The organism is Paeniglutamicibacter selenitireducens (genome assembly GCF_051550675.1).
Lineage (GTDB): Bacteria > Actinomycetota > Actinomycetes > Actinomycetales > Micrococcaceae > Paeniglutamicibacter.
This window is the reverse complement of sequence record NZ_JBPULF010000003.1, coordinates 1-113827: the sequence shown is the minus strand read 5'-3', so window position 1 is coordinate 113827 and position 113827 is coordinate 1. Positions and strand designations below refer to the sequence as shown.

Sequence of the window (113827 nt, the reverse complement as noted above, 5' to 3'; positions counted from 1 at the left end):
CCAGGCACCCCTGTTCAAGGGGAACGTCGCCTACAGCCTCAAGCTCACCACCCCCGGTGTTGCGGCGGTGGGCCGGCATATCCAGAAGGTCATTGCCGAGCACGGGACGTTGAAGGCCGCTCTGCCGATCTTGGAGCAGCGCTACAACGAGCGGCGCGCGTCGTGAGCCCAGATGAGTACCAGGCGTATGTGAAGTCGGTGGTTGATGAGGCGCCGCCGTTGTCGGCGGAGCAGTGCGCGACGATTTCTCGAATCATGTTGCCGAAGGGCTGGCAGATGGTGCCGCCGGCCCAGGTGGCTGATGCCGCATGAGTGGCAAAAAGGTGGGGTTCCGGGTGCCGACCAAAGCAAACCCGAAACCCCTTTCGAACAAGCCAGTATCACCTAGTTCATTCAGAAAGGATTCTGTCATGGTTGTGCTTGAACCGCACGATTTCGAGGCGAAGCGGCAGCTGCTGATCTTCCACTGCCGGGATTACCACCGTGAGTACGGTACGGCGAACGATGTGGAGTTTGACCGTTTCCACCGGGAGATGGAGCGCCGCCTGGACCGGTATCTGCCGGCGGGTCTGCTCGAGGATGTGATTGACCAGCTCGAGGTGCTGGCCCGGGTCCAGGACAACGACCCGCAGCTGGTGCAGGTTACCCGGGATGGGACGACGAATACCCGGCCGGAGCGGGAAGCGGCCGAGGTGGACATGCTGAGGCTGAGGGCCCGGCAGGTCCTCGAAGCCCCGGACAGTGCGGGTCGGGTGGCGGCATGAGCCTCGTGGACGCGTTCATGGAACCGCATTTCAACGGCCTGCACCTTCTGCTGCTCGTCATCGGGCTCGTGGCGGCCTGGTTCGCGGTCCGCCCGGACCCGGCCCCCTCCCCTGAGCCGGAGGCCCCGCTTCGCACCGAAATCCGGATCCCTCACTTCAACCTCGAGCCCTGTTCCTGCCCGTCCGGCAACTGCCCGGAATGGGAGCGCAAGGCAGGACTCACCAACCCAGACCCAGAATGCCCCATCCACGGAGAACAGGACCAAGCAGCATGAGCACCAAGACCAAGACCCCCGCACACGGTTTGAAGTTCACCCACAACGGCCACCGTTACCAGCTGGACGGCAAGCCAGTCACCGGCGTCACCACGCTGATTGGCGGCGGCATCCCGAAGCCCGCACTGATCGCCTGGGCACCGCGGGTGGTTGCCGAATGGGTCACCAACCCGAACAACCGCACCGAGCTCGACAGCCTGTTGGCCGGCGACCGGGACCACGCGGTCCGGGAACTCAAGTCGATCCCGACCAAGGAACGCGACTCCGCAGGTGAGCGCGGCACCGAGGTCCACCACTACGCCGAAATCGTCGCCAACCACGGCGAGATCGACGTACCGGAGGACCTGGCCGGATTCATCGAAGGCTACGTGGCGTTCCTCGAGGCCTGGCAGATCACCGTCCTTCACACAGAGGTGAGCGTAGGGAATCGGACCCACTGGTACGCGGGGACGCTGGACATGATCTGCACGAGCCCGTTCCTGGCCGGCGGCATGCCGGTCATGATCGACCTCAAGACCTCGAAGTCCGTCTACGGAGAGACCGCGCTGCAGAACGCCGCATATTCCCGGGCAGAATTCCACGGCCTGCTCGGTGACGAGCACCCGCTGCCCAACGTTGCCGCCACCTACGTGGCCCACGTGACGCCAATGGACCGGGAAGGCCTAAATGCGCGGTACGAGGGCAAGCCGCTGGGCACCAGCCTTTACCAGCTGGCCGACTCCCCCGAACAGATTGATGCGCAGTTCCAGGAGTTCCTGACCGCGGCGTACATCCACAAGACCAACAAGCAGCGCGAGGGGTACATCACCGAACCCCTCGTCGCACCCACCCACGAATTGAAAGCAGCCTGATCATGACCGAACTGGCCATTACCCCCGCCGCCGCCGGCACTCTCGCCCCGTCGACCTCGTTCACGCAGACCGCGGGAACCGTGCAGCTGCAGGAATGGGCCGCCGAACTCTCTGCGGCCCACGCCCTCGGCACCGCCCTGTGCGGTACGGAGTTCGTGCCGGCCGACTTCCGCGGCAAGCCGGACGCGGCCGCCGCCGCGATTCTCACCGGCAAGTCCCTCGGCTTGGACCCGATGAACGCCCTGTCCAACATCTTCGTCGTGCACGGACGCCCTGCCTTGTATGCCCGGACGATGGCCGCCCTGGTCATGCGTGAAGGGCACGAGGTCATCCGCACGAATGCGACCACGGACAGCGTGACCGTACAGGCCCGCCGCCGAGGTTCCGACCGGTGGCAGGAATTCACGTGGACCATCGACCGCGCCAAGCTCGCCGGGTACACCAACAACAAGAAGTACCAGACCGACCCGATCGGCATGCTCACGGCCAAGGCCCTGGCCGAAGCCTGCCGCGTGATCGCACCCGACGTACTCACCGGTGTGGCCGCGTACAGCGCCGAAGAAATCGAACTGGAAGACATGGGCGAGAAGCCGGCACAGGCGCCCGCTGCGGAGAAGCCCGCCACGCGCCGGGTCGGCCGGCCCCGCCCGAAGACCCCGGCGCCGGTGGCCCCGGACGTCATCCATTCAGCCCCGCAGGACGCCGAAGTACCTGCTGCCCTCGCGGATCAGATCGCGGATCAGGCCACCGGTGAAGTCATCGATTCGGAAGCTATCCCCGAGACGGTACGGGCGAACGTCGAGAAGATCACCGACGCTGGCACGCTGGCCAGCTATGCCGCGCATCTGGCCGAGAAGGGCGCGCCGGCCCACATCATCACCTGGGTGAATGCCCAAGCCCCCGCGCTGGCCGCGGCCTAATCAACCACCCATCAACGAAAAGGATTCCGAGAATGACGACGATTGATGAAGCAACGATGACCAATTTCCAGCGCCTGAACTATGTGCAGATCGCCCCGCGCGGCACCCTCGTGGCCATCTGCGGCCGAAACGGTCAGGGCAAGACCGCCTTTATGGACGGTATCGTGGCCACCTTGCTGGGCCAGAACAAGCGTGACTTCCCCACCCCTGTGCATGACGGCGCGGACAAGGCCACCACTGAACTGGTGCTGTCGAACGGGATGCACGCCCGCCGCCGATTCAACCCGGACGCGTCGAGCACGTTGACTGCGAAGGCCGCCGACGGCAAGCCGGTACCGCAGGCGACCATCGACGGGATGATCAGCGCCATCGGCATCGACACCGGCCTGTTCTTGGACCTACCGGATAAGAAGCAGCTGGAAACGCTACTGGACATGCTCGAGATGCCGTTCGTGCCGGCCGAGCTGGAAGCGGAGCGCAAGGAAGTCTTTGATCAGCGCACTGAGGCCAGCCGCAAGGCGAAGGAGCTGACCGCGCAGATCGCCAGGTTCCTCGAGATCCCCGCGGATCTGCCGGCGGAGGAAACCAGTGTGGCAGCGCTGGCCGAGGAGATCCGGGCCGCCGAACAGACAGCCCGCGTGCAGGCTGGCGAGGTAAACCAGTTGGCCCGGGCCCGCGACCATGAAGCATCCCTGGTGCAGCAGCTGGCCCAAGTCCGCGAAGCCATCGGCAAACTCGCGCCAATCGTTGACGCACACGAGCAGATACCCGACTTGGACAACCTGCACTACCGGATGTCCACCTCGGAGGACACCAACGCCATGGTCCGTGTGGCCAAGGAAAAGGCCGACCTCGAATTCCAGCTGCTCCTGGTGACCGGGGATGTGGATCGGGCCACCGAGAAGCTGAAAGCGATTGACCAGAAGAAGCGTGACGGGCTGGCCGCCACGATATTCCCGGCCACGGGTATGTCCTTCGATGAGGACGGCGTCTTGCTGAACGGGCGCCCGCTGCGGAAGGCATCGACCGGGGAGTATGCGGAAGCCATGGTCGAAATGATCATTGCCTCCGATCCGGAGTTGAAGGTCATCATCGTCCGCAACGGCAACGACCTGGACTCCGAACGCCTGGCCCGCATCGAGGCCATGGGCGACGCTGCGGGATTCCAGATCTTCGCAGAGTTCGTGGATGAGTCCGGTGAATTCGGTTGGACCATCAGCGACGGAAAGCTGGCCGCGTAACCATGGCCAACGAAACCTATCTGACCCTCGTGGGAACGATGCATGCGGATCCGGAACTCCGATTCACCCCATCTGGTGGTGCTGTAGCGAACTTCGCGGTCCGGGTGAATGCTCGCCGGTTCAACCGGGACACCAACAAGTTCGATACGGCGCCGGGGAAGTTCTGGAATTGCCAGGCCTGGAACCAGGGCGGGATGAAGCTGGCCGAGAACGTGGCTGAGGGGCTCAATAAGGGTGACTCGGTGGTCGTCTATGGGTATCTCGATATCAGGGAGTACGAGGACAAGTCCGGGGCGAAGAAGTATGCGGAGGAGTTCAAGGTCGAGGCCATCGGCAAGAACCTCTGCTGGCACTCCGCTGCGGCCCCGGCGCCGTCGTCGGCTGGTTCGGTGGGTGCGTGGACTCCCCCGGATCCGTGGGGCGCCCCGGCGGCGGCCCCGGCCACAGGCAACGCGCCGAATGCGTGGAATCAGCCGGCACCGGCCGCGCAGAACACCGGGTGGCCTTCCGAACCGCCGTTCTAGGTGAGTCCCGAACTCCAAGTCCAAGCCAGCATTTGGACCTTGGCTTGGAGTTCGGGTCCACACACCACGCAGTCACCGGGAACCGCAGCTAACACGGCTCCCTTTTTTATGCCCGGGTGCGCCCCTCCTTGGGGGCGGGGCGCACCCCATTTCTTGAAAGAACCACCATGAACACGATCCACATCATCACCGACGACACCGCCCTGACCCGCAAGACCCTGCGCCTGCTGGACCTGCACGGCCTCGAGTACACCACGCAGCCTGTCACCGACCCGGGCGCGGCGCAGGCCATGGCCGACATGGGCTACCGGCACACACCAGCCGTGCGCATCATCCGCCGCGGCCGCCCGCTCACCTGGAATGGATTCAGGCCCGACCTGATCGCCCGGTTCCTCCTCCGCGGGCGGTCATGAGCCAACCGGCGCGCCTGAAGAGCCCCGTCCGGCAGGTCGTGAACCTGCACCGGGAACTGGAGGCCGCACACCGGCGCATCCGCGACCTCGAGCACCACCTGGGCGCCGCGATAAACCACATTGCCAACGAACACCGGCCGCCAGCGGACCTGCTGGCCGTCACCCGAACCCTTTTGGAGAAGAAATGAAGTTCAGTATCCCTGCCAATACCCTCAACGAGGCGGCCGTTTTCGCGGCGAAGGCCATCAGCAAGAACCCCCTGCAGCCGATCCTGGGCGGCCTGCACATCGAGGCGCAGGCAGACGGTGTGCACCTGACCGGGTCATCGATGGAGCAGACTGCGAAGGCGCACGTGGATGCCGATGTGGATGCCACAGGTGTGGCGGTCCTCCCGGCGGTGATGCTGACCAGTGTGCTGGCGAAGCTCCGCAACCGGATGTGCCTGGTGGAACTCGATGGCACCCTGGTGCGGCTGTCGGCCGGCGCCGCGAACTTCACCCTGCACTGTATGCCCGCTGCCACCTACCCGCAGCTTGCTGTGGCACCCGCGGTCGTCGGATCCGTTGATGGGGAGGCGCTGGCGCATGCGGTGAGCATGGTGGCTGGTGCTGCCAGTCTCGACAGCACTCCGCAGCTGGCCATGCTGACGGGCATCAACGTCGTTTTTGCCGGTGCGGAGGTCACGTTGCTGGCCACCGACCGGTACCGCCTCGCCATGGCCACCCTGCCGTGGGCGCCGGCAGCAGGGCATGACTTCACGGTCCTCGTGAAGGGTTCTTGGTTGCACCCGTTGACGAAGACCATGGTCGGTTCGGTCAAGGTTCAGCACGATGGCAACCAGTTCGGTTTGGATACGGGGCAACGCTCATCTGTGTCGAACATCATCGACGGGGACTACCCGAAGATTCAGTCGTTGTTCCCGAAGCTGTGCCATGCGGAGGCGACCGTGGAGCGGGCGGTGTTTGCGGAGGCCATCGACCGTGTCGCAACCGTTGCCGAACGCAACACCCCCATACGGCTGCGCTTCGAAGACGGGTCGGTGACCTTGGACGCTGGGACCGGTGAAGACTCCCAGGGCGAAGAAACCATCGAATGCGACTACGACGGGGCCCCGGCGACCGTCTCGTTCAACCCCGGCTACCTTGGCTGGTCTGTCAGCACGATGATGACCGAGAACATCATGATCCGGTTCCAGGACAACATGGCCAAACCCGCGCTGATCCTCCCAACAGTTGGTGAGACCAAGCACCTGGTCATGCCGATCCGACTCCCCCAGGCGGCCTAACCATGAGCATCGAAACCCCAGTACTGCCCGGCATCGAATGGCCCGAACCCGTGTTGACCGCGGACACGATCATCAACAACTCTCTCGAGGACGCGCTCAAGGCCGGAGAGTTCTTCGGCGAAGCGGTCCGTGCTGGCATGAAGTTTGAGCCGAAAGACCCCTCTCCCGAAGCACAGGTCGCCCGGTGGCGCCGCAACGCCTACCTCTACAACATGGTCGGCGCCACGGGTACCGCAGCCCTTCTGGTCATGATTCAGGGCCTGGCTCCGGGCCTCGCCGACAAGCTGCTGAACGAGTGGCACGAGCGCATGGAAGCCGGGGACGTGATGGCCGAATTCGTCTGGGAATGGGCCACGGAACGCGGTCTGGATCCCGAGGAAATCAAGGCCGAAGCCGCTACGACGTGGAAGGAAATGCACGGTGGCTAAAGTCGGCGCCAGTGGCGATCAGCTGAGCTTGCTGGACCTGCTTACCGAGGATCCCGAACCGGCGCCGGCCACGACTCTGCCGGCCCCGCGGATTGATCCGCACCCGTGGTGTGAGGCCTGCGGCGAGCACGAGTACATGGCGCACCTGATGCCCAGCGAATCCGCCAGGTTCGGGCACCCGGTGTGCATGGGCATGAACCTGACGCTGAACCACATCAGCTACGCGATGGGGCAGGCGAACACCCACGAGGAGCGCGAGCCGTACCCGTGCTGCCACGACAAGCACGGCATCCACGGGAAGAAGATCAGCAAGCCGACCCGTCAGCACTGGCTCGACCATGCGAACGCGTACATCGCGCGGGCGCAGGTGAAGTGGAAGAACCACCCGATGTCCCTGCTGGCCGAGGTGGGTGAACTCCGGGTCAGGCACGGCATCGCCCCGGACGAAGCACCCGTCATCACCAAAGTGCACCTCATCACCGAATAACCGGCCCTACCCACCCCCATGGTCGGCATCCCACCGGCCCCACATTGGTTTGCCGACCATGGAACATATCTTCACGAAAGGACCACTCGAAGTGTCAGCCAGCACCACCATGTACGAATCGCGGCCAGGGCCAGCCCACAATCGTGCACGCCCCACCTACACCCACCTCGCAGAGCACCTCCAGGAAAACCCAGGCGAATGGTTCGTCGTCCGCACCGCCCCCACCCACAACGCCGCAGCATCAGCCGCCTACCAAATCAAGACCGGCAAACGCGCCGCCTTCCGCCCCGCCGACCACTACGACGCCTACGCCACCGGCACCGAAGTCATCGCCCGCTACACAGGCGGCAACTAGATGCGTATCCGTTCCACGAAACCCGAGTTCTGGAAGTCGCGCCGCATTGCGTCCGTCTCCTGGGACGCCCGCCTCGTCCTCAAGGGCCTCGAATCCTACGTGGATGACAACGGGGTCGGGGTCGACGACATCGAGCTCATCGTCACCGACGTGTTCCCTCGCGACCTATTCGCGAACCCTCGCGAGACTGTCGCGAGGGTGTCCGAAGCCATTTCCGAGCTGTTCCAAGCAGGTTTGGTCCACCGATACGACGGCCCGAACGACAAATTGCTCTACGTGTCCTTCTGGGAGTCAGTGCAGCGCATCGACAAGCCAGGGAAGGGCAGAAACCCGCGTCCTGACGGGACTTTCGAATACAAAGACTCCGAAATTCGCGACACCCTCGCGAGCCCTCCCGAAACCCTCGCGCCTGTAACAGGGGAACAGGGGAACAGAGGAGCAGGGGAACAGAGGAGTGGTCGGCGCCCGCCCGCACGAGCGCCACGCGACACCGGAACCACCGGCACCAAACTCCCCACCAACTGGAAAACCGGACCAGAACACACCGCCTGGGCCCTCGAACACGCACCCAACGTCGACATGAACCTCTCCACCCAGAAATTCAAATCCCACTACCGGTCAGTCGCCGGCCCCGCCCAATTCAAAACCGACTGGGACGAAGCCTGGCGCGGATGGATCCTCGGCGACCACGCCAAAGCAGCCCCCACCGGATCACGCCAAGTCGACCGCATGCGCGCAGGCTTCAACGCCATGGGCGGCTACGACAACAACAACCAGCCCGACCCCTGGACCCCCAAGGAAATCACCCCATGACCCCCGAAGAACTCCGCGCCTGCATCGTCTACGCCAACGGCATCGACCCACGCATCCAAATGACAGCACCCAACGCCCAACTCTGGGGCCGCGTCGTCGGAGACAAAACCGCCCTCGAAGTCACCGTCGCCACCCAGGTCTACTACGAACGCCCCCGCCTCAACGGCCGAGAACACCCACCCATCGACCCCGCCACCATCAAGCGCATCATCTTCGACGAAGACAACCGCGCCCAAGCCATGGCCAACGCCCAAACCGCGATCCCATTCAAACGCCCCACCGGCACCTGGCGCGACCGCAACCCCGGGCTCTGGGACCAGCTCTACGCCAAAGGCCGCGACGAACACCGTGCAGACCTCCAACGCCGCGGCATCCCCCTGCAACCCCACCAACAACCCCCAGCGGTATTCACCATCCCCAAACCCGCAGGAGCCGATCTAAGCGCCCAGCAGGACGCAGCATGAGCAAGGACCCACAAACACTCTTCGAACTCGCAGAAACCGGCAAAGAACCCGTGCTGGGGGCAACCAAGCGCGGAGACTGGTTCCACAATGCCATGCAGTCCATCGCCCAAGGGCAAACACAAGACCCCCAAACCCGCACCATCCACATCCACGGAACCCCCGCCCCACAAGGATCCAAGAAAGCCTTCGCCATCAAGAAAGGCGGCGCCTACACCGGCCGCACCACCATGGTCGAGTCATCGAGCAAGGTGAAGCCGTGGCGGGCCGAAGTCGTCAAAGCCGCCACCGACGGCGAGAAGATCCAGGGCCCGGTGTCGGTGGCCGTCACGTTCTACCTGGCACGCCCCAAAAGCCACTACGGCACCGGCCGCAACGCGGGCACGCTAAAGCCCGCCGCACCAGGCCTGCCCGGGGTGAAACCGGATGTGGACAAGCTGGTTCGGTCAACCCTGGACGGGTTGACGACGGCGGGCGTATATGAGGACGACGCCAGAGTGACGGATCTGGTGGTGGCGAAGCGGTACGCGGACGGGCGGGGCCCGGGGGCGCTGGTGCGGGTTAGCGCTGCTTGTAGGCCTTCGTGATGCGGCGCTTGGCTGCGGCGATGGCGTCTTCGCGGATCATGCGCCCCAGTGGCATGCCGGCGATGTCGGCTGCGGTGGCCGGAGGCGTGCTTCGTCTTCGCTGAGGCTTACCGGGGTGATTTTGGTGCGCGGGTTTTCGGCGGTTGCCTGATCGCGGTTTATTCGCCAAGGACATACGACGCATCAGGGAAGCAATTTTCGCTTAGACCCCATACCCGCCATTGGCCGTCGCTATCCTTGACTAAGGTGATGACCTTGAAATTCTCCAATTCCGCACTTGCAAAAGCCCGCGCGGCATGGCCAGGGTCAGGAATCAACTTGGCATATGCAATCACGTCTGGCCGAACTGGGCTTGGGACAATATTCTGCATCAGAGCCCACCCATCCAGGTGCTGTTTCAGATCCTGCAAGTCACCCCAAACTGTCGGATCATACGAAGTCTGGGCGAACACGCCCTGCAGTGAATCGATATCCGAAACAGCACACCACCAAAGATAGGCAACCCCCAGCGGAGTCTCCAAGGTCGGCTCTCCATTCGGAAAGAACGCGCTGAAGGCATCGTCTGCATCCGCGATTTCTATCGGCAGAGGAAGCTCCGATGATTTCGTTTGTGTGTCATGGCTTCGCTCGGCACGGATCGCCCACTCGCTGCACGATTGGAGTCCCTCAGCCGGACCTACTTCGTGCCATCCCATGCTCGTCAGCATGCCTCGGCATGCTTCATTCCGCTCATGGACTACCGCAGAAATCAAGAGATTCGAACACCCACGGGTTCTTGTCAGCAACCCAGCCTGGCGTTGAAACTGTTCAAGAGTCGCACGCCCTAACCCGGAGCCCTGATCGGCCCTGGCCGCCCCAATCAGGCCCAACATAATATGGAGAGTGTCCCCGACCTGAGAAATCTGCTCAAAATAGTAGAGGCCACGGATGTATGCGTTTCGATCAGCGAGTGAAATGTGCAGGAATTTCGGTGCGATGTATGAAGGACGCAGATTTCGAATCAGGCCCTGAACACGCGATGCCCACGATCCGACATCATCTGAACCTGACTTCAAGATCTTCTTCATCCGCCTTAGCGGAAGCTCAGCACATTCGAAACCTTGGAGCAGCGCACGGTGGTGAAACTGGGCTTCATCCCAGACGAGGTCGATCAAGGTTGGCCTTAGAAAGTGAAGGAAGCGGGCAACGACCGAACAGCGTTCACGTGTTCAGGCCGGCTGACGGTTTTTCGAACATCCTCGAGATAGCATTCCAGCTCATCGTTGTGAGCATCTTCAGCTACAGCTTCAGCTACAACGCGTGCAACGCTATCGACGATGCCGGAACGGGGAGCAACAAATCCAATAGACCAGGAACCATCAGTAGGAACCGCTTCCGATTCCCCTCCACCAGCTGCACTCGCGGGAACAGGCTTGGCTGCATGACTAAACGTCTTCATCACCTTGCTCCTTACGAATAGATCCGAATCCCACACTGGGTACGCCAACACTGGCCAAGCTACTTGACCATGTCTCGATAGTAGAACATATGCAACATCAGAGCCATTCAAAGTAGCTCTCGATTGAGTCACAACCGGACGAACTCCGACCTATCGTCAGCACTCCTTCCAGCGAAGAATCACCTGCTGCACATCTACTGATACGACAACATACGACACCTCCAGTCGGATTTCGTGAAGAGCTGGAAGCTAGGCATCCTCCCCTGCCGGCAACCCCAGCATTTCCTTGACTGGGGCTGCCGCGATGGCTTTGATCAAGTCGTAGGAACCGGACTCGGCAGTTGAATGCGCAAAACGAAACGCGAGATTGAACAGTCTGCGCTTGATGTCAGGATTTGGTTCCGCCCATACCGCGCGCAGCAGAATGGCAGTCATCTCATCCAGGGCCCGATGCAAAGTGCGGGGGCTTGCATCACGGTCCGGGTCCAGCAAGATACCCAGCTGCTCAATCACGCCAGCCAGTCGAGTTCGAATTCTCTCCGGCAGATCGAAGCAGTCCAGCGAAGCGGTACGCGCCTCTTCGAGAAGTTCCAGAACAACGGTGCGGTCGCGTTCGGGCAGCTCGTTAGCCTGCGGGACTTGCATCTCGATGACATCGCCCAATGTCTGCAAGTGGTGGATGTCGTCCATGGATATGGCCGTGTTGTTATAGGACTGCCAAGCGTTCTCCGGCATGACCGCATATCGCCAGATCCGAACCATAAGCGCGTCGTATCGTTTGCGAGGCTTTCCCTTGCTTTCCAACACATCCAAGGCATAGTCAAGATCAGCGATGAGGTCGACTACCTTCTGGTATCCGGACCAATAATCGAGCGTCGAGCCTCCATTGCCTTCTTCTCCACGGGCATTGTAGATGCTGCCTGTAGGGTTGGCCGCCCATTCTTGGAAGATATCGGCGAGAGCGATAGCAGCGTTCAAGGCACGTCCTTATTCTCAGAAATTGGTAACTACATATTATCAACTTGCCTATTGCCTATACCCAGCGCTACTAAGTGTCCCGACTCCCACGTGGGGCCAGGCTTTAGTCACCCTCGGGGTATCGCGAATACGAAAGAGGCGGGCACCCTGGCGGGTTCATCCCCGCCAAGCAAGGCAACTCCACAGTCCATCCGGTCAATCCCATGGAGACCATCCCTCCGACACCCCCGTACGCTATCGGCCCGGACCGAAGGCCGGTGTTGGCCAGGTGCCCACCATCCGCGAAGGAACCATCCTGCGCTTGGTCGGCGGGAACCTCGCCCAATCGTCACCGGCGCCGACCCCGTCGAGTTTGTAAACATCAGGCCCGTTGAGCGGGAAGCGGAAGCGGCATGAACCAACTCATAGGATTAAACCCATGACTACAATCAGCTGCGATACCATCCCGGATCAGGCGAACTTCTTAACCTGCAACATTACCGAGGCCGCGACATGGTTCCCCCCAGAAATTGCAAGCGCTCTAATCGGGCTCCTCGGTGTCGCAGTCGGTACCATTTCCACGATTGTCTATCAAGGAATCCTAGCGGCCAAGCAACAACGATCCGAGCAACAGAAGCGATTGTCGAGTGCCCTAACGAAGAGCTTTAGCGTGCGGAATCTAATGAAGCACATCTGGATGGTCCGCGATCTGCCGCCCGAGGAGCAGCCCCAGTGGGAAGTTATTTCCGGGCAGTTGAACGACGTAAATGCGGATTTCGCGGCATTCCAAGAAATCATGCATGAAATTCAACTTCTTGATGACGACAAAACAGTCGAGATGGCAGAAGATCTATTCGACAGCTGCGTGGTCGCAAGAAACTACTTCCTCGAAGCCCACAAGAATGGAATCGAGGGGGACGAGAGGGAAACCGAATGGAACCGGCGCTTGGCGCAAATTGAGCCAAACCGAGTCCAGCTAAGGAAACACGCTCGCGCTAGCGTCAAGTCCGGAAGACTTGGGATTCGCGCCAACGCATCAGCAGAAGGAAATGCCAATGTCTAGCCTGTACGCGACTACGACGACGGACCTGCACCGGCTGCTGGCACTGGGCCTGACGGTGGATCAGCTGGCTCACCGAATGGGCCGCAGCGTGGATGCGGTTGAACGCATGTTGGCCTCCGAGCGCGGCGCCACGCAGGACAGGTTGGCCGCATGATCCTCACCGAAACGCTCGAATGCACAGTACCGTCACCAAACGCGGTGAAAGACGCGGTCATCTACTGCGTAACGAATCCAACGAATGGTCCTGACATTTCGGGCTCTGTAGCAGATTGGGCGATGGTGCTGATCACCATTTTGCTCGCTGCACTTGCGACTTTGGCATGGCATGAAGCCAAAAAGTCGGCCGACGCCATGGAAAAACAACTGCACCAAATGAAAACTGACTCGGAAGCCGTAGCGGAGCGTGCCCAACAAGATTTTGTCGCAGCCGAGGAGCGATCTAACGATGCCATCGCGGCGGCTGCAGAGCTGGAGTCCCAACGTGAAGTTGATTCTTCCTTGTTTGGGTATCTCAGCGCACACATTGATCTGTTTGCCGCATCCGCAGATCCGCTAAAGTCACTGCCAGAAGCGCAAGCGAATCTGAGGAAAGCCAACCTTCGGTTCATCATGGTCTATGCGTTTCCGGGGAGATCAGGGGAGATCATAAACTTTGATGACCTCATGATGCTCCTTGCAGAAGCGCGACGCGAACAACTAAGGATTTATCCAGATGGTTATGAGGCTAGAGAGCTGAGTTTCGCCTTAGACCACGGGTTCAACGTCGTAAACAATGGTCTACGCGATCTGTACCAGGGAAAGCTTGGGGCACTCGAATTCCGCGAAAGACTCCCCGATACATTCGCGTATCTTGCAAATCAGTACGGGGAACATTTGCCAGAGGCGTACATGAAAAAGGCGAAGGAACGCGGTTGGCTCGAGACGCCTGATTTGAGTAACGCTTGGTCGACGAAGGATTAGCGTTTCTGACTCTCGATGGTGTGGTTGCCCCTGTTAAACTTGGGGTGACCGCACCATTTTGTTTTTGAGGGGAACTGAATGTCACGGATTGTCTGCCCAGCTTGTGCCCGTCGAACCGCCGAGATCATCACCCGGGACTGCCCGGTGTGTGCCGGCGACGGGGTGTTGCACTTGCATCCGGCGGCGGTCGGTTTGTACACGGTGGAGGTCGTGGCGGAGGCTGTCAGGATCGCGTTGGAGGCGGTGGCCCGGGTCATCGACGACGGCACGCTGCTCTCAGCCCCGCAGGCTGACTTGTTGGCGGATCGGGTGGCGGATTTGGTGACGGGCCGGCTGATCTACTTCCCCGAACCGGCGAGCGCCGCGGCAGAACCCGTGTTGGCGCCGGTTGTGCCGATCCGCCGGCCACGCCGCGGCAAACTCGCTCCGGCCCCCGATCAGCCGCTGCTCACCGAATGGCTCACCCCGCTCGAGCTCGCCACCGTGCACGGCGCCACTCCCCTGGATGACACCCTCATTCACGCCGAACCCATCGCGTACGGGCCGGAAGACCGGCCGCTCATGCGTGGTCTGCCGGTCCTCTCCGCCAACGGCCACCCATCCTCGTTGGCTCGGATCACGGATCCCGTCGACCAGCTCGTCTCCACACGCACAACCGTCACCTCCACCAAAACCAGGACCCGGCAAGCCACTGTATTGGTGACCGCCCTCCCCAAGGCGGTGAAACGAAGGAGACGAAACGCAGCATGAGCGCCAACAACGGCACCCAAGGATCAGCGAAGGTGCTTGCCGCTCAGCAGCGCGACATCGACGCCCTCAAGGCACGCACTGAGAACCCGGACCTCACCTGGCAGCGGATCGCCAACCAATTCGGGTATGCCTCAAGGGGAGCCGCCTGCAAAGCCGTCCTCGACCTGCACCGCCGCAACCAGCAGACCGCATCCGACGAATTCCGGGCCAAATGGGACGCCGAATTCGATGTAGCACTTGATGAAGTCAAGAACATCCTGGGTGGCACCTACGACGCGGAAAGCGACCTGGAAGACATGCTCTTCGTTGCCGAAACCGATGCTGACGCGGGCCGCGCGATCGAAGCCGTCTACGGACGCCTGCGCACCGACTACAAGCTCCGCCTCGAAGCAGTCACCGCACTCGCACGCATCAACGAACGAGTCTCCAAGATGCACGGCTACGACGCACCGGCCAAGGTCGAAGCCTCCGGCACCGCCGGCTTCAACGTCGTCATCCCGTCCGCGCTGCTACCCGAAGGTGCGAGCCTACCCGATGACATCACCAGCAGTTAGCACCTGGCAGTACCCCTACGTCCCCACCGAGCGGCAATCCGAAGCCCACAAGTCCGGCGCCGAAGAAACCCTGTTCGGTGGGGCCGCCGGCGGCGGCAAATCAGAGTTCCTCCTCGGCGCCCTCGTCACCATGTGCCTGCTGGTACCCGGGGTGCAGGTGATCGCATTCCGACGCTCCTTCCCCGACCTGAAGCGTTCCCTCATCCAGAAGCTGATGCCCCGGCTGCCCAAGCACATCGCGAAATACAACTCGCAGGACCACGCCTGGACATTCGCCAACGGGGCCCGCCTCGAAATGGCGTACCTGAAACACGAGAACGACATCTACAACTACCAGGGCGCCGAATACGCCCTGATCGCGTTCGACGAACTCACCCAGTTCAACGAAGCCCAATACAAGTACCTTCTGTCCCGTGCCCGTGCCGGCGGCGAAGTCCTCGAACGCATGCAAAAACTTGGGTTGAAGCCCACCGTGATCGCCACCGCCAACCCGGGCGGCATCGGGCACCTCTGGGTCAAAGCCCGCTTCATTGACCCAGCCCCCGTCAATACCCTGTTCACGGTTCCACCCACGGAGGATGAACCGGATCCGTTGACCCGCCGGTTCCTGCCGTCCCTGATGACCGACAACCCGCACCTGGACCAAGATCAGTACCGGCGCCAGCTGCAGGCCATGGACCCGATCCTTCGGAAAGCGTTGCTCGAGGGCAACTGGGACATCCTGGAAGGTGTCCGGTTCACCGCCTGGAACAAGGCTGTGCACGTCATCAAACCCGAGTTGCTGCCCATCTCCCATGTTGGCCACCCGCGCGCCGTCGGCGTCGACTACGGCTCCACATCGCCCTTCGCCGCGCTGTGGGGTGCGAAGCTCGCCGACGACCTCATCGTGGTGTACCGCGAGCTGTACAGAAAGAACCTCACCCCGCTGCAGCAGGCTGAACTGATCCGGGACTCGGAACTCCCGGACGAACGCCGCCCCGAGCGCCCCATCCCCATCGCCCTGGACTCCGCCTGCTGGGCCAAGGACCCCACGCAGCTGGTCTTTGGCACGCTGGCCAAGGACATTCCGCCGCCCGGGTCGATCGCCTCCTACTACCGGGACGTGTTCGGCGCCCAGGTCGTGAAGTCGAAGAAAGACCGCATCGGCGGGTGGGCACTCATCGACCACCATCTGGCCGTACGAGGCGACAAGCTGCCACGCCTGCTGGTGCACGACACCTGCGTGAACCTCATCCGGACCCTACCGGCCATGCCGCGGGCCAAGAGGAACCCCGAGGACATCGACACGAACCACCCCGAAGACCATCTGCCCGATGCCCTGCGCTACCTGATCCAGGAACTCACCGGCAAGACGGCCCCGTCGAAGCCGGACCCGCGGGAGCTGTACAAGCGGCCGGAGACCATCACCGGGTCGCTGGTGGGCGCAGGGTTCTAAGCTCCCACCGTGGCGCGGGGCGGGGCGGCATGGTGGTGCCATGGCAGACCAGATCAAAGAACTCGGCAACCCCGGCGGCATCGCCGCCAATTCCGAAGGGAAGGGGGCGAAGGCGTATGTGGTGGAACCCCTCGAGCTCAACCCCGACCTCGCCTTCCCCAACAGCATCCCGGTGTTCGATGAGATGCGGCGCACCAACGGTCAAGTAGGCTCCACGCTGCGCGCCATGACCATGCCCATCATCAGCGCCCGCTGGGACCTCCTCACCGACGGCATCCGCCCGGAGGTTGCCGAGATGGTCCGCGCCGAAGTCGGCCTCACCAAGGTCGGTGAAGCGACCGCCCGGCGCCGCCGGCAAGGGATCGTGTTCAAGAAGCACCTGAAGGAAGCGCTGCTGTGCCTACCGTTTGGGTTCATGCCGTTCGAGCAGGTCTACGAGCCGGGCCCGCCGATGCCGGGGCAGGAAAACAGTGGCCTGTCCACCGTGCTGCATTTGCGCAAGCTCGCCCCCAGGCTCCCCCGGACCATCACCAACATCCATGTGGGCCGCGACGGTGGCCTCGCCGGCGTCTCGCAAGCACCGCTCGAAGGCGACAAGGACATCTTCATCCCCGTCACGCAGCTGGTCATGTACGTGCTCGACCAGGAGGGTGCCGACTGGTCCGGCACCAGCATCCTGCGCACCGCCTACAAGCACCACATGATCAACAACAAGCTCCACGTCCTTGGCCCGCAGATCGTGGAACGCAACGGCATGGGCGTCCCGGTCCTCAAGGGCGCGGCCAGCCTCCCGGATGATGAGAAAACACGGATCCTCTCCGGGCTGCGCGCCGGCGCGCTCTCCCACGCGTTCATCCCGGCCGACAGCGACCTGGATCTGAAGGGCGTCACCGGCTCGCTGGTGGACCCGTTGCCGTGGATCCAGCACCACGACCAGATGACCTCCAAGAGCATGCTGGCGATGTTCCTGGACCTCGGCCACGACGCCGGAGCCCGGTCCCTGGGGGAAACGTTCCTGCAGGTCTTCAACGACTCCCTGCAGGCGGTGGCCGACATGGTTGCGGAGACGTTCACCGAGCACGTTATCCGCGACCTGGTCGAGCTGAACTACGGGCCGGAGGAACCGTACCCGACGCTCACCCCGGGTGATTTGTCGGCGAACAAGGCGATCACCTCCACCGCGCTGAAGGAGCTCATCGATGCCGGTGTGATCCAACCGGATGCCCCGTTGGAGGCGCAGCAGCGCGCGCAGCGTGGCCTGCCGGAACTGGACCCGGCCACGGTCCGGGCTGCGCCGGCCAAGACACCCACGGCGGCCGCCCCCGCTGCGTCGCTATCCGCCCCGGGCGCGGCCATGGAGCGCGCCAGCGAACTCGTCGCCCGGCTCGCCGCTCTGCAGGAGCCGGCATGAGCGCGCCAGCCATCCTCGCTGAACTCGAGCAGCTGGTGGTCCTCTCCGAGCTCGAACACACCGTCATCTTGGCGGAGGCGGCAACCGGGGAGAACGCAGCGGACGCACACCGGCCCCTCACCGCGCGGGAGCAGCGCGCACGGGTGATGTTCGGGGACATTGCCCGGATGCAGGAGAAAGCCGAGGAGCAGATCGGCGAATACCTGGCCACCCTGAACACGATCATCACCAGCACCATCGTCGGCATCTTGTTCAGCGGGGACACCACCGCGCCAGCCGCCGCCCTCAAGACCTTGGAGGAGATCACCGCGACCCAGCCGCCGGCCATCCGGGGCGCCGTCGACCATGCCGCCACGAAGATCGCCGCGGTCCTCGCCGGGGTGTACAAGCGTGCCGGGGAACTGCTGCGCGGCGAAGCGACCCGGCAGGGCAAGAACCTCACCGGGCATCCCCTGGTCACCAAACCGGCGGCCGCGTTCAACACCGCGGCCAGGGCCGTCGCCATGGCACCCCACACGCGCATGCTCGACCGTCTCCAGAGGGGCCTCGGCGACCCGCGCACCCAAGCCCAAACGACCCTCGACCGGGCACTGGTGGGCCGCATCATGGGCGATGACGAACCCATCCCGAAGGGCGCCTACGACCAGGGGCGGCAAGCCACCCACGGTGCATCGAACGCCGGCCGATTCGACAACGCCGAACCCCTCGAACCCGTAAACGCCTGGGCCAGCGAGATCCTCGACAAGCGCACCTGCAAGGCCTGCTCGCACATCGACGGGAAAGACTACGACACCATGGAGGAAGCCCGAGCCGACTACCCCGACTTCGGCGGCCACGTGAACTGCGAAGGCGGCGCCCGCTGCCGCGGCACCCTCGTCATGGAATTCGTGGAGCCACCCACCACGACAAAACCCACACCAACGCCGCCCAAGCCACAACCCACACCACCCCCGGCACCACCCCCGGCACCACCCCCGACCCCCGCGCCGGTGCCGGTGCCTCGCGCACTGCCGCGCGCAAAACTCCCCGCGCCCACCAAGGACCTCGACGACCAGCGCATACGGCACATCCTCGACGGCGAACCCATCGAAGCCGACGGCCGTATCCGCGGCGGACACCGCCCCGGCACCGGACGGCCCGGCAAGACAGAGTTCCCGGCCACATGGAACGACCAGAAAATCATCGACTCCATCCAAGAGGTCATCAACGCCCCGGACGAGGTAAAAATCATCGGGTCCCGGGAAAAGCTCGTCGGCATGATCCTGGGCGTGGAAATCCATGTCCTGGTCAACACCAAGAAGAACCACCGCGAAGTATCCAGCGCCTACCCGGTCCGCGGCGAAGGGGTGATTCTGAATGTCAACGGCAAGCAAATACCCAAGCCATAACCCGGTACCCTCCGGTAGAATGAGGACCATGGATCCATCAAAGGAATTGGCTGAGCGGCTTCGTGTCGTGCTCAGCGCGCAATCCCAGGATCCGGACGCCCTTGAGTTCCTGGACGACCTCTACGGTGGCGGCGAATACCTCGATGCCGTAGCGGCTGGTCTTGAATCAGCTGTCCTGTTCGGAGTCGTGGTTCCGGTGGGCCTGCTCGAGGAACTCGACAAGGTCTGCGGCGCTGCGGCGGCAACGCGGCCGGCCGCGGGAATCGACGACATCCCGCTGAACATCCACCTCTTGCGCGCACGGCTGGCCAGCGCCGCCTAACCGTCGTTCACTGCGAACCCGCCTCCCACGTTCGGGAGGCGGGTTTTTGCATGCTCGGGGCATGACTCTAGCCCTAACCACGATCAAGAACGTTGAACTGTGCAAGGTCGGCCGCCATTTTTCGGCGCTCGGCCCCGTCGACATCACCCTCTCCGACCTCACCGGGGCCATTGCCGCACAGGCAGACCCGGAGGTGGATGCCGGTGCCATCAAGCTGGGCCACACCGGCGGGCTCGCCCTGGGCGACAGCGCCCCGGCAATCGGGTGGGTGGAGAACCTGCGCCTCTCAGCCGACAAATCCACGCTCATCGGCGACCTGGCGAACGTTCCCTACAAGCTCGCTTCGATCATCCCGACCGCGTACCGGCGCCGCTCCGTGGAGATGAAACGGAACTACACCACCCCTTCCGGAAAGACCTACCCCGCGGCCCTGACCGGGCTTGCGCTGCTGGGGGCCGCGGCGCCAGCGGTGAAGGGCCTCGCCGACATCCTGGAGGTGTTCGCCTCTGCCGCCGACCGATCCCCCGACCTGGTGGTGGAACTCTCCGGGGAAATAACCGATCCGGCCACCGTCCCACCGCAGGGCCCGGGTGCACCGGAGTCTGGTGGTGTACAGCCCACCGGGCAGGAACAGAACCACCAACCGAAGGAAAGTGACTCAATGCTTGAGAAGCTCCGCAAGAAGCTCGGTCTGCCCGACACGGCAACCGACGCAGAAGTAGAAGCCGCCTGGGACCAGGCCGAAGCCGACGCCGCAGCAGCAGCCGACGGCAAGGGCCCGGACGGGGACAAGCCAGCAGGCCCGGCGGCCGCCGGAACCGGCACCCCGGCAGCACCCGCCGCACAGGCCCCGGCCAGCACCGAGCAGATCGCCGCATCCGCCGACGGCTCCACCATCACCCTGTCCGCCGAAGCCTTCAACGAGCTCAACGGCAAGGTCGCGACCCTCGAGCAGGGCATCGTGAAGGACCGCCACGACGGCATCATCCTCTCCGCCATGCAGGCCGGCCAGATCGTCCCGGCCAACGAGCAGATCTACCGCGAACTGCTCAAGTCCAACGAAACCGTGGCGCTCTCCGCCATCGCCGCCCTGCCGAAATCCGCCAACACCTTCGAACTCGGCGCGGACCACGCGGAGAACGCGGACCAGGGCCCCGAATTCACCGACGAACAGTTCGCCGCCGCAGGCATCTAAGGAGACCCTCATGGCATACCAGAAGAACCCCATTTTCGAGTACTTCACCAACTCCGAGAAGCGCGTCACCGGCACCGCCACCGCGGCCCTCGTCGGCAAGACGTTCATCGGCATCGCCGTTGGCGGCACCGACCAGAACCCCAACCTCAAGACCGCCACCGCAGGTTCCCGCCCCTTCGGCGTCGCGGGCTGGGACGTGGCCCTCGGCGAGAAGGTGACGATCTTCAAGAAGGGCATCGTCTCCGTGACCGCCGGTGCGGCGCTCTCCGCAGGCGACGAAGTCGAAGTCGGCGCGAACGGCAAGGCCATCAAGCTCGCCGCCGGCAAGGCTGTCGGCCAGGTCCTCGCCGACGCTGCCAGCGGTGCCGACGCTGCCGTAGACCTCTACTAACCCCTGATCTAGGAGAACCCTGATGACTATCAGCAACCCCGGAGACCTGATCCTCACGGTCAAGTCCCTCTTGAAAGCGCCAACCCAGATCGGCAAGCGCATCATCCGCCCCGAGGACAAGTTCCTCTCCGAGTACCTGTTCCGTGGCCCGATCAAGGTCCAGGGCGGCGCCTACACGTTCAGCGAAGCCGAAGAATCCGAGGACCTGCCGGCCCGCGGTGGCATCGAGCAGATCGAACCAGGCGGCGACTACCCCATGGTCGACGTCGCCGACGGTGAAGAGCAGGCAGGCCGCACCTCCAAGTTCGGTGCCGGCTACCGAGTCACCTACGAGGCGCGCGACGACAACAACATGAACCCGATCGCACGCGGCAACCTCAAGGTCCGCAACGCCATGCTGCTCTCCGACGCCGGCCGCTCCCTGGCCGCACTGGAAAAGAAGGTCATCGCCACCCCGGCCACCGCCGGCGGCTGGGGTACCGCAGGGAACTGGGAGAAGGACATCCTGACCGCCGTATCCACGGCGCCGACCGGCTACGACCCGGACACCATCGTCATTTCCAAGGCCACCGCCCTCAAGATTCGGTTGCTGAAGGAAATCAAGGACTACGCACCCCGCGAGAACAAGGCCCTGAACCCGCTGTTCAACCAGGCGCTGGAGGGCCTGCTGGACCTGCACTGGATCATCAACAACCGTGCCGGCGCGAAGGCTTACCTGCTGCAGGTCAACACCGCCGGATTCGTTGCCGAGTCCGACCCGTTCGGTGTGACCGTGGTGGATCGCCCGGAGAACGACGAGTTCATCGTGAAGGCCAAGCGCCGCTCCGCCCCGGAGGTCGACGAGCCGGGCGCCGTGACCATCATTGCGGGGGTCTAACCATGGCCGAGGAAACCAAGGATCCGCAGACCCCGGACGAGCAGGCACCGCTGGATGAGACGGCGCGGCTGGCCGCGATTGCTGCCCTGACCGGCGGCGCCTCCCCCACGGCACCCGAGGCACCGGCCCCGACCGTGAATGTGAAGCGCACCGGCAGCGAGGTCGACTTCGGTGGCCGCACCACCGTCGTGGTGCTCGCCCGGCACGTGAACACCACGGTGAAGGGCCAGAACGTCGTGGCCCGCCGCGGCGACATCGTGACGGCGCCGGCCGAATGGGTCACCCGGGCCACGGCCCTTGGCGCTGTCGCCAAGGTCGATGCCTGACCAGATCGTCCCTGTGACGTGGGGGGCCAGTGTTGAGGAAGTCCTCGCGCTGGCCCCCCACGTTCTTCTTGCCACCCCGCCAGCCGGAGGTAGCGGAACATGGGTCGATTCTCAGGCGGGCAAGACCACCACGGCGCAGGTGGAGCGGTGGATCCAGGATGTGGCGGCCATGGTCGACCTGCGGCTGCGGAAACGCTCCAAGCTGACCGACCCGGATCTGGTGGGGCGGGTGGAGCGTGGCGCCAAGAGCCTCACCGTTGTGGGGGCCGCGGCAACCATGGTCTCCGCGGTATATCCGACGAAGGCAGGCGTCAACAGCCAGTCGTCCTACTCCGCGGAGCTGTGGGCGAGGTTCAACAGTGAAATCGACGCGCTCACCGAGGCACTCGACGAGTGGATCCTCGAGGAGGGCACCGGTGGAGGGCCCGGCAAGGGCAGCATCGGCGGCACCTTCCCGGCTCCGGCGTTCCCGGACGGGATGACCTGGTAATGCTCGGCCTACGCTTCGCGGGTGATGGGTTCAACCCGTTCATCAACGTGCTGACCCGATTCGAAGACCATGTACAGGATGCCGAACCGGTGTTCGAGGCCATGGCAGACCATGTTGCGACCATGAACCAGCGGCAGTTCGACGCCCAAGGCTCCTACTACGGCGGGGCATGGTCGCCGCTCTCCCCCAAGTACGCGGCATGGAAGGCGGCGAAGCGGCCCGGGCGGCCCATCCTCGTCTTCGACGGGCTCCTGCGCGAGTCGCTCACGCAGCGCCCGTTCGGGGTGGACGAAATCACCAGCAAATCCATGACCGTCGGCACCGGGATCGACTATGCCAGGTACCACCAGGACGGCACCGACACCATGCCCGCCCGCGAACTGCTGGGCCGGCCAACACGTGAGGATACCAAGATGTGGGCCAAGATGATGCACGAATTCATTGTGAAGGGTGAGGTGAGCGTCTGATGCTCGGCCACGAAGGCGTCACCGAAGCCCTCTACCACTCCGTCACCACATGGCTGCCAGTGGTGACCGCGCAGGCCCGCCTCGAGCTCGGGCTCGACGAGAACGGGTTGCAGATCCCGGCGCCGGAAGACATGCACCCGGTCATGGAGGACGCCATCCAACTCGGCCGGTTCCCGGCACTCATGATCGATGAGATGGAAACCGGGCCCCGCTCCACCACCCGGCAGGCCGGCGGCAGCGGCGACCTCGACACCTACCTGATCCGCTACCGGTTCCGGATCTACCTGTGGGCCACCGGCGACGGCTACCGGTCCACCGGCGTGGCGATCAAGCGGCTGACCACGGTCACCCGGACCACCCTGCTGGTGAACAAGATCCTCTTCGACGACGGCAAGGAATCGGCGGTCCTCGACCCGAAGTCATTCAAGGAGTCGTTCTCCGAGGTCGCCCGGGGCGAAGCCACCAAGTACCTGGCGGGTTCATACATCGAATTCGAGGTGATGGCCACCGAGAAGCTGCGGGCCACCGTCACCGACACCGGGCTCACCGCGCGCCTCGGCCTGCATGTCGGGTTGCTGCATGACACCGCTTAGCGTGCCCCTCCCACCACCGCCCCGGGCACAACCGCAAGGTGTGGGTATGAGCGAAGACGTACGCATCCACAACCCCCTGGGCCAGCCCGTCATCTACACGGGCCGCGGCCACCAGCTCGACGGGTACACCGGCACCATGGCGGACTCCGACGAGCCGATCACCGCGCGCCTGATCGAACAGGGCCGCATCGTGGTGGTCGCCAAACCCACACCGCCACCCGTCATCACCCGGCCCACCCGTCCCAAGACCACGACGCCCGCTGAGGGCAAGGAGGAAACCAACTGATGTCCAACATCGGCGTAGAAGTCAGCACCAGCATCCGGTCCGGCCCCACCCAGGCCGCCCCCATCTCCGGACGCTTCCACATCCCGGCGATCACCGAGACCGGGCCGGCCGACAAGCCGGTCATGATCCGCTCCATGGCCGAATTCCAGGCAACCTTTGGGGTGCGCACCCCGTACGCGTCCAACGCCTACGACACCGCACGCCTGTTCTTCGAGGAAGGCGGCGCAGAACTCATCGTCTCCCGCGTCGTCGGCCCGGCCGCTGCCGCCGACTTCGTGGTCCTCAAGGACACGAGTGCCGCGGACACCCTGCGCGTCGAGGCAATCTACCCGGGGTCCCTGGCATCCCCTCTCTCCGTCGTGGTCACCGCGGCTGGTGGTGCGACCGTGACCCTGTCGCAGGGCGGCCAGGTCGTTGGTGTCTTCACCGGTGCGACCCCGGCCGACATTGCGGCCTCGGCAGCCCGAAACCGCTTTGTGCGGATCCTCGACCTCGGATCCCAGACCGCGGCCCCGGGCAACCGCCCCATTGCCGTGGCGTCCACCCCGCTCACCGGCGGGAAGGACGACCGGGAGAATGTGGGTGCCACCCAGATCATCGCTGCCCTCGATGCTGCGGGTGAGATCGGTGAGGGTGGGGCCGTGGCCGCGCCGGGGTACCCGGCCAGCATCATCGGTGAGCAGCTCATTGCCCACGCCGAGAAGTTCGGCAAGGAAGCCCTGCTGGCCGAAGACCCCACCGCCACCGAAGCCGAAGTTCTCGCAGCCGCCGAAGCCCTGGTTAGCCCGGAAGGCGCCTACGGTGGCGTCTTCTACCCGCACATGGACATCCCGGACGGCACCGGGGTGCGCACCATCAGCCCCGAAGGCTACCTTGCGGCGGTGCGGGCTCGGGCCCACGCCCTGGTCGGGTACTGGCGCAAACCGATCGGTGACATCGCGATCACCCGGTGGGCGATCGGCACGAACAAGCCCGTCAATAAGGAAATCAACGACCGCCTCAGCGCGGGACAGGTCAACGGCATCATCACCGCCAACGGCAAGACCCGCCTCTACAACTGGGTGTCGCTGGCCACCGACCGCCCCAACCTCGGCTCCCTGCGTGACCGTGGCATCCTCAACAACCTGGCACGCGAAATCAAGCAGGAGCTCGAACCGTTCGTCGGTCAGGACATTGACGGGCGCGGCCGCATGACCGGGCAGATCGAATCCGAGGTCATCGGCATCGTCTCCCGCCTGGCCGACGCCGACGCGCTCCATGCCCGCGTCGATGAGTCGGGCGAAGAAGTCGACCCCGGCTACAAGGTCATCGTGGACCAGACCATCAACGCGACCGCCAACCTGGCCGACAACACCCTCAACGTCCAGGTGCTCGTGCGACTCTCCCCGACCGCCGACCTGATCCTGGTCGAAATCATCAAGGTGCCCCTCGAGGGCATCCTCTAAGGAAGGAACCTGAACCATGGCATACATGGCGAAGTCCCAGTGGCTTGTCACCATCTCCGGCATCCACGACACGTGGGACACGCAGACCGGCGGCAACGGGTCCGGGACCCCGATCAAGCACCGGCGCGGCGGGCAGCAGCGGCAGACCATCATCGGCACGCCCCCGGAATTCGAGGACATCACCTGCACGCGTCTCTTCGGCGACGGGTACCTGGAACTGATGGCGAAGCTGAACAAGCAGATCAACATCAGCCGGCACACGATCACCAAGCAGGCCCTGGATGCGAACGGTGTCCGCAAGGGCAAGCCGATCACCTACAAGAACTGCCTGCTGACCGGCGTCGCGTACTCGGATGTGGACTCGAACGCGACAAGCGAAGTCGCGTTGATGACCCTCACGTTCGCGACCGAAGGCCCCGCCTAGTCTTCTGGGTGGCCGGGTTTTCGACTCCTTTGCCGGCCACCCAGAAACCCCTGGTGCACCCACTGGGTGCATCCCACCGCGACGCCCTCACAGCCCCCACTGTGAGGGTGTCGCACCTTTTGGTGGGGCACCCAATTTTTGACGGCAAAAGGAGCCACCAATCATGAGCGAGACCATCGGATACATCGAGCACGGCGACACCGCGGAGGCCGCCGAAGCGGAGACCCGCGCCTTCCGCGCCCAGGAAACCCGCCCGCGCGCCGCTGCCAAGGCCGCGAAGCCGAGCCTGCTCGACGAGCTCCGGGAGGATTCCGCCGACGAGATCAGCAAGGTGGAAGCCTTCGAAGTCACCGGCCGCAAGGGCATGTGGTCGGCCGAATTCAACTGCATCATCTCCGAACCGGAAATCAAGCGGTACGACGACAAGGCAATGGGCAACAAGAAGGACCCCAAGAAGAAGTCCCAGCGGACCCTGGCCGCCTACGTCCTGTCGGAGAAGTGCGTCGGCCTGTACAAGGGCACCGGCCCCGACCGCGTCCTCGTGGAGGACTCCGACGGAGACCCGCTGACCTTCCAGTCCGACGAATTTCGGGAAGCCCAGGGACATCCGAACGACGGGTTCGCCGCGATCCTGCACTTCCTCGGCGACGCGCAGGCCATCACGATGTCCTCCGCCGTCCTGCGCGAAGGTGGCTGGTCCGCGGACCTGACGCCGCTGGACCCTACCAACGGCTAACTGACTGGCTGATCGGCAACGGGAAGTTCCGCCGGGTCGTGAACACCGCCCACTGGTTGGGCATTGACCCCGGCATCATGTTGGCCGAAACGGACCCCGACATGAACGCGGCCCGGCATGCGGCCGCAGAAATCCTGTACCGGCAACGTCAGGAAGCCACCAACAAGTAACCCTCAGGAAGGGGCTGGCAGTGCAAGAAAGCGTGGTTCTCACCGCAGAACTCAAGGACGAACTGTCAGCCCCCTTGGAGGGCGTCCGCAAGGACCTCGACGGCACCACCCGGACGGTGGAGCGAGCGAACAAGGCGCAGGCATCCTCCACCCAGGAGGCCGCCAGCATCATGGAGAAAGCGCTGGGCCGGGCCACCGGCGCACACACAGACATGGCCAAGGCTGTGGAGCGGGCCACCGGCAAGCACAAGGACGCCATGCACGCCCAGGAACTCGCCACCGGGCGGGTGAACACCGCGCAGCAGCGCCTGGACGAGCTCCGCTCACGCTCCAACGTGCGGGCATCGACGATGACGGCCGCCGAGAACCGTTTGCACGACGCCCAGTTCAAGCAGGCGAAGGCCCTGGATGCGGCCACGGAAGCCACCCGCAACCTCGAGGAGGCCCGTGCCAGCCTCGCCGATGCCCCGGTTGGCCCGCTGGCCCCACAGGTCGACAGGTCGGCCGCTGTGGGCACCCTGGCGCCCGCCGTGGCTGTGGCGGGTGGCGCGGTCACGGCCGGGTTCGGGGCCATGCTCAACACCTATGCCGACTTCGACAAGTCCATGTCCGCGGTGCAGGCCGCCACCCACGAAACCACGCAGAACATGCGCCTGCTCCGGGAGGAAGCAATCCGGGTCGGCGCCGACACCTCATTCTCGGCAGCCGAAGCTGCACAGGGCATCGAAGAACTCTCCAAGGCCGGCGTAGACACCCAGGCGATCCTCGGCGGCGGGCTCTCCGGTGCCCTCGACCTCGCCGCAGCCGGAAACCTCGGCGTGGGCGAGGCCGCGGAAATCGCGGCGACCGCCATGACCCAGTTCAAGCTCGAAGGAAAGCAGATCCCGCACCTGGCCGACCTGCTCGCCGCGGGCGCCGGCAAGGCACAGGGCTCGGTCACGGATCTTGGTGAGGCGTTGAAGCAGTCCGGTCTCGTGGCATCGGCCACCGGGTTGAGCGTTGAGGAAACCACCGGCACCCTGGCCGCGTTCGCCTCGGCAGGTCTGCTCGGCTCCGACGCCGGCACCAGCCTGAAAACCATGCTGCAGCGCCTGCAGGCCCCCTCGAAGGAGTCCGCGGGCCTCATGGAGGACCTCGGCATCAACATGTACAACACCAGCGGCGAATTCGCCGGCATGACGACCCTGGCCGGGCAGCTTACCAAGGGGCTGGGCGATAAGACCCAGGCGGAGCGGGATGCTGCCATGGCCACCATTTTCGGGTCCGATGCCGTGCGTGCCGCCAACGTCCTCTACGCCCAGGGCGCGGACGGGATCGCTGACTGGACCGAAAAGGTCAACGACGCAGGGTACGCAGCCGACACCGCGGCACTCCTGCAGAACAACCTGGCTGGAGACTTGGAGAAGCTCGGCGGGTCCTTCGACACCGTGTTCCTGCAGTCCGGATCCGGCGCCAATGACGTCCTGCGGTTACTGGTGCAGAGCCTCGAGAAACTGGTTGACGGGATCGGGCAACTGCCCGCCCCGTTCCTTGCCGCCATAGGTGTCATCACCGGGCTCACCGGGGGCACCCTCCTCATGCTCGGTGCCGTTGGGATGATGGCCCCCAAGGTCAAGGAAGGCGTCGGTGCCCTGCGTGACCTGACCGGCACCGGCACCCGCGCAGGCAAGGCCGTGCGCGGCATTGGTGGCGCCGCACGCTACGCTGGAGCCGCGTTGGCTGCTCTGGCCATCGTTGGACCCACGGTCGCTTCATGGGTGTCTTCCGGCAACAAGGCAGACCCTGTGCAAATGGCCGATTCCCTTTTCCAACTGGGCGCCGGCGGCAAGGCCGCAAAGACCGGGCTGGCTGGGATTGACCAGATGTTCACCGGAAAGGGTAACTGGTTCGACGGACTCGACGTCCAGGGCCTCGAGGGGGCTTTCAAGGTCGTAGGAAACCCGTCCGTTTCTGACAACATCGACAACACCCTCTCATCGATCCTGTCCTTCGGCACCCGAGGATCCTCGAACATCGAATTCGCGAAGAAGAACTTCGCCGAACTCGATCTCCAGCTGGCCCAGATGGCTACCGGCGGCGCTTCGGAGCAGGCTGCAGCAGCCTACGAGCAGTTGTCTGCCAAAGCCCGCGAGGCTGGAGTACCTGCGGAGAAGCTCGCCGAAATCTTCCCGGGCTACGCCCGGGCACTCGGTGACGCTGCTGTGGCTTCGGAGACAGCCGCCGGCGGCAGTGAAGTCCTCAACGAGGCCTTGGAAGCGACCGGGGTGACGACCTCCGGCCTCGTTGAGGACATGGAGAAGTTCCTCGAGCTGCTCTTCGCCACTGGTGTGCTGGAAATGGATGCCCGAGACGCGGCCTTCGCCTACCAAGAATCCCTGCGCGGCGTAAAGGACGTCATCGATCAGGTCAACAAGGCCAACTCCGATGCCGACCCGGACAACAACCTGGGCCGCATGCTGAACAAAAACAAGACCGACTTCGAACTGACCACCCAGGCCGGGTCCATGGCCAACGCCGCTTTCCAGAATATAGCCCGCGGTGGCATGTCGGAGGTCGAGGCACTCGCCAAGCAGGGACTCGGGCAGGACGTCCTGCAGGACAAGCTCAGCCGCACGTATGACGACCTGATATTGAATGCCAACCAATTCGGGATCATGGGGACCGCAGCGGACGACCTAGCGAGGAAGGTTCTTGGTATCCCGGAGGACGTGAAGGTCGATTCATGGATGTCTGATCGGGCAAAGGAGATGGCGGAACAGACTCAAACCTCTCTTAATGGGATCGACAAGGACGTATCCATTGATGTCACGGCTCGAACCGGAGCATTCTGGTCTGCCATTGGCGGCATCACCGGAAATCCGATTCTTGGGACGGTCGGGGTTGCCGTTGATGCCGCTGGCGCGCCCCGCAATTCCGGCGGAGGAGTGTACATGGCTGGTGGCGGGGTCGTTCCCGGGTATGCACCGGGCGTCGACGAAATCCCAGCAATCCTGTCCCGTGGTGAGTCGGTGCTGGTGCCGGAGCTGACCCAGGCGATCGGGCCCGGCAACATCATGGCGTTGAACCACGCCTACAGTGGTGGCCGCCCGGCGGGTGCCGGGCCGGCACGTTCCGCCCTGACCCAGGTACTCGGCATGGCCACGACGCGCACCGCCACCCGCGGGGACATGGCGGCATCAACCACCACGCTCACCCCCGCCCCGACCCGGGGCAGCCGGATCTACACCTTCGCCCCACAGATCACCGTCGAAGGCGGTGGCACCAGCGGGCAGGCAATCGCCGACGACCTCGAACCACGCATGCGCGCAATGTTCGAAGCGTTCGTCGCCGAACTCGAAAAAGACATGGAAGGGGCCTACTAGATGGTCACGGTCATCACCCGGGCAGGATCCACCAAAGGCATCATGTCGGTGTCCGGGACCAACGGAAAACGCATCAGCATGCACTCCACACCCCCGGAATTCGACTTCGAGCACGTCCCCAAGTTCGGTTCCATCGACCGCGACGGGAAGCAGGAAATCACCCGCATGGTCGCCCCCGGCATCCGCGAACTCTCCTTCACCCACATGATCGCCCACACCGACTACCGGTACTCCATCGAACCAACGATCATCGCCCTGCAGAAGCTGGTCCGCTCCGGCTCCAAGGTGCGGTTCAGCGGCGGCTCCCCCTTCTTCATGGGCGCCGTCTGGTTCCACGTGACTGGCTTCAAGATCAGTGCCCAGCAGCTCTCCGGGTCGAACCGCATCAGCCGTGCCACGGTCACCTGGACGATCAAGCAGGCCGTCGATACGCCCGCGTTGGTGTCCAGGAAGAAGACGTCGAAGTCCGGGTCGAAGAAGTCGGCCAAGAAAACCACGAAGAAGTCCGTCGCGCGCACCCACAAGATCAAGTCCGGGGACAGGCTCTGGAACCTCGCAGCGAAGTACTTGGGCAACGGGGCGAGGTGGCCAGAAATTGTGAAGGCGAACAAGCGGACCATCCCGAACCCCAACCGACTCAAGGTCGGCACCACGATCAAGATCCCGAAGAAGTAGTGTGCACCGATGTCCTCAACGATGGCCGGCAACCGGCTCAAGAACGTGTCGGTGGCCGGATCCCCGATCCGGAACATCTCCGAGATGTGCGTGAAGGCCACCCTGAAGGTGTCCACCAGCGCGGTGTCCACCATGGGTTTCACCTTCCAGGATTCCGACACCCTGCAGCTCTTCCGCTCCGGCGCCCTGAAACCGGGCACCTCCCTCGGGTACGGGGGCTGGGCGACGACCGTGGACGAAGTGAAGGTCGGGCAGGGGTCCGCCGGCCCCACGGTGAACGTCACCGCGTTGTCGAAGTTCGTGACCCGACTCAAGGAGCGCACCGGTGAAAAGTCGTGGGGCAACACGGACGTGTCCGCATGGGTGAAGGCCCAGGCCAAGGAGGTCGGGTTCAAGCCGTGGGTGCAGCCCGGGCTGGGCAAGAAGACGATCCTGCGCGCCAAGCCGGAGGGCTCCCGCAAGGAATCCACGTGGGATGTGATGACGACGCTGGCACGGGAAACCGGGGTGTGGCTCTTCGAATACGGCGACCGGCTGGTCTTCGCGAAGCCGACTTGGTTGCTCGCCCAGCCGGGCCGGAACCGGTGGGCGCTGCGCTGGGATTCGTCCTCCGACTACTCGGCCGCACTGGCTGGCCTGCCCGCATACACCGGCTCCTTGGAGGGCAGGAGGGCGGAGCGGCTGACCGTGAATCTGGTGGCCGCCGACGCCGACAGCATCCGACCCGGCGACGAACTGTTCCTCGAGGGGCGGGTGGGTGCGATGAAGGGTGCGTGGGTGGTCACCGATGCCACCTACCCGCTGACGGTGGCTGGTGTGGTCGCGGTGTCGTGTGAGCGGCCGGTGAACCCGGAGAAGGTCAAGGCCAAGGGGACGGCCACGGAGAAGCGGAACGCCGCGAAAGGCCAGGCGTCGGCGGCGGGTGGGGCCTCCCCGGCCAGCAGCAGTGGCGGCGCGGCGGTGGCGTCGGCCATCGATGATGCGTGGCTGCGGTCCTGGGTGCGGGCGAAGCACGGTGGCAAGTGGGGCGTTGAAGGCTTCGGTGTCCAGTGCGTGGGCCTGACGAAGCAGTATGCGAAGGACCTGTACGGGATTTGGCCGCGCGGCAACGGTCGGGACTGGTACGGCGGCAGCGTCCAGGGCCAGCACTTCACCCGGATCCCTGCCTCGGCCAAGGGCCAGCCGGGCGACATTGCGTGTTGGGGTCCGCCGTACGGGAAGATCGGCGGCAAGTACTACGGGCATGTCGCGGTGGTTCTCGAGGACCGCGGGTCCAGCTTGTACACCCTCACCCAGTCCGGCACCCGCGGGCTGGCCGCCTACTATTCAAGCTTCGGCAAGACGGGGCTGCAGGGCTACCTGCGGCCGCGAGGTGACCGGCACAAGTACAACGAAGGAGTCCGATGATCTGGATTGACCTGCTTGTGACCGCGGTGTCGGCACAGGCCCCGGCACTGGTAGCAACTGGTCTGGATGCCGACACGGTCATGGTGGAGCACGGGCCCGGCATTGAGCTGGCCGAGGTCCTCGCCGGCGCCGCCTCCGCGCTAGAGGATTGGTTGCCGGGCACGGACCGGGAGCTTGCCGCCGTGGTAGCCCGGGACGGGGAACCCAGCTCGGATCTGGGTGCGCGTGGGCTGCTGCTGGTTCGCCCCGACGGTGGGCTGGGGTTCACGATCGGCCGCGGCCAAGTGGTGGAGTCCGTAGGCGAATCGTTGGCGATCATCCAGGCACCCGGGGCCGGCCGGTACGTGCGCGGATACCGGTTGCCTGGCTACAAGTATTGGGGGCAGTGATGTTGTCGAAGAAGTTGGCGCAGGCGGCGGCCGGGGCACCTGTGCCGGGGCGTGTGGAGGCGGTGTGGCGCGGAACGATCACTGAGGTCTTGAGCGGAGGGCACGTGTGGGTGGAGGTGCCCGGGCTGGCCGGGGCGGAGCCGGTGGGGCCGCTGCCGGTGTTCGGTGCTGCCGCTCCGCTGGGGACACAGGTTTTGGTGTTGGCGGTGGGTGGGCGTCGCGATGACTTGGTGGTGCTGCCGCCGGTCTTGTAGATCCCACCACGGGCCGGGCCCTGGCGTCACCCTGTGGTCATGGCAGTATCAGAGACTCCCCGGCACAAACTGAAGAAGTACTCGGCCGGCAGCGACCCGCACCCCACTCGCGCCACTTTCAATGAGGAGGCGGACAAACTTGAGGCGATGCCTGCCATCAAGCAAGGCTCCACGGGGTCGCGCCCGCTCCCGGGTGTAGGCAAGGTGCTGTACTGGGATGAGGCGGTCAAGCGGTTCCTCTACGATGACGGCACCGACTGGCAAGACGTGGCACCCATCGGCGCCGTCACCCCCGCTGCACTGGCTGTTGCAGGTGATGCCGCAGAGGGTACGTCCCCGCGCGCAGCCCGCGCCGACCACGTCCACCCGCTACCGCTGGCCACAAGCACTTCTCACGGGGCCATGCCCAAGGCCGACAAAGCCAAATTGGACGCGACCACTGCGCTATACACGCCGAACACGATCCCCATCCGCAACGCGGACGGCAACTTCGAGGTGGGCCCCAATCCGACCAACGGCCGCCAGGCGGTCAACAAGGACTACATCGACAACACTGTCGGCACGTACTTGCCAACGGGCGGCGTGCTTGCCCGACGTCACTCCACCGGCGCACTCCACGTGATCACCGGTAGCAACGTGAACGACGCCGCCAATAAGGGCTACGTGGATGGATACAAGACACTCTGGGAGGGCGGGATGTATATGGCGGATGGGCAGACGGCCCCGCTCTCGGAGTCGGTATCATCCCAGAAGACAGGCATCATCCTGGTGTGGTCGGCGTATGTCAGTGGTGCCGCGGTAAACACTGACTTCACCTACGATCACATCCCGAAGCTGCACGTCAATGACTTCAACGGATATGGCGTCCGTTGCCACCAGTCCTCTGGTCCGTTGAATGGCGCTGCGCAAACCATATTGCTGAAGTACGTGTACATCACCAATACACAGATCATCGGCCATGCAAACAATTCCATCGCGCCCAACAACACGCGTGTGCTGCGCACTGTGGTCGGGTACTAGGTTCAGGTGAAACGCCCGCTTTCCTGGAGCGCTTTCGTACGCCGTCCCACATCAGGTGCGTCGGGCACGCCTATGTTGTTCGTGACCGGAAGGCGGCAAATAGAAGGCGGAAGACTTTGGGTGGCAGCGGAATCGAATTGGCGCAGTGGCTGCCACCCGCACTCACGTTCCTAGGCGGTATCGCTGCCGTGCTCATCACGGGATCGTTCACGCGCAAAACCAGTGTCGTATCCCAAGCCATGGAGGCTCGCCGCGACACCATCGCAGACCGTGAACAACTCATCGAAACGATGCAGGAGCAACTGGCCGGAGCCTTGGAGCGGTTGACGACCGCGGAAAGCAAGATCACCCAGCAGGGTGAAGAGCTGGCCAAGGTCGGCGACCGCAACAATGAGCTCGTCACCTACGTCTACAAGACCGCAGCCGTCATGCGCGCCGAAGGGCTCACCGACAAGATGCCCCGGCCGGCACCGCACGGAATCCACCTCTAACCGGCTTCCCACCACGACCAGCCACCGCAATGCATCGTGGGGGCTATGACTGGTGTACTCGCATTCCCCTTCCGGCTGGATCCCCAAGGCAACATAGCTACCGCAGCCTACGGGTCCGACCAGGAGGTCGACGGGGCGATTGCCGCCCTCATCCTCACCGACATCGGCGAACGGCCCCTATCCCCCAGCTTCGGCATCCCTGACCCCACCGGCATCGGACTCACTGAAGGCGACATCCAAGCCGGCCTCACCGACCACGGATTCGAAGACATCACCATCAGCAATATCACCACCCGACCCGTCAGCCCCACCCAAGCCGCCGTCACCGTGCACTGGGAACGCGAAGAAGACACCACCCTGGAGGTCACCGAATGATCGACGAAGAATCCGACATCCCCGAACTCGAAACCCTCAACCTGCTCGAGTTCGGTGGCGAACAAGACATCGTCACCGCCGCCGTCGAACACGCCCAGAACGCGCTCCCGGAATGGCAGCCGCGCGCGGGAAACACCGAACTCGTCCTCATCGAATCCCTTGCACTCATCATGGGAGTCGAAGCCCTCTCCATCCAGATGCTGCCGAACCAGATCGTCGAACAGCTCATGGGCCTCTACGGCGTCACCCGTAACCCGGGGCTTCCCAGCACGGGCAAGATCCTGTTCCGGGTCACCAACTCGTCCCCCATGCAGGTCATCCCGGCGGGTACCCGGCTGCGGTACGAGCTTGAGGCAACTGATGAAACCGTTGATTTCCTGACCCTCGACACCCTCACCATCGCCACCGCCGAAACGCTCTCCGGCCAGGTGATGATCGGTGCCGAAGAAGTCGGTGTGGAAGGCAACAACATTCCGGTGGGCGCAGAATTCGAGCTTGTCACCCAGCTGCCTTTCATCGAGTCGGTCAGCCTCACCGAGGCCACCCGGGGAGGGGAAGGTGAAGAGCCCGACAACGATTTCACCGCCCGGGCCGCCGCGGTCCTCTCCCGCAGCAACAACACGCTGGTGCTACCCGAGAACTTCACCGCCGCAGCAATCTCCGATCCGACGATCGGGCGGGCTCGAACCCTAGACCTCTACAACCCGACGGGCACCCCGAAATCCCCCGCGGTGGGGCATGTGACCGTGGCCGTGGTCGCCAAGGACGGCGAACCGCTCACACCCGGCGCCATGGAAACCATGCGCCAGTCCCTCTCGAACCAGGCGCTCGCGTCCCTGCAGGTGCACGTGGTGGCACCCACCTACACCACCGTCAACCTTGCCGTGGCCGTCGCCCCGCGCGCCGGGTTCCAACCGGACGAAGTCCAGGCGACCGTCGAGGACGCCATCCGGGCATGGGTCAACCCCGAAACCTGGGACTGGTCCCCCACCGTCGACCAATACGCCCTCATCGGCGTCGTCCACGACGTGGCCGGCGTCCGGACCGTCACCAGCGCCTCACCGACCGTCCCCCTCGCCGGGGACGTGCCGCTGCCGCGCCTCGGAACCCTGACGGTGGCTGTCTCATGAGCGAGCAGCTACCCGAGGTGCACCCGTGGACGATCGCCTGGTACGAATCCCTCCCAGAGGCCTACCGCCTCCTGGACAAGGCCCAGAAGAACCCGACACCGGCGCAATGGGACGGGCTCACCCCGGACCCGGCGTTCTTCTACGGGCCGGGAGGCTGGCAGGTCACGGACCCCGTGGAGGCCGGTGGCGACATGCTCGTCACCATGACCCAGTCGTTCCAGGGTGTGGCGGGTGAACCGGTCTACGTCCAAGCGTGGTGGGACGCCCCCATCGTGACCGGCGCCCTGGTCCAGATCACAAATGACACCGGCGGTGAAGCAACCGAGGAGCCTGCCACTGGTGCGCCCGGGGACATGCTGCTCAAGTTCTACCCAACCGGTGACGGCCACTTCACGGTCAGCATGAACATCTTCACCCCCGCCCCGGCCCTGCTCGACCTGTCCGCGCTCAACGTGGGGCACCGGCACGTGACCCGCAACGAACTCCCCGTCGGCGGCGTCACCCCGGCCACAACCCGGCCCCTGCTCCGCTTCATGGACGGCATCGGGCAGGTCGGCGGCGGCTTCCGGAAAACCTCCGACGACCTCTGGGACGGCACCTACACCAACCCCGCGACCATCCCGGAGTCCTCGCTGCTGTGGCTCGCCGAGATGATGGGCGTCCCCGCCCGCCTCCGTGGCCAACTCACCCCCGTCAAGTTGCGCGCCTACATGGTCGACATGACCATCAACGGCCGCCAAGGCGCCGGCACCCGTGCCGCGATCGCCGACGCCGCCCGGGCATTCCTCACCGGGGACCGCATGGTCGAAGTCCTCGCCCACGCCGCCATCCCGCACACGCTGATCATCCTGGTGAAGGCCGACGAGGTGCCCGGCGGCAACCTCCATGGCATCGTCGACACCGTCCGCGCGGCCGGGGTCATGCCGGCAGGACACGACCTCATCGCCAAGGAAGCCATTGCCACTTGGGACGCGTGGCAGGCGGCGGCTGGGGCACCGTGGGATTCCCTCGAGGCGAATGCCCCGACGTGGGTGCGCCACGACTCCCTCGGCGTCGACCTGGACGGTTAACCGAACCCTCCCACTACCAGCCCGGGCCGAGGGGCATCCTCCTAGGACACTGACCCAAAGGAGGAGCCTCGTGGCTCGCAATTACGAGTACCTGACCCAGTACGATTCCAAGAACTTCACCGCCGGGATCCTGTCCCTGCTGCGCTTCGGCCGCAAGCGCACCATCGACGCCATCACCATCCACCACTGGGGCGCCCGCGGCCAGTCGTTCATGGGCGTCGTCCACTACCTCTGCCGCAAGGGCGGCAACACGTCCGCGCACGAGGTCATCATCGCCGGCCGCGTGGCGGTCATCGTGGACCACAAGAACATTGCCTGGCACGCCGGCAACGGCAAGGGCAACGCGACGACGATCGGATTGGAATTGCACCCAGAGGGCACCGAAGCCGATTACCGGACCGCGGCCGAGCGCATCGCGGACCTGCGCGAGGTCTACGGCAACCTGCCGCTGATCCCGCACCGCTCATGGAAGGCCACCTCGTGCCCCGGCGACTGGTCCCTGTCCAAGCTGGACCGCATGGCCGATGAAATCCTGGCCGACCGCAAGAAGGCCGCGGCCAAGCCTGCGGGCGACGTGAAGCCCGCAGGAAGCGGCAAACCCAGGCCGAAGCCCATGTCCAAGCCGAAGCCGAAGAAGGGCACACGCCTTCACCTGCCCAAGACCGTCTCCAAGTGGGGCATCTACAAGCTGGGCGCGGCGCCGGTCAAGCGCAACGTGTTCGCCTACCTGAACCCGCAGAAGTTTGGCGGCCTCACCTACGACATCCTGCGCTGGACCGTCCCGAACGAGGTGGCCGTCGTCAAGACGAGCCAGTACGGCACCGTGCAAATTTACGTCGCCAAGGGCACCGGGGCGGTCATCAAGTGACCAAGCCAAGTGTTGGGCGCATCGTCCACTACCAGTCCTACGGAACCTCTGGCGGAGAGTATCTGCCGGAGCCTCGCGCCGCCATCATCACGTGCACCTACCCGGAATCCCCGCCGCTGGCGGACCCTTCCAAGCTGCATGTCGGGCTGTGTGTCCTGAACCCGACAGGAAACCACTTCAACCAGCTCGTACCGTTCGCTGAGGTTCCAACCCCCGGCCACTGGAACTGGCCTCCACGGGAAGGCGTCTGATGATCACCGCACTGGACATCGCGCAGGTCTGCCACGAGGCAAACCGCGCCCTGCAGATCGCCGGCGGCGACCCAGCCCCGTCTCCGCATTGGGACGCAGCGCACCAGTGGCAGCGCGACTCCGCGGTGGACGGCGTGGCCAAGGCCCTGGCCGACGCCACACCGGAGCATCTCCACGAATCCTGGTGCGACTTCAAGACCGCCGACGGCTGGACCTACGGCCCGACCAAGGACGAGGCGGCCAAGACCCACCCCTGCCTCGTGCCATACGACCAACTCCCCGCCGAACAACGAGCCAAGGACGACCTGTTCGCGGCCATCGTCACCACCCTCAAACGACCATAGGAGGTCCCCCATGTCCCTTACCCTGATTCTCCGCACCATCGTGCCCGCGTTCTGGGCCGGCGTCGTCGGCTGGCTCATTGGCTTTGTGCCGGCTATGGAGCCGCTGCGCGAACTGCTGCTGGCCCAGTCCGATGTGATCACCGCGTTCGTCGGTGCCGTCCTCCTGGGCGGCTGGGTCGCTTTCGCCAACTGGCTCGCCCCGAAGCTCCCGGACTGGGTAGCCCGCATCCTCATGGGCTCGGCCAAGACCCCCATTTATGACCTCGTCGCGACTTACGAGTATGCAGATTTCAACATGTCCGGTCGCCACGAGGCATTTACACAGGATTACACCGATGACACCACTGCACCCGCTGGCGACCACACGAACTACCCAGTAAGAAAGTCAGCGGACACCACACAGGACGTTCCCGGCCGCTACAAAACGGAAGAGAGGCCACACAAGTGACCGCAGTTTGCCCTACAGCTAAATAGCGCACGCGCCGTGGACGGAATATGCAGTCCACACGCGCGAATGAGCCCCGCCCTCCGAGGGCGGGGCTCATTCGCGGGGTTATGATTTCCTTTGGCCTTGGAAAGGCTAGACAACAGAACTTTCGCAGTCAGCTGCTCGAGAGACTGCTCGAAGACTCAGCGACTGGTGCCGACATTGGCATATCTAAACGAAAATCCATGAGCGCACTTTGCGCGTTGATCGCCCTTCGGCTCGAATCATATAGTGCTTCGATGCAACCAATCTCTCTTGCGATCTCGCGAAGAAGTTCTTTGTCTAACAGATTCTCGAAATCCGTATCCTTGATTCGAACCAGGCCGATTGCCATCGTTTGCGCATACCCATGCTCATTCTGGCAATACAAGTGCCCGGAAACAACGAAGAATCCGTCATCGTGCAGGTGTCCGCCCACTTCCCACTTCAATTCATCAGCATGATTTTCGGTGGGTTCACGAGCAACTTCAATACGCGTGAGAAATGCTTCGAAATTAGGTAGTTTAGATTTCATCATGGTGTCACCGTTATTGACCCTCGAGTAGAAGCCAATGCCAAAACTGCCTTTGAAGTTTGCCAGTCATAGTGTCGAACCGCGACCCATTGTTCATTGGCAGCTTCACGTGTAAACCGATGGATGAACTTCTCTGCAATTCGCTCTGCAGCAATATCTACAACGTTGTACTCAACGATGGAATTGACGGCCAGCGCAAACTCACGAAGTTCTCCCGCCGAGAGCTCATACTCGCCCGATTCGATGCTTTCGATCAAATCTTTGTCGCAACCAATTAACTCCGCGACTTGCTCTACGGTTCTTCCGGCGCTCAACCTCGCATGATACAGCCGTCGCAATAGGCGCTCATAGTTGGAGAAATTGATATCACTTACGAGCTGGTCGAGGTCATCACGGGTTGGATTTTCCGGAACACATGCGTCAAAGAATCCCTCAGCTTGTTGTAACTTCATTTCTGTCCTCCCCTTTACCTATTTGACTCTGTCTCCAGTGCCAAGCTCTTGTATCTGCAGTAACTATTGAGCCGTTCTGTGCAACATCAGCAAAGCGTGCATCCTTCGTAGCAAGATGTAACCCATGGAGCTGGTCAGGAATACTGTCCGGTTCGAAATAATACAGGCGTGCTACACGTTGAGTTTCTGTATTTCGTCCAAAGCGAGGCTTCTGAGTATGTTGCCTGAGTTCGATCAGGTATTCTTTGCCGCTCATCTCGATCGTATCAGCTTCACATTCTGAGCGACGCCTGACATGGACAGGAAACTTTGCTTTGCCAGCCTTTGCGCTGCCTATCCGGACCTTCAGTTCACTGAAGGCGTCGCGATGCTGTGTATAGGACATATCCGGGTCCAGAGTCGCCGCGTGAAGTGCTGCCATTTCCATCGAGCATTCGGCGTCCCAAGACCATTTGTTGTTTGCCGAGGCTTCCTCGCGCACATGCCCCATCGACCTCGAACCGACGGGTTGCACATAGAACATATTTCCTCTTTGTCTCTAAGTCAGCGCGCTACCAAGCCAGTCTGCCCCCTAGTGAACAATGCCTTGATTCACTAAAGACCGATCAGCTTGCTGGTAGATGCAGCCAGAACAGTAGCTTGCCACATGACGTTTCATGCAGGTGAATACCCAAATGAGCGGTCGAACCTTGGGGAGTTTCGTTGGGTCACAGCCTAGTTTGTGGAGCTGTAATTGCTTCGTCGACTCGCCACCTGCTGGTCAAATCATGATGCATCAGCTGTCACGTCATAGGATCAAGGGTCCTGGCACCAAGGCTTATTCAAGCCTCTCATAGGAGCCCATCGATCCGGAACAGGGCTTCCTTGTGATACCCGCAACCTGGTACGCCATCACTTCACCCGCTCAAACCAGCGCTCTGGTTCGGCGATGACGTTCGACACGCGGCCCTAGCGGCGCACCCGTAGTGGTTGGCTGGACGTCGTAAACTGCAACTCAACCGATTCCATGGGAATAAAAACACGCATAGATTACCTCAGTTTAGAACTAGCATTCACCCGAGTTTGAGGGCCGGAGATTGTCCGATTGACCAGCTCTTAGTTATATAGCTCAAAGCCAAACTTGGGCAGACCTGAATTCAGGGCAATCAGCATGTCAAGGGATTCGGCTTGCCGCACCTCCCCGATGATCAGCCGGTCCGGGCGCATGCGCAGCGCCTCCTTGACTAGCTTGCGCATGTCGATTTCGCCGGTGCCCTCCAGGTTCGGCTGCCGCGTCTGCAGCCCGACGACGTCGCGCAGGTGGATCTTCAACTCGAAGATCTCTTCGATGGTGACCACGCGTTCGCGGCTGCCGATCGAGGAGGAAAGGCAGTTGAGCATGGTCGTTTTCCCGGCCTGCGTGGCCCCCGAGACAAGCACGTTCAGCCCCGCCGCGACGGCGACATCCAGGTAGTGGGCGGCCTGCGGGGTGATGGCCCCGAGTTCCACCAGGTGCTCCAGCCGGCTGGCCCGGGCAATGAACTTGCGGATGTTCACGGCCCAGTGCCGCCGGGTGATGTCCGGGATGACCACGTGCAGGCGCGAACCGTCGGCCAGCTGGCAGTCGACGAAGGGTTGGGAGAGGTCGAGCCTTCGTCCGGAGGCCTTGAGCATGCGCTCGACCAGTGCGGGGATCTCCGGCTCCGGGATGCGGATCGAGGTGAGTTCGGAGGTGCCCCCGCGGGCGACGAAGACCTCGTGCGGGCCGTTGATCCAGATCTCCTCGATCTCCGGGTCATCGAGCAGCGGCTGCAGGGCACCGAGCCCGGCCACGGCATCGAGCACACGGCGCCGGGCCACCGACAAGTCGCCCAACGGCGGCAGTACGCCCATGAGGGATCGTGCGTCGTAGTCGCGGACCACTTCCTCGGCCAGCCGGCGCACGTCGCCCAGCTGCGTTGCAGGATCGAGCCCGTGCCGGCGGATGAGCTCGCGCACCTCATCGACCACGATCGTTACTGCATCCACACCTTGCCCCCGCTTCCTCCGGTCCCGGATGGCTCGCCCGGGTTCCCCGCGGAATCCGGTGCGCCGTCCAACACCTGCCTCTGGCCACCACTCTTGCCCCATGTGACGCCGGGATCCCAGCAATTACGGCGACAATACCCGCGCTTTCGAGGGCCAAACAAGGGCGCGGGGGAATCTGTTGATAACCCGGGTGGACCACGGCACCCTTCTCCACAGCCGGCCTCGCCCGTCCACCGGCTTCCCACGTGCGCTCTTACGGTTGTCGCGGAAGGTTTCGATGCGCGGCATCCGCGCAGGAAGGCACAAAATGGCCGGGCGGCTGTTCATCAGGTTGAGTTCGGAGGATCCGCGGCGGCGGGCACTCCTTGAGCTTTCCTCCCCCAGCCCGTCCGGCGGGCCGCAGCTGGCCGCGGCGCTGGAGCGCCATTGGCCCGGTTCCACCTGGTACCTGGGCCGGGAACCGCTCGACGGGATCGCGGTGTTGCCGGCGGACGGCTCGATCCTCCTGTGCGACGCGCCGATCGCCGTGCCCCTCAAGACCCGAGGCCAGGATCCTGCCAACGGGCCGGCAGTACCCGGCGAGGGGTTCGCAGGTGCGGCTCTGGTGGTGTTGGAGGGACCCGATCCCGGCGGAATGCTTCCGCTGCTGCGCGGGGCGTACTCGCTGGGCCGCGGCGATGCCGATGTCCGCATCGATGACCCCGGGCTCTCGAGGAGGCACGCGGTCATTCTCGTTTCGGACACCTCGATCACCCTCAGCGACGAGGGATCGGCCAACGGGACGTGGTTCGCCGAAACCCGGATCCACGAGAGGCGCATGCTGCTTGGCGAACGATTCAGCGTCGGAGGAAGCACCCTTGCCTTCGTGGCACTCGCGGGACTCCGGGGCCGCCCAGGTCCACAGCCCGGGACGTTGGCCGGGCACGCCGTGTGGCCCCTGAAGCCCGTCGTGTTCGAGGGCCGCGAGCCGCCCACGAACCCCGGCCCCTTGCTGCTTGGTGCTGCGGCACCGCTGGTAGTCGGTGCCGGGCTCTACCTGATGACCGGCAGCGCCTTCTTCCTGTTGTTCTCCACGCTGTCCTTGGTCACCGGCGGCCTTCCCGCGTACCTCATGCTCAGGGCCAGGCGGGCCCACCGGCGCGCCCTCAGGCTGGCCCGCGCCGAGGACACGGCCAGGCGCGAAGAGCTGGCGGTACCGATCGGATTGGTTGCGGCGGGGCTGCATCGAGAAGAAACCACGGCCCCGGACGGCTTCCCTCCGCTGGCGCTGGGCCATGCGGTGCAGCGCGCTTGGCTCCGGTCCGGTTCCGGAGCCGGAGCCGCTTCCGCGGGCACCTTGGCCGCCCGGGGCGATCCGGCGCATCGCTCTCCCGTGGTGTTCGCCGCGTACGACGGACTGTGCCTGGCACTCGAAGGCGGAACCACGGCGTGGGCGGGGCTCCTGCGGGCCATGCTGGTGCGCTGGCTGCCGCTGCTTCACGCCGGTGCGTTGCGTGTGGTGGTGGCGGGACCGGCTGAATTCCTGCCCGCCGAGTTCCTGATGCTCCGTGGGGTCCGGGTTTGCGACGCCGCCTCGGACATCCTGGGGAACGAAGGGGGTTCGCCCGTGCCCACCGTCGTGTTGCTGGCTCCCGGGGAACCCGGCGGAGCCGGCCCGGTGCCTGTCGGTCGCATCGTCGGACGCGCGGCTGGATACCCCGGCTCGCCGGTGGCGTGGATCCACTGCGGCTGGGCGCCCGGTCGGCCACATGCCCAGGCCACCGTCGACTCCGGCGGGTTCCTGCACCTGGAGGAACCCGCGGCGCTCCACAACCCGTGGCTCGCGGACGCGTCGGCCCCCGGCGGGCTGCAGATCGAGCCCGCGACCCTGGGCTTCGAAACCCTGGCGCGAGCCGTCCGCCGCGTTCTGGCGAGCGCGGACGGAACCGCACAGTCCCCGGCCCGGGGACTCCCACCGGAAACCGGCAAGGATCCAGCCGACGTATCCCCGACGACGCTTCGCACCGTCGTCGGGGACGCTGACGGCCTCCCGTTGGAACTGGACTTGCTCCGCCACGGGCCCCACCTGGTGGTTGCCGGAACCACGGGGTCCGGCAAGTCGGAGCTGTTGCGCACCCTGGTGCTTGGGCTGGCCCGCGAGCACGGCCCTCATGAACTGGCCTTCATGCTGGTGGATTTCAAGGGCGGCGCGACGTTGGCACCCTTGGCCGGGCTGCCACACGTGCAAAACCTTGTCTCGGACCTCGACACCGCTGCCGCCCGCCGGGTGATGGAGCAACTTGCCTGCGAATTGCGTCGACGCGAGCGCTTGCTGGCAGCCCACCAGGCCACGGACTTCGCCGGATACCGGGAGGCTCGTACGGGGGCGGACCCGCTGTTGCCGGCGCTTGTCGTGGTGGTCGACGAATTCCGTGTTCTGGCCACCGAGCTTCCCGGGGCGCTGGAGCAGGTGGTACAGGTGGCCACCGTCGGAAGGTCCCTGGGCATCCACCTGGTGATCAGCACCCAACGACCTGCTGGGACGCTGAACGCGCAGCTGCGCGCCAACATCACCACGGCCATCGTCCTGCGCACCGCTGGAGAGTTCGAGTCAGCGGACCTGTTGGGCACCGACGCTGCAGCGCACCTGGACCCCGCCGAACCAGGGTGGGCCTACCTGCGCACCGGTGCCGGGGTTCCCCTGAAATTCCGGGTGCACCGCAATGCCTCGACCGGCGGCGGGGCAAGCCTTCGCGCGTGGGGCAGAAGCCTTCGGGCGCCAGTGTGGCACCAGGGACTCGACGAGGCGGCAACGATGCCGCAAGCCCCGGCCCATGGGACAGCGGGCGCCGTAGAGCGGATCCGTGGCATCTGGGACGGGCAGGAAAGGGCGGCAAATCCGTTTTCCCCCGCACTGCCCGGGGCCTTGGTACAGCTTCCACGCGCGGTACTGCTGCAAACCGACGACGACACCGCTGTCGGTCTGGTCGACCGCGTGGAATCCGCCCGCCGCACGGCCCTGCGATTCGACGTCCGGCGGTGCGCGGGGCTGGTAGCTTGCGGGCTTCCGGGGTCCGGCATCGAGGACGTACCACCCCTGTTGGTCCGCTCACTGAACCAGTCGACATGGACGGCACCGTGCTTCGTACTCGACGGCAACGGCGTCCACCCGGAACTCGCCGGCCACCCCGGGGTCGGCGGCTACTTCGGTCCGCAGGATTCCTGGCGCATCGCGGAACTGCTCCTGCAGCTGGCCTCCGCGGAGCGGACGGACCCGCTGGTGCTGGTGGTGAGCGGGCTCGGCGGCTGGGCGCAAACCTTGGGGCCGGGAACCCATGCACTGTTGGAAGCCGCACTGGGCGTGTTTGCGCGGACCGCCCAGTCGCCGGGCCGGGCATTGGTGCTCTGCGGGGACCGTGAACTGGCAGGTTCCCGCATCGCCTCGCTGTGCGAAACACGCTGGTACTTCCCACGCGGGGCCGGGCCGGAAATCCTGGTGGGTTGGCCCAAGCTCAAGCAGGTCGCCCCGGTCCGGGGGCGCGGCCTGCTGCTGGGTCCGGGCGAGCCCGAAACCGGAACCGAGTTCCAGTTGCTCGACCACGCGGCCGTCGGCGGGCACGCCGCCGGCGCCCCGCCACGGTGGCTTCGCAATCTCCCGCTGCCGGAGTCGCTGAGCCCCGCAGGCCTCGAAGCATCGCCGTTGCCGGAACGCCCATCGCGGCACGCGGACGACTCCGGCCGTGCAGGTCTGCCGATCGGCGTGTGCGGTCCCGACAACCGGGTGTTCCTGTGGTCCCCGGGGCAGGTCGGGGTGGTCATCGGCCCCGAGGGATCGGGCAAGGGGGCTTTGTTCGACTATCTGGCCGTGCGGCGCAGGACCGGGGCCCCGGCGTGCCTGCGCTTCGCCCCGGACGACGCACTTCCCTCGTACACCGGCCATCTCGTGGAGGGCCGCTTCGCGGAATCAGAGGTGGAACTGGTGCTGATCGACAGGGCGGATTTGCGTGTGCGCGAAGCCGTCCTGGCCCTCGAGCTACTCGTGGCGGCCCGCATCCAGGTGGTCTTCACCACCGAGCCGTCGGCGCGCATCATCATGGAGCTCGGGCTCGGCTCGGTGGTGCGCGGGCAGCACAGCTTCCTGGTGTTGGGCCCTCACACCACCACCGATGCAGATCCCTCCGGCTTCAGGTTTGTTCCCGAAAACCGCCGCGTTCCGGGCCGGGGCCTGGTCTGGGCGAACGGTTCACTGCGCCAGATCCAATGTGTGGGCGGTGCCGGTGCAAGCGATTGAGGGGCTAGTTAGCGTCGCCGGCCGACGGGCGGTCGCCCAGGTAGCCGGTAGTACGCGGGTCAAAGAGCAACACCGTGACAACGGCCGCGGGAATCAGCCACAACCAGGCCATCAACGCGTTGCCGGGCATCACGAACTGGAACGCCAGGATGATCTGGAAAACCTGCCAGACCAACACCGCGGCGCGGGTCCAGGCGCGGCCCCGGAAGAAGAAGTGGGCAACCAGCAACTGCCACGCCCCGGCCGCGACGACCAGTGCCAGCATGAACAGCCGTGCGCCAAGGCCCAACGTGCCCGGGTCCCCCAGCTGCATCGCATAGAAAACCCCGTAGGCGAGCACCGAGGCACCCTCGAGCACCAGCAGTGCGCTGATCAGCAGCACCGAAACCGGGCGGCGTTTGGGAACGGGGTTGGACGGGTGCACGGCAGGCTGGTTCATCACCCCACAAATCTAGCCGGGCACGCCCCCGGAAGCGAAAGCGGAAGCGCCAGGAAACCGGGGCGAACGGAACCGAAGGTGCCCAACAACACCCTTGTCAGTCGCGGCGAAACCTGTTAGTCGACGCCCTTCCGCGGCGGCCTGTGACGAAGCACTCAAGACTGTGGGCGTATTTACAACACCGGCCCCTTGTTTACGTGAACGTAACATGAAAACCTTGTTAGGCAGTCGACCGGGCGAGGCAAATTCTCCCCTCTTGCTGTTTTCGCCCCGGCTGCAAGCCCCCGGGCAGTTCTTCCTCAGACCTACTTTCAAGGAGCATCATCAAGCATGGATTGGCGTAGCCGCGCGGCCTGTCTGGACAAGGACCCGGAGCTGTTTTTCCCGGTTGGAAACACCGGACCGGCTCTGCTCCAGATTGAAGAAGCCAAGAGCGTCTGCCGACGATGCCCCGTCGTCGACACCTGCCTGCAATGGGCCATCGAATCCGGCCAGGATGCCGGTGTCTGGGGCGGCATGAGCGAAGACGAGCGCCGTGCGCTCAAGCGCCGGGCAGCACGCGCCCGTCGCGCGTCCTGACGCTTCACAGCACCAAGATTTCGATCGGGGGTCGGTTCCATTGGAACCGGCCCCCGATCGCGCACCCCGAGCCTGCCGACCCGGGCCCGGTCCCGCAGCAACAATGCGGGACGAATTCGTGTTGGAACAACCCGATGTCCGCACCAATAGTTACGATCGATAAGTGACAGAGCCCCGAACCGACCCACGCATTGGCGTTACCCTCGATGGCCGCTACCGGCTGGATGCACGCATCGCCGACGGCGGCATGTCCACCGTGTACCGCGCCATGGACACCCGCCTGCACCGCACGGTGGCCGTCAAGGTGCTGCACGCGCACATGGCCTCCGACCCGGTGGTGCTTGAGCGCTTCGCCGCAGAAGCCATCATCTCCTCCGACCTGAACCACCCGAACATCGTGGGTGTCCGCGACCACCATGTCTCGGGCGATGCAGCCTACCTGGTCATGGAGTACGTGCGCGGGCTGAACCTGCGCGAGGTTCTTGCCGAACGCGGCCGCTTCACCCCGCGACAGACGCTGGCGGTGCTGCAGGCCATCTGCACCGGCCTATCCGTCGCGCACGCCGAAGGCATCGTCCACCGGGACATGAAGCCGGCGAACGTGCTCATCTCCGACGAGGGGCGTGTGAAGGTCACCGACTTCGGGCTGGCCCGTGCCGCCTCGGCGCACACCAACGCAACAACGTTCTTCGGCACCGCCGCCTACATCTCCCCCGAGCTGGCCGTGGGCGACCCGGCCGACGAACGCAGCGACATCTACGCCGTGGGCATCATCGCCTACGAGCTGCTCACCGGGCAGCAGCCGTTCAGCTCCGAAAGCGCCTACGGACTGGCCTTCAAGCACATCAACGACCGGGTTCCGGCGCCTTCGGCGCTTGTGCCGGGCCTCTCCCCCGAACTCGACGAACTCGTCGCCTACTGCACCAACAAGGATCCGGAGGACCGCCCGCAGGATGCCTCGTTCCTGCTCAGCGACATCAAGCAGATCCAGCAATCGCTGTCCCGTGAACAGCTTGACCTGGACGCGGAGACCCTCGGCGGCATCAGCGACCTGATCCCCCCGGCCGGGGCACCGCAGACCACGGTCCACGACAGGCTGGCGCAGGCACAGCTGTTCCGCAGCTCGGCGGCCGAAGGCGCAGCCGCTGCGGCGCCGGTGGGCGCGGAGGGTGATGCGGACGCCCAGGCGCCGCACGCCGACGCCACGGCAGCCTTCCCCCACTCAGCCATGGACACCACCCAGGCCATGACCCCGGGGTTCCCGGACGCGGCGTCCTTCGCCGACGACAGGACCCAGGCGATGGGCCAGCCGGCACCTGAGACGACGTTGCTGCACTCCCACCCGGACCACACCAGCGTGCTCTCCACGGGCCAAGGGCCGGCGGCCGGCAACACCGGCCAGCTGGCCGCGGTTCCGGGTCCCGGCCAGCGGCCGCCCTCGGTCCGCCAGGCAAAGAAGGAGGCCCGGGCAGCGGAACTGGCGTGGAAGAAGGAAGCGCAGATCCCCACGCACCAGCTCGCGCCGAAGTCGTCGGCCGGGCGCAAGTGGCTGGTGGCCGTGTTGCTGGCCGTCCTTGCTGCGGCCATCGTGGCGGCCGGGCTGTTCTTCGGGATGGGGCCCGGTGCGCCGTTCACGGTGCCGACACTGACTGGCATGTCCCGAGCCGAGGCGATCTCGCAGCTCGAGTCCCAGGGGGTCTCGGCCTCAAGCCGTGATGTTTTCGACGAGAAGATCGAGCGCGGCCTCGTGGTGGGAAGTGATCCCGTCGCGGGGGAAACGATCCGCAGGTTTCAAGGCCTGAGGCTGGACATTTCCAAGGGACCGGAGCTCTTTGCCGTGCCCAACCTGACGGGCCGCAAGCAGGCCGACGCCGAAAAGGACCTCACCGAGGCCAACCTGGCCCCGGGCAAGGTGTCGCGGAAGTACTCCGAGGAGGTCGACAAGGGCGTGGTCATCAGCCACTCCCCCGGGACCGGTGAAAAGGTCCGGCGCAACAGCGCCGTCGCCCTCGTGGTTTCCCGCGGCCCGGCACCGGTGGACGTTCCGAACATCGTGGGCATGAAGGAGTCGAAGGCCAAGTCGACGCTCAAGGACGCCGGCCTCAAGGGCGCCGAGGACTCGAAGGCGTACAGCCGCACGGTTCCCGAGGGATCGGTGGTTTCGCAGAAGCCCGCAGGAGGCACCGCGGAGCGCGGTTCAACGGTCGGCTACGTGCTCTCCCGCGGCCCTCGGATGGTTGAGGTCCCCAATGTACAGGGCCAGCAGGTCGACGAGGCGAAGGCGGCGCTCGAGGCGCTCGGGTTCAAGGTCGATGTGGAGGAGTTCCTTGGCGGGTTCTTCGGCACGGTGCGCTCCCAGACCCCGGCTGGCGGAACGGCACCGGAGGGATCGACCGTCAAGCTGGTGGTCGTCTAGCACACTGGTCGCCAAACCGACTGGTTCCCGAGGCGACTGGATTCCAGTGGCAACTCGGGCCTGCCGGGCTTCACGGCGGTACACCTGCGCACAACGCGAGATGGCCGGGTTCCTTCCACACGGGGTGGGAGGAACCCGGCCATCGGCTTAAGCCGCCGGTGCGGGATCCGCTACTTGCGGGCCCCGCGCTTGGCCAGCGCACCGGAGACGAGGAACGCCATCTCCAGGGACTGGCGGTGGTTCAGGCGCGGGTCGCAGACCGACTCGTACAGGTCGTCGAACTGTTCCTGGCGGATCGGGTCGGCGCCGCCGAGGCACTCGGCCACGTCGTCGCCGGTCATCTCCACGTGCAGGCCGCCCGGGAAGGTGCCCAGCGCGTCATGCACCTCGAAGAAGCCGCGGACCTCGTCCATGACGTCGTCGAAGTTGCGGGTCTTGTAGCCGTTGCCGCTGGTCACGGTGTTGCCGTGCATCGGGTCGGTGACCCAGAGGACCTGGGCGCCGGAGGCCGTGACCTTCTCGACCAGGTTCGGCAGCTTCTCGCGGATGTTCTTCGCGCCCATGCGGGTGATGAAGGTCAGGCGGCCCGGCTCGCGGTTCGGGTCGAGCTTCTCGATCAGCGCCAGCGCATCCTCCGGGGAGGTGGTCGGGCCGAGCTTGACGCCGATCGGGTTCCGGACGCGGGAGAGGAAGTCGACGTGCGCGCCGTCGAGCTGGCGGGTGCGCTCACCGATCCACAGGAAGTGCCCGGAGGTGTCGTAGGGCAGCTCGGTGCGCGAGTCGGTGCGGGTCAGTGCGCGCTCGTAGTCAAGCAGCAGGGCTTCGTGGGAGGCGAAGAACTCGGTGCGCTTGAGCGCCTCGAAGTCCGCACCGCAGGCGTCCATGAACTTGACAGCTCGGTCGATCTCGCCGGCCAGCTGCTCGTAGGCGGTGTGCGCCGGGTTGGTGGTGAACCCCTTGTTCCAGGAGTGCACGTCGCGCAGGTCGGCAAAGCCGCCCTGGGTGAAGGCGCGGATCAGGTTCAGCGTGGCCGAGGAGGTGTTGTAGGCCTGCACCATGCGGCGCGGGTCGTGGGCGCGGGACTCCGGGGTGAAGTCGTAGCCGTTGACGATGTCGCCGCGGAAGGCCGGCAGCGTCACGCCCTCGCGGGTCTCGTCGTTGGAGGAACGCGGCTTGGCGAACTGGCCGGCCATGCGGCCCATCTTGATGACCGGCATGGAGGCGCCGTAGGTGAGCACGACGGCCATCTGCAGGATGGTGCGCACGCGCGAGGAGATCTTGTCGGCGGTGGCGCCGTCAAAGGTCTCCGCGCAGTCCCCGCCCTGCAGCAGGAAGGCCTTGCCCTGGGCTGCCGCGGCCAGGCGCTCGCGCAGCACGTCGACCTCGCCGGCGAAGACCAGCGGGGGGCGGGAGCCGAGTTCACGGATGGACTCGGCATAGTGCGGGTTGTCGTTCCAGGTCGGCTGCTGGGCGATCGGCAGGGTGCGCCAGATGTCCAGTGCGGGGTCTGCGGCGGGGCCCGCCGGCGAACGGCCTGGCAATGAGGAATTCGAAGGTAGCTGAGTCACCCTTAAAGCCTAAACCTCAGCGCCCGCCGGGAGGGCATCGGGCGCGTAACCCAAGGTAGCCCGGCGTTCACAGTGCGCCGCCGGTTCCCGCCCCGCTACTTCTTGTCCTGCTGCTTCTTGGCTTGCTGCTCGCGGCGTTCGGCATCCAGCCGCGCCTTCACCGTTGCCGCGTAGGTGTCGACGTATTCCTGGCCGGAGAGGCGCATGATCGCATACATGATCTCGTCGGTGACAGACCTCTGCACGAACCGGTCCTCGCTCATGCCCGCGTAGCGGGAGAAGTCCAGGGGCTCGCCGATGATCATGCCGACGCGGCGTATGTTCGGCACGCGCTTGCCGATCGGTTGGACCTTGTCGGTGCCGATCATCGCCACGGGGATCACCGGGACCCCGGCCTGGAGGGCGAGCTTGGCCACGCCGAGCTTGCCGCGGTACAGACGCCCGTCGGGGCTGCGGGTACCTTCCGGGTAGATGCCCAGCAGCTGGCCGTCGACCAGCGCCTGGGCGCCTGCGCCCAGCGAGTTGGCGCTCGCAGCGCCGCCGGACCGGTCCATCGGCAGCTGGTTGATCATCCGGAAGAACCACGCGGTGATGCGGCCCTTGAGACCCTTGCCGTTGAAATAGTCGCTCTTGGCCAGGAAGATCACCGGCCTGTCGACGGCCACGGGCAGGAAAATCGAGTCGGAGACCGAGAGGTGGTTGCTGGCCAGGATCGCCCCGCCGGTTTCGGGGATGTGCTCGATCCCCTTGACCCACGGCCTGAAGAACACCGTTACCAGCGGTCCGACGATGAACCGCTTCATGAACAGGTAAAACATGTGGTGTGTGCCTTCCGGGCCGGTTCGGGTTGCTGCTGGAGGGCACGCAAAAAAGCCCACGCCTCACATCAACCGATGATTCAGTCGTTCTCGGTTAGGCTCTAACTGTAGGCAAAACATTGCCAAAGGTCATACCCGGCCCCCGCCGCGAGAGCCGCGGGGCCACACCCATGCAAGGAGCACGCCGTGCCAAGCAACCAGAAGGTTTCCGGGGTAGACGCCGGAGCCAACGCACCGTTCCACCACCAGGGAGACAACGGCGAGGCCGTTCTGGTGATCCACGGGTTCACCGCCGGCCCGGCCAGCATGCTGCCCTGGGCACAGGCATTCGCCAAGGCCGGGTACACCGTTGACCTGCCGGTCCTGCCCGGGCACGTGACGAGCTGGCAGGAACTCGCCCGCACCCCGCACTCGGACATCGTCTCTGCCGTGGAGCAGGCCTACGAGGCCCTTGCGGCAAGGCATTCCCGGGTCTACGTGGCGGGCATGTCCATGGGCGGGGCACTGGCCCTGCACCTGGCGGCAACCCATTCCCCGGCCGGACTGGCCCTGGTGAACCCCGGGCTGACCATTGCCTCACCGATGGTCAGGTTCACCGGCGTGCTGCGCTACTTCGTGCCCTCGATCAAGTCGATAGCCAACGACATCGCCAAGCCCGGCGGCGACGAGCAGGCCTATTCGCGCACCCCGATCGGCGGGGTGCACCAGCTGCGCAAGCTGTTCAAGGCCGCGACGCAGGGCCTGCCCAGGATCACCTCGCCGGTCATCGTCTTCCGCTCCGACCAGGACCACGTGGTCCCCGAGAGCAGCATCGAGGTGCTGCGTTCCGGGCTCGACGATTCCCTGCCAGTCCACGTCCGCCGGCTGGAGCGCAGCTACCACGTGGCAACGCTCGACTACGAGGCCGAGGAGATCTTCAACGAGTCAATCGAGTTCTTCAGGAAGCTGGGCAACACACACCATGGCTGATCCGTTCCACGAGCCGGACACGCCCGGCGATTCCGACGACGCCGTCTGGGCGGACCTGGTCCGCCGTTTGGAGGAAGACCCGGCCCCGGGCCAGGGCGAGCCGGGGGAAACCGTCCGCGGGAACACCTCGCCCGGAACGGCCCGCGTCGACCCCGGACTCTTCCAGATGCACCCGGCTCTCGGAGGCCCGCGCGACTACGAGGTCGCCGAGGACGAAGAGGGCTTCGTCCCGGAGGAGCCCCCGGCACTTGGCTCGGGCAACCCGCTGCTCACCCTTGCCTGGGTCGCCGCCGCGGGCGCCCCGCTGATGCTGCTGGTCCTTGCCATTTTCTGGCGCCGGGCCCCCATGCCTCTGTGGATCGGGCTGTGCGTGGTGGCACTGGCAGCGGGAGCGTTCCTCTTTGCCCGTTTGCCGCGATACCGGCACGAGGACGACGACGGGGCGCGCATCTGATCCAGGTCCTCCCGCGTGCCCCACGGCGGGCCCGGACCGCCCGGGATCGAGGCGGTCTTCACCGAGGAGGCGCCCGGCGGGGGCCAGGTTGCGCTGACCGGCGAATCGCCGTAAGTTACTACTCAGTAAACAATGTGACGCAAGCCACTAGGATGGTGGTAACGGGACCGGCAGCAGCCTTGCAGATGCCGGCCCTCGGACCGAAGGAGCCCCGATGCAGGAACTAGTTGTCCCACCACTGGTGGAATCGCCGCCCCAGACCAACACCACGGACTTGCTGCTGCGTCACGCACGCTCGGCGGCAAATCCGCCGCTGCTCTCGAAGCCGGGACCCGACGGCAACTGGATCGACATCTCCGCCTCCGAGTTCGCCGCCGACGCCTCGGCCCTGGCCAAGGGCTTCATCGCCAGCGGCATCGAGCCCGGCGCCCGGATCGGCCTGATGGCCCGCACCCGGTACGAGTGGACGCTCGTCGACTTCGCCATCTGGTTCGCCGGATGCGTCACCGTCCCGGTCTACGAGACCTCCTCCCCCAGCCAGGTGGCCTGGATCCTCGGTGACTCGCAGGCCGCGGCCGTGGTCGTCGAGTCTCCGCGCCACGAGCACGTCGTCCGCCAGGCCGCCCACCAAGAGGGCCTGGACGGCCTGGACCACGTGTGGCAGATCGACGGCGACGGCCTGGACGCCCTGCGCGAGGCGGGGACCGGGGTGAGCGACGCGGTCTTGGAGGAGCGCCGCTCCTCGGCGGGCCTGGACTCGCTGGCCACCATCATCTACACCTCCGGCACCACCGGGCGCCCCAAGGGCTGCGAGCTGACGCACTCGAACTTCGTGGAGCTCAGCGACAACGCCGCAACCGCGCTGCCAGAGTGCGTCTACCCGGGCGCCTCGACCATCATGTTCCTGCCGCTGGCCCACGTTTTCGCGCGCTTCATCTCCGTGCTCTGCGTGGCGGCCGGCGCACGCGTCGCGCACACCGCCGACGTGAAGAACCTGATGGGCGACCTGCAGTCGTTCCAGCCCAACTTCATCCTGGCCGTGCCGCGCGTCTTCGAGAAGGTCTACAACTCCTCGATGCTCAAGGCCGAGGACGGTGGCAAGGGCAAGATCTTCCATGCCGGCGCCGACACCGCCATCGCCTTCTCCCGCGCAGAGCAGGAGGGCAAGGTGCCGCTGGGCCTGAAGCTCAAGCACAAGCTCTTCGACGTGCTGCTCTACTCGAAAATCCGTGCGGCCATGGGAGGCAACGTGGTGCATGCGGTCTCCGGCGGCGCCCCGCTGGGCGAACGCCTGGGCCACTTCTTCCACGGCATCGGCCTCACGGTCCTGGAGGGCTACGGCCTGACCGAGACCACGGCGCCGATCACCGTGAACACCCCGAAGCAGATCAAGATCGGCACTGTCGGGCGCCCGCTGCCCGGCAACGGCGTGAGGATCGCAGAGGACGGGGAGATCCTTGCCAAGGGCTTCTGCGTGATGCGCGGCTACCACAACCGCCCGGACCTCACCGGGGAGACCTTCGTCGACGGCTGGTTCCGCACCGGGGACATCGGCGAGCTGGATGCCGACGGCTTCCTGCGCATCACCGGGCGCAAGAAGGAAATCATCGTCACGGCCAGCGGCAAGAACGTCGTCCCGGCGATGCTGGAGGACCAGATCCGTGCCGACGCCCTGGTCTCCCAGTGCGTTGTGGTGGGCGATGCCCGCCCGTTCATCTCCGCGCTTGTCACCCTGGACCCCGAGGCGCTGCCGGGCTGGCTGGAGCGCCACCACCTGCCGGCCGGCACCACGGTGGCGCAGGCCGCCGTCATGCCGCAGGTCCGCGAGGCCATCTCGGTGCTTGTCGCCTCGGCGAACACCAGTGTCTCGCGCGCCGAGCAGATCAAGGAGTTCCGGGTCGTCCCGACCGACTTCACCGAAGAATCCGGGCATCTGACCCCGTCGATGAAGATCAAGCGGGCGCAGGTCCTCAAGGACTTCGATTCCGTGGTCGAGGAGATCTACGGGGGCGTCAAGCCGCGCGCCTGAGGCCGGCAGCCACGCAGGCCCCTGCCGGAGGCACCCCTTGCGCATGCGGGGCGGGACGGACACCCAGGTGTCCGTCCCGCCCCGCATTCCTGTTTTTCCCGGCATTCCCGTGCCGCCGCGAATTCCGGTGCCGCCGCTGCGGCGGGCTCAGAGCGGATCCCCGGGCCGGGGTTCCAGCCCGAGGGACAGCAACGCGTTTTCGACGACCTCGCTCAGTGCCGGGTGGATCCAGAACTGCCCGCGCGCCATCTCCACCAGGTCGAGGTCCGTGGCCATGGCCTGGATCAGCGGCTGGACCAGCAGCGCCGCCTCGTGCCCCATCAGGTGGGCACCGAGCAGCCGGCGGGTGCCCGTGTGTGCCACAAGCTTCACGATCCCCTCGGTGTCCTCCATCGCCCAGCCGTAGGCGGTGGAGCCGAAGGGCTGGGTCGCCGTCGCCACGTGGTCGGCCCCGTGTGCGTGTATCGCCTGGGCCTCGGTGAGCCCGACGGAGGCGACCTGCGGGTTGCTGAACACCGCGGCCGGCACGGCGCTGCGGTCCATGGCCCGCAGATCCCCGGGGTGCTCGAGGTTGTGCGCCACCACCCGGGCCTCGCGGTTTGCGACGTGCTTGAGCTGGTCAACGTTGGCCACGTCGCCCAGTGCGAACACCCCGGCCACGGGCTCCCCGCCGCGCAGCACGCGCTGGTAGGCGTCGACGCGCAGGGCACCGTTGCCGCGCAGCTCAAGGCCGAGCGATGCAACGCCCAGGGTATCGGTGTTCGGGCGGCGGCCCACCGCGACCAGCACCGTGTCGGCCTCCAGCACCAGCTCCCCGCCGTGGCGCGTGAAGTGCAGGCGCAGGTGGCCTTCGTGTTCCTCGATGCGCTCCAACACGGCGTCCAGCTCCACGTTCCAGCGCCGCGCCGCGGCCGCGGTGAAGGCGGCGGAAATCTCGGCATCCTGCTCGCGCAGCAGAGCGCCGGAGCGGTTCACCTGGGTGACCTTCGAGCCGAAGGAGGCGAAGACCGCGGCGAACTCGCTGGCCACGTACCCTCCGCCCACCACCACCAGGCGATCGGGCAGCCCCTCGATCCGCATGATGGTGTCCGAGGTGTGGACCCCGGGCAGCCCGGTGCCCGGCACCTGCGGCAGCACGGCGCGGGATCCGGCGGCTATCACCACCTGCGCGGCGTCGATCACCGTCCCGGAATCCGTCACCAGCCGGTGGTCGTCTGTGAGCGTGACGTGTTCCTGGTAGAGATCGACGTTTTCCAGCTGCTCGGCCCGGTAGTGCCGGCCGCTCTCGGAGATCGCGTCGATGCGCCCGAAGATCCGTTCCCGGATCGCGGCCCAGTCGCTGCCCCGGTGCACCAGGTCCACCCCAAGTTCCCGGGCCTGGGCGGCGCCGGCCGCCAGTTGCGCCGGGTAGGCGAACATCTTGGTGGGGATGCACCCGACGTTCAGGCAGGTCCCGCCGAACGTCCCGCCGTCGATGATTGCCACTTTCTTCCCGTCCCAGAACGGGGTGATGAGCGAGTTCCCGGATCCCGAGCCGACGATCGCGAGGTCGTAGTGCACCACGGCGCTAGCTTCCCGCCCGTGCCGCGGCGATCCCGGTGACGGCGGACACCAGCTGGTCCAGCGCGTGCCGGGCCTCGCGCCGCGGGGCGCGGCGTTCTGCGGCAGCCAGGCCGAGGGCGGCATCGTGCGGCAGCACCACCACGGGCCGGGTGAGGGAGGCGGGGAGCTCCAGCGCACCGCCCCCGGGTGCGGCGCCGTAGTTGACGACGAACACCGTGCGCTCCACGAGCGCGGCATTGCCGTTGGCCTCGAGCCACTCAAGTTTCTCCCCGAAGCCGCCGGTCGCCTCGGCCGCGGGCGGTGCCAGCAGGACCAGCACGTCGGTGTCCTTGAGCATCCCGTCGAAGGCGGCGCGCATCAGTCCCGGGCCGGCACTGCGGATGAGCAGTCCCTGGTCCTCCAGCCGGTATTCGAGCGCGGCGCACAGCGTCGCCAGGCCCGCGTGCTCCTCCAGGGCGACGACTGTGACGGTCCCGGGCGCCCCGGAGGCGACCTGCTGCCCGCTGCGGCCGCCCTCCCCCGCGGTCTCGGCTCCGCCGTCCACCGGCACCGCCGCGGCGTGCAGGCCCGCAGCGGCCCCGGGCCGCGGGGCCGGATCCGGTTCGGTCGCCTCCGGCATGCCCAGCTCGCCCGCCGGCATGCCTTGACCCCCATCCCGGCCCGCGGTGCTCCCGCGCTTCCGGAACAGTCTGGCGAAGAATCCCGCAGAACTCCCTGTCATGAAACCCGACCCCTTTTCGCTGTTTTTCTCGACGATGATGTTCGCTACCCCAATGTCCCCGAAGTCTATGTCCGCGGCGGGACTTTTCGGCAGTCGCACGCGCGGCATTGCCCGACGAGAAGCGCTGCCTGCCGCGGTGCGTGTAGCGCCGCACCCGGCCCCATTAACGCGGGAACGGGGACGGGCGCCCGGTGGCGTCCGTCCCCGCTCTCGTTGGTTTCGCGGTGCTTGTACCGGTGGGCCGTGGCTAGGCCGGTACGACCACCAGCAGCAGGTCGCCACCCTGCACCTGGGCGGTGCCGCCGATGGCCAGGCGGCTCACGGTGCCGGCGATGGCGGAGGTGATGCCCGCCTCCATCTTCATGGCCTCGATGGTCGCCACCGTCGCCCCGGCCTCGACGGTGTCACCCACGGCGACCTTTGCCGTGACGGCACCGGCGAATGGCGCTGCCACGTGGCCGTGGTTGCTTGTGTCGGCTTTCTCGGCGAGCACCGCCGTGGATTCCACGGAATTGTCGCGCACCATCAGCTGGCGCGACTGGCCGTTGAGGGTGACCATCACGGTGCGCATGCCCTTTTCGTCGGCCTCGGAGACCGACTGCAGGGACACCAGCAGACGCACGCCCTTGCCCAGCGAGACCACGTGCTCGCGGCCCTTGACCAGGCCGTAGAGGTAGTCGCGAGTATGCAGCGAGGAAAGGTCCCCGTAAGTTTCCTGGGTTGCCGCGAAGTCGCGGGCCGGCCCGGCGAAGAGCAGGCGGTTCAGCGTGGAGCGGCGGGTTTCCGGGTCGGCCTGCAGCGCCGCGGAGTCCTCCGGGGCCAACTCCTCGATGCGCGGGCGCACGACGCGGCCCTCGAGCGCCTTGGAGCGGAACGGCTCCGGCCAGCCGCCCGGCGGGTTGCCGAGCTCGCCGGAGAGGAACTGGATGACCGAGTCCGGGATGTCAAAGGACTTAGGGTCCTTCGCGAACTCCTCGGGGTCAACGCCCATGCCCACCAGCTGCAGGGCCAGGTCGCCCACCACCTTGGAGGACGGAGTGACCTTCACCAGACGGCCCAGGATGTGGTTGGCGGCGGTGTACATGTCCTCGATGGCCTCGAAGCGCTCGCCCAGGCCCAGCGCGATGGCCTGCTGGCGCAGGTTCGAGAGCTGGCCGCCGGGGATCTCGTGGCGGTAGACGCGTCCGGTCGGGGCGGCGAGCCCCGATTCGAACGGCGCGTACATGGCACGCACGGATTCCCAGTACGGTTCCAGGGACGCCGCGGCTTCCAGCGAGATGCCGGTGTCGCGCTCGGTGTTCTCCAGCGCGGCAACGAGCGCCGAGGAGGAGGGCTGGGAGGTGGTCCCGGCCATCGATGCGGCGGCAACGTCCACGGCGTCGACGCCCGCGTCGATCGCGGCCATCAGGGTGGCCAGCTGGCCGCCGGCGGTGTCGTGGGTGTGCAGGTGAACCGGCAGGTCGAAGCGCTCGCGCAGGGCCGTGACAAGCTTGGCCGCGGCGGCCGGGCGCAGCAGGCCGGCCATGTCCTTGATCGCCAGGATGTGCGCGCCGGCGTCGACGATCTGCTGGGCCAGGTCCAGGTAGTAGTCCAGCGTGTACAGGTCCTCGTTCGGGTCCAGCAGGTTGCCGGTGTAGCACAGGGCCACCTCGGCCACCGCGGTGCCCGTTTCGCGGACCGCCTTGATGGCCGGGGCCATCTGCGAGACGTCGTTCAGCGCATCGAAGATGCGGAAGATGTCGATGCCGGTCGCCGCAGCCTCCTTCACGAACGCGTCGGTGACCTCCGTCGGGTACGGGGTGTAGCCCACGGTGTTTCGCCCGCGCAACAGCATCTGCAGCGGGATGTTCGGCAGCTCGGCGCGCAGCAGCTCCAGCCGCTTCCACGGGTCCTCGCCCAGGAAGCGCAGCGACACGTCGTAGGTCGCGCCGCCCCAGACCTCCATGGAGAACAGCTGCGGCATCACGTGCGCGTAGGCAGGGGCCGCGGCCAGCAGGTCGCGGGTGCGCACACGGGTGGCAAGCAGCGACTGGTGCGCGTCGCGGAAGGTGGTGTCGGTGACGGCGACGGCCTTCTGCTCGCGCAGCGCCTTCGCGAAGCCCTCCGGGCCGAGTTCCAGCAGGCGCTGGCGCCAGCCGGCGGCCGGGGCGTGGTCGGTGGAGGGGCCGTCGAACGGGCTGCGGTCCGGTTCGGCCTGCTTGTCGCCCGGGAAGGAGGGCAGCTTCAGGCGCGGGTCGATGCCCTCGACGCGCGGCCCGTTGGGGTGGTTCACCGTCACGCCGGCCAGGAAGGCCAGCGCCTTGGTGCCGCGGTCCTGCGACTTGTTCCCGGCCAGCAGGTCCGGGCGCTTGTCGATGAAGTCGGTGGCGACGTCCCCGGCGATGAATTGCGGGTCCGCCAGTACGTTCATCAGGAACGGGATGTTGGTGGTGACGCCGCGGACGCGGAACTCGGCCAGGGCGCGGCGGGCGCGGGCCACGGCGGTCTTGTAGTCGCGCCCGCGGCAGGTCAGCTTGACGAGCATCGAGTCGAAGTGCGGGGAGACCTCTGCACCGGTGTAGATGGTGCCGCCGTCCAGACGCACACCCGAACCGCCCGCGGAGCGGTAGACGGTGATGGTTCCGACGTCGGGGCGGAAGCCGTTGGCCGGGTCCTCGGTGGTGATGCGGGACTGCAGGGCGACGCCGCGGATCTGCAGCTCGTCCTGGCGGATGCCCAGGTCCTCGAGGGTCTCGCCCGCGGCGATGCGCATCTGCGACTGAACCAGGTCCACGTCGGTGATTTCCTCGGTGACGGTGTGCTCCACCTGGATGCGCGGGTTCATCTCGATGAACACGTGCTGCCCGGCGCGCTCGCCCACGGTGTCCACGAGGAATTCCACGGTGCCGGCGTTCTGGTAGTTCAGCGCCTTGGCGAACTTCACGGCGTCGGCGTAGAGCGCCTGGCGGATGCCCTCGTCGAGGTTCGGCGCCGGGGCGATCTCGATGACCTTCTGGTGGCGGCGCTGCAGCGAGCAGTCGCGTTCGAAGAGGTGCACGATGTTGCCGTGCTCGTCGGCCAGGATCTGGACCTCGATGTGGCGGGGGCGCAGGACCGCCTGCTCCAGGAAGACCGTGGGGTCGCCGAACGCGCTTCCGGCTTCGCGCATCGCCGCGGAGAGCGACTCGGCCAGTTGGTCGCGGGTGTCGACGCGGCGCATGCCACGTCCGCCGCCGCCGGCCACGGCCTTGACGAAGACCGGGAATCCGATCTTGTCGGCCTCCGCTGTCAGGTAGGCGACGTCGTCGCTCGGCTCGGAAGACTGCAGCACCGGGATGCCCGCCGCGCGTGCGGCCTTCAGCGCGGCAACCTTGTTGCCGGCGAGCTCAAGCACGTCCGCGGAGGGGCCGATGAACTTGATGCCCTCTGCCGCGGCAGCACGGGCCAGGTCCGGGTTCTCGGAGAGGAAGCCGTAGCCCGGGTAGATCGCATCGGCGCCGGATTCCTTGGCGACGCGGATGACCTCGGCAACGTCCAGGTAGGCGCGGACCGGGTGGCCCTCTTCGCCGATGCGGTACGCCTCGTCCGACTTCTGGCGGTGGATCGAGCTGCGGTCCTCGTACGGGTACACGGCGACAGTTTTTGCGCCCAGTTCGTAGCCGGCACGGAAGGCACGGATCGCGATCTCACCGCGGTTGGCTACCAAGATCTTCGTAAACATGGCGCTCCTGCAAAATGGTATTGAAGGTGAATTAACCACGCGGGTTCGAGGGTCTGAACACATGGTTTCGTGGCGGAAGCCGAGGTTTCTGGCTTCCAAGGTCACACCATACCGTGATCTGGCGCACCCCTGGCAAAAAGATTGCGTGGGCTACGCAACAGTGGTTCCACCGCACGCCGGTAACCGTGGCGGCAAAGGTCCGTGAACCCGATTATGATATTAAGGGAACCAATCGTTGCATCCAGGGAAATCGACAGTAGAGAAGGGCGTGGTCCGTTCCGTGCAGGTAGTGAGCATTAGCAGCCTTAAAGGTGGCGTAGGAAAAACCTCCGTTACATTGGGGCTCGCTTCGGCCGCCCTCGCAGCCGGGATTCCCACGCTCGTCATCGACCTGGATCCGCATGCCGACGCCAGCACCGGCCTGGGCGTGCGTGCCGACGAGAAGTTGACCATCGGCCGCATGCTGAAGATCGCGCGCAAGGCCGACCTCTCCCAGAACATCGTCTCCAGCGCCTGGCAGGCCAAGGCGATCTCCAAGCGTTCCCTGACCCGCGTCCCGGTGCTCGACGTCGCGGTGGGCGATGCCTACACCGGCATTTACGACCGGCCGGACCTGCGTGCACGCGACTTGCGCCGGTTGACCCAGCTGCTGGCGCGCACCTCCGGGTACGCCCTGGTCCTCATCGACTGCCCGCCGTCGCTCAACGGCCTCACCCGCATGGCATGGAGCGCCAGCGACCGGGTGCTGCTGGTTGCCGAACCGAGCCTGTTCTCGGTGGCGGGAACCGAACGCACACAACGTGCTTTGGAAATGTTCCGCAACGAATACGCCCCGGACCTGGGTCCCATCGACGTCGTGATCAACAGGGTGCGCAAGGACTCCGACGAGCACCGCTTCCGTCTCACCGAAATGCGTTCGATGTTCGGCAGTGCGGTGCTCAGCCCCGAACTGCCGGAGTTCGCCGATTGGCAGCAGATCCAGGGTGCCGCGTATTCCGTGCACCAGTGGCCCGGCAAGACCGCCAGGAAGACTGCGGAACTGTTCGATGACCTGTTGCGCAACATTTCCGACGCAGGCAAGATGCGCGCGCGCTAGCCGGCATTCCGGCCGCCCTCTCCCCCGATACGTTCACGAGCAGGCTCCTCCCACCGAAACCGGCGGGAGGAGCCTGTCCCCTTGTGTCCCCCTACATCCCTGTTGCGTTCCGTCATTTGGTGGCGGTTCCCGGATATGCAAAAGCCGGTCGGGTCACTCGCCCGACCGGCAGTTGCACGAATCCTTGGTTGGAATTCCCCTAGCTCGCGGTGCGCTTGGCGGCGCGGCGCTGGGCCAGTTCGTCCTCGGGGAAATCGGAGGCACGCTCGCTGGGGAGCTGCGACAGCGAGCCTTCCACCTCGCGCCAGACACGGCCAACGGCAATGCCGAACACGCCCTGGCCTCCCTGGACCAGGTCGATCACCTCGTCGGCGGAGGTGCATTCGTAGACGGATGCACCGTCGCTCATCAGCGTGATTTGCGCCAGGTCCTCCACCCCGCGTTCGCGCAGGTGCTCGACGGCCGTGCGGATCTGCTGCAGGGACACACCCGTGTCCAGCAGTCGCTTCACCACCTTGAGGACAAGGATGTCGCGAAAACCGTAGAGGCGCTGGGAACCCGAGCCCTTGGCAATGCGGACGGCTGGCTCGACCAGGCCGGTGCGGGCCCAGTAGTCGAGCTGGCGGTAGGTGATTCCGGCTGCCCTGCAGACGATCGGGCCACGGTAGCCCGCATCTTCGTCCAGCACCGGCAGGTCCTCGGTGAAGAGCAGACCCTGGGTATTGCCGGTCGACGCGACAGGCCGAGTCTCGGTTGCGCGTTGATCATCTGTGGGATTCATCTGAATCTCCTTGCTCAAGCATCCCCATAAGGGAGGGCGGGTTGCTCATGGCGTGGAACGATTCCTTGCGAGTGAAATCGGCGTCCGCGGTCGGCAAACCATGGGAACTTATATTTCGACGGTACGACTTGAAAGGGGCTTCGTCAAAGACCTTCACACCTAAGGTGGGGCGTGTCGCCGACGGTCGTCTATTTATCGAAATCTTCCGGTTCGACCTCTTCGAGGAATTCGCGGAATTCCTTCAGTTGCGCTTCCTCGCCCTCAGCGGCCTCCTGGTCCTCGGCGACAAGCACGCCCGCCTCGTCCAGGACATGGTCGTGGCACATGATCGGGCATTCAGCGCGCAGCGCCAGGGCGATGGCGTCGGAAGAACGGGCATCAACGCGTACGCCGTTGGAAAACACGAGCTCTGCGGTAAAGACCGCATTGAGCACGGAGACGATCTCCACTCGCAGCAGCGGTGCGTGGAGCGACTCGAGGGTGGCAATCATCAAGTCGTGGGTCAACGGGCGCGGCGGAACGATCCCCTGCTGGAACATGGCGATGGCCGAGGCCTCCGGGGCTCCGATCCAGATGGGCAGGTGGCGCTTGGAATCGACATCCTTGAGCAGGACCAGGGGTTGGTTCGAGGGCAGTTCAATGCGAACACCCACCACTTCAAGCTCGTGCATGGTTCACTCCTTCGCTTCGTCCCTCCGGCATGGGCCGCCGTCGATCGGTCGACCTAGTGGTCAAGCTTGGCGATGGCACCGTTGACCAATGCACCATGCAACGCCATGCAGGCATCGCTTATTTCGCGGGCCGTCTCGGCGGCCCGGGCACGGGAGGCGACGTCTCGCCTGCTCAACTGGGGTGCGACCGCGCGCTCCACCAGACCGACTTCCCTGTCGGCAGCGGCACGGAAGGCCCGAAGGTGACGGGGTTCGATCCCGTGGGCCGCCAGCGCCGCGGACGCCGCGGTGATCTTCTGCGCGTGCTCGTCGAAACGGTCGTTCTCCGGAACGATCATCCCGAAAGCCACGAGGTCCTCGATGAGTTCCTCGCTGGCGCCGCACAGCCCCTGGAGCTCTGCCCGGGTGACTGGACGAGCGTGCGCGACAAGGTCCTGGGTCATCTGCTCGCTGATGCTGCGCGGGGCCAACGTGTGTCCACCGGGAAGCTGCTCGGGCCGTTCCCCCCTGTCCACGGCGTCAAGGTAGTCCTTGATGACCTTCAACGGCAAGTACTGGTCCCGTTGCAGCCCCAGGATGAAACGCAGGCGTCCCACGTCGTCGGGCAGGTACTTGCGGTAGCCGGCCGAGGTGCGTTGCGGCGTCAGCAGGCCTTTTTCCTCAAGGAAACGGATCTTCGATGCCGTCACCTGCGGAAATTCCCCATGCAGCTCCGAAAGGACCTCACCGATATTGAGTGCCACAGGGCGCGCGTTTTCGCCGCCGATGACATCCAGTCGTGGGTTTCGGGCTACATGGTTCACTGGTTTTCCCGCTTAGTCGAGCGTGTTGGCCGGGTTGTGCGGCAGTGCTACGTAGAAGGTCAACCGGAACTTGCCGATCTGGACTTCGGAACCGTTGGCAAGTCGCACCGAGTCGACGCGGTCGTTGTTCACGTATGTCCCGTTCAGCGAACCGGAGTCGACCACGGTGAATCCTTCGGCGTCGCGGAGGAACTGTGCGTGCTTGCGCGAGACCGTGACATCGTCGAGAAATACGTCTGCCTGCGGGTGGCGCCCGGCCAGCGTGGCGTCCTCGTCGAGCAGGAAACGTGCACCCTGGTTGGGTCCGGAATGTGCTATGAGCAGGGCCGAGCCGGCCGGCAACGCCGAAACCGCTGCGCGCTCCTCGGGGCTCAGGGCATAGAAGACGACTGGCTCTCGCTGCACCGGAGGCAGGGTGATGCCCGTCGTTTCGGTCGAAGCCTCGCGCTGCTGGTGCGGCACCCGAGTTTCATCCATGTCCAGTCCTCCCAAAAATCTATCTCAAACGACTCACTAGGCTTCTGCCCCATCCCAGATTCGGGCAATGCGCCTACAACCAGATTAGCCTACCCGCGTCCATCGGGGATTCCGTGCAAGGGGACCGCAAATTCTCCGCCGTTTCCGCTTCGGCATGGGATGATGCACGCATGCCAGATTCAGTTGATACCCCTCCTTCCGCACCCAAGGGGCGTGCCCCTCGGGTTGCCGCAACCACCAAACCCCGATGGGGCCTGCGGATCGGACTGGGAGCCGCAGGGCTTGCCCTTCTTGCCGTCGTCTTCCTCGTCCTGAGGCTCTTCATGCCCGTCTGGTGGGCAACCCGGATTGCCAACCAAACGCAGGGTTCGTTGAGCGGCGGGCTGCTGCTGGGCCTCACCTACGGTTTCCTCTTCACCTTCATCCCCTTGCTCATTGCCTGGCAGGCACGCTACAAGAAGGTTTCCTGGCCCTGGAAGTGGGCAATCATCGGCGTTGCCGTCCTTGCGGCACTGCCGAACCTGCTCACGCTGGGCATCTACCTGAACTCCTCGGGCGCGGCGCAAAAAGCCAGGCTGATGATCAACACCTCGGCAATCTGGTTCCCGTCATGGTCGATCGGCGGCGCGGTGGCCGGCGCGCTGCTCTTCGCGGGCATTGCAGCCTTCTGGCACCTGTGGCGTTCGCAGGGGCGCAAGCTCAAGTCGCTGAGGCTGGAGGCGAAGTCACGCGCCGGGGACACCGCTGCCACGGGCTCCACAGCCGACTCGCCCGCCGGCAACGCATCGGGCAGTACGGGCACGGTTCCCCACGCCGCACCGGGCGGCGGGCCGGCTGACGACGGGCCTCCGGCCGGCAACGCGTCGTAGGGCCCGCCACAGGCGCAAACCTGGGGATAGGGACGGAACGGCAAGAGAGCGGTGTCCCGGCCATTTGGCCGGGACACCGCTCTCTCGTTTTCGCGTCCCCTCCCCGTTCCGGCGAGGGTCCGGCGCTGCTGGTCGGAGGATCCTAGCGGGCGATGAGGATCGGCGCGAAGAAGTCGGCCAGCTCCTCGCGGGCGCCCAACGGCAGCACGTTCGCCACATACTGGTCCGGTCGGACCACCACTATCGCACCGTCGCGGGAGATCCCACGCTTCTCGAAGATGTCGTCGCCCTCGAGGGTTGCGTAGACCTTTTCGTAGTCGGTGGTCCCGAAGACGCCGGTGCGCGGCATGAACGCCCCGGGCACCTGGCCGAGGTCCACATTGGTGTAGTCCTGCTGGTAGATGACCTTGACGTCGAACACGGAATCGATGTCGGTGCCGGCCGGGGTGTACTTCAGCAGCGGCGACTCGGGCGATTCGGTCAGCCAGGAGGCCCACTCGCGAAGGGCCGAGGCGTCCTGCGGATCGGCGGCATCCGCGAAGGCGTACAGGCGCCAGCGGCCGTCGGCCCGGTGGTGGTGGCCGAGCTGCACGGGGTAGGCGTCGGAAACGCGCAGGGCCGGGGAGGACTTGAAGCGCTTGCCCACAGGGAAACCGGTGGCCAGCTCCTGGTGAGTCGCCTCACCGATCAGCATCGAGGGCTGGTATTCGGTCATGAACCCGGCCGGGAACTCTGCAGTCTGGACATAGAAGCGCTCCAGCTCGGCGGGATCGGCCATTTCCTCGGGCTTGGCAGCCATGAGCGTGGACCACTGCTTGTCGAAGTCAATCAGGTTCTTCGCGATCACCTGACGCTCGGCGGAGTAGGTGCGCAGCAGCTCGGCGGGGCTGCGGCCTTCGAGCACGTGCCCGAGCTTCCAACCGATGTTGAAGCCGTCCTGCATCGACACGTTCATGCCCTGGCCGGCTTTGGCGCTGTGCGTGTGGCAGGCATCGCCGGTGATGAAGACGCGCGGGGTGCGGTCGGCACTGTCGCCGTCCTTCAGGTTGTCGAAACGGTCGGTGAGGCGGTGGCCGACCTCGTAGACGCTGTGCCAGGCCACCGACTTCACGTCGAGCGTGTACGGGTGCAGAATCTGGTTTGCCTTCTCGATGATCTCGTCCAGCGGCGTGTTGCGCACGTTGCCGTTGTCGTTGTGCGCGACCTCCCCGAGGTCCACGTACATGCGGAAGAGCGAGCCGCCCTCGCGCGGGATGTGCAGGATGCTGCCGCCGTTGCCGGACTGGATGGCGCACTTGGTGCGGATGTCGGGGAAGTCGGTGACCGCCAGGACATCCATGACGCCCCAGGCGTGGTTCGCCTTGTCGCCCGACATGGTGCAGCCGATGGACTCGCGGACCTTGGAACGGGCGCCGTCGGAGCCGACCACGTACTTGGCCTTCACGACGCGCTCCTGGCCCTCCAACTCGCCCGCGGTGTGCACGAGGGTCACGGAGACCGGGTACGCGGCCTCGTCGTCGACGCTCAGCGTGCGGAACTCGTAGCCGTAGTCGGGCTTCATGCGGGTCGGCGCGTTGTGCATGTACTCCGCGAAGTAGTCAAGCACGCGGGCCTGGTTCACGATCAGGTGGGGGAACTCGCTGATGCCGTGCGGGTCGTCCGCGGTGCGGGCCGCGCGGTAGATCTTCGAGGGATCCTCGGGGTTCGGCTTCCAGAAAGCGGTTTCGGTGATGTGGTACGCCTCTTCGCTGATGCGCTTGGCAAAGCCGAAGGCCTGGAAGGTTTCCACGCTGCGAGCCTGGATGCCGTCGGCCTGCCCGATCTCGAGGCGGCCGGGGCGGCGCTCGACGATGCGGGTCGTGACACCCGGGAACTGGGACAACTGGGCCGCAGCGATCATGCCGGCCGGGCCGGAGCCGACGATCAGCACATCCACCTCGTCGGGAAGTTCTTCTGGGCGGTCAATGCCAACACCCGCAGGCGGCTGGGTAAGCGGGTTTCCGGAAACGTACCCGTTGTGGTGGAACTGCACTGGTATTCCTCACTTCTCTGTGAACGATTCAGTCGCTTCGGCCATCATCGCTTCTATATGTTCCATAATCGAACACTGAATTCTAATATCGCACACACAGCATAACCGTAAGTGAGCGCACTCACAAAGGCCCATGACGCAGCGCATATTTGGCGGACCGCTGTCGAGTGCACCGAAGTGCCCGAACAGCAGGTGCCGGAGGCATGGGGATCAAGGCGGGCGCGCCACGAATAGTTGGCAGTGAATCAGTTGCCCCATCGCACCCGAATCCCTCGGATGCCGAATATCCGAGGGATTCCGCTCGCCCATCGAGACGACGTCAACGAACCACAAAAGGGTTTCCCGGGAAGAGTCGATGGAGCGGGATACCGGCCCAGTGCGCGTGCTCCTCGATCTAAAGGACCGCAGGCAACCGAGAACCCACGGCTCCGCGGATCGCGGGCAGGTTGCAGGGCGGCATTGAGCATCAGAGTCGCATCACGAACTCAACACCTCGGGGAACGCTCCCGCCATTTCAGGGGCAGGGATCGGTGCCGGTTCCGTTCGCATCAACTCCGCTTTTCGGGACAAACGCTCTCGATGGCTTGCCCATCGCTGCCCCAGGACCGAGGAAGCCAACACCGCAAGCATCATGCCGATCATGGCCAAGAGCGTTTGTCCTTCGAGCATTGTCATGGGGTCCCCGATTGCCGAATCTTTCGTTGGGTTGAATGCCGTTGGTCATGGGCACCGACGGCTCCGGTGAATTCGTCCGAGCGGAATGCAGCCAGAACGATTCACGACACCAAAAATCACGCGTTGCCAGTGAATGTACAGCAATCCTCGCCACTGTCGAAGAGGCACATCGCCCATCGGACAGAAATTCACCAACAGTAAAGCTGTATCCGCACCAGGGGAAGATACGTCATGCCGCTATGGGCAAACGTGCGATGCGCGGAACGGGAGGCTCCGACAACGTTGCGAATCGCGGAGAATCCACTGGCACACCGTGGATATGACAGCGATGCCCGCAGGGGCATCCCAAACATGACCGATGAAAACCCTCCAGGCATAGAAAACCCGGGGATTCTTGGAAATATCCTTGATTCCCCGGGGGGGCAGCCGGTCGGGCTAGCAATCAAGACCTGAACATGAACACACTCTTCGGCTGGGACTGGAATCCGCCTTCCCCAGGCGGCCACGAGTACGAGTACGAAGAAGATCCCACCACTCACACCGGCCATATTGCGGTTAAGACTGAGCGACGCACGAGAACGATCCACCGCAAAACGTCGAGCACTCGAACCGACGGCCAAACACACCAGACCCCCGGTCCTTCCGCACACGCATCCCGGAAGAGGGGACCGCCTCGTGCTGCAAGGCCGAGACGAGCGCTATGCAGAACTCGCCAACCACAGCATCTCACTAACCCAATTCGAGATCGACCGCGACATGACCCATGTCGATTGGGCCAACCGGATCGGCGCCGACCACGGGTGAGCGGGTCGAATGAGAGCGAAGGGCGAACAAGCCCGGACAGCGCGAGCATATACAGGTTGATAAATGTGCTCCACAGCCAATAGGCAACACGATTTCCTAACATTGATCGAGCAAATGCACATATTCTCACCCTGACAAGGTAAGTTCGATTAGTTGCCATCCTCGAAACGAAGGAAGATCTTGAAACTCAGGAACACCCTGGGCGGTCTCGCCGCCACCCTGTCAATTGCCCTCACCCTCGTCGCCACGCCTGCGGCGACCGCTGCGACACCGATCCCGGCATCAGCGCCGGCGTTCGTGGCGCCGACTGCCGTCAACAAAGCCGGACGGGGCACCCAATTCAAAGAGGCAGTCAACCCTCCCAGCGGCACCTTTGCCGTCATCGCCACGGGGACTTTCCGGAAAGGTTACTCAAACTGGGATCGGGCCATGAGGCAAGCAGGCCCCGTGAACCTGAACAGCCCGGACGTTGTGCACTTGCGCGACATGAAAATGGTCACCGGAACAACGGGTGGCTACACCTACATCGTCCCGTCTAAGGGAAGCACAGTTACGGCGGAGTTGTTCTATTTCAAGAACAGCAAGAAGGCTGCCGTGGAAAAGCGTCTCGACCAGGCTGAGAGCGTCGGCAAGGGCCGGTATAACTGGTACAAGAAGAGTTGGAGCACCAATTCCTCCCGAATCCCCCCCTACTTGCCTTACAACTCTCTAAAGACGCTAACCTACGTGCCGGCCAAGACCCCCAGCTTGAAGGGGACCGACATCAAGGGGGCTGTCTGCACCATTCGCGGGGGCGACTTCAAGAACATTGCGAATAAGGCCGGAGTGATCACAAAGGCGTCGCGCGACAAGAACTGCAAGAAGTAAACAGCCCTATTCAACAAACGGAACGGCCCCGTCGTCTTGTTGCGACGGGGCCGTACACCTCTTCGATGCCATCACCACCCCCGGCGAGCCCCGTTCACGCCGAGGTACATCACTACCAAATAGACGCCGGCACCACACGAAGGGCCTCGACCACACGGTCGGGGTCCTTCGTCCTACCTGCGAAAGGAAACCCATGGCCACCGCCGAGATCTACGACCACCCACTCATTCTCAGAGACGTCGCCTTGGGCAAGATCGCCACCGACGCACCCGTCCCGACCTGAGTTGCCCGCCCCGAAAGCATGGACGACTACGTCAAGACGTCCCTGCACCCAACAGACCACCGACCTCCTAGTCCTCCGGACTCTCCAAACCTCAGCCACCAACACCGCCAGCACGGCCCAGAGCAAGGGCTGAGCCCCTAGCCCGGCGGCTTCATGCGTCGCCAAGTTGGAAACCCCCGGAATATGCCCGGAACCGTGAAATGGGCCGCAGACAGAGAAAAACCCCGGGGAATCATGGATATATCCTTGATTCCCCGGGGTTTCAACCGGTCGGGCTAGCGGGATTCGAACCCACGGCCTCCTGACCCCCAGTCAGGCGCGCTACCAAGCTGCGCCATAGCCCGGTTGCTTTCGCAGCCGTTCTCCCGAACACTTCCGTGCGGGTGCCGTCTGCGAAAAGCTCCTAGATAACCCTACACTACTTTTTGGGTCACTTCGTACGCTGGCGCTTTTCACGCACGCGCATGGCAACTTCGATGGGGGTTCCCTCGAAGCCGAAGGTCTCACGGAGGCGGCGGGTGATGAACCGGCGGTAGCCCGGATCAAGGAAACCGGTGGTGAAGAGCACAAAGCGAGGCGGTCGCGAGGACACCTGGGTGCCGAAGAGGATGCGTGGCTGCTTGCCGCCGCGCAGCGGGTGCGGGTGGGCCGCCACGAGCTCGCCCAGGAAGGCGTTGAGCTTGCCGGTGGAGATGCGCTTGTCCCACGAATCCAGGGCCGTGTGCAGTGCGGGAACGAGCTTGTCCTTGTGCCAGCCGGTCTTCGCCGAGATGTTCACGCGCGGTGCCCACTCGACGTGCGCCAGGTCCAGCTCGACCTCGCGCTCGAGGTAGCGTCGGCGGTCGTCGTCCATCAGGTCCCACTTGTTGAAGGCGAGGACCAGTGCACGGCCGGAGTCGATGGCCATCTGCAGGATGCGGACGTCCTGCTCGGAGAGGACCTCGTCGACGGCCAGGAGCACCACGGCGACCTCTGCCTTTTCCAGGGCGGCCTGGGTGCGCAGGGAGGCGTAGTAGTCGGAGCCGTGCGCCATGTGCTGGCGGCGGCGGATGCCCGCGGTGTCGACGAAACGCCAGACCTCGCCACCGAGCTCGACGAGCTCGTCGACAGGGTCGCGGGTGGTGCCGGCGAGGTTGTCAACGACAACGCGCTCGGATCCGGCCATCTTGTTCAGCAGCGAGGACTTGCCGACGTTCGGGCGGCCGATCAGCGCGATGCGGCGGGGGCCGCCGCGCGGGATGACGCCGCCGAAGGCGGAGTACTCGGGAAGCTTGTCAACGACCTCGTCCAACAGGTCGGCGGCGCCGCGGCCGTGCAGGGCCGAGACGGGCCAGGGCTGGCCGAAGCCAAGGCCCCAGAGGAATGCGGCGTCGGCTTCCTGGTTTGCGTCGTCGACCTTGTTGGCGACCAGCAGGACCGGCTTCTTCTTCCGGCGCAGCATCTTCACGACGGCCTCGTCGGTGGCGGTGGCGCCAACGCGCGAGTCAACGACGAAGAGGATCACGTCGGCGAGGTCGGCGGCGATTTCCGCCTGCTCGGCCACGCGGGCGTGGATGCCCTTGGCGTCGTGCTCCCAGCCGCCGGTGTCCACGACGGTGAAGTCCACGCCGTTCCATTCGGCCTGGTAGGAAACGCGGTCGCGGGTCACGCCCGGGACGTCCTCCACGACGGCCTCGCGGCGGCCCAGGATGCGGTTGACCAGCGTCGACTTGCCCACGTTCGGGCGGCCGATGATGGCCAGCACCGGCGGGATGACCTCGTCGGCATCGTCGTCGTAGTCCTCGCCCAGGCGCGCGAGCAGTTCGGCGTCCTCCGGGTTCAGCTCGTAGTCCTCGAGGCCGCGCATCAGCACGTCGGCGCGCTGCTGCGCGTCCTCCTCGCTGATTTCGGCCAGGCGGTCGGCAATGTGGTCGTCATTGACGGGGACGTACTCTTCGCCGTCTCCCGTTAGCAGGCTCTCACTCATGGTGCGCTTCCTTTGCGTTGCGTGCCTCCACCAATCGCGGAAGCCGTTATCCATCTAAGCATGATCCCCGCACCGGCGCCGTGGCCGGAGCGGGGAATCGGCCCGGGAAACCCCCGGGCGGGGTGGGGTTCTATGAGCGGGTTTGCGCCGTGATGGCTGCAAGCACCGCTGCGACGGTTTCCTCGAAGTCCAGGTCCGAGGAATCCACTGTTGCAACACCGTCGGCCGCAACCTGGAAGTTCACGACCGTGGAGTCCTTGGCGTCGCGGGCCAGGACCTGCGCCTCGAGCTCGGCAGCGGACTGCGTGCCGCCGAGCTGGATGCCGCGACGGCGCAGGCGCGCCTCCTCCGAGGCGGTAAGCAGGATGCGGGCGTCGGCATCCGGGGCCACCACGGTGGTGATGTCGCGGCCCTCGGCGACGATGCGTGCATGCTGCGCAATGATGGCGCGCTGGCGTGCCACGAGTTCCTTGCGCGCCTCCAGGTTGGTGGCCACGGCGGAAACGGCCGCCGAAACGAACGGCTCGCGGATCGCCTCGGTCACGTCCGTGCCGTGGATCTTGACCAGCTCGACGTCGGGGTCGGTGGAAATGAACAGGTCCGCCGCCTTGACGGCCGCGGCTACTGCGTCCGCGTCGGTGAGGTCGGTGCCTGCGTCCAGGGCGTGCCAGGTCACGGCGCGGTACATGGCACCGGTGTCCAGGTACGCGGCCTCCAGGCGGCGCGCGGCCTCCTTGGAGACGGAGGACTTGCCGCTGCCCGAGGGGCCGTCGACGGCAACCACGATTTTCTGCATTACTGCACAACCTTCCAGCCAAGTGCGCTGAGCACTGTGATCAATTCTTCGCGGCGGCCCGGGATCACCGAGACGTCGACGAGGCCCACCTGGTGCCCCGCCGAGTGTTCGACGCGCACGTCCTCGACGTTGATTCCCGCATCGCCGATGTCCGCCAGCAGCTTGGCCACCTGGCCCGGCCGGTCCTGCACCACGACGGTGACCAGCGCAAAGGCCTGCGGCGGGGCGCCGTGCTTGCCGGGGATCCGGGCCTGTCCGGCGTTCCCCTCCCCCATCAGCTGGGCGAGGTCCAGCAGCGCGCCGGGTGCCGCGGGGTCCTCGAGGGTGCCGATGAGGCGTTCGAGGTCCTCATGCATGCCGCGCAGGATGGGCACCAGCGCATTGGCGTTGTGGCTGAGGATCTGGATCCACAGCTTCGGGTCGCTGGCAGCGATCCGCGTGGTGTCGCGCAGGCCGTTGCCGGCCAGCGCGAGCGAGTGGCCCGGCGCGTTCAGCAGCCGCGAGGCGATCAACGAGGACGCGACCTGCGGGAAGTGCGAGATCAGCGCAACCGACGAATCGTGGTCCTGCGCGTTCATCCGCGACACCGTGGCGCCGAGGTCGATCGCCAGGGCCTCGGCGGTCTTCACCGAGTCCCCGCGGGAGCCGGTGTGCGCGCACACCACCCACGGCATCGAGGTGAAGAGCTCGCCGCGCGCCGCGGCGGGGCCCGACTTCTCGCGGCCTGCCATCGGGTGCGTGCCCACGTAGCGGGCCAGGTGCGCATCGGTGATGCGCGGGTCCGCCCGCACTGCGTCGAGGATCGACTCCTTGACACTCGCGATGTCCACCACGGTGGCCATCGGGTAGTCGATCAGGGCCTGCGCAACGACCTGTGCCGAGACATCCGGCGGGGCACCGACCACCACGAGCTCCGGGGCCAGCGGGCGCCCGGGGGTGAGGATGGTGCCGGCGCCGATGTCCTGCGCGACGGTCTGTGCGCTGGGCGAGGGGTCGGAAAGCCAGACGTTCAGGCCGCGCTGGCTGAGCCCCAGCCCGACGCTGGCGCCCAGCAGCCCGGTCCCGATGACCAGGACGGGTCCGGCCAGGTGCGTGGTGGGCATTGTCGTGTTACATCCCCACCATGGCGAGCAGGTGTCCGACTTCCTGGTTGCCCAGGGGGCGGATGGTGCCCTGCTTCTGGTCGCCCAGGCGGATCGGTCCTACCTGGACGCGCACGAGGCGGGTCACCGGGTGGCCGACTGCGTCGAAGAGGCGTCGCACGATGCGGTTGCGCCCCGAGTGCAGGACGACCTCGATCAGCAGGTGGCCCGGGGTCGAGTCGATCAGGCGGAAGGAATCGACGGACTGCCAGCCGTCCTCCAGCTTGATGCCCTTCTTCATCTGTGCACCGATGCCGCTGGCCATCGGGCCGCGGACCTGCACCAGGTAGGTCTTGGGGACCTCATAGGAGGGGTGCGAGAGGCGGTTGGCCATCTCGCCGTCGTTGGTGAGGATCAGCAGGCCCTCGGTGGCGTAGTCAAGGCGACCGACGTGGAAGAGGCGTTCCTGGCCCTTCTTGCGGATGAAGTCGGAAATGCACTTGCGCCCTTCCGGGTCCTCCATGGTGGAGACGACGTTGCGCGGCTTGTTGAAGACGAAGTACTTCATCTCCTCGTTCAGCTGCAGGCGCATGCCGTCCACGTGCACGGTGTCGCGCTCGGGGTCGATGCGCACGCCCGGCTCGACCACCAGGACGCCGTTGACCTCAACACGGCCGCCGGCAATCATTTCCTCGCAGACGCGGCGCGATGCCACGCCGGCGTTGGCCATGACCTTCTGCAGGCGCACGCCTTCGAGGTCCGAGTGCGCCGCCTGGGCGCGTTCGCGCTGGGTCGGGCGGTTGGGGCGCTCGGCCTTCACCGGGCCGAGGTTCTGGCCGAAGCGTTCCTTGCCGAAGGCCTTCGGGCCGGTGTACTTCTTGGCGCCGGAACCGGTTCCCGGCTTCTTGCCCTGCTTGGGGCCGCCATGGGTCTTGGACCATGAACCCGAGGAGGATTCGCCGCCGCGTTCGGAGCCCGAGCGCGGGTTGGAGTTCGGGCGGCCTGCGCCGGCCCCTCCGCGGCCGCGGCCGTTGCCGGAGCCTTGTGGGCGCTGGTTGCCGCGGCCTGAGCGCGATCCCTGGGTCATGATCTGTCCTTATGTTGTTTCGTGGTGTGCCGGCTTGCTAAGGCAAGTCGACGTCAAATCCGTCAATGTCGCCCACTCCTGGCAGATGCGGGGAAAGCATGGGCAGCTCCGAAATGCTGCCCAGCCCCAATCTTTCCAGAAAATACGAGGTGGTCTGATACAACGTGGCACCACTTTCACCCTCGTCGGGAGCCTCGTGGATCAGTCCGCGCGTAAGAAGCGTGCGCACCACTGAATCGACATTAACCCCACGAATCGCCGCGACCCGCCCGCGTGAAACGGGTTGCCGGTAGGCGATTACTGCCAAAGTCTCCAGGGCAGCCTGGGTCAGTCTTGCCGTTTGGCCGTCGATGACGAAGCGTGAAACAAAGGGAGCAAAATCACGTCGGGAGAAAATGCGCCATCCTCCGGCCAATTCGCGCAGCTCAAAACCGCGCGGTGTATCCCCTCCATCATACTGTGCCCGAAGCCCGTGCAGGGCCGCTGTGACGCGTTCCTCACCGACCTCGAGCACCTCGGCCAGGCGTCCCGCCCCGACCGGCTCGTCGATGACCATGAGAATGGATTCGATGCCGGCGGCAAGCCCGCCGGGCAATTCGTCGACACCCGCACCCACCGCCTCGGCCGGCCGGGCTGGGCGATCCGGTGCCCCCGGAGCCGGAATCCCGGTGTTTGTCTCGCTCATGCCGCGGGCTTCCCCTCGTTGGTTGGTGGTTCGGTGGCGGTGTGGCCCTCCGCCGCCGCCCCGGCGTATTCCTCGCGCAGGTTCTCCGCCGCCCAGTGCCCGGCCGTGGCTGACCAGGTCACCTGCAAGGTGTCCAAGGGCTCATTCTGCGAGAACGAGACGACGCAGTCCCGGTACATTTCCAGCAACGCCAGGAACCGCGCCACGACCTCCAGGTGGCTTCCGGCGTCGGCGGTGAGTTCGGTGAAGCTCAGCGACTTGTGCTCCTGGAGCTTGCGGGCCAGGATGGCTGCCTGCTCGCGCACGCTCACCTCTCCCCCGTGCAGGTGTCCGACGCCAACCTCCGCCGGGGCCGCCTCCTCCTTCGGGGCCAACGCAGCAAGCGCCAGCCGGGCGAGCATTTCCGGGGTGGTCTTGAAGACCAGCTCCGGCAGCAGCGCCGCGAAGTGAGCCTCGAGCCCGGTCTGGCGGGGGAAGCTCTCGGATTCCTCCTCGAGCCGCCCGGAGATCCACCCGGCCGCGTGCTTGAACGCCTTGTACTGCAGCAGCCGGGCGAAGAGCAGGTCGCGGGCCTCCAGCAGCGCCATGTCCTCGTCGGAATCGTTCTCGTTCCGGGGCAGCAGGCGCGCGGCCTTGAGGTCCAGCAGCGTGGAGGCGACGACGAGGAACTCGGTGGTCTCATCCAGGGCCTTGGCACCGGGCCTGGCCTGCAGCACCTTGAGGTACCCGATGAACTCGTCGGTGACATCGGCCATCGCGATCTGGGTGATGTCCAGTTCGCGCTTGGCAATCAGCGAGAGCAGCAGGTCGAAGGGGCCGGAAAAGTTTTCCAGCCGAACCCGAAAGCCACCGGTCGATTCACCTTCGGGAATCGGCACGGTGGCTGGCAGGACGGCGGTTCCCGTCATTACGGGGCGCCGCCACGGGAAATGAGTTCCTTGGCCAGCTGGCGGTAGGCCTCGGCGCCCGGGTGGTTTGTCGCGTAGGTGGTGATGGGCTCGGCGGCCACGTTCGCGTCGGCGAACTTGATGGTGCGCCGGATGACGGTTTCGAAGACCGTGTCGCCGAAGGCCTCGACCAGGCGGCCCACGACCTCGCGCCCGTGCAGGGTGCGCGGGTCGTACATCGTGGCCAGCACGCCGTCGATCTGCAAGGCGGGGTTCAGGCGGTCCTGGACCTTTTCGATGGTCTCGACCAGCAGCGCCACGGCGCGCAGGGCGAAGAACTCGGCGGTCAGCGGGATGATCACGCCGTGGGCCGCGGTCAACGCGTTGACGGTGAGCAGGCCCAGCGAGGGCTGGCAGTCGATCAGGACGATGTCGTAGTCGTCGGTCACCGAACGCAGCGCGCGTTCGAGCACCTGTTCACGGGCTACCTCGTTGACCAGCTGGACCTCGGCGGCCGAGAGGTCGATGTTCGCCGGCAGCAGGTCCACGTTCGGGACATCGGTGGTGATGATGGCGTCGCGGATGTCGGTCTTGCGGTCCATCAGCACGTTGTAGACGGTGACGTCGAGTTCGTGCGGGTTGGTGCCGAAGCCCGCGGAGAGCGCTCCCTGCGGGTCGAAGTCGACAAGCAGCACCTTGCGCCCGTACTCGGCCAAGGCCGCGGCAAGGTTGATGGTCGAGGTGGTCTTGCCGACACCGCCCTTCTGGTTGACCATGGCGATGACGCGGGCCGGACCATGGGAATCAAGGGATCCCGGCTCGGGGAAATCCGTCTGCGGCCGGCCCGTGGGACCCAGGGGGGTCGGTTCCTTGAGCAGTCCTACGCCCCGGGGCTTGCTGCCCTGTTCCTCGCTCACGGTGTTAACCACGCTTCCGTTCGTTGTGGGATTTGCTGACTATCGTTTTAAGGGTATCGGTTGCGCCGCTGCGGCGCGGACACCTTCGCCCTCGCACGGCGAGCCTTTACCTTGAAGTTGAAGTCAAAGGTTTAGGGTGTCGGGCGGCCCGAGACCGGCTCCGGTGTTAAACCGTACAGCCATCGCGCCCGTGGGGTGAACGCGATGGCTGCATGTTGCGTCCCGTTGTCCCGGGGTGCAGGTCTCTGGTCAGTGGCCGTTCTCGGTGAGCGATAGCTCGTCGAAGGGGCGCTCCCCGGCGAGCACGCCGCGGGCCTGGGCCAGGTCGATCTCCTTGGTCCACGTGCCGATCAGCAGCGTGGCCACGGCGTTGCCGGTGAAGTTCGTCAGCGCGCGGGCCTCCGACATGAACTTGTCGATGCCCACGATCACGCCCATGCCGTCGAGCAGCTCGGGGCGGTGCGACTGCAGGCCCGCGGCAAGCGTGGCAAGCCCGGCGCCGGTGACGCCCGCGGCGCCCTTGGAGGCGATGATCATGAAGACCAGCAGGGAGATCTGCTCGCCGAGGTTCATCGGCATGCCCATGGCGGTGGAGACGAACAGCGCGCTCATGGTCAGGTAGATCGCGGTGCCGTCGAGGTTGAAGGAGTAGCCCGTGGGCACGGTGATGCCGACGACCGGCTTGGAGACGCCTGCGTGTTCCATCTTGGCGATCAGCCGCGGCAGCGCCGATTCGGAGGACGAGGTGGAGAAGATCAGCAGGTACTCGCGGCCCAGGTACTTCAGCAGGGAGAAGATGTTCAGCCCCGTGACAAGGCGCAGCAGCGAACCCAGGACGACAACGATGAACAGCGCGCAGGTGGCGTAGAACGCGCCCATGAGCACGGCCATGGAGCCGATGGCCGCCCAGCCGGTGGCTCCGACCACCGCGGCGATGGCACCGAAGGCGCCGATCGGGGCGGCCCACATGATCATCATCATGATGCGGAACACCACGGCCTGGATCAGCTTGATGGCCCCCAGCACCGGTTCGCCGGTCTTGCCCATGGACTGCAGCGCGAAGCCCACGAAGAGGGCCAGCACGAGGGTCGGCAGCACCGGGATATCGCCCGGGATCAGCTCCAGCAGGAACTTCACCGTCGCGTTCTCGCTGCCGCCGGCGGCGCCCTCGTAGGGCTGGAGCTGCAGGCCGGAGCCCGGGTGGATCAGGTTGCCCACGACCAGGCCGATGGCCAGCGCGAAGGTGGACATGGTGATGAAGTAGACCAGCGCCAGCCCGCCGACCTTGCCGACCGTTGCGGCCTTCGCGATCGAGCCGATGCCCAGCACGATGGTGCAGAAGATGACCGGGGCGATGATCATTTTGATGAGTGCCACGAACGCGGTGCCCAGCGGCTTCATGGCCTTGCCGAGGTCCGGGGCGAGCAGGCCGAGGGCCGCGCCGGCCACCACGGCGACGATGACCATGATGTAGAGCCAGTGCGTGCGGTCCTTCTTGGCCGGCGCCTCCTGCGGTGCTGCTGGTTCCGGATCGAGGATGCCTGTCGATGCTGGCGACGTTGCCATGCGCTGACTCCTTTGGAAGTGTTTCGGGACTGCCGGGGACCGGGACGGTTCCCGGGCTGCTTCCATGGTGCTGCCACACGTGACGGGGATCTCGCTTGTGTTCATATTGTTCACGCCCGCCCACGCCCGCACGCCGCAATCGTGAGTTAATGGAGCAGATCAAGGAGGTGCCGATGGCGCGAACCCCGCGGGCGTCGCCGCCCGACGCCGGTCGGAAATCCGGCCCGCTCTCGCTTGCCGCACGGATCCTCGCGGCGCAGATCGCCCTGGTGGCCCTCGTGGTGCTGCTGATCAGCGGGGCCAGCTACCTCAACGCCCGCAACCAGGCCCACGAGTTCGCCTCAAAGCGGGTGCTCTCGGTGGCCGAGACGCTGGCCCACGACCCGTTCGTCGTCTCGGCCGTCCGGCAGCCCGATCCCTCGGCGCTGCTCCAGCCCTTCACCGACGTGCTGGTGGACACCGCCGCCGTCGACTTCGTCACCGTCATGGACACCGACCGGACGCGCTACACCCACCCGAATCCGGACGAGCTGGGCAGGCCCTACGTGGGCAGCGTGGAGCAGGCGCTGGCCGGCCACAGCCACGTGGAGGACTACCGCGGCACCCTGGGCGATTCGGTGCGCGCCATCGTCCCGGTGCGCGACGCCTCCGGCGGGATCACCGCGCTCGTCGCGGTGGGCGTGACGCTGCAAAACCTCAGCGTCACCCAGGCCGCCATGGTCCCGGCCATCATCGGTGCCGGCGCCCTGGCGCTGGGGCTCGGTGCGCTCTTTGCCTGGGCGCTGGGCCGCTACCTGCGCCGCGCCACCCTGGGCTACGGCCCCGAGGAGCTGCGCCGGCTCTACGCCTACTACTTCTCCGCGCTGCATTCGGTGCGCGAGGGCCTGGTGCTCGTCGACGCGAAGGGCCGCCTGGTGCTCTACAACGACCAGGCCGCCGGGCTGCTGGGCCTGCCCCCGGCCGGGACCCTGCGCCCGATGCCCGTGGCGAAGACTGGCCTGCCCGAGACGGTGGCCGAGCTTTTCGCCTCCGGGCGCCGGGCCACCGACGAGATCCACCTAACCAGCGACAGGGTGCTTGTCATCTCGCAGCAGCGGGCCGAGCAGCCCGACGCCACCGAACCCGCGCTGGTCCGTTGGCCGCTGCGCCGCAAATCCTTCGACTCGTCCCTGGGAACCGTGGCGACACTGCGAGACCGCACCGAGGTGCAGGCGCTCACCGGCGAGCTCGAATCGCTCACCACCCTGGCCGAGGCACTGCGCGCCCAGACCCACGAACACGCAAACCGGCTGCACACCGTGGCGACGCTGATCGAGCTGGGCCGGGAGCGCGAGGCCCTGGAGTTCGCGGTGGCCGACCGCCAGGAATCCCAGCGGCTGACCGACGAGTTCGTGCAAGCCGTCGACGAGCCGTACCTGACCTCGCTGCTGGTGGGTAAGGCCGCCCAGGCGCACGAGCGCGACATCACGCTGACCCTCAGCGCCTCCGGGCACCTGCCCGCCGGGGCGCTCGACGCCCGGGACCTGGTGACCATCACCGGGAACCTGCTGGACAACGCCTTCGACGCCGCGGCCGGTTCCGGGCAGCGACGCGTCTGGGCGGATATCGCGGCCGACGCGGAGTCGGTGGTCATCTCCATCGCCGATTCCGGCCCCGGGCTGGACACCGACCTGCTGGAGGAGTTCTTCCGGATGGGGGTGTCCTCCAAGCCGGTGGTCCCGGGCAGCGGCTCGCGGGGACTCGGGTTGGCCCTGGTCCGCCAGGCCGTGGCGCGTCTCGGCGGGACCCTGGAGGTCGACAACGACGCCGGCGCGATCTTCACGGTGACGATCCCGCTGCGCGGTCCGCAGCAGTGAGGCGTTGCCGGCACTGGACATTGGGCAAGAGGCGCTAGGCAACAAGCGCCGGGCACTGGTTGCTGGCGCTAGAGTGGATCCGCGCGGCCCCCACAGCCGCAGCCCGAACCGGATGGAAGGAAACCGCAGCATGGATGCCCCGGACAGGCTGTTTCGCGTCCTGGTGGTGGACGACGAACCCACCACCGCCTCCGCGCATGCCAGCTTCGTCTCGCGCGTGCCGGGCTTCACCGTGCACGCCATCGCCCACAACGGGGCGGAGGCCTTCGCGGAGCTGAGCCGGGCCACCGCCGAGGGAACCCCCATCGACCTGGTGCTGCTGGACATGAACCTGCCGGACCTGCACGGGCTCGATGTCGCCCGGCGCGTGCGCGGCAAGGGGAACACCGTGGACATCATCGCCATCACCGCGATCCGCGACCTCAACGTGGTGCGCACGGCCATCGCCACCGGGGTCACCCAGTACCTGATCAAGCCCTTCGGTTTTGCAGCGTTCAGCGAAAAGCTCACCAACTACCGGGAGTTCCGGCTCAACCTGGGCAGCGGCGGGACCCCCGCCTCGCAGGCCTCCATCGACAATGCGTTTGCCGCACTGCGCTCGGCCGGCCCCGCTCCCCTGCCCAAGGGCCTGATCGCCGAAACACTGCAGGCCATCGGTGCCACGTTGAAGGCCTCCACGGCGGCGCTCTCCGCCACCGAGGTCTCCGAGGTCCTGGACCTCTCGCGCGTGACGGCCAGGCGGTACCTGGAACACCTGGCGGAAACGAACCAGGCAGCCAAGGCCCCGCGCCACGGCACCCGCGGACGCCCGGAGTACGAATACCGGTGGCGCCCCGGGCCCTAGCCCACCCGCCGGCAGGGATGCCGCCAACGGAACCTCCCGGCGAGCGCAGCACGTGAAGGCCGGTGGCGGATTCGACCCCCGGAACGCAGGTCCGGTTCCCGCAGGCTGGGTCCTCCACCCGCGTTCCCCGTGGTCAGGTGCGGCGCGCCAAAAGGACCAGCGCGTCAACGGCACGCTGGTCCTCGATGGTGGTGGCACCACGCAACTGCTGGATGCACCGCTAGCGCGGGTACAGGGCCAGCTCCTCCGTGGAGGCGAGGTAGCTCTCGATGCTGACGGGGCAGTGGCCGAGCCCACCGCCCGGCCCCCGATGGCGGAAGTTGACGACCTGGCCGGTTCTCCCGCAGCCGCAGGTACCGGTCTCGACATCGCCCACGTCGTCGGTGAGGAGGAAACCGGGGTAGCTGGTGTTGAGCGCGTCAAGTATGGCGATGGTGCCGGTCTCCCCCGGAGCGAGTTCCTTGCCGGGCTGTGCGGGGTCCCGGATGGAGATGTAGCACCACGGCGGGACGTGCTTGCGATGCAGGTGGCATTCGACGGCGAGCATGTTCGACTCGATCATCCCGTACATGTCGCGCACGTTTCCCGGGCGCACGGAGAGCAGGTCGTGGCACCGCTCGCGGAAGCCCTCGGCAGGGATGGCCTCGGCCGTGTGCTCCTTCCACCCGCCGAGGGTGATGATCATGCTGTACGGATCCAGCCGCACCTTGAACTTCTCCTGTTCGAGGAACCGGAAGAGCCGGCTGATGAGGAACGGCGGACAGACGATGTGCCGGATCATGTGCCCCTTCCACCGGCGCAGTTGTTCCAGGGCTTCCCTGGGGTCGAACGTCTGGTCGGCAACCAGGTATGCGTGGTCGTCGAAGACGCTGTTCAGGATGTTGAAGTCCTTCAGCAGGCCCATCTCCGAGGCACCGGGGTCCGACGCGTTCAGGAAGAGGCCCGCGCCCCCGGACAGGCTGAAGAACTCCCGGTAGGTCCCGATCAGGCCAACGAGCGCCCGGGTCACCGTCTCGCTGTTGCGCCGGGCGACGGACGGGGCGCCGCGGGTCCCGCTGGAGCTGGTCTCGGTCTCGACGTCGGCCAGCGAGCAGGTGAGCAGCACCTGGGCGTCGGGACGCTTGAACATGCCGATCGGCAACAGCGGCAGCCGTTGAAGGTCGTTGACATCGGCGATCGCGGCGGGGTCGATTCCCAACGCGTCACACTGGGCACTGTAGAAGCCGTTTTCGGCCCGGTGGTAGATGGCTGCGTCCCGCAGGACGTCGGTGATCGATTGCGCCCAGTCCTCGGGGGACTGGACATGGGCATCTGACACATTCCCCAGCATCTGCTGTAACGAGAGCATTGTGTCACTCCTCGGTGGGTGCGAATGTTTAAGCGTGGTTGGGCCGCCGGGTCAGCCGTACCTGCGCAGTTCTGAAAAGAAGTCCTGGACCACCCGGAGTTGGCCGCTGTCGGCGAGTTCGTCGTAGACGTACTTGCCGACAGCCAGGTCGAGCACGCCCAGGCCGAATGGCGAGAACACCACCGGACGGTCGTTCGCCGGCGAGACCTTGCCCTCCATGACGTCGACCAACGTGCCGTCCACGAAATCCCGGTTGCCGACCATCTGCTCCACGAGGTGGGGAGACGTCCCGGCTTTCAGGCAGTGTTCGACGTCGTCGAGGATGTTGGTCGATGCCAACAGGATCTCCGGAGCCAGGTCGCGCAGGGACACGTGCAGTACCAGCGGGTTGTGCGCAAACCACGCCGTGTCGTGGACGTGTGGCTCCCCGGCCACCGTGGCGAACACGACGAGGTCGCTGCTCCGGATCAGTTGCTCGGCGCTCCCGTGCACGGTCACCCGGGCCTCTGTGCCGCTGCGTTCGAGGTAGCCCTTGAAACCCTCCGCGCTCTCACCCGAGAGGTCGAACACCCCGATCTCGTCGAAGGACCAGTCGGTCGCGTTCAGGAACGTGTGGATGTAGCGGGCAATGAGTCCCACGCCGAAGAACCCGATGCGCCGGGGGCGCCCGCGACCCCGGCTGAGCCAGTCCGCGGCCGCGGCGGCCGATGCCGCCGTCCTGGAGGCGCTGATGATCGAGCTCTCCATGCAGGCGAAGGGGTAACCCGTCGCCCGGTCGTTGAGGATCAGCACCGCCGAGGCCCGCGGAATTCCCGACGCGACGTTCTCCGGGAAGCTTGAGACCCACTTGATGCCGTCGACCTCCACCTGTCCGCCTACCGAGGCGGGCAGGGCGATGATGCGCGAGGTGGGCCGGTCCGGGAACCGCAGGAAGTAGGACGGGGGGTTCACCGAGTCCCCGGCCGCGTGCGTCCGGTAGGTTTGCTCGACCAGTTCGACGACTTGCCTCTCCCGGCCGTGGAGCACCTCCTGCACCTGGGCTCCGGAGATGACCGCGAAGGGAGGAACCGTCTTGGGTTCCTCGGCGGCAGTCACCGGGGAGGCTGCAAATTCTGTCATAGTGCACCGTCCTGTGTGTGGTTGGCGAGATCAAATGCATTGCGCGGCTCGGCCATGCCGACGAGGATCTCCCGCGGGCCCTCGTAGGCCTCGCGGCTGTGCGCCATGCGCACGTTGTCGACGAGCATGAGGTCACCGGTCTCCCACGGGGTACGAAGGGTGTGGGCCTCGTAGACCTCGTTCAGGAGGGCGATGGTGTCCTCGCCGATCGGTTCGCCGTTGCCGAATCGGGTGTTGAACGGCAGCCCGTCGGAACCGTACACGTCCACCAGGTACTCCCTCACCTCGGGGGCGATGGTCCATTCGCTCAGGAACGCGACCTGGTTGAACCAGCAGCGCTCGCCGGTCACGGGGTGCCGGACCACGGCAGGGCGCCGCTGCCGGGTGCGGAGTTCCCCGTCGGGCTGCCACTCGAACTCGATCGCGTGGGCCCGGCAGTAGCTCTCGACGGCCGCACGCTCGGAGACCCCGAACGCCTCCTCGTAGGTGGCTCCGATGTCCCCGTTGTAGCTGCGGGCGAGCAACCACCCTTCGTTTTCGAATCGCTGGACGATATCCGCCGGTATGGCCTCGAGCACCGAGCGGGCGTCCGCAACGCCGGTCACGCCGCCGACACCGGGTGCCTGGAGGCAGGCGAAGAGCATCAGGCCCGGGAACTCGAGCGCGTAGCTGAGCTCGTGGTGCATGCACATGGGCTGGTTTGCAGGCCACGTGAGGGACGAGTACACGCCGTCGAGGTAGGGATTCCTGGTGGCGAAGGCTTCCCGGTCCGGTATCAGGCCGCCCGGGACCAGCCGCTTGTAGACCTCCGCCACCTGGGCGGGATCGCCGAGGCCAAGCCCGCGAACCAGTACCGCGCCGTTCTCGTCCACCGTCGCGCGCAGCGCCCCGCGGTTCTCTTCGGCCCACCGCACGGGGTCGTGGCCGTCTTCGACGGTGAGCATGGGCGCGCGGCCAACTTGGCGTATCACGTCGAACTGGGTCCTGGGTGAGGGAGACGACATCAGAGGTCCTTTCGATTCATGGGTGGCGGGTTGGAATGGCCTGCAGTTGTTGGGGGCACGGAGGCGGGCGCCACGGCATTTTCCGGCTGTGTGGGCGCTTCGGCTGCGTCCACCAGGGACGAGGCCTCGAGCAGGGTGGCCAGGTCCGCCAGGACGGGTGTCTGCATGATGTCCTTGATCGATACCGCGCGCTTGAGCTGGACCGCGAGCTTCACCGCGGAGAGCGAGGTTCCGCCCAACGCAAAGAACGAGTCCTGCCCGCCGATCCGGCCCTCCGGCAGGCCAAGGACGCTCGCCCAGGCCTCGGCAAGCCGCTGCTCGGTGGCAGTGAGTGTCTCCGCGCGGGTGCCCGCCTCGGGGACGACCTCGCCCGCCATGCGGGTCAAGACCTTCCTGTCGATCTTCCCGTTGCCGGTCAGGGGCAGGCGCTCCTGCCACCTGTAGGCCGACGGCACCATGTAGGCCGGAACCCGCGAGGCGATCTCGCTGCGGATCTCGTCAACCTCCAGTGGCTGGTTGCCGGAATAGAACGCCACCAGGAACTTGGACTGGCCGCCACCCTCGCCGACGACGACGGCGCCGTCACGGACGCCGGGAACCCGCAACAGCGCGTTCTCGATGTCGCCGATCTCGATACGGAAGCCGGAGATCTTGACCTGGTTGTCCCGCCGGCCAAGGTACTCCAGCTTGCCGTCCGGGGACCAGCGCCCGTAGTCGCCGGCCCGGTAGAGCCGCGCGCCGTCCACGTAGGGGTCGCTGGAGTAGGCGCGCGCGGTGCGTTCCGGGTCGTTGATGTAGCCGAGACCCACGCACACCCCGGAGAAGGCGATCTCTCCCGGGGCCCCGAGCGGCACGAGCCGCTGCCGCTCGTCGAGGATGTGGATCCGGACGTTCGGGATCGGCGGGCCCAAGGGCACCGAGTCTCCCGCAGGTGCTTCGCCCATCACCTCGTGGTTCGTGTCGTCGGAGGTCTCCGTCAGTCCGTAGGCGTTGACCAGCTTGACCTCCGGCAGCACGTCGAACCAGCGGCGGACCAGCTCGCGCTTCAAGGCTTCCCCGGTCGCGGAGACGCAGCGGAGGTGCGGCAGGGTTCGGGGTTTTCCGTCCAGGTACGCCACCACCGCGTCCAGGTACGACGGAACGACCTGGAAGACCGCCACCTCGCCCCGGTCCACCGTGTCGACGAACCGCTCGACGTCCATGATGCGGTCCTGCCCGACGATGAGCGTGCGACCGCCGACGAGCAGGGCCGAAACCAGTTGCCACAGCGAGATGTCGAAGCATTGGGGGGCGCTCTGGGCGACGACGTCGCCGGGGCCGATCCCCAGGTCCTCGATCTTGGCGTACAGGTGGTTCACCATCCCGTCGTGCGCGCACATCGCACCCTTTGGCTCCCCCGTGGAGCCCGAGGTGAAATAGACATAGGCGAGTTGGTCCGGACGCACCTCCACGCCGGGGTCGCCGTCCGAGTGCCCCTCGGCCTCGATCTCCTCGAAGAGGAGCCGGGTGACCGACGGCATCCCGCGGAGTGCCTCATCCAGCGAGGACGTGCTTCCTTCCTCGGTCAGTGCCATCCGGCTCCCGGCCCGGGTGAGAGTCCTGGCGATCCGGTCTGCGGGGAAATGCGGTTCGATCGGCAGGTACGCACCTCCGGCCTTGAGGATCCCGATGACCGCGGCCATCCACTCCAGGTCCCGCTGGGCGACGACCGCCACGACGTCTTCCGCCTGAAGTCCGCGCGCCAGCAGGGCGCGGGCCAGCCGGTTGGCGCGCGCGTTCAACTCCGCGTAGGTCCACTCACGCGTGTCCTGGGCCGCGGCGACGCGCTCGGGGTGAAGCCGGACGCGCTCCTCGAACAGCTCGTGGAAGCGCCGCTGGGGCCGGGGCCGCTCGGGCCCGGCCAATTGCTCGAGCTGGAAGCGGCGCTCGTCCGGATCCACCAGGTCGGAGTCGAGGGGCTCCGCTTCGGGGTCGGCGACCAAGTGGCGGAGCGCGGCCAGATGGTAGCCAGCGATCCTGAGTGCGGCGGCCGCGTCCAGGACCTCCCGCCGGTACCGCAGCACGAGCCGTTCGCCCGCGGCCACGGCCCGAAGGCCGACCCCGAGGGCAATGCCCTCCGGCAACCCGGCGTCGTCGCCCTGCAACATTCCGAACAACACCTCGTACCCCGTGGATGCGGCTTCGCGGCGGTCCTCCGTGCCGGCCCTGAGCTGCCGGTCGTGCGCCTCGGCGACCAGCCCCCGCCAGGACGGGTGGCCAAGGTCGAGCGCGCACCGCCATGTCCCTGTTGTGCCCATGTAGCCGGTGGCGACCTCGGTTTCCCCGGACAGGGCATGCAGTACCCGCGCGTGGGCCGCCAGCCAGAGGGAGCCGGGCGTCGCTTCCAGCGCACGGGCCGCCAGCCTGACGGAGGCGCTCAGCTCCTCGGGAACCGCCACCTCGACCAGTTCCTGGCCGGACCGCATCTCGCGTGTCCAGCGGGGAACCGAGGTCGGGGCCGCAGCCGGGGCGGAGCTCCGTCCGTCGGCCGGAATGGACGATTGGCCGACGGTGCGGCAGGTGATCGCCGGAGTGGTGGTCATGACACGGGCCTTTCCAGTGCGACGGTGGACCTAACTGCGGCACGGGCCTCCTCGGCCGGGTTGCCGCCCCACAGGGTGCCTTCAGCGAGCGTCGTCCCCTTCATCACGAAGGAGTCGGTGGCGACGACAACGCCGTCCTCGATGGTCACGCCATAGTGGATGAAGGCGGCGACGCCCAGCGTGACGTCGTCCCCGATGACGTTGTAGTCGGACTTGAACATCCCGTCCTCCTGGGAATGGGATTGGATCGTGGTGCCGTTGTTCAGGGTGCAGCGCGAGCCGATCGTCACCAGGCTCCGCTCGACAATCCCGCAGCCGTCGTCGAAGACCCGACTCCCGATCCGCACTCCCAGCAGCCTCCAGACCATCGGCTTGAACGGCGTTCCGTTGAAGATCGCCACGTACCGGCTCTGGGCCTGCAACTTCCAATAGCGCTCGTGCCACCAGAAGTAGGGGTTGTAGATGGAACACAGTTGCGGCTGAAGCCGGCGGAACCCCGTCGCCAGGTGCTGCATGCCGACGGGTACCAGCATGCCGACCACGAGCATCAGGACGAACGACGCACTGAGCGCCAAGAAGCCGAACTGGTCAGACATTTCGAGGCCGGCAAACATCGCCAGCAGGGCCACCAAGGCGAAACACCAGCGCGCAAACATCAAAAGCACCATCGTGCGAAGGTTGTGCCTGTTCTTGGCCGCCAGTTCACGCCGGAGGGTGGCGCGGCTCTGGTGTTCCTCCGGGAGGGTGTCCCGCAGCACCGAGCGCGGAATCTCGAACGCCGGGGATCCGAGCAGGCCGACTCCCTCGCGCATCGGCCCGTCAATGGGGACCATGACCTTTGTCGCGAGCAGGCAGTTGTCCCCGGTCCTGGCTTCGGCGGGGTACAAGACGGCATTGCCCAGGAAGTTCTGGGCACCGATTGCCACCCCTGTGAGCTTGAACGACGTCGCCGAGTATTCCGCGTTCATGAACGACACCCCGTCGGCGATCATCGTCCCGGTGCCGATGGTCGACAGGAACGGGTTGTCGTGCTTGAACCCGGTGCCGAAATTCGAGCCGCTCTGTTGGACCTGCGGCTGGCGGTAGCCGATGGCCCGCACGTAGTTCACGACGTACGAGCTGTCGCCGAACAGCTGCCCCAGCATGGGACTGTTGGTCATCTTGCCCACCGCCCGTGCCACCGCGTCGCGCAACCCGAACAGCGGATACACCGTGTCGGGTTTCAACCCGAGCTGGAGCAGTTTCGGCAGGGTGGTGATGAAGAGTATCGCCACGACCGTTCCGCCGAGTACACCCAGGCCTGCGTAGATGGCCGCGTCGGCGTAGAAGATCCAGCCGGCGAATGCCAACGCCTGCGACTCCAGCAGGGCCGCGACGTTCGGGTCCGCCAGGACGAACAGCGTGATCACCAGTCCCCACATGGTGCGCCCCAGCCCGATGGTTCCCACCAGTTGTGAAACGGCAAACCACCCCCGGCGCCACGGCCGGTAGGGTGTCGGCTCAACCGTGGCGTAGTCCGCACCCCCGGGCCTGCCCGGGGAACCGTGCCACCGCTCGCCGGCGGGTACGGCCTGGCCGGTGTAGAGGGTGGAGCGGTGGCCCAGCTGGGAGCGGTCGCCCATCGACGTGTTGATGTCCAGGACGCTGCCCTCGCCGATCGTCACGTCCTTGCCCAGCGTTACACCACCCACTTGGATGACACCGCCGTGGGCGCGGTACCCGTTGAGCATGACATCCTTGCGGATCACCGTCCCCTCCCCGATCGTCAGAAGGTCGGTGCAGATCGGCAGCCTGTTGGTCATGATCATCACGTTGCGGCCAACCTTCGCCCCCATGGCCCTCAGGTAGAAGGTCGTCAGCGGCGAACCAGCCATCAGCGAGAGGGGCGAGGTGCGCATCAGGGCTTTCACCAGCCAGAACCTGAAGTAGGCAAGGCTCCAGATGCGGATCTCCCGGGGCCGGAACCGGCCGACGAAAATCCACTTGGCGGCCACCGGCAGGATGCACATCACCACGAATGTCGCTGCGGTGTAGGCGATCGACCGCAGGTAAAGCTCCAAGAAGTTCGTCCCGTGGCCCAGCCAGTGGTGGTTGCCGGGCCCCGCGGCCGGGAACAACCACAGGTACCCCACGACCGTGATGAGGCCGGCGAGCAGGCAGTAGCCGATGTAGACGAGCACCTGCAGGGCGCCACAGGTGATGTACTCCCACGTCCGAGCGTCCATGGGCGGAGGCGTCTCAGGCACCGAGGCCACAGTTGGCGAAGGCTCCGTCTGCTTGTCCGGCTCCGGGGCAACTTGAAGGACCGCCGCCAAGGCGGAGAGATTCGGGCTGCTGTAGATCTCCTTCATGGATATCTGGGGCAGGTCCGGCTGTTTGCGTACCCTGGCGCAGAACTTCGCCATCACCAGCGAGTCCGCACCCAGATCCTGGAAGAAGTCGCTGTCCGCCGGGACTTCCTCGATACCCAGCACGTCGGCGAGCACCTCGCCCAGCCGGCCCTGCAGCTGCACCTGAGGCGTCGCATCTTCCGCAGGGGCCAAGGCCATGGCCAAGGAGGCAATCGTCGGGTGCTTGTAGATGTCCCTGATCGACACCGCAGGAAGGTCCGGTTGCTTGCGCACCCTGGCGCAGAACTTCGCCATCACCAGCGAATCCGCACCCAGGTCCTGGAAGAAGTCGCTGTCCACCGGGACTTCCTCGAGGCCCAGCACCTCAGCCAACACTTCCGCAAACCGGTCTTTAACCTGAGGCGTCGCATCTTCCGCAGGCGCCAAGGCCGTGGCCAATGAGGCAATCGTCGGGTGCTGGTAGATGTCCCTGATGGACACCACCGGCAGGTCCGGATGCTTGCGCACCCTGGCGCAGAACTTCGCCATCACCAGCGAATCCGCACCGAGGTCCTCGAAGAAGTTGCTGTCCACCGGGACTTCCTCGAGGCCCAGCACCTCGGCCAGCACTTCCGCAAACCGGTCTTTAACCTGAGGCGTCGCATCTTCCGCGGGCGCCAGGGCGGCGGCAAGCGCCGCGATCGTCGGGTGCTGGTAGATGTCCCTGATGGACACCGCCGGCAGGTCCGGTTGTTTGCGCACCCTGGCGCAGAACTGCGCCATCACCAGCGAGTCCGCACCCAATTCGTAGAAGAAGTTGGCGTCCACAGGGACGTCGTCCTTCTTCACCACGGATGCGAGAAGTTCCGCGAGCCGGCGTTCCAAGACAACGCCCGGACCTGTGGCCGACGTTCCTGGAGTGCCGTCCCCGGCCCGGGCCTCGGATGCCACCAGCGACGGGGAATTCGCCGGAACCGCGGGATCTGGTGACGTCGGTTGTACGACGACGGACTTGTTCACTGCGCGAGCCTCCTCAGTGAGGCAGTTGCCACGGAATCCTTCAACGGCGCGGCTACCGGAAATTGAGGCCGCAACAACTGGTCGGAGGGCAGACCGGGATCTACCGTCGAGCCCGCGCTGGCAAGCTCTTCGGCCCCGAAGTTGTCGAGCACCCAGCCTGGCTGGTAGATGGTGTCCAGGTACGGGCGGCCCAGGTCGGGCGAGATTGCCACCGCTGTGACATCCTGGGCGTCGTGGTCGGCGAGCCATGCCATGGCGCCGTGGACCACTGTCCCGGTGGACCCTCCGAGCAGCAGCCCGCCTGCAGCCAGCCGGTGACAGGCATGCACCGTGTCAAGCTCCTTGACGAACACCACATCGTTGAGCAGCGACTCATCCAGCTGAGGCGGCCGCACGCTCATACCGAGGCCCGGGATCAGACGGGGCGCCGGCGGGCGGCCGAAGGAGACCGATCCGACGGCATCGACCGCGACGATTCGCACGTCGGGGCGGTGCTCCCTGAAGTACCGTGCGCAGCCCATCAAGGTTCCCGTGGTGCCGGCTCCGACAAACAACACATCAAGGTCGGGGAACTCGGCGTCAATTTCGGGGGCCGTCCAGCGGTAGTGCGCGCCCCAGTTACCGGGGTTGACATACTGGTTGAGCCAGACGTAGCGCTCGTCGGTCGCGCACAGTTCCCGGACGTGGTTGAGCCGGGCACCCAAAAACCCGTCGATGGGATCCGGCTCCGTAACCAGGTCAACCTGTGCCCCGAGCGACTCCATCAGCTGCAGGGTCGTCGGATTGCAGCGCGGATCAACCACGCATACAAAGCGATATCCCTTGCTGGCCGCGATCATGCTCAGAGCAACACCGAGGTTGCCCGACGAGGACTCCACGAGCGTGGAGTTGGGACCGATCAATCCCTCCTGCTCGGCGCGTTCAACCATCTCCCGCGCAGGTTTGAGCTTGATTGAGCCGGCGAAGTTGAACCCCTCGATCTTCAGGTAGAGACGGCGACCCAACACCCCTTCCAAGTCGACGAATAGGCTTGGCTCGTTGAACAGGTGCGGATCTTTGATAATCGACATCGTCTTCCTCGTTCTCCTGCCATGAGCTTGGTCAGGTTCGCCGAGTAGTGGCGGGTGGGATCATCAGCGAGCATCGCTCTTATCCCCAAGTACCCCATCAAGCTGCAAGTGTGCGATGCCTTCACACTGAACCCCGCCATGCCTCATGTCAATATGCTCACCAAATAGTTATTGTCCTTTGGATGCTCAGTTAAATCCTTCGTACGCGAGGTGAAGTAATGCCTTGATTTTTGGCACTACAAGTGAATGACCGCTCCGGCTTTACCCAACTTCCGTGGGCCTTGCAACCGACGGGCAAGCACCAATTCGAGGGTTGAGTTCAACCGTACCGAGCAAGCCGATACCGAGACCACCTCGGTTCACTTGAGCAAGCTCAGAATTCCACCCCTTTTCGCGGTTCAAGCGACTTGAGATTGCGATACTTTAGATGAGACAGGACAGTTATCGCAGCGTTATCGACACAGATGGAATTGCCGGCCGACCCGGGCCTGTTGGCCTTGGCGAAAGTGCCCGCGTGCTACCGGGCAGCGGTGGACGAATTTACTTGTCCCTCACTAGGGATTACTGGCCATCTGGCATTCACTCCAGATGCCACGGCGCCGCGGGACGGTACAAGACTGACGTTCTCGACCAGACCACCGCCTGGTCATGGTGGCAGTGATCCTGGACTGAATAGTTCGATGCAGCATCCGAAGGCAACGAACACAACCAGCAGGAAACAACCCACACCATGCTCAAAAGGTGTCCGGAGCATGCTCGTTGCCGGCATTCACGGCGGTCTCGGGCGGTGCCGGAAAGCAATGCGATCGACCCTCCAAACACCGCCACGCCCCGGAAGTGAAGCCAAAACTCGGCAACCGCAGGTCCGTCCCGGGCGTCGCAGCGAAAGTCGTCCTAAATTAACGTTCTCGGGGCATATCGGTTCGGCCCGGCTCCGAGCCAATCGGGTGGCGGCAGTTTTCCTGCAGGTGGATTTCATTGATCCGGCGTATCTTCTATGTAACGAACTGAGCCGTGGCCGGACGTGACACAACCGTTCCACTCTTGACTGTAGCGGCGGCATCCGACGCCCGGAAGCAGATTGAAGCGGTGCACATGAATGCTGACATGAGCGCACACGAATCCGGCATGCAAGACCGTGGCACCTCCGGCAAGCATAGTCATCCTCCCCCTACATGTTCACGATCTCCAGCCACGTGGAAATGCCAGAAACCTCTGCGAGTATCAGCTCAAGAAGGGAGTCGATAAATGCACCAATATCCAGACTGACAAGAAGTAGCACGACTGACAAACACTGCGGGAACCAATCGCCATTCCACCAATGATTGCTTATTTCCAACACGACAGAAAATTGAACTCAATCTCAATAATAGGTTGCCTCAATGGCGTCCAGTAAAACCTTCGCTTTCGGAGATAATTTCGGTACTCCCGAAGAGAACGTGTGGATAAAACCGGGATTCGAGGACACCCACACCGACCACTCCCCTGCCTTAACAAATGCAATATTCGCGAGTTCCCTCGTGGCAATTTCGCATCGGTCCGATTCGAACTGAAGCATCACTAGCCGAGGGGCCCTATCGCGACAGACCGATTCACCACGAACACATTGAATTGTTCAACGACACATGGTCTCCGCTCACCGGGAATCTGAGCCAGGCCACGGCGCACGGCAGACAGATCCCCTGAAGCGATGGCAGGTCATCGCTTGCACTTGCCTCTTCATCGGCCGAGCACGCCAGCCAGGACATCCGCCCACTGTCCATCGCATGGTCCTGCGAAGATTCCAGCCCCGCCGGGCACTGGACAGCGTCCCGACTCTCGCATGTCCCCAGTTGGCACTTCGCGAAAGTCGCCGAGCATATCGACAGGCTTGAGGACCATCTCCATTCAACTCCTCCAAAAAGGGTGAGTCTCGGCATCGGTCTCGAATCCGCTGTTGAGCAACATGGACTAGCCGCTCACCACCCCTTAAGCCAGTCGGTTGCCCATAAGTCGGCGCACCTGGCCAAAGAAGAATAGGCACCACGCGGCTGCTCCATGGCACCAGCGGAGATATGCCGGCCCGTGCAGTTGATGACGTTTACCGTGCACCCACCGGACAACTTGCCCACCTCGGCATCCAGGCATTCCGGGCATTCGGCGGCATGGCGGCCAGGACAGCCGGGACAAGCCACCCGGCAGGCGTCGATGAAGTGCTGGTCGTGGCCCCAGAACTTGGCCACCGGCGTGCCCGTGCCGCGGCAACTTGCCAACCATACTGTCCAGATTCCCCGGCAAGCGCGAAACGTCGGCCCGCATTGCGACCCGTCGGGACCACGCGCGGACTCGGCAGCGGGAGCTGCGTAGATTTCGGCGCCCGTCGCTGATACAGGGGCCACCGCGTTCACCTACTCCCGGAAGAGCTGTTTCCACCAGGAACCTATGGCCCGCGTCACCCGAATATCCATCGCTTGTATACATTAGAGGTGAACTTTCGGCGAATAATTTGAAAAGCACGTGACACACCGACCACTATGTATACAATCAGTGCATGAGGGCAAGCGACAAAGCCTACGAGGCGCTGCGGACAGACATCGTCGAATGGCGGCTGCGCCCCGGTGCGGTCCTTGGCGAGGTCGAACAGGCCGAACGGCTCGGGGTCTCCCGCACACCGTTGCGCGAGGCCCTCGCACGACTCACCGCTGAAGGACTGGCCGTGCAGCAGCGCGGACGCGGCGTGGTGGTCTCCGATGTTTCACACGAGCACGTCGACGACCTGTTCGCGCTTCGTCGGGCGTTGGAGGTCGAATCCGCGCGCATCGCCGCGATCAAGGCCGACTCCTGGACCTTCCGGTCCCTGCGCGAGCGGTTCATCGAAGCCGGGCGCGCGAAGCACGCCTGCTCCAGCGAGGCCTACTACCTGCTGGCAGGCGAGTTGGACAGGAGCGTCGACGAGGCCGTCGGCAACCCCTACATCGAGCAATCGCTCCGTTCCCTGCGCGTGCACCTGGCCCGCGTCCGCAGGCTGGCCCAGGACGACCCCGAACGCCTGGCCACCTCCGCCCTGGAACACGCGGCCATCGCCGAAGCCATCGCCGCGCGGAACCCCGAGCTCGCGGCCGCCGCAACGCAGCTGCACCTGCACCACAGCCTTGAACACATCAAAACCCATGCCGGACCCCGAGAGGAAACCCCATGATCAACCACCCCGTACGCGTGTACCGCAGTGATGAGAAACTGGCCCGCGAGGACCAGCTGGCCCACAAGATCGCGGTGGTCGCAGCCGACCCCGTGGAGGTCACCGCCGAGGTCACCGAGATGATCATCAACCGCATCATCGACAACGCCTCGGTGGCCGTTGCGTCCCTGAACCGCGGCCCGATCGTCGCGGCCCGAGCCCAGGCGCTGACCCACGCGCCGTCCACCGGCGGGGCGGGTGCCTCGGTCTTCGGGATTCCCCAGAAGGTCTCCCCCGAGTGGGCGGCCTGGGCCAACGGCGTGGCCGTACGCGAGCTCGACTACCACGACACCTTCCTCTCCGCGGAATACTCGCACCCGGCCGACAACATCCCGCCGATCCTGGCCGTCGCCCAGCACACCGGGGCTTCGGGCAAGGACCTGATCCGCGGCATCGCCACCGGCTACGAGATCCAGGTCGACCTGGTCAAGGCCATCTGCCTGCACAAGCACAAGATCGACCACGTGGCGCACCTTGGCCCGTCGGCCGCCGCCGGCATCGGCACGCTGCTGGGCCTTGATGTGGAAACCATCTTCCAGGCCGTCGGCCAGGGCCTGCACACCACCACCGCCACCCGCCAGTCCCGCAAGGGCGAGATCTCCACCTGGAAGGCCCACGCACCGGCATTCGCCGGCAAGATGGCCGTCGAGGCGGCCGACCGTGCCATGCGCGGGCAGACTTCCCCGGTGCCGATCTACGAGGGCGAGGACGGGGTCATCGCCTGGATGCTCGACGGCAAGGACGCCGCCTACGAGGTCCCGCTGCCTGAGGCCGGCGAGGCCAAGCGCGCCATCCTCGACACCTACACCAAGGAGCACTCGGCCGAGTACCAGGCGCAGGCCTGGATCGACCTGGCCCGGAAGCTGAACCGTGAGCACCCGGAGGCCACCGATCCGAGTAACGTGGAGTCGGTGCTGATCAAGACCAGCCACCACACCCACTACGTGATCGGTTCCGGCGCCAACGACCCGCAGAAGTACGATCCGACGGCCTCACGCGAGACCCTCGACCACTCGATCCCGTACATCTTCACCGTCGCCCTGCAGGACGGCGCCTGGCACCACGTGGACTCCTACTCCCCCGAGCGCGCCGGACGTGCCGACACCGTGGAGCTGTGGCACAAGGTCACCACGGAGGAAGACGCCGAGTGGACCCGCCGCTACCACTCCCTGGACATCAGCGAGAAGGCCTTCGGCGGCACGGTGGTCATCACGCTGGCCGACGGCACCGTCATCACCGACGAGATCGCCGTGGCCGACGCACACCCGCTCGGTGCCCGGCCCTTCGCCCGCGAGCAGTACATCAACAAGTTCCGCACCCTGGCCGCCGGCCTTGTCGAGCCCGACGAGATCGACCGCTTCATCGCCGCCGCAGAGAACCTCGAGAAGCTGGGCGCCGGCGAACTCGATGCGCTGAACATCGTCGCGGCCCCCGGCGTCATCGACCTCGCCGCTGCCCCCAAGGGACTGTTCTAGCATGCTGTACTCGACGGTCACCCCGGAGCGGAAGCGCGTTGCCCTGCGCGAGATGCTCGTGCCCGGCGCCGCCCGGCAGTTCCCGGGCGCCTTCAACCCGCTCTCGGCGCGCCTGATCGGCGAGAAGGGTTTCGACGGGGTCTACATCTCCGGTGCGGTGCTGGCCAACGACCTCGGCCTGCCGGACATCGGCCTGACCACCCTCACCGAGGTGGCAGCCAGGGCCGGGCAGATCGCCCGGATGACGGACCTTCCGGCCCTTGTCGACGCGGACACCGGGTTCGGCGAGCCGATGAACGTGGCACGTACAATCCAGGAGCTCGAACACGCGGGCCTGGCCGGCTGCCACATCGAGGACCAGTTCAACCCGAAGCGCTGCGGCCACCTGGACGGCAAGAACGTCGTCGACTTGGACACCATGGTCAAGCGGATCGCCGCGGCGGCGGACGCCCGCCGTGACCCGAACTTCCTGGTCATGGCCCGCACCGACGTGCGCGCCGTGGAAGGGCTGGAAGCGGCCATCGACCGGGCCAAGGCGCTTGTCGACGCCGGGGCGGATGCAATCTTCCCGGAGGCCATGAAGGACATCGGCGAGTTCGAGGCCGTCTGCAAGGCCGTTGACGTCCCGGTTCTGGCCAACATGACCGAATTCGGGAAGTCCCAGCTCTTCACCCGCCGGCAGCTGGCGGATGCGGGTGTTGCGATGGTCATCTACCCGGTTACGCTGTTGCGTAGTGCGATGGGCGAAGCCGAACGCACCCTTGAGGCCATCGCGGCCGACGGCACCCAGGAGGCACGGGTCGATTCGATGTTGACCCGCGCTCGCCTGTACGAGCTCGTCGACTACGAGGCGTACAACCGCTTCGACAACGGTATCTTCAACTTCCAGGTCCCCGACCTGGACATTGATTCAAACAACGCGAATCTGTAGGAATCAGGAGCGAAGTGATTACTGAAACTGAGATCAAGAAGGGCCTGGCCGGGGTCGTTGTCGACTTCACGGCAGTGTCCAAGGTCAACCCCGACACCAACTCGTTGCTCTACCGCGGCTACCCTGTCCAGGACCTGGCGGCCGGCAAGAGCTTCGAGGAAGTGGCGCTGCTGCTGTGGACCGGGGAGCTGCCGACGCAGATCGAGCTCACCGAGTTCGTCGCCGCCGAACGGGCCGGGCGGGCCCTCGACGCCAAGGTCAAGGCCGCCATCGACCTGCTGCCCCTGGACTGCCACCCGATGGACGTGGGGCGCACCGCCGTCTCGGTCATCGGCGCCAACCACGCGCTGGCCGACGACTCCTCCCGCGAGGCGGAGCTGGTCAAGGCGAAGGAATTGTTTGCCGCTTTCCCCGCCGTTGTCGCCTACGACCAGCGCCGCCGCCGCGGCTTGGGTGTCGTGGAACCACGCGAGGACCTCGACTACGCGCAGAACTTCCTGTGGATGACATTCGGTGAGGAAGCCGCCCCCGAGGTCGTCGACGCGTTCCGCGTGTCGATGGTCCTCTACGCGGAGCACTCTTTCAACGCCTCGACCTTCACCGCGCGGGTGATCACCTCCACGCTGTCGGACCTGCACTCGGCCGTCACCGGTGCCATCGGCGCCCTCAAGGGCCCGCTGCACGGCGGCGCCAACGAGGCCGTCATGCACACCTTCCACGAGATCGGGATCGACAAGGACGAATCCCGCGAGGAAGCCGCGGCCCGCGCCAAGGCCTGGATGGAAGAGGCGCTGGCAGCCAAGAAGAAGGTCATGGGCTTCGGGCACCGTGTGTACAAGCACGGCGATTCCCGTGTACCCACCATGAAGGCCGCCCTGGACCGGATGATCGAGCACTACGGACGCCACGAGATGCTTGGCCTGTACGACGGCCTGGAGGCCGCCATGGACGAGGCCAAGGGGATCAAGCCAAACCTCGACTACCCGGCGGGTCCGACCTACCACCTCATGGGCTTCGACACGGAGATGTTCACCCCGATCTTCATTGCCTCGCGCATTGTCGGTTGGACGGCGCACATCATGGAACAACGCTCCTCCAACGCGCTGATCCGCCCGCTCTCGGCCTACAACGGACCGGAGCAGCGCGAGCTGTAAACCTGGAAACCCGTCGCCACGGGCATCCAGTGAATGCGGGGTGCAGCGCCAACGGCGCAGCACCCCGCATTCGTGTTCCCCTCGGAACGTGACCGCTGCTCCGCAACCTTCTGCGGCTGTCCGCTGCCCTCGCACTCCATCTTCCACGTCTCCGACCCACCGGGGCATGAAGTCGCCCTGGCCACTTCCCACGACCAGTTGAGGCGCAGGCACCCCAACCGGTGGCGCCCAGGGACGCATACGAAGACCGGAGTGCCGCGATCACGTACATGACCGACAGCCGAGTTCCAGCGTGACGTCCGCTTGATCCCCAGATCCAGAAACAACGAGCGGGTGACAATCGATTTGTGGCATGCCGACCCCAGTGCGGATCCCGGCAGGCCTACGTGGACCGCTCAGTCCGCATCTCGGATCTGCTGCCGTTCGGCTTCAATCCGCCGGGCTACGGATCAGACTGGACGGGAAGCCCTGCAAGGAACCAGTGCACATCACGAGGAGGGGATCCCGGGCCGAGCACCCAGCCTTGGCGTTGTGCGGAGTCTTTCCGCAGGGCGTTGGACTCCGGTGGCTCCCAGAACCAGAGGTTCGAGGAGCCTAGGCATGAGGTTCACGCCTTCGCCAAATCCCGATCCATGACGGAGAACGGGCTCTGGTGAATTTACGGCTATTGCGGGATGTGCCCAACCTCGCGCAATGCCGGACTGCTTCCCAGGTCGCTTGCCCGAACCCCGCCCAGGGCCGTGGTCGTCTGGGTGTTCGCCCCCCCAGCACCCCTTCCCCTGTGGACCAGGGTCGTCCGCCGGACCGAACGCGGTGCTTGCACCTCGGAGGCGGCATGGTTTGTGGTCTCCGTGGCGCCCCGGACTTACGGGAGATTAATCCAACGAGGGAAGGCAAGGGGCCGGCGATCGATTGCTGTCGGAATCATGTGCGAGGGCTCCCGCCATTTGCGGACCCGTGCGGTCGCGGCCATCAATGCCATGGTTCACGCCGCTGAGACACCCCTTAGCCGTCGCTGAGGATGCAGCACGGCCCCATGAACATTGCCGGGGGCGTTAGCGGGCGGCAATGGCCGTCCGCTAACGCCCCCGGATCCGTGCGGTGTCTACCGGTTCTGGCGGTTGAAGGTCAAAAGCGAAGCAACCTTCTTGGCGTCGGTGTACTCCGGCGACTTCACATAGGCATCCCGTTCGGCTTGGTTCTTGAACCCCATGTTCGGCGTCCACTGGGTGAGAGTCAGCATGCGTCCATCCAGCTTGACCTTGGAATTCGCATGGCAGGCATCGCCCTTGGCGGGAAGGTCCTCGGGGAACAACCCGAGATTCGATAGTTGACTTCCATCGGGCCTGGTAATGGTCATTAGCGCCAGTTTCATGGGTCCCGCATCCACCACAACGCCACTGGGAGATTCGCCATCGAGCCGATAGGTTCCATTCTCAGAACAGTACTGTCCATTCCCGTACTGACTGCGGTACTTCTCGCTCATCACCTTGAAGACGGTCTTTCCTCGACTATCGGAGAACGTCAAGATGTAGTTCTCCGATTTGTCCGGCCTTTTCGCCTGCTCTGCGGTGAAGTCATTGCCGGCGACATCGTACATGCTTTCATCCATCTGCCACCCTGGATGGGCCACCGATAACAGCGTGTTCCGATGCATCTGGAAATCGGTTGAGGCCTCTTTCCCCATCCAAGATGCGACATCTGGCCCCAACAGCTTCCCGATGATCTTTTCGTCAAGCCCCAGATCCCGGATGCGGCGTTCTTGGTCTGGTTTGACGTCGAGGTCCTCGAAGTTGCCCATGCCACGCAGATCAGGCCACGCCATGAGGGGCAGGCCCTTGTCGTTGAGGGTTCCGGGGTTGTCTTTCTCGAGGATGCTCCACGCACCGTCCGTCCACCTTGCGATCAAAATGCCGGGGGTGCCTCCGAGTTCCGTAGCCGAGTTGAAGGCAGATTCGCTTATCAGAATCGCGGCAGTCCCGTCGACGCAACCGACAACCGGCAACGGATTGGGACTATCGGGCAACGACTTTACAGCTCCGTCGATCATCGTGATTCTGATGGTTCGCAAATCCAAGGAATTGCACGCGGCTGAATCCTCAAAATAGACGCTTGGATGGGCGGGAACCAACATGTTGGGCAGAGCGTCATCGTTGGAGGACTCCGTGCTGGGGGTTTCGGTGACGTTGATTGCCGGGGCAGCAGGACCGTTGTTCATCGGTAGCTGCCACGGGGACCATATGATGATCCCGGCGGTGACGGCGGCGATGGCGGTTCCCACGGCAAACGTCTTCCAGCCCGTTGCAAGCATGCTGCGCTTCTTGGCCCGCGGAGTCTGGGCAAAGGTGGGGGCCCGTTCCCCCAGCTCGAGGGGCCCTGGCCCTCCAATGGCGTGGAGATCGGCGGGATCCGCGTCTGAAATGAGCTTCTCGAGGTTTTCCATTAGTTGCTGCCGCCTTTCAACATGCTCGCTGGTGCCTTGCGTTCAAAAGTTTTGCGTGCTCGGAAGAGCCTCGATTTGGTTGATTCTAGGGAACACCCGAGCACCACCGCGATTTCGGCTGTGGACAGCCCGTCCCAGTAGGCAAGCATGAGGACCTCGCGGTCCTTCGCGCGTAGGGTTGCCATGATCGACTGGACCTGCTCGCCCAAGTCCGAACTGTTGCCTCGTTGTTCGACGAAGTATTGCGCCGTGGCCTTCCGCGCCAGTCGCTGCTCGCGACCCAACGCCCTGATCTCGTTGCTCACCAGCTTCTTTGCCGTGACCAAGAGCCATGGCATGGCATCTGGCCCCACTGGGATCGCCTTCTGCCATGCGATGCGAAAGACATCGTTGGTAATTTGCCGAGCCGACTCGATATCAAGGATCCGCCGGTACGTATACCGGTAAACGATTTGCGAGTACAGCCGGTGGAGTTCCTCAACATCCGGCTTCTTGGGAGCCTCAACATCAGGCATTGTCCCTGTTTCCACGTTCCCCTCCCCGGGTTAAGGGCCAGCCTTGGTGCTTGCCCTTACCTATGTAGTGTCCGGAAAATCCGCATTGGTTGCAGGTTGACTTGGAAGTTTACTTTCGGGCCATTGCTTCTTCGAAAACCGGGAAACTGTCTGGTTGTCGCTGGCCAGGGTCACCCACGCGTCGAAGCGCTCGCCAGCCAGAAGTTGGCCCAGCCACAGGGCCGAGTCGTCCCACATCCTCTCAAAAGGCAAATGCCCTACCGGGTACCAGGCCGGCTCAAGTTCGTCCGTTGCCGTGGCAATCCCAGAGAAGTCCCGGGTCAGGAACACTGTGCAATCCATGTCGGCAGCGGGTGCAAAAGGGAACCGGAAATAGACGCGGGCGGCGGGATCGAGCGATTTCTCCGCCGCGACCACTGAGGTTTCTTCATGCAATTCCCGGACGGCGGCCCCAGCGGGGCTCTCCCCCGGGTCAACCTTTCCACCTGGTGCCACAACCCTCCCGACACCGAATCCACGCTTCTTGAGGCCAAGGAGAACCTGTGTTCCGTTTAGCCCCCGAAGGACCGGAATGCAAAGCACGACCTGGGTCGGGCTCAGGCGGGCATCGTCGGCCAAGAAGGCATTCCTAACTGTGGGCGCGCGGGTGCGCCGCAGCGTAGACCTCGCGCAGCGTGTCGGCAGTGACCAGGGTGTAGACCTGCGTGGTCGTCACCGAGGCGTGGCCAAGGAGTTCCTGCACCACGCGAACGTCGGCGCCGCCCTCAAGCAGGTGGGTGGCGAAGGAGTGGCGCATCGTGTGCGGAGATACGTCCTGTTCGATGCCGGCGCGCTCGGCGGCCTTGTTCAATACCGTCCACGCCGACTGCCTTGAAAGCCTGCCTCCACGCTGGTTTAGGAACAGCGCGGCCGTTCCCTTACCCTTGCCGACCAGCTCGGGACGACCGCGCACCAGGTAGGCGTTGAGGGCATCAAGCGCGTAGGAACCCAAAGGAACGATCCGTTCCTTTGACCCCTTGCCGAAGAGGCGCACCACCGCGGGGCCTTGGGCCGGACGCTCCAGATGCAGGTCGTCCACATCGAGCCCGACGGCTTCGGAAATGCGGGCGCCGGTCGAGTAGAGAAATTCGAGGATTGCGCGATCCCGCAGACCCGCGGACGTGTCGATCGACACCGATTCGATAATGGCCGCGACCTGGTCGACGCTGATGGCCTTGGGCAGCCGGCGTCCAGTCGTTGGGGGGTGCAGGTCGACCGCCGGGTTGGTGAGCGTCAGCCCTTCGAGTTCCCAGAACTTGTGTACGCCACGCACGGCAACGATTGTCCGTGCAGCCGAACGCGCGCTCAAGGGCGCAGCGCCATCTGCTCCGTCACGCACCGCCTGGGCGAAGCTCGTCAGGTGCTGCAATGTCACCTGTCCCGGACCTGACACGCCCTGTGCATGCAAAAACAGGGCATACCGGTACAGGTCGCGACGGTAGGCGCTCACGGTGTTTTTGGCCATGCCGCGTTCGATCGCCAAGTGCTGGAGGTAGGTCGCGAGGTGTTTGCCGATGGGCAGCGAAGCCGGGTCGGGGCCCGGTGCCGGCACCGGGTCGCGAACCACTTCCAGGCGCTGGGTCGCGTCGACAACCGTCAGCTTGAGCGTCTCGCCCTGAGAGGCAGCAGGACGCGGAACCTCCTTGGAAATCGGCTCCAACCGCAGGGTCGCGTCATCGGTTCCGGTGGTCATGGGATCGTGCCTTCAGAGCTTGGGGTCGGCGGAACGCAGCCGCGGGTGGGCTTCAAACGGTGTCTCCACCGGGCGCAACGACGCAAAGGCATCGTTGCGGGCGGCCGCGGCGGCAAGAAGCCCTGCCACGGCCGATGGGTTGTGGATCCGTCCGGCGAGCACCGCGGCAACCGCCTCGTCCAGCGGAACCCAGCGAATCTCCATGTCCGACTCTTCATCGGTGCGTTCATGGCGCTCCGCCTCGGGAACGGGAACCGGGTTGCGCGCCAGGAAGATTCGGATCGCTTCTGAGGAAGAACCCGGGGACAGGAACACGTCGACGAGAACCGACCAGTCGGTGGCCGTGAGATCGGCTTCCTCGGCCAGCTCGCGGGCCGCGGCGAGGTGCGGAGGCTCGCCCTCGATGTCCATGAGACCGGCCGGAATCTCCCATAGCTTCATGCCAACGGGATGCCGGTACTGGTTGATCATCAGGACCTCGTGGGCCCCGTTGAGGACCAGGACGGCCACGGCGCCCGGGTGGGCGATGAAGTCCCTGACAAGCGGAGCCATGTCGGGGGCGTACTCGAACGTTTCCTGCACAACATCCCAGATGCGTCCGTCATAGACAGTTTCGGAGTTAAGCAGGCGGCGAGGGCTGAACGAATCGCTCAGCACCTCGCCGTCTGTTTGTGCCATGGTGTTACTTGCCTGCGCTCTGGTGTTCCAGGGCAGCCTTGACCAGCCCTGCGAAGAGCGGGTGGGGGCGGGTCGGGCGGCTAGAGAGTTCCGGGTGCGCCTGGGTGGAAACGTAGTACGGGTGTACTTCGCGCGGAAGCTCCACGAATTCCACGAGCTTGCCGTCCGGGGAGGTGCCGGAGAAGACCAGGCCGGCCTCGGCGATCTGCGCACGGTAGGCGTTGTTGACCTCGTAGCGGTGACGGTGGCGCTCGGCTACCTCGGTCGACCCGTAGGTTTCCGCAACGACGGAACCTTCGGCGAGGGTTGCGTCGTAGAGTCCCAATCGCATGGTTCCGCCGAGGTCGCCCTTGCCGTCAACAATGGCCAGCTGCTCTTCCATGGTTGCGATGACCGGGTGCTTGGTGTCCGGCTCGAACTCGGTCGACGACGCGTCGGCCAGACCGACGACGTTGCGTGCGTATTCGATGACCATCGACTGCAGGCCCAGGCAGAGGCCCAGGGTCGGCATGCCGTGCTCGCGGGCAAATTTCAGCGCGCCGAGCTTGCCCTCGAGACCACGGATGCCGAAGCCGCCGGGAACACAGATGGCGTCGACGCCTGCAAGCGCCTTCTTGGCGCCTGCTTCGGTCTGGCAGTCGTCCGAAGGCACCCAACGGATCTGGACCTTTGCCTTGTTCGCGAAGCCACCGGCACGCAGTGCCTCGGTGACGGAGAGGTACGCGTCCGGCAGGTCGATGTACTTACCGACCAGCGCGATTTCCACGTGGTGCTTCGGGTTGTGAACGGCGTCGAGAAGCTTGTTCCACTTCGACCAGTTCACGTCCTTGAACTTCAGGCCGAGGTGCTGAACGATGTATGCGTCCAAGCCCTGGGAGTGGATGACAACCGGGATGTCGTAGATGCTCGGGGCATCGGCGCAGTTGATGACCGCTTCCGGGTCGACGTCGCAGGTCTTGCCGAGCTTGATGCGCATCTCGGCCGGGATCTCCCGGTCCGAACGGATCACCAAGGCATCGGGCTGGATGCCGATGGAGCGCAACGCAGCCACGGAGTGCTGGGTCGGCTTGGTCTTCAGTTCCTGGCTCGGGCCGATGTACGGCACCAGGGAGACGTGCACGAAGAAGACGTTTCCACGGCCGATGTCCTGGCGGATCTGGCGTGCGGACTCGAGGAACGGCTGGGATTCGATGTCGCCGACCGTGCCACCGATTTCGGTGATGATGACGTCGGGGGCCTTCTTGCCCTTACCCGGCTCGATGGCAGGCAGGCGCATGCGGCGCTTGATCTCGTCGGTGATGTGCGGGATGACCTGGACGGTATCGCCCAGGTAGTCGCCGCGACGTTCCTTTTCGATGACCTCGGAGTAGACCTGACCGGTGGTCACGTTGGCCATGCCGGTGAGGTTTTCGTCCAGGAAGCGCTCGTAGTGTCCGATGTCGAGGTCGGTTTCTGCGCCGTCATCGGTGACAAAGACTTCACCGTGCTGGAAGGGGTTCATTGTGCCCGGATCAACATTGAGATACGGGTCTAGTTTCTGCATCGTGACAGAAAGGCCACGTGCCCGAAGAAGGTGACCGAGGCTCGAAGCCGTCAGTCCCTTACCCAGGGACGAGGCCACACCGCCGGTGACGAAGATATGCTTTGTCGTTTCAGACGACCGGGAATCAGGGGAAAGATTACGCTGCACCACGGGGTTCTACCCTATCACCTTTTCGTTGTTTTCCTATTGGGAATGACTCTACATGCTCACCGGTTGGGGCGGGCGGAAAAACGTCCTCAGGAAAGCGAGCCAACCAATTCCTGTGCGTCACTCAACAGCTCCTCGGCGTGGGCCTGGGCGGTGCTGGAATCTTCCTGCCCCGCCAACATCCGCGCCAACTCGCGCACCCGTTCGTTGTCATCGAGCAGAACGACGTCGCTGGCGGTGAATCCCGCGCCGTCCGCGGCGGCCGCATTCGACGACTTGATGACCCTGATGTGCCGATCCGCGTAGGCTGCAACTTGGGGTAGGTGGGTGACAACTATCACCTGAACGTGCTTAGCGAGCATGGCCAGCCGCTTGCCGATCTCGACGGCGGCCTTGCCGCCGACGCCGGCGTCCACTTCGTCGAAGACGAAGGTCGGGACCGGGTCGACGGCGGCAAGGACCACCTCGATGGCCAGCATGACACGAGAGAGCTCGCCTCCCGAGGCCCCCTTGCCCAAGGGGCGGGGCGCGGAGCCGGCGTGGGGCTGCAACAGCATTGACACGGCGTCGCGGCCAAAACGGTTGGGCTCGTCAAGTGTTTCGATCTCCACGACGAACTTTGCGTCGGGCATGGCCAGCGCCGCAAGTTCGGCAGTCACACGGGTGGCAAGGTCCTTGGCGGCCTTGGCGCGCAGCTTGCTGATCTTCCCGGCCAGGGAGCCAACCTCTGCCTTGAGCGACTCGGTCTCCGCCTGCAAGGCCTCGATACGGCCGTCATCGCCCTGAATCTCGGTCAGGCGCGTGCGTGCTGCATCGGCCCATGCGATGACCTCGTCCACGCTGGGCGCATACTTGCGGATGAGCCTGTTCAAGTCGGCGCGGCGTTCCTCGAGGGCGGCCAGACGTTCGGGCCCCTCCGAATCCAGGTCCGAGAGGTATCCTGCAAGGTCCGTCGAAGCCTCTGCGGCAAGGATGCCGATCTCGTTGAGGCGTTCGGCGAGTCCCTTGATCTCAGGGTCGTCGGCCGACACCTGGTCGAGCGCATGCTTGGCCGCCTCCACAAGCGTGATCACGCTGACTGCATCGTAGGCATCGCTGTTCAGTGCCTCGTGCGCCAGGTTGGCTGAGCTGCGCAACGCCTCGACGTTGGAGAGCTTGAGCGATTCGTTCTTGAGGTTGGCGTCCTCGGCGGGCTGCGGGTCCACAGCATCGATTTCCTCGAGTGCCACCTGCAGGGATTCGGCTTCCCGGATGCGTTCGCGCGAGGCGGCGGAAAGCGTCTCCAGCTCGCTGTTGGCCTGCCCCCAGCGGTCGAAGACATCCTGGTAGGAGGCAAGGACCTTGCCCAGCGGGGCTCCGGCAAACTTGTCAAGAGAGGCCCGCTGCGTGGCAGCGCCCTTGAGCCGCATCTGGTCAGTCTGGCCGTGGATCGCGATCAGGTCTTCTCCGAGCTCCACCAGCACGCCAACGGGCGCGGCGCGGCCGCCGATCGAAGCACGGCTGCGTCCTTCCGCCGAGAGCGTCCGAGTGATGATGAGCTCGGCTTCGTTCTCGAAGCGCTCGACGATGGCACCTGCCTCTTCGGCGCGGTCCAGCACCTTATGGTTCGCGGGAAGCACTAACGTGGCGTCCGCGACTGCCTGCTTTGAACCGTGGCGCACGGCGCCTGCGTCTGCACGGCGGCCGAGCAGGAGGCCCAGCGCCGTGATGACCATGGTCTTGCCCGCGCCGGTTTCGCCCGTGACAACGCTGTATCCGGGCCCGAGGGGAAGTGTTGCCTGGGAAATGACGCCCAGGTCGCTGATTCGGATTTCCTGGATCACAACTGCCTCCGGTGTTCCTTCGCTGTGGTGGTGTCCGATTCAGGTTTCGGTTCGTGGTGGCGTGGTTCAACGACCACGAGCGGAGGGGAAATGATCGGCAGGGCCGAGGTTGCGGTTTCCCTGTCCTTGGGTTCCACCGGTCCGCGCCATCCCTGGATCGGAAGTTCGAATTTGTTGACCAGCCGTTCCGAGAACGGCGTCTGGTTCAGCCGCGCCAGCCTGACCGGCGTCGCTGAGCGGGTGACCTCCACGCGGGCCCCCGGCGGCAGGTCGATCGTGCGCCGTCCATCGCACCAAAGCACCGCCTGCGCGTCGGTGCGGGTCAGGATCTCGATGGCCAGCCGCGAAGTGGGCGCGACCACCAACGGCTTGGCAAAGAGTGCGTGCGCGCTGATCGGGACCATCACCAAGGCCTCGACCTCGGGCCAGACTACGGGGCCGCCGGCCGAGAAGGCGTAGGCGGTGGACCCGGTGGGTGTGGCCATGACGACTCCGTCGCAGCCGAAGGTGCTCAACGGACGTCCGTCGACCTCCATGACCACTTCGATCATGCGTTCGCGGTTGGCTTTTTCGATGGCCGCTTCGTTCAGGGCCCACGTGTGGGCTATACGGCGGCTGTCCAGCCACACCTGAACGTCGATGGTCATGCGTTCCTCTACCGAGTACTTGCGGTCAACGACGGCCTGAACGGTTTCCTGCAGCGCGGTGCGCTCGCTTTCCGCCAGGAAGCCCACGTGTCCGAGGTTGACCCCCAGCAACGGGACTCCCGCGTTGCGGACAAGCTCGGCTGCACGCAGGACGCTGCCGTCGCCTCCGAGAACCACTCCCAAGTCGATGGAATCCAGGCCCGAGTCCTCGTCGAGGACCTCGACTTCGATGAGTTCCCCTTCGGCGGTGTTCCGGACCGCCTGCATCTCCAGACGGCGCATCACCGGGATCAATCCGGACTCGCGCAATCGTATGCAGGTATCCACGGCGGCCATCAAAGCATCATCTCGGCCGGTGTGTGTAAGGACTAAGATCCTTCGCATGCGTTCCTTTCCTCGGGTAACCGAAGGCCAGGGACATCAGGTCCGTGCCAACATCTCTAAGAATAGTCAACGTCCGGCCACGCGCCGGTGTCGACGCGGGATAGTGCGGAGGCCGTTTCGGCGGCCCCGGTGTCCTTCCGCAGCCATAGGAAGAATTCGACGTTCCCGTCCTGCCCTGCCAGCGGGCTTCGGGCGAGACCGTGGACCGTTAGCCCCGCCTCGTACCCGGAGGAAAGCACGGTGTCGACGGCCTTGCGCCGCTGGGTGGGGCTGCTGACGACGCCGGTGCGGGAAAGCTGCTCACGACCGACCTCGAATTGCGGCTTCACCATGAGCACCAGGTCGCCGCCGGGCAGCGTGGCGTCGGCCAAGGCCTTCATGACCATGGTCAGGGAAATGAACGACAGGTCCGCAACGACCAGCTGGACTTCTCCCCCGATGCTGCCGGGCTCCAGGTAGCGGACGTTCATGCCCTCGTGGACATGGACACGCGGGTCTGCCCGAAGTTCAGGTACGAGTTGGTCGTGTCCCACGTCAACGGCCTCGACGTGGTCGGCGCCGCGCCTCAGCAACACATCCGTGAAGCCTCCGGTCGAGGCCCCCGCATCGAGGCAGCGTTTTCCGGTGACAGATACGCTGTCGAACACTGCAAGGGCACCGGCAAGCTTGTGGCCGGCACGGCTGACGAATTCCTCGCCGTCGGCGGCCTCGACCTGGATGGGTGTTGCCTCGTCGACGTTCTTGGAGGCCTTGGACTGTGCCACTCCCCCGATCAGGACGCGGCCGCCCGCGATCAGGCGTGCGCCCTCGGTCCGGGACCGGGCCAGACCACGCGTGACTAGTTCTTGGTCGAGCCTGCTCACCATTGCTCCTGTGAGGTTGATCCGAGGTCCGCTGAAAGCCGTCCATGGAGTTCTTCGTAGACGGACAAGTGGTCCGCCACCGGCATCCCAGCCAGGGACTCCAACACCTCGAGGCTCGCCGTTGGTTCCGGTTCCCCGCCGGCTGTCGGGCCTGGTGTCTCGGCGGCGGACGGACGCGCGAAGTCGCCCGGGCTTGGGGTGTTGTTGGTGCTGATCATCGGTTTCGAGCTTACGCGCTGCTGCCGACGGTTTGTGAAAAGACCGTCAACGGCGAGGTTTCCCGATCGGCGTGCGGATGCGCCAGCCACCAGGCGGCACAAGCTGCGCGCCAGGCGTTCAGGTCGTTTTCGTCGCCGTCGATCGTGATGGTTTCGCCGTTGATCGATGCGAAGGCCTCGCCGCAACGGATGCCGAAACCCGTGGCGTGGACCGTCGGGTAGGGCTCGTAGAGCCCGCCGAGGTCCCGGAGGAGGTAGTCCGGGCGTTCGGCGGTACGCGCGGCCAATGCGGTGGCTGCTGTATCGACGCCGGTCAGCACCAGCGCGGTGCTGAAGCCGGCGTTGTTGCCGCCGAGGATGTCGGTGTCGAGCCGGTCGCCCACCACCAGGGGGCGGGTCGCCTCGAAGTTCTCAGCCGCCCGCTGGAAAAGCAGCGGTTCGGGCTTGCCTGCCACGAACGGCTTGACGGCGGTTGCCGCCTGGACGGCTGCAACAAGCATCCCGTTCCCGGGGGCGATGCCCTCGGCTCGTGGGATGGTTTGGTCGGTGTTGGTAGCGACCCAGATGGCCCCGCCGTTGATCGCGAAGGCGGCCTCGGCCAGGTCCTTCCAGCCGATCGAGGGATCGAATCCCTGGATGACTCCCTGGGGTTCGTCACGGTGGCTGGTGGCCAGCTCCATGCCGAACGCCGTGACGCAGTCGCGCAGGTACGAGCTGCCGACCACCAGGACCTTGGCGCCCTTGGGGAGTTTCTGTGCAAGGAGTTCGGCTCCCGCATCCGCCGAACCAAATACTTGGCCGGCGGATGCGGGGGCTCCCAGTTCACTCAGGTGCGCGGCAACGGCCTTCGGAGACCGCGAGGCGTTGTTTGTGACATACGCCAACGCAACGGCATGCGCGCCGAGCCTGTTCAGGGCCTCGATGGCATGGGGTATTGCACCGTTGCCGGCGTAGACGACGCCGTCAAGGTCGGAGAGCAGCGCGTCGAAACCTGAGATCAGCATGGGTGGATCGAATTCCTACTTTTCGTCGTTCTCGTCCTGGTCGATGACCGGGGAGGCACCGTTGACGTTGAAGATTGTCTCGTCCTCGTCCTCGTCGTCGAGCTCCGGGTTGGACTCGTCGGCCGGGGTCTCCAGCGATTCGGCGTCGACCTCTGTGACGGAGTCCTCGTCGGACAGCGCGGTGGCCTCTTCCGATGCCTCGTCCTCGCGGGCCTCGGAACCGACGATGTCGCGGGCACGCGGGCGGCGTGCATCGGTCTCGTCGTCTTCGCCGAAGTCGATGATTTCCGGCTCCTCGAACTGGCCGGTGCCCAGGGCTTCCTCGGCCACCGAAATCTGGTTGCGCCAGGTTGCCGCTTCCTCGACGCGTCCCACGTTTTCCAGTGCGTCGGCGTAGGCCGAGAACAGGCGCGGGCTGTAGCTGAAGGCGCGGTTGAGTTCCAACTGCGGGATCTCGAGCTCCGTGACGGCTGCCTCGAGGTTGCCGAGGTCGTTCTGGGCTCCCGAGGCGACCATGGCCATCTCGACCTTGCCGTTGGCGTCGAGGGTCTCGATGACGTCGCTGTGGGCGATTTCGAGGGCCTTCTCCGGACGGCCGATGCCGCGCTCCGAATCCGCGATCAGCGGCAGGTGCAGGTTGTTGCCGCTGATGCGGCGGTGGGTACGGAATTCGCGCAGTGCCTCAGCGAACTCGCCGGCCGCGTATGCCGCCAGGCCGACTGCCTCGCGAACCACTGCCACGCGGCCACCGCGGCGGCTGGCCGCGATGGTGTGCTCGTAGGCAAGCTGCGGGTTGATCTCGATCAGGCGCCCGGCCATGACCAGGTGCTTGGAGACCCACTCGTTGTTCGTGTCGTCGAGGTAGCGCAATTCCGCACGGGTGATGCGGTCAAGTTCCTTGCCAGTTACATCCGAGTCGATTTCCGGGGAACGGCCACGTTCGGGGCTGTTCGAGCTGCGCAGGTCGGCCGGGTTGTGGTTGCGGCGGGCGTTCTCCTCGTCGCGCAGCGACTCGAGGTCTGCCGTGCTTGACTCGTTGCGGGGCTTGAAGCCACCTTCACGGCGGTCGCCACCCTGGTATCCACCACGGTCGTTGCCGCCACGGAATCCACCGCGATCTTCGCGCGGCTTGAAGCCACCCTCGCGGCGGTCGCCACCCTGGTATCCACCACGGTCGTTGCCGCCACGGAATCCGCCACGGTCTTCGCGGGGCTTGAAGCCGCCTTCACGGCGGTCGCCACCCTGGTATCCACCACGGTCGTTGCCGCCACGGAATCCGCCGCGATCTTCGCGGGGCTTGAAGCCACCTTCACGGCGGTCATCGCCGCCACGGAATCCACCGCGATCTTCGCGGGGCTTGAAGCCACCCTCGCGGCGGTCGCCACCCTGGTATCCACCACGGTCTTCACGCGGCTTGAAACCACCGCGATCGTTGTTGTTGCGATTGAAACCGCCACGGTCGCGGTTGTCCGAAGACCCGAAGCCCTTATTATCGTTTGACACTAGATGTGTTCCTCTCAAAAGGGTCTTCAGTTTTGGACCCCACGCATGAATTAGTGGGCCACCGATTTCGATACGGAAGCCCACCCAAAAAACTTATTGCCCTCTGCAGGGCGTTTAACGCCTTCATCTATCTTAGACGAGGCTACCGATTCGCCTGAGTGAATTGTGATAATAGTGCGCAACGCAACGACGCTACCACCACAACTTCTGCGAAAAGCCACTTTGGTTCAACTTGGATTCTCCCCTACGAGATTCGGAGAATCCTTCTTTTGGCTACGCAAGCCACGGATTTTCGCCGGCCCGGATCCGGTGCCGGGTCCCCCGGTGTT

The 113827-nt window shown here is 65.3% G+C and carries 109 protein-coding genes, 1 tRNA gene and 1 pseudogene (1 of these 111 cut by a window edge); 67 read left to right on the top strand and 44 right to left on the bottom strand.

Annotated elements, in window-relative coordinates; translation table 11 throughout:
- From ACSYDW_RS07260 to ACSYDW_RS07180, 17 genes are all read left to right on the top strand, one after another.
- Nucleotides 1-166, top strand: partial view of an antA/AntB antirepressor family protein gene (locus tag ACSYDW_RS07260; RefSeq protein WP_438338061.1) — the 3' end only. 677 nt of this gene lie to the left of the window's left edge; the window shows 166 of its 843 coding nt (coding positions 678-843); its start codon lies beyond the left edge, outside the window; the stop codon is at nt 164-166.
- Nucleotides 163-312, top strand: a complete 150-nt coding sequence (locus ACSYDW_RS07255; protein ID WP_438338060.1) for a hypothetical protein — start codon at nt 163-165, stop codon at nt 310-312. The genes ACSYDW_RS07260 and ACSYDW_RS07255 overlap by 4 nt, the downstream gene beginning before the upstream one ends.
- Before the next feature lie 98 nt (nt 313-410).
- Nucleotides 411-764 carry a hypothetical protein gene (locus ACSYDW_RS07250; RefSeq protein WP_438338059.1) on the top strand — a complete coding sequence of 118 codons (354 nt, stop codon included), beginning with the start codon at nt 411-413 and terminating at the stop codon, nt 762-764.
- Entirely contained in the window at nt 761-1039 is a 279-nt protein-coding gene (locus ACSYDW_RS07245) for a hypothetical protein (protein ID WP_438338058.1), read from the top strand. Before ACSYDW_RS07250 ends, ACSYDW_RS07245 begins: the two co-directional genes overlap by 4 nt.
- The gene (locus ACSYDW_RS07240) at nt 1036-1890 is read left to right on the top strand and encodes a hypothetical protein (RefSeq protein ID WP_438338057.1); all 855 of its coding nucleotides are present in this window, start codon (nt 1036-1038) and stop codon (nt 1888-1890) included. The genes ACSYDW_RS07245 and ACSYDW_RS07240 overlap by 4 nt, the downstream gene beginning before the upstream one ends.
- Nucleotides 1891-1892: 2 nt before the next feature.
- Nucleotides 1893-2810, top strand: coding sequence for a hypothetical protein (locus tag ACSYDW_RS07235; protein WP_438338056.1), 918 nt, complete (start codon nt 1893-1895; stop codon nt 2808-2810).
- 32 nt (nt 2811-2842) lie between these two features.
- Nucleotides 2843-4051 (top strand): AAA family ATPase, encoded by a 1209-nt coding sequence (locus ACSYDW_RS07230; RefSeq protein ID WP_438338055.1) that lies wholly within the window; start codon nt 2843-2845, stop codon nt 4049-4051.
- 2 nt (nt 4052-4053) lie between these two features.
- On the top strand, nt 4054-4575 hold the full coding sequence (gene ssb / locus ACSYDW_RS07225) for a single-stranded DNA-binding protein (RefSeq protein WP_438338054.1): 522 nt from the start codon (nt 4054-4056) through the stop codon (nt 4573-4575).
- A gap of 167 nt (nt 4576-4742) precedes the next feature.
- Complete coding sequence (locus ACSYDW_RS07220; protein ID WP_438338053.1) at nt 4743-4988, top strand: thioredoxin domain-containing protein; 246 nt, start codon at nt 4743-4745, stop codon at nt 4986-4988.
- Nucleotides 4985-5176 carry a hypothetical protein gene (locus ACSYDW_RS07215; protein ID WP_438338052.1) on the top strand — a complete coding sequence of 64 codons (192 nt, stop codon included), beginning with the start codon at nt 4985-4987 and terminating at the stop codon, nt 5174-5176. The genes ACSYDW_RS07220 and ACSYDW_RS07215 overlap by 4 nt, the downstream gene beginning before the upstream one ends.
- Nucleotides 5173-6273, top strand: coding sequence for a DNA polymerase III subunit beta (gene dnaN, locus ACSYDW_RS07210; protein ID WP_438338051.1), 1101 nt, complete (start codon nt 5173-5175; stop codon nt 6271-6273). Before ACSYDW_RS07215 ends, dnaN begins: the two co-directional genes overlap by 4 nt.
- A gap of 2 nt (nt 6274-6275) precedes the next feature.
- Nucleotides 6276-6701 carry a hypothetical protein gene (locus ACSYDW_RS07205; protein ID WP_438338050.1) on the top strand — a complete coding sequence of 142 codons (426 nt, stop codon included), beginning with the start codon at nt 6276-6278 and terminating at the stop codon, nt 6699-6701.
- The gene (locus ACSYDW_RS07200) at nt 6694-7188 is read left to right on the top strand and encodes a hypothetical protein (RefSeq protein WP_438338049.1); all 495 of its coding nucleotides are present in this window, start codon (nt 6694-6696) and stop codon (nt 7186-7188) included. Before ACSYDW_RS07205 ends, ACSYDW_RS07200 begins: the two co-directional genes overlap by 8 nt.
- Nucleotides 7189-7279: 91 nt before the next feature.
- Nucleotides 7280-7543: a hypothetical protein gene (locus tag ACSYDW_RS07195; RefSeq protein ID WP_438338048.1), complete on the top strand. Its 264-nt coding sequence runs from the start codon at nt 7280-7282 to the stop codon at nt 7541-7543.
- On the top strand, nt 7544-8356 hold the full coding sequence (locus tag ACSYDW_RS07190) for a hypothetical protein (protein ID WP_438338047.1): 813 nt from the start codon (nt 7544-7546) through the stop codon (nt 8354-8356).
- A complete protein-coding gene (locus ACSYDW_RS07185; protein WP_438338046.1) occupies nt 8353-8820 on the top strand; it encodes a hypothetical protein in 468 nt (155 codons plus the stop codon). The genes ACSYDW_RS07190 and ACSYDW_RS07185 overlap by 4 nt, the downstream gene beginning before the upstream one ends.
- Nucleotides 8817-9404, top strand: a complete 588-nt coding sequence (locus tag ACSYDW_RS07180) for a RusA family crossover junction endodeoxyribonuclease (protein ID WP_438338045.1) — start codon at nt 8817-8819, stop codon at nt 9402-9404. Before ACSYDW_RS07185 ends, ACSYDW_RS07180 begins: the two co-directional genes overlap by 4 nt.
- A 158-nt stretch (nt 9405-9562) precedes the next feature.
- Here the strand turns inward: ACSYDW_RS07180 and ACSYDW_RS07175 are convergent, their stop codons facing one another.
- The 3 genes from ACSYDW_RS07175 to ACSYDW_RS07165 form a co-directional block, all read right to left on the bottom strand.
- Nucleotides 9563-10558, bottom strand: a complete 996-nt coding sequence (locus tag ACSYDW_RS07175; protein ID WP_438338044.1) for a GNAT family N-acetyltransferase — start codon at nt 10556-10558, stop codon at nt 9563-9565.
- A gap of 8 nt (nt 10559-10566) precedes the next feature.
- Nucleotides 10567-10842: a hypothetical protein gene (locus ACSYDW_RS07170; protein ID WP_438338043.1), complete on the bottom strand. Its 276-nt coding sequence runs from the start codon at nt 10840-10842 to the stop codon at nt 10567-10569.
- A gap of 249 nt (nt 10843-11091) precedes the next feature.
- Nucleotides 11092-11820 (bottom strand): hypothetical protein, encoded by a 729-nt coding sequence (locus ACSYDW_RS07165; RefSeq protein WP_438338042.1) that lies wholly within the window; start codon nt 11818-11820, stop codon nt 11092-11094.
- 418 nt (nt 11821-12238) lie between these two features.
- Between ACSYDW_RS07165 and ACSYDW_RS07160 the strand changes: the two genes are divergently transcribed.
- The 34 genes from ACSYDW_RS07160 to ACSYDW_RS06995 all read left to right on the top strand — a co-directional run bounded on the left by ACSYDW_RS07160 (nt 12239) and on the right by ACSYDW_RS06995 (nt 39166).
- Nucleotides 12239-12862: a hypothetical protein gene (locus ACSYDW_RS07160; protein ID WP_438338041.1), complete on the top strand. Its 624-nt coding sequence runs from the start codon at nt 12239-12241 to the stop codon at nt 12860-12862.
- The gene (locus ACSYDW_RS07155; RefSeq protein ID WP_438338040.1) at nt 12855-13016 is read left to right on the top strand and encodes a hypothetical protein; all 162 of its coding nucleotides are present in this window, start codon (nt 12855-12857) and stop codon (nt 13014-13016) included. Before ACSYDW_RS07160 ends, ACSYDW_RS07155 begins: the two co-directional genes overlap by 8 nt.
- Nucleotides 13013-13822: a hypothetical protein gene (locus ACSYDW_RS07150; RefSeq protein ID WP_438338039.1), complete on the top strand. Its 810-nt coding sequence runs from the start codon at nt 13013-13015 to the stop codon at nt 13820-13822. Before ACSYDW_RS07155 ends, ACSYDW_RS07150 begins: the two co-directional genes overlap by 4 nt.
- Nucleotides 13823-13900: 78 nt before the next feature.
- Nucleotides 13901-14572, top strand: coding sequence for a hypothetical protein (locus ACSYDW_RS07145; protein ID WP_438338038.1), 672 nt, complete (start codon nt 13901-13903; stop codon nt 14570-14572).
- Nucleotides 14569-15126: a hypothetical protein gene (locus ACSYDW_RS07140; protein ID WP_438338037.1), complete on the top strand. Its 558-nt coding sequence runs from the start codon at nt 14569-14571 to the stop codon at nt 15124-15126. The genes ACSYDW_RS07145 and ACSYDW_RS07140 overlap by 4 nt, the downstream gene beginning before the upstream one ends.
- Nucleotides 15107-16561, top strand: a complete 1455-nt coding sequence (locus tag ACSYDW_RS07135; protein WP_438338036.1) for a terminase large subunit domain-containing protein — start codon at nt 15107-15109, stop codon at nt 16559-16561. The genes ACSYDW_RS07140 and ACSYDW_RS07135 overlap by 20 nt, the downstream gene beginning before the upstream one ends.
- A gap of 40 nt (nt 16562-16601) precedes the next feature.
- Entirely contained in the window at nt 16602-17972 is a 1371-nt protein-coding gene (locus tag ACSYDW_RS07130; protein WP_438338035.1) for a phage portal protein family protein, read from the top strand.
- On the top strand, nt 17969-19360 hold the full coding sequence (locus ACSYDW_RS07125; protein WP_438338034.1) for an EndoU domain-containing protein: 1392 nt from the start codon (nt 17969-17971) through the stop codon (nt 19358-19360). Before ACSYDW_RS07130 ends, ACSYDW_RS07125 begins: the two co-directional genes overlap by 4 nt.
- Before the next feature lie 28 nt (nt 19361-19388).
- Complete coding sequence (locus ACSYDW_RS07120; RefSeq protein WP_438338033.1) at nt 19389-19682, top strand: hypothetical protein; 294 nt, start codon at nt 19389-19391, stop codon at nt 19680-19682.
- 61 nt (nt 19683-19743) lie between these two features.
- Nucleotides 19744-20877 carry a phage protease gene (locus ACSYDW_RS07115; RefSeq protein WP_438338032.1) on the top strand — a complete coding sequence of 378 codons (1134 nt, stop codon included), beginning with the start codon at nt 19744-19746 and terminating at the stop codon, nt 20875-20877.
- A gap of 10 nt (nt 20878-20887) precedes the next feature.
- The gene (locus ACSYDW_RS07110) at nt 20888-21268 is read left to right on the top strand and encodes a capsid cement protein (protein WP_438338031.1); all 381 of its coding nucleotides are present in this window, start codon (nt 20888-20890) and stop codon (nt 21266-21268) included.
- A 22-nt stretch (nt 21269-21290) separates the two neighbouring features.
- Nucleotides 21291-22145 (top strand): phage major capsid protein, encoded by an 855-nt coding sequence (locus ACSYDW_RS07105; protein WP_438338030.1) that lies wholly within the window; start codon nt 21291-21293, stop codon nt 22143-22145.
- A gap of 2 nt (nt 22146-22147) precedes the next feature.
- Nucleotides 22148-22471, top strand: coding sequence for a hypothetical protein (locus ACSYDW_RS07100; RefSeq protein ID WP_438338029.1), 324 nt, complete (start codon nt 22148-22150; stop codon nt 22469-22471).
- Entirely contained in the window at nt 22464-22961 is a 498-nt protein-coding gene (locus ACSYDW_RS07095; protein WP_438338028.1) for a hypothetical protein, read from the top strand. Before ACSYDW_RS07100 ends, ACSYDW_RS07095 begins: the two co-directional genes overlap by 8 nt.
- Nucleotides 22961-23428 (top strand): phage virion morphogenesis family protein, encoded by a 468-nt coding sequence (locus ACSYDW_RS07090; protein ID WP_438338027.1) that lies wholly within the window; start codon nt 22961-22963, stop codon nt 23426-23428. The genes ACSYDW_RS07095 and ACSYDW_RS07090 overlap by 1 nt, the downstream gene beginning before the upstream one ends.
- Entirely contained in the window at nt 23428-24021 is a 594-nt protein-coding gene (locus ACSYDW_RS07085) for a hypothetical protein (RefSeq protein ID WP_438338026.1), read from the top strand. Before ACSYDW_RS07090 ends, ACSYDW_RS07085 begins: the two co-directional genes overlap by 1 nt.
- 46 nt (nt 24022-24067) lie before the next feature.
- Nucleotides 24068-24307 carry a hypothetical protein gene (locus ACSYDW_RS07080; protein WP_438338025.1) on the top strand — a complete coding sequence of 80 codons (240 nt, stop codon included), beginning with the start codon at nt 24068-24070 and terminating at the stop codon, nt 24305-24307.
- Nucleotides 24307-25752, top strand: coding sequence for a hypothetical protein (locus ACSYDW_RS07075; RefSeq protein ID WP_438338024.1), 1446 nt, complete (start codon nt 24307-24309; stop codon nt 25750-25752). The genes ACSYDW_RS07080 and ACSYDW_RS07075 overlap by 1 nt, the downstream gene beginning before the upstream one ends.
- Before the next feature lie 16 nt (nt 25753-25768).
- Entirely contained in the window at nt 25769-26176 is a 408-nt protein-coding gene (locus tag ACSYDW_RS07070) for a hypothetical protein (RefSeq protein WP_438338023.1), read from the top strand.
- 163 nt (nt 26177-26339) lie between these two features.
- Nucleotides 26340-26912 carry a hypothetical protein gene (locus ACSYDW_RS07065; protein WP_438338022.1) on the top strand — a complete coding sequence of 191 codons (573 nt, stop codon included), beginning with the start codon at nt 26340-26342 and terminating at the stop codon, nt 26910-26912.
- Nucleotides 26913-26950: 38 nt separating this feature from the next.
- A complete protein-coding gene (locus ACSYDW_RS07060; protein ID WP_438338021.1) occupies nt 26951-27082 on the top strand; it encodes a hypothetical protein in 132 nt (43 codons plus the stop codon).
- Between the two features lie 32 nt (nt 27083-27114).
- Nucleotides 27115-30444 (top strand): phage tail tape measure protein, encoded by a 3330-nt coding sequence (locus ACSYDW_RS07055; RefSeq protein WP_438338020.1) that lies wholly within the window; start codon nt 27115-27117, stop codon nt 30442-30444.
- Entirely contained in the window at nt 30445-31119 is a 675-nt protein-coding gene (locus tag ACSYDW_RS07050) for a LysM peptidoglycan-binding domain-containing protein (RefSeq protein ID WP_438338019.1), read from the top strand. It abuts the gene before it with no gap.
- 9 nt (nt 31120-31128) lie between these two features.
- Complete coding sequence (locus tag ACSYDW_RS07045; RefSeq protein WP_438338018.1) at nt 31129-32526, top strand: CHAP domain-containing protein; 1398 nt, start codon at nt 31129-31131, stop codon at nt 32524-32526.
- Nucleotides 32523-32915 (top strand): hypothetical protein, encoded by a 393-nt coding sequence (locus ACSYDW_RS07040; protein ID WP_438338017.1) that lies wholly within the window; start codon nt 32523-32525, stop codon nt 32913-32915. The genes ACSYDW_RS07045 and ACSYDW_RS07040 overlap by 4 nt, the downstream gene beginning before the upstream one ends.
- Nucleotides 32915-33169 carry a hypothetical protein gene (locus ACSYDW_RS07035; RefSeq protein WP_438338016.1) on the top strand — a complete coding sequence of 85 codons (255 nt, stop codon included), beginning with the start codon at nt 32915-32917 and terminating at the stop codon, nt 33167-33169. The genes ACSYDW_RS07040 and ACSYDW_RS07035 overlap by 1 nt, the downstream gene beginning before the upstream one ends.
- Before the next feature lie 39 nt (nt 33170-33208).
- Nucleotides 33209-34189 (top strand): hypothetical protein, encoded by a 981-nt coding sequence (locus ACSYDW_RS07030; RefSeq protein ID WP_438338015.1) that lies wholly within the window; start codon nt 33209-33211, stop codon nt 34187-34189.
- Between the two features lie 116 nt (nt 34190-34305).
- The gene (locus ACSYDW_RS07025) at nt 34306-34680 is read left to right on the top strand and encodes a hypothetical protein (RefSeq protein ID WP_438338014.1); all 375 of its coding nucleotides are present in this window, start codon (nt 34306-34308) and stop codon (nt 34678-34680) included.
- 45 nt (nt 34681-34725) lie between these two features.
- Nucleotides 34726-35055: a hypothetical protein gene (locus ACSYDW_RS07020; RefSeq protein ID WP_438338013.1), complete on the top strand. Its 330-nt coding sequence runs from the start codon at nt 34726-34728 to the stop codon at nt 35053-35055.
- Nucleotides 35052-36185: a baseplate J/gp47 family protein gene (locus tag ACSYDW_RS07015; protein ID WP_438338012.1), complete on the top strand. Its 1134-nt coding sequence runs from the start codon at nt 35052-35054 to the stop codon at nt 36183-36185. The genes ACSYDW_RS07020 and ACSYDW_RS07015 overlap by 4 nt, the downstream gene beginning before the upstream one ends.
- On the top strand, nt 36182-37255 hold the full coding sequence (locus ACSYDW_RS07010; protein WP_438338011.1) for a phage tail protein: 1074 nt from the start codon (nt 36182-36184) through the stop codon (nt 37253-37255). Before ACSYDW_RS07015 ends, ACSYDW_RS07010 begins: the two co-directional genes overlap by 4 nt.
- A gap of 70 nt (nt 37256-37325) precedes the next feature.
- Complete coding sequence (locus ACSYDW_RS07005; protein WP_438338010.1) at nt 37326-38123, top strand: peptidoglycan recognition protein family protein; 798 nt, start codon at nt 37326-37328, stop codon at nt 38121-38123.
- Nucleotides 38124-38373: 250 nt separating this feature from the next.
- Nucleotides 38374-38718, top strand: coding sequence for a RyR domain-containing protein (locus ACSYDW_RS07000; RefSeq protein ID WP_438338009.1), 345 nt, complete (start codon nt 38374-38376; stop codon nt 38716-38718).
- A gap of 10 nt (nt 38719-38728) precedes the next feature.
- On the top strand, nt 38729-39166 hold the full coding sequence (locus tag ACSYDW_RS06995; protein ID WP_438338008.1) for a hypothetical protein: 438 nt from the start codon (nt 38729-38731) through the stop codon (nt 39164-39166).
- A gap of 154 nt (nt 39167-39320) precedes the next feature.
- On the opposite strand, the gene ACSYDW_RS06990 is transcribed toward ACSYDW_RS06995, so the two are convergent.
- The 4 genes and pseudogenes from ACSYDW_RS06990 to ACSYDW_RS06975 all read right to left on the bottom strand — a co-directional run.
- Nucleotides 39321-39722 (bottom strand): hypothetical protein, encoded by a 402-nt coding sequence (locus tag ACSYDW_RS06990; protein ID WP_438338007.1) that lies wholly within the window; start codon nt 39720-39722, stop codon nt 39321-39323.
- The gene (locus tag ACSYDW_RS06985) at nt 39719-40171 is read right to left on the bottom strand and encodes a helix-turn-helix domain-containing protein (RefSeq protein WP_438338006.1); all 453 of its coding nucleotides are present in this window, start codon (nt 40169-40171) and stop codon (nt 39719-39721) included. Before ACSYDW_RS06985 ends, ACSYDW_RS06990 begins: the two co-directional genes overlap by 4 nt.
- Nucleotides 40152-40694, bottom strand: a complete 543-nt coding sequence (locus ACSYDW_RS06980; RefSeq protein ID WP_438338005.1) for a hypothetical protein — start codon at nt 40692-40694, stop codon at nt 40152-40154. The genes ACSYDW_RS06985 and ACSYDW_RS06980 overlap by 20 nt, the downstream gene beginning before the upstream one ends.
- A 599-nt stretch (nt 40695-41293) precedes the next feature.
- Nucleotides 41294-42178: pseudogene (locus ACSYDW_RS06975) on the bottom strand (TadA family conjugal transfer-associated ATPase); the annotation flags it as partial.
- Nucleotides 42179-42485: 307 nt separating this feature from the next.
- Between ACSYDW_RS06975 and ACSYDW_RS06970 the strand changes: the two are divergent.
- Complete coding sequence (locus ACSYDW_RS06970) at nt 42486-46448, top strand: FtsK/SpoIIIE domain-containing protein (protein WP_438338004.1); 3963 nt, start codon at nt 42486-42488, stop codon at nt 46446-46448.
- A 4-nt stretch (nt 46449-46452) separates the two neighbouring features.
- Here ACSYDW_RS06970 and ACSYDW_RS06965 read toward each other — a convergent pair whose 3' ends face one another.
- A complete protein-coding gene (locus ACSYDW_RS06965) occupies nt 46453-46887 on the bottom strand; it encodes a hypothetical protein (RefSeq protein WP_438338003.1) in 435 nt (144 codons plus the stop codon).
- A gap of 330 nt (nt 46888-47217) precedes the next feature.
- Here ACSYDW_RS06965 and ACSYDW_RS06960 point away from each other — a divergent pair, with 330 nt between their 5' ends.
- Entirely contained in the window at nt 47218-47466 is a 249-nt protein-coding gene (locus tag ACSYDW_RS06960; RefSeq protein WP_068738138.1) for a WhiB family transcriptional regulator, read from the top strand.
- Between the two features lie 163 nt (nt 47467-47629).
- Complete coding sequence (locus tag ACSYDW_RS06955; RefSeq protein WP_438338002.1) at nt 47630-49882, top strand: Stk1 family PASTA domain-containing Ser/Thr kinase; 2253 nt, start codon at nt 47630-47632, stop codon at nt 49880-49882.
- Nucleotides 49883-50052: 170 nt separating this feature from the next.
- Here the strand turns inward: ACSYDW_RS06955 and ACSYDW_RS06950 are convergent, their stop codons facing one another.
- A complete protein-coding gene (locus ACSYDW_RS06950) occupies nt 50053-51450 on the bottom strand; it encodes a class II 3-deoxy-7-phosphoheptulonate synthase (protein WP_438338001.1) in 1398 nt (465 codons plus the stop codon).
- Between the two features lie 95 nt (nt 51451-51545).
- A complete protein-coding gene (locus tag ACSYDW_RS06945; protein WP_438338000.1) occupies nt 51546-52268 on the bottom strand; it encodes a lysophospholipid acyltransferase family protein in 723 nt (240 codons plus the stop codon).
- Between the two features lie 186 nt (nt 52269-52454).
- Between ACSYDW_RS06945 and ACSYDW_RS06940 the strand changes: the two genes are divergently transcribed.
- The 3 genes from ACSYDW_RS06940 to ACSYDW_RS06930 all read left to right on the top strand — a co-directional run bounded on the left by ACSYDW_RS06940 (nt 52455) and on the right by ACSYDW_RS06930 (nt 55720).
- Complete coding sequence (locus tag ACSYDW_RS06940; protein WP_438337999.1) at nt 52455-53237, top strand: alpha/beta hydrolase; 783 nt, start codon at nt 52455-52457, stop codon at nt 53235-53237.
- Nucleotides 53230-53691, top strand: coding sequence for a hypothetical protein (locus ACSYDW_RS06935; RefSeq protein WP_438337998.1), 462 nt, complete (start codon nt 53230-53232; stop codon nt 53689-53691). Before ACSYDW_RS06940 ends, ACSYDW_RS06935 begins: the two co-directional genes overlap by 8 nt.
- Before the next feature lie 214 nt (nt 53692-53905).
- The gene (locus ACSYDW_RS06930) at nt 53906-55720 is read left to right on the top strand and encodes an AMP-dependent synthetase/ligase (RefSeq protein WP_438337997.1); all 1815 of its coding nucleotides are present in this window, start codon (nt 53906-53908) and stop codon (nt 55718-55720) included.
- Between the two features lie 147 nt (nt 55721-55867).
- Here the strand turns inward: ACSYDW_RS06930 and ACSYDW_RS06925 are convergent, their stop codons facing one another.
- From ACSYDW_RS06925 to ACSYDW_RS06915, 3 genes are all read right to left on the bottom strand, one after another.
- Complete coding sequence (locus ACSYDW_RS06925; RefSeq protein WP_438337996.1) at nt 55868-57283, bottom strand: mycothione reductase; 1416 nt, start codon at nt 57281-57283, stop codon at nt 55868-55870.
- A 4-nt stretch (nt 57284-57287) separates the two neighbouring features.
- Entirely contained in the window at nt 57288-57923 is a 636-nt protein-coding gene (locus ACSYDW_RS06920; protein ID WP_438337995.1) for a hypothetical protein, read from the bottom strand.
- A 328-nt stretch (nt 57924-58251) separates the two neighbouring features.
- Complete coding sequence (locus ACSYDW_RS06915) at nt 58252-61704, bottom strand: pyruvate carboxylase (protein ID WP_438337994.1); 3453 nt, start codon at nt 61702-61704, stop codon at nt 58252-58254.
- Between the two features lie 280 nt (nt 61705-61984).
- On the opposite strand from ACSYDW_RS06915, the gene ACSYDW_RS06910 reads away from it, so the two are divergent.
- Nucleotides 61985-62800 carry a ParA family protein gene (locus ACSYDW_RS06910; protein ID WP_438338380.1) on the top strand — a complete coding sequence of 272 codons (816 nt, stop codon included), beginning with the start codon at nt 61985-61987 and terminating at the stop codon, nt 62798-62800.
- A gap of 199 nt (nt 62801-62999) precedes the next feature.
- On the opposite strand, the gene ACSYDW_RS06905 is transcribed toward ACSYDW_RS06910, so the two are convergent.
- From ACSYDW_RS06905 to ACSYDW_RS06890, 4 genes are all read right to left on the bottom strand, one after another.
- Nucleotides 63000-63581 (bottom strand): MerR family transcriptional regulator, encoded by a 582-nt coding sequence (locus ACSYDW_RS06905; protein WP_438337993.1) that lies wholly within the window; start codon nt 63579-63581, stop codon nt 63000-63002.
- A gap of 188 nt (nt 63582-63769) precedes the next feature.
- Nucleotides 63770-64252 (bottom strand): bifunctional nuclease family protein, encoded by a 483-nt coding sequence (locus ACSYDW_RS06900; protein ID WP_438337992.1) that lies wholly within the window; start codon nt 64250-64252, stop codon nt 63770-63772.
- A gap of 53 nt (nt 64253-64305) precedes the next feature.
- Nucleotides 64306-64995 (bottom strand): transcriptional regulator FtsR, encoded by a 690-nt coding sequence (gene ftsR / locus ACSYDW_RS06895; RefSeq protein WP_438337991.1) that lies wholly within the window; start codon nt 64993-64995, stop codon nt 64306-64308.
- A gap of 72 nt (nt 64996-65067) precedes the next feature.
- Nucleotides 65068-65532 (bottom strand): FHA domain-containing protein, encoded by a 465-nt coding sequence (locus ACSYDW_RS06890; RefSeq protein ID WP_438337990.1) that lies wholly within the window; start codon nt 65530-65532, stop codon nt 65068-65070.
- Between the two features lie 170 nt (nt 65533-65702).
- Between ACSYDW_RS06890 and ACSYDW_RS06885 the strand changes: the two genes are divergently transcribed.
- A complete protein-coding gene (locus ACSYDW_RS06885) occupies nt 65703-66401 on the top strand; it encodes a hypothetical protein (protein WP_438337989.1) in 699 nt (232 codons plus the stop codon).
- Nucleotides 66402-66543: 142 nt separating this feature from the next.
- Here ACSYDW_RS06885 and ACSYDW_RS06880 read toward each other — a convergent pair whose 3' ends face one another.
- On the bottom strand, nt 66544-68433 hold the full coding sequence (locus ACSYDW_RS06880) for an FAD-binding monooxygenase (protein WP_438337988.1): 1890 nt from the start codon (nt 68431-68433) through the stop codon (nt 66544-66546).
- Nucleotides 68434-69783: 1350 nt separating this feature from the next.
- Here ACSYDW_RS06880 and ACSYDW_RS06875 point away from each other — a divergent pair.
- Both ACSYDW_RS06875 and ACSYDW_RS06870 read left to right on the top strand, forming a co-directional pair.
- On the top strand, nt 69784-69912 hold the full coding sequence (locus ACSYDW_RS06875; RefSeq protein ID WP_438337987.1) for a hypothetical protein: 129 nt from the start codon (nt 69784-69786) through the stop codon (nt 69910-69912).
- 180 nt (nt 69913-70092) lie between these two features.
- A complete protein-coding gene (locus ACSYDW_RS06870) occupies nt 70093-70779 on the top strand; it encodes a gamma-glutamylcyclotransferase (RefSeq protein ID WP_438337986.1) in 687 nt (228 codons plus the stop codon).
- 553 nt (nt 70780-71332) lie between these two features.
- On the opposite strand, the gene ACSYDW_RS06865 is transcribed toward ACSYDW_RS06870, so the two are convergent.
- From ACSYDW_RS06865 to ACSYDW_RS06825, 9 genes are all read right to left on the bottom strand, one after another.
- Nucleotides 71333-71406, bottom strand: a tRNA-Pro gene (locus ACSYDW_RS06865).
- Nucleotides 71407-71492: 86 nt separating this feature from the next.
- Nucleotides 71493-73028 carry a ribosome biogenesis GTPase Der gene (gene der / locus ACSYDW_RS06860; RefSeq protein WP_438337985.1) on the bottom strand — a complete coding sequence of 512 codons (1536 nt, stop codon included), beginning with the start codon at nt 73026-73028 and terminating at the stop codon, nt 71493-71495.
- 130 nt (nt 73029-73158) lie between these two features.
- Nucleotides 73159-73824, bottom strand: coding sequence for a (d)CMP kinase (gene cmk, locus ACSYDW_RS06855; RefSeq protein ID WP_438337984.1), 666 nt, complete (start codon nt 73822-73824; stop codon nt 73159-73161).
- Nucleotides 73824-74927, bottom strand: coding sequence for a prephenate dehydrogenase (locus ACSYDW_RS06850; RefSeq protein WP_438337983.1), 1104 nt, complete (start codon nt 74925-74927; stop codon nt 73824-73826). The genes cmk and ACSYDW_RS06850 overlap by 1 nt, the downstream gene beginning before the upstream one ends.
- A gap of 7 nt (nt 74928-74934) precedes the next feature.
- Nucleotides 74935-75993, bottom strand: coding sequence for a pseudouridine synthase (locus tag ACSYDW_RS06845; protein ID WP_438337982.1), 1059 nt, complete (start codon nt 75991-75993; stop codon nt 74935-74937).
- Nucleotides 75994-76030: 37 nt separating this feature from the next.
- The gene (scpB, locus tag ACSYDW_RS06840; RefSeq protein WP_438337981.1) at nt 76031-76678 is read right to left on the bottom strand and encodes an SMC-Scp complex subunit ScpB; all 648 of its coding nucleotides are present in this window, start codon (nt 76676-76678) and stop codon (nt 76031-76033) included.
- Nucleotides 76675-77586, bottom strand: coding sequence for a segregation and condensation protein A (locus ACSYDW_RS06835; RefSeq protein ID WP_438337980.1), 912 nt, complete (start codon nt 77584-77586; stop codon nt 76675-76677). The genes scpB and ACSYDW_RS06835 overlap by 4 nt, the downstream gene beginning before the upstream one ends.
- Nucleotides 77586-78482 (bottom strand): ParA family protein, encoded by an 897-nt coding sequence (locus ACSYDW_RS06830; protein WP_209996116.1) that lies wholly within the window; start codon nt 78480-78482, stop codon nt 77586-77588. Before ACSYDW_RS06830 ends, ACSYDW_RS06835 begins: the two co-directional genes overlap by 1 nt.
- Before the next feature lie 249 nt (nt 78483-78731).
- Nucleotides 78732-80048, bottom strand: a complete 1317-nt coding sequence (locus ACSYDW_RS06825; protein ID WP_438337979.1) for a cation:dicarboxylate symporter family transporter — start codon at nt 80046-80048, stop codon at nt 78732-78734.
- A 173-nt stretch (nt 80049-80221) separates the two neighbouring features.
- Here ACSYDW_RS06825 and ACSYDW_RS06820 point away from each other — a divergent pair, with 173 nt between their 5' ends.
- Together ACSYDW_RS06820 and ACSYDW_RS06815 are read left to right on the top strand one after the other, a co-directional pair.
- The gene (locus ACSYDW_RS06820) at nt 80222-81904 is read left to right on the top strand and encodes a sensor histidine kinase (RefSeq protein WP_438337978.1); all 1683 of its coding nucleotides are present in this window, start codon (nt 80222-80224) and stop codon (nt 81902-81904) included.
- Nucleotides 81905-82034: 130 nt separating this feature from the next.
- Nucleotides 82035-82748 carry a response regulator gene (locus ACSYDW_RS06815; RefSeq protein ID WP_438337977.1) on the top strand — a complete coding sequence of 238 codons (714 nt, stop codon included), beginning with the start codon at nt 82035-82037 and terminating at the stop codon, nt 82746-82748.
- Nucleotides 82749-82968: 220 nt separating this feature from the next.
- On the opposite strand, the gene ACSYDW_RS06810 is transcribed toward ACSYDW_RS06815, so the two are convergent.
- The 6 genes from ACSYDW_RS06810 to sbnA are packed head-to-tail and all read right to left on the bottom strand — an operon-like array spanning nt 82969 to nt 93221.
- On the bottom strand, nt 82969-84096 hold the full coding sequence (locus ACSYDW_RS06810) for a LuxE/PaaK family acyltransferase (RefSeq protein WP_438337976.1): 1128 nt from the start codon (nt 84094-84096) through the stop codon (nt 82969-82971).
- A 51-nt stretch (nt 84097-84147) separates the two neighbouring features.
- Entirely contained in the window at nt 84148-85215 is a 1068-nt protein-coding gene (gene sbnB / locus ACSYDW_RS06805) for a 2,3-diaminopropionate biosynthesis protein SbnB (RefSeq protein ID WP_438337975.1), read from the bottom strand.
- Nucleotides 85212-86219: a TauD/TfdA family dioxygenase gene (locus ACSYDW_RS06800; protein ID WP_438337974.1), complete on the bottom strand. Its 1008-nt coding sequence runs from the start codon at nt 86217-86219 to the stop codon at nt 85212-85214. Before ACSYDW_RS06800 ends, sbnB begins: the two co-directional genes overlap by 4 nt.
- Nucleotides 86219-88801 carry a non-ribosomal peptide synthetase gene (locus ACSYDW_RS06795; protein ID WP_438337973.1) on the bottom strand — a complete coding sequence of 861 codons (2583 nt, stop codon included), beginning with the start codon at nt 88799-88801 and terminating at the stop codon, nt 86219-86221. Before ACSYDW_RS06795 ends, ACSYDW_RS06800 begins: the two co-directional genes overlap by 1 nt.
- Entirely contained in the window at nt 88798-92151 is a 3354-nt protein-coding gene (locus tag ACSYDW_RS06790) for a Pls/PosA family non-ribosomal peptide synthetase (RefSeq protein ID WP_438337972.1), read from the bottom strand. The genes ACSYDW_RS06795 and ACSYDW_RS06790 overlap by 4 nt, the downstream gene beginning before the upstream one ends.
- Nucleotides 92148-93221: a 2,3-diaminopropionate biosynthesis protein SbnA gene (gene sbnA / locus ACSYDW_RS06785; protein WP_438337971.1), complete on the bottom strand. Its 1074-nt coding sequence runs from the start codon at nt 93219-93221 to the stop codon at nt 92148-92150. Before sbnA ends, ACSYDW_RS06790 begins: the two co-directional genes overlap by 4 nt.
- Before the next feature lie 2530 nt (nt 93222-95751).
- Between sbnA and ACSYDW_RS06780 the strand changes: the two genes are divergently transcribed.
- The 4 genes from ACSYDW_RS06780 to ACSYDW_RS06765 are packed head-to-tail and all read left to right on the top strand — an operon-like array spanning nt 95752 to nt 99998.
- Nucleotides 95752-96399 carry a GntR family transcriptional regulator gene (locus ACSYDW_RS06780; RefSeq protein ID WP_438337970.1) on the top strand — a complete coding sequence of 216 codons (648 nt, stop codon included), beginning with the start codon at nt 95752-95754 and terminating at the stop codon, nt 96397-96399.
- Complete coding sequence (locus ACSYDW_RS06775; protein ID WP_438337969.1) at nt 96396-97913, top strand: MmgE/PrpD family protein; 1518 nt, start codon at nt 96396-96398, stop codon at nt 97911-97913. Before ACSYDW_RS06780 ends, ACSYDW_RS06775 begins: the two co-directional genes overlap by 4 nt.
- A 1-nt stretch (nt 97914) precedes the next feature.
- Complete coding sequence (gene prpB / locus ACSYDW_RS06770) at nt 97915-98844, top strand: methylisocitrate lyase (protein ID WP_438337968.1); 930 nt, start codon at nt 97915-97917, stop codon at nt 98842-98844.
- Nucleotides 98845-98861: 17 nt separating this feature from the next.
- Nucleotides 98862-99998 (top strand): bifunctional 2-methylcitrate synthase/citrate synthase, encoded by a 1137-nt coding sequence (locus ACSYDW_RS06765; RefSeq protein WP_438338379.1) that lies wholly within the window; start codon nt 98862-98864, stop codon nt 99996-99998.
- A gap of 1105 nt (nt 99999-101103) precedes the next feature.
- Here ACSYDW_RS06765 and ACSYDW_RS06760 read toward each other — a convergent pair.
- From ACSYDW_RS06760 to ACSYDW_RS06710, 11 genes are all read right to left on the bottom strand, one after another.
- Nucleotides 101104-102441: a hypothetical protein gene (locus ACSYDW_RS06760; RefSeq protein WP_438337967.1), complete on the bottom strand. Its 1338-nt coding sequence runs from the start codon at nt 102439-102441 to the stop codon at nt 101104-101106.
- On the bottom strand, nt 102441-102956 hold the full coding sequence (locus ACSYDW_RS06755; RefSeq protein WP_438337966.1) for an RNA polymerase sigma factor: 516 nt from the start codon (nt 102954-102956) through the stop codon (nt 102441-102443). The genes ACSYDW_RS06760 and ACSYDW_RS06755 overlap by 1 nt, the downstream gene beginning before the upstream one ends.
- 60 nt (nt 102957-103016) lie before the next feature.
- The gene (locus ACSYDW_RS06750; protein ID WP_438337965.1) at nt 103017-103574 is read right to left on the bottom strand and encodes an 8-oxo-dGTP diphosphatase; all 558 of its coding nucleotides are present in this window, start codon (nt 103572-103574) and stop codon (nt 103017-103019) included.
- Nucleotides 103575-103584: 10 nt separating this feature from the next.
- Nucleotides 103585-104688, bottom strand: a complete 1104-nt coding sequence (gene xerD, locus ACSYDW_RS06745) for a site-specific tyrosine recombinase XerD (protein WP_438337964.1) — start codon at nt 104686-104688, stop codon at nt 103585-103587.
- Between the two features lie 12 nt (nt 104689-104700).
- A complete protein-coding gene (locus ACSYDW_RS06740; RefSeq protein WP_438337963.1) occupies nt 104701-105366 on the bottom strand; it encodes an NUDIX domain-containing protein in 666 nt (221 codons plus the stop codon).
- Between the two features lie 4 nt (nt 105367-105370).
- Complete coding sequence (gene pyrG / locus ACSYDW_RS06735) at nt 105371-107059, bottom strand: CTP synthase (protein WP_438337962.1); 1689 nt, start codon at nt 107057-107059, stop codon at nt 105371-105373.
- An 86-nt stretch (nt 107060-107145) separates the two neighbouring features.
- Nucleotides 107146-108879: a DNA repair protein RecN gene (gene recN / locus ACSYDW_RS06730; RefSeq protein WP_438337961.1), complete on the bottom strand. Its 1734-nt coding sequence runs from the start codon at nt 108877-108879 to the stop codon at nt 107146-107148.
- Entirely contained in the window at nt 108876-109910 is a 1035-nt protein-coding gene (locus ACSYDW_RS06725; RefSeq protein ID WP_438337960.1) for an NAD kinase, read from the bottom strand. The genes recN and ACSYDW_RS06725 overlap by 4 nt, the downstream gene beginning before the upstream one ends.
- 56 nt (nt 109911-109966) lie before the next feature.
- Entirely contained in the window at nt 109967-110776 is an 810-nt protein-coding gene (locus ACSYDW_RS06720) for a TlyA family RNA methyltransferase (protein ID WP_438337959.1), read from the bottom strand.
- Between the two features lie 226 nt (nt 110777-111002).
- Nucleotides 111003-111995, bottom strand: coding sequence for an HAD-IIA family hydrolase (locus tag ACSYDW_RS06715; protein WP_438337958.1), 993 nt, complete (start codon nt 111993-111995; stop codon nt 111003-111005).
- 15 nt (nt 111996-112010) lie between these two features.
- Nucleotides 112011-113498, bottom strand: a complete 1488-nt coding sequence (locus ACSYDW_RS06710) for a hypothetical protein (protein WP_438337957.1) — start codon at nt 113496-113498, stop codon at nt 112011-112013.
- Nucleotides 113499-113827: the final 329 nt, after the last annotated feature.

Excerpts from the sequence above, each read along its gene's own strand:
- ACSYDW_RS07075 (WP_438338024.1), top strand. The coding sequence starts at position 24,307 with ATGTCCAACATCGGCGTAGAAGTCAGCACCAGCATCCGGTCCGGCCCC.
- ACSYDW_RS06915 (WP_438337994.1), bottom strand. The coding sequence starts at position 61,704 with ATGTTTACGAAGATCTTGGTAGCCAACCGCGGTGAGATCGCGATCCGT.
- ACSYDW_RS07010 (WP_438338011.1), top strand. The coding sequence starts at position 36,182 with ATGAGCGAGCAGCTACCCGAGGTGCACCCGTGGACGATCGCCTGGTAC.
- ACSYDW_RS06890 (WP_438337990.1), bottom strand. The coding sequence starts at position 65,532 with ATGGATGAAACTCGGGTGCCGCACCAGCAGCGCGAGGCTTCGACCGAA.
- der (WP_438337985.1), bottom strand. The coding sequence starts at position 73,028 with ATGAGTGAGAGCCTGCTAACGGGAGACGGCGAAGAGTACGTCCCCGTC.
- ACSYDW_RS07045 (WP_438338018.1), top strand. The coding sequence starts at position 31,129 with ATGTCCTCAACGATGGCCGGCAACCGGCTCAAGAACGTGTCGGTGGCC.
- ACSYDW_RS06920 (WP_438337995.1), bottom strand. The coding sequence starts at position 57,923 with ATGCCGGCGGGCGAGCTGGGCATGCCGGAGGCGACCGAACCGGATCCG.
- ACSYDW_RS07110 (WP_438338031.1), top strand. The coding sequence starts at position 20,888 with ATGGCATACCAGAAGAACCCCATTTTCGAGTACTTCACCAACTCCGAG.
- ACSYDW_RS06900 (WP_438337992.1), bottom strand. The coding sequence starts at position 64,252 with ATGCACGAGCTTGAAGTGGTGGGTGTTCGCATTGAACTGCCCTCGAAC.
- ACSYDW_RS07155 (WP_438338040.1), top strand. The coding sequence starts at position 12,855 with ATGTCTAGCCTGTACGCGACTACGACGACGGACCTGCACCGGCTGCTG.
- ACSYDW_RS07040 (WP_438338017.1), top strand. The coding sequence starts at position 32,523 with ATGATCTGGATTGACCTGCTTGTGACCGCGGTGTCGGCACAGGCCCCG.
- ACSYDW_RS07000 (WP_438338009.1), top strand. The coding sequence starts at position 38,374 with ATGATCACCGCACTGGACATCGCGCAGGTCTGCCACGAGGCAAACCGC.
- ACSYDW_RS06780 (WP_438337970.1), top strand. The coding sequence starts at position 95,752 with ATGAGGGCAAGCGACAAAGCCTACGAGGCGCTGCGGACAGACATCGTC.
- ACSYDW_RS06740 (WP_438337963.1), bottom strand. The coding sequence starts at position 105,366 with ATGGCACAAACAGACGGCGAGGTGCTGAGCGATTCGTTCAGCCCTCGC.
- ACSYDW_RS07230 (WP_438338055.1), top strand. The coding sequence starts at position 2,843 with ATGACGACGATTGATGAAGCAACGATGACCAATTTCCAGCGCCTGAAC.
- ACSYDW_RS07180 (WP_438338045.1), top strand. The coding sequence starts at position 8,817 with ATGAGCAAGGACCCACAAACACTCTTCGAACTCGCAGAAACCGGCAAA.
- ACSYDW_RS07130 (WP_438338035.1), top strand. The coding sequence starts at position 16,602 with ATGGCAGACCAGATCAAAGAACTCGGCAACCCCGGCGGCATCGCCGCC.
- ACSYDW_RS07235 (WP_438338056.1), top strand. The coding sequence starts at position 1,893 with ATGACCGAACTGGCCATTACCCCCGCCGCCGCCGGCACTCTCGCCCCG.
- ACSYDW_RS06825 (WP_438337979.1), bottom strand. The coding sequence starts at position 80,048 with ATGGCAACGTCGCCAGCATCGACAGGCATCCTCGATCCGGAACCAGCA.
- ACSYDW_RS06930 (WP_438337997.1), top strand. The coding sequence starts at position 53,906 with ATGCAGGAACTAGTTGTCCCACCACTGGTGGAATCGCCGCCCCAGACC.
- ACSYDW_RS06970 (WP_438338004.1), top strand. The coding sequence starts at position 42,486 with ATGGCCGGGCGGCTGTTCATCAGGTTGAGTTCGGAGGATCCGCGGCGG.
- ACSYDW_RS07170 (WP_438338043.1), bottom strand. The coding sequence starts at position 10,842 with ATGAAGACGTTTAGTCATGCAGCCAAGCCTGTTCCCGCGAGTGCAGCT.
- ACSYDW_RS06795 (WP_438337973.1), bottom strand. The coding sequence starts at position 88,801 with ATGACCACCACTCCGGCGATCACCTGCCGCACCGTCGGCCAATCGTCC.
- ACSYDW_RS06775 (WP_438337969.1), top strand. The coding sequence starts at position 96,396 with ATGATCAACCACCCCGTACGCGTGTACCGCAGTGATGAGAAACTGGCC.
- ACSYDW_RS06905 (WP_438337993.1), bottom strand. The coding sequence starts at position 63,581 with ATGAATCCCACAGATGATCAACGCGCAACCGAGACTCGGCCTGTCGCG.
- ACSYDW_RS07065 (WP_438338022.1), top strand. The coding sequence starts at position 26,340 with ATGAGCGAGACCATCGGATACATCGAGCACGGCGACACCGCGGAGGCC.
- ACSYDW_RS07015 (WP_438338012.1), top strand. The coding sequence starts at position 35,052 with ATGATCGACGAAGAATCCGACATCCCCGAACTCGAAACCCTCAACCTG.
- ACSYDW_RS07185 (WP_438338046.1), top strand. The coding sequence starts at position 8,353 with ATGACCCCCGAAGAACTCCGCGCCTGCATCGTCTACGCCAACGGCATC.
- ACSYDW_RS06985 (WP_438338006.1), bottom strand. The coding sequence starts at position 40,171 with ATGAAGTTACAACAAGCTGAGGGATTCTTTGACGCATGTGTTCCGGAA.
- ACSYDW_RS06990 (WP_438338007.1), bottom strand. The coding sequence starts at position 39,722 with ATGATGAAATCTAAACTACCTAATTTCGAAGCATTTCTCACGCGTATT.
- ACSYDW_RS07160 (WP_438338041.1), top strand. The coding sequence starts at position 12,239 with ATGACTACAATCAGCTGCGATACCATCCCGGATCAGGCGAACTTCTTA.
- ACSYDW_RS06800 (WP_438337974.1), bottom strand. The coding sequence starts at position 86,219 with ATGTCGTCTCCCTCACCCAGGACCCAGTTCGACGTGATACGCCAAGTT.
- ACSYDW_RS07145 (WP_438338038.1), top strand. The coding sequence starts at position 13,901 with ATGTCACGGATTGTCTGCCCAGCTTGTGCCCGTCGAACCGCCGAGATC.
- ACSYDW_RS07190 (WP_438338047.1), top strand. The coding sequence starts at position 7,544 with ATGCGTATCCGTTCCACGAAACCCGAGTTCTGGAAGTCGCGCCGCATT.
- ACSYDW_RS06820 (WP_438337978.1), top strand. The coding sequence starts at position 80,222 with ATGGCGCGAACCCCGCGGGCGTCGCCGCCCGACGCCGGTCGGAAATCC.
- ACSYDW_RS07115 (WP_438338032.1), top strand. The coding sequence starts at position 19,744 with ATGACTCTAGCCCTAACCACGATCAAGAACGTTGAACTGTGCAAGGTC.
- ACSYDW_RS06935 (WP_438337998.1), top strand. The coding sequence starts at position 53,230 with ATGGCTGATCCGTTCCACGAGCCGGACACGCCCGGCGATTCCGACGAC.
- ACSYDW_RS06720 (WP_438337959.1), bottom strand. The coding sequence starts at position 110,776 with ATGGTGAGCAGGCTCGACCAAGAACTAGTCACGCGTGGTCTGGCCCGG.
- ACSYDW_RS06810 (WP_438337976.1), bottom strand. The coding sequence starts at position 84,096 with ATGCTCTCGTTACAGCAGATGCTGGGGAATGTGTCAGATGCCCATGTC.
- ACSYDW_RS06760 (WP_438337967.1), bottom strand. The coding sequence starts at position 102,441 with ATGGAAAACCTCGAGAAGCTCATTTCAGACGCGGATCCCGCCGATCTC.
- ACSYDW_RS06885 (WP_438337989.1), top strand. The coding sequence starts at position 65,703 with ATGCCAGATTCAGTTGATACCCCTCCTTCCGCACCCAAGGGGCGTGCC.
- sbnB (WP_438337975.1), bottom strand. The coding sequence starts at position 85,215 with ATGACAGAATTTGCAGCCTCCCCGGTGACTGCCGCCGAGGAACCCAAG.
- sbnA (WP_438337971.1), bottom strand. The coding sequence starts at position 93,221 with ATGTCGATTATCAAAGATCCGCACCTGTTCAACGAGCCAAGCCTATTC.
- ACSYDW_RS07020 (WP_438338013.1), top strand. The coding sequence starts at position 34,726 with ATGACTGGTGTACTCGCATTCCCCTTCCGGCTGGATCCCCAAGGCAAC.
- ACSYDW_RS06850 (WP_438337983.1), bottom strand. The coding sequence starts at position 74,927 with ATGCCCACCACGCACCTGGCCGGACCCGTCCTGGTCATCGGGACCGGG.
- cmk (WP_438337984.1), bottom strand. The coding sequence starts at position 73,824 with ATGCAGAAAATCGTGGTTGCCGTCGACGGCCCCTCGGGCAGCGGCAAG.
- ACSYDW_RS06980 (WP_438338005.1), bottom strand. The coding sequence starts at position 40,694 with ATGTTCTATGTGCAACCCGTCGGTTCGAGGTCGATGGGGCATGTGCGC.
- ACSYDW_RS07080 (WP_438338025.1), top strand. The coding sequence starts at position 24,068 with ATGAGCGAAGACGTACGCATCCACAACCCCCTGGGCCAGCCCGTCATC.
- ACSYDW_RS07140 (WP_438338037.1), top strand. The coding sequence starts at position 14,569 with ATGAGCGCCAACAACGGCACCCAAGGATCAGCGAAGGTGCTTGCCGCT.
- ACSYDW_RS07100 (WP_438338029.1), top strand. The coding sequence starts at position 22,148 with ATGGCCGAGGAAACCAAGGATCCGCAGACCCCGGACGAGCAGGCACCG.
- ACSYDW_RS07050 (WP_438338019.1), top strand. The coding sequence starts at position 30,445 with ATGGTCACGGTCATCACCCGGGCAGGATCCACCAAAGGCATCATGTCG.
- ACSYDW_RS07135 (WP_438338036.1), top strand. The coding sequence starts at position 15,107 with ATGACATCACCAGCAGTTAGCACCTGGCAGTACCCCTACGTCCCCACC.
- ACSYDW_RS07120 (WP_438338033.1), top strand. The coding sequence starts at position 19,389 with ATGGATCCATCAAAGGAATTGGCTGAGCGGCTTCGTGTCGTGCTCAGC.
- ACSYDW_RS07250 (WP_438338059.1), top strand. The coding sequence starts at position 411 with ATGGTTGTGCTTGAACCGCACGATTTCGAGGCGAAGCGGCAGCTGCTG.
- ACSYDW_RS06965 (WP_438338003.1), bottom strand. The coding sequence starts at position 46,887 with ATGAACCAGCCTGCCGTGCACCCGTCCAACCCCGTTCCCAAACGCCGC.
- ACSYDW_RS07090 (WP_438338027.1), top strand. The coding sequence starts at position 22,961 with ATGCTCGGCCTACGCTTCGCGGGTGATGGGTTCAACCCGTTCATCAAC.
- ACSYDW_RS06815 (WP_438337977.1), top strand. The coding sequence starts at position 82,035 with ATGGATGCCCCGGACAGGCTGTTTCGCGTCCTGGTGGTGGACGACGAA.
- ACSYDW_RS07205 (WP_438338050.1), top strand. The coding sequence starts at position 6,276 with ATGAGCATCGAAACCCCAGTACTGCCCGGCATCGAATGGCCCGAACCC.
- ACSYDW_RS06725 (WP_438337960.1), bottom strand. The coding sequence starts at position 109,910 with ATGCGAAGGATCTTAGTCCTTACACACACCGGCCGAGATGATGCTTTG.
- ACSYDW_RS07070 (WP_438338023.1), top strand. The coding sequence starts at position 25,769 with ATGGCATACATGGCGAAGTCCCAGTGGCTTGTCACCATCTCCGGCATC.
- ACSYDW_RS06715 (WP_438337958.1), bottom strand. The coding sequence starts at position 111,995 with ATGCTGATCTCAGGTTTCGACGCGCTGCTCTCCGACCTTGACGGCGTC.
- ACSYDW_RS06845 (WP_438337982.1), bottom strand. The coding sequence starts at position 75,993 with ATGACCCAGGGATCGCGCTCAGGCCGCGGCAACCAGCGCCCACAAGGC.
- ACSYDW_RS06995 (WP_438338008.1), top strand. The coding sequence starts at position 38,729 with ATGTCCCTTACCCTGATTCTCCGCACCATCGTGCCCGCGTTCTGGGCC.
- ACSYDW_RS07095 (WP_438338028.1), top strand. The coding sequence starts at position 22,464 with ATGCCTGACCAGATCGTCCCTGTGACGTGGGGGGCCAGTGTTGAGGAA.
- ACSYDW_RS06755 (WP_438337966.1), bottom strand. The coding sequence starts at position 102,956 with ATGCCTGATGTTGAGGCTCCCAAGAAGCCGGATGTTGAGGAACTCCAC.
- ACSYDW_RS06945 (WP_438338000.1), bottom strand. The coding sequence starts at position 52,268 with ATGTTTTACCTGTTCATGAAGCGGTTCATCGTCGGACCGCTGGTAACG.
- ACSYDW_RS07245 (WP_438338058.1), top strand. The coding sequence starts at position 761 with ATGAGCCTCGTGGACGCGTTCATGGAACCGCATTTCAACGGCCTGCAC.
- ACSYDW_RS07105 (WP_438338030.1), top strand. The coding sequence starts at position 21,291 with ATGACTATCAGCAACCCCGGAGACCTGATCCTCACGGTCAAGTCCCTC.
- ACSYDW_RS06960 (WP_068738138.1), top strand. The coding sequence starts at position 47,218 with ATGGATTGGCGTAGCCGCGCGGCCTGTCTGGACAAGGACCCGGAGCTG.
- ssb (WP_438338054.1), top strand. The coding sequence starts at position 4,054 with ATGGCCAACGAAACCTATCTGACCCTCGTGGGAACGATGCATGCGGAT.
- ACSYDW_RS07220 (WP_438338053.1), top strand. The coding sequence starts at position 4,743 with ATGAACACGATCCACATCATCACCGACGACACCGCCCTGACCCGCAAG.
- ACSYDW_RS07215 (WP_438338052.1), top strand. The coding sequence starts at position 4,985 with ATGAGCCAACCGGCGCGCCTGAAGAGCCCCGTCCGGCAGGTCGTGAAC.
- scpB (WP_438337981.1), bottom strand. The coding sequence starts at position 76,678 with ATGAGCGAGACAAACACCGGGATTCCGGCTCCGGGGGCACCGGATCGC.
- xerD (WP_438337964.1), bottom strand. The coding sequence starts at position 104,688 with ATGACCACCGGAACCGATGACGCGACCCTGCGGTTGGAGCCGATTTCC.
- ACSYDW_RS07125 (WP_438338034.1), top strand. The coding sequence starts at position 17,969 with ATGAGCGCGCCAGCCATCCTCGCTGAACTCGAGCAGCTGGTGGTCCTC.
- ACSYDW_RS06835 (WP_438337980.1), bottom strand. The coding sequence starts at position 77,586 with ATGACGGGAACCGCCGTCCTGCCAGCCACCGTGCCGATTCCCGAAGGT.
- ACSYDW_RS07030 (WP_438338015.1), top strand. The coding sequence starts at position 33,209 with ATGGCAGTATCAGAGACTCCCCGGCACAAACTGAAGAAGTACTCGGCC.
- ACSYDW_RS07085 (WP_438338026.1), top strand. The coding sequence starts at position 23,428 with ATGCTCGGCCACGAAGGCGTCACCGAAGCCCTCTACCACTCCGTCACC.
- ACSYDW_RS07035 (WP_438338016.1), top strand. The coding sequence starts at position 32,915 with ATGTTGTCGAAGAAGTTGGCGCAGGCGGCGGCCGGGGCACCTGTGCCG.
- prpB (WP_438337968.1), top strand. The coding sequence starts at position 97,915 with ATGCTGTACTCGACGGTCACCCCGGAGCGGAAGCGCGTTGCCCTGCGC.
- ACSYDW_RS07240 (WP_438338057.1), top strand. The coding sequence starts at position 1,036 with ATGAGCACCAAGACCAAGACCCCCGCACACGGTTTGAAGTTCACCCAC.
- ACSYDW_RS07150 (WP_438338039.1), top strand. The coding sequence starts at position 13,013 with ATGATCCTCACCGAAACGCTCGAATGCACAGTACCGTCACCAAACGCG.
- dnaN (WP_438338051.1), top strand. The coding sequence starts at position 5,173 with ATGAAGTTCAGTATCCCTGCCAATACCCTCAACGAGGCGGCCGTTTTC.